This window comes from Streptomyces sp. NPDC057136 (assembly GCF_042670885.1).
Lineage (GTDB): Bacteria > Actinomycetota > Actinomycetes > Streptomycetales > Streptomycetaceae > Streptomyces.
The window spans coordinates 170857-286199 of the sequence record NZ_JBHUUV010000001.1 but is presented as its reverse complement, the minus strand read 5'-3'; the positions used below and the strand labels follow the sequence as shown (position 1 = coordinate 286199).

At 70.3% G+C, this 115343-nt stretch carries 96 protein-coding genes and 8 pseudogenes (2 of these 104 only partly in view); 59 read left to right on the top strand and 45 right to left on the bottom strand.

Going from position 1 to position 115343, the window contains the following annotated elements; all coding sequences use genetic code 11:
* On the top strand, positions 1–332 hold the final stretch of the coding sequence (locus ACFT7S_RS01345) for a sensor histidine kinase (protein WP_382725303.1). Its footprint begins 898 nt before the window's first position; the window shows 332 of its 1230 coding nt (coding positions 899–1230); the start codon falls outside the window, past its left edge; its stop codon occupies positions 330–332.
* Positions 320–991 carry a LuxR C-terminal-related transcriptional regulator gene (locus ACFT7S_RS01340; RefSeq protein ID WP_382725301.1) on the top strand — a complete coding sequence of 224 codons (672 nt, stop codon included), beginning with the start codon at positions 320–322 and terminating at the stop codon, positions 989–991. Before ACFT7S_RS01345 ends, ACFT7S_RS01340 begins: the two co-directional genes overlap by 13 nt.
* 26 nt (positions 992–1017) lie before the next feature.
* Here the strand turns inward: ACFT7S_RS01340 and ACFT7S_RS01335 are convergent, their stop codons facing one another.
* Entirely contained in the window at positions 1018–1410 is a 393-nt protein-coding gene (locus ACFT7S_RS01335; RefSeq protein ID WP_382725299.1) for a VOC family protein, read from the bottom strand.
* An 89-nt stretch (positions 1411–1499) separates the two neighbouring features.
* On the opposite strand from ACFT7S_RS01335, the gene ACFT7S_RS01330 reads away from it, so the two are divergent.
* Positions 1500–2135 (top strand): nucleoside/nucleotide kinase family protein, encoded by a 636-nt coding sequence (locus tag ACFT7S_RS01330; protein WP_382725297.1) that lies wholly within the window; start codon positions 1500–1502, stop codon positions 2133–2135.
* Positions 2136–2220: 85 nt separating this feature from the next.
* The gene (locus ACFT7S_RS01325) at positions 2221–3351 is read left to right on the top strand and encodes an aminopeptidase P family protein (RefSeq protein WP_382725295.1); all 1131 of its coding nucleotides are present in this window, start codon (positions 2221–2223) and stop codon (positions 3349–3351) included.
* Positions 3352–3399: 48 nt separating this feature from the next.
* On the opposite strand, the gene treZ is transcribed toward ACFT7S_RS01325, so the two are convergent.
* From treZ to ACFT7S_RS01310, 3 genes are all read right to left on the bottom strand, one after another.
* Positions 3400–5160, bottom strand: coding sequence for a malto-oligosyltrehalose trehalohydrolase (gene treZ, locus ACFT7S_RS01320; protein ID WP_382725893.1), 1761 nt, complete (start codon positions 5158–5160; stop codon positions 3400–3402).
* Between the two features lie 162 nt (positions 5161–5322).
* Complete coding sequence (locus ACFT7S_RS01315) at positions 5323–6234, bottom strand: GNAT family N-acetyltransferase (protein ID WP_382725293.1); 912 nt, start codon at positions 6232–6234, stop codon at positions 5323–5325.
* A gap of 247 nt (positions 6235–6481) precedes the next feature.
* Positions 6482–7435 carry a GNAT family N-acetyltransferase gene (locus ACFT7S_RS01310; RefSeq protein WP_382725291.1) on the bottom strand — a complete coding sequence of 318 codons (954 nt, stop codon included), beginning with the start codon at positions 7433–7435 and terminating at the stop codon, positions 6482–6484.
* Positions 7436–7584: 149 nt separating this feature from the next.
* Here ACFT7S_RS01310 and ACFT7S_RS01305 point away from each other — a divergent pair, with 149 nt between their 5' ends.
* From ACFT7S_RS01305 to ACFT7S_RS01295, 3 genes are all read left to right on the top strand, one after another.
* Entirely contained in the window at positions 7585–8151 is a 567-nt protein-coding gene (locus ACFT7S_RS01305) for an FHA domain-containing protein (protein WP_382725289.1), read from the top strand.
* A 145-nt stretch (positions 8152–8296) separates the two neighbouring features.
* Positions 8297–10537 carry an MMPL family transporter gene (locus ACFT7S_RS01300; protein ID WP_382725288.1) on the top strand — a complete coding sequence of 747 codons (2241 nt, stop codon included), beginning with the start codon at positions 8297–8299 and terminating at the stop codon, positions 10535–10537.
* 143 nt (positions 10538–10680) lie between these two features.
* On the top strand, positions 10681–11778 hold the full coding sequence (locus tag ACFT7S_RS01295) for a cytochrome P450 (protein WP_382725286.1): 1098 nt from the start codon (positions 10681–10683) through the stop codon (positions 11776–11778).
* On the opposite strand, the gene treY is transcribed toward ACFT7S_RS01295, so the two are convergent.
* A complete protein-coding gene (gene treY / locus ACFT7S_RS01290) occupies positions 11681–14119 on the bottom strand; it encodes a malto-oligosyltrehalose synthase (RefSeq protein ID WP_382725890.1) in 2439 nt (812 codons plus the stop codon). The two genes, ACFT7S_RS01295 and treY, sit on opposite strands and share 98 nt — an antisense overlap.
* A gap of 102 nt (positions 14120–14221) precedes the next feature.
* Positions 14222–16384: a glycogen debranching protein GlgX gene (glgX, locus tag ACFT7S_RS01285; protein ID WP_382725284.1), complete on the bottom strand. Its 2163-nt coding sequence runs from the start codon at positions 16382–16384 to the stop codon at positions 14222–14224.
* A gap of 347 nt (positions 16385–16731) precedes the next feature.
* Here glgX and ACFT7S_RS01280 point away from each other — a divergent pair, with 347 nt between their 5' ends.
* From ACFT7S_RS01280 to ACFT7S_RS01265, 4 genes are all read left to right on the top strand, one after another.
* Positions 16732–17964 (top strand): SAV2148 family HEPN domain-containing protein, encoded by a 1233-nt coding sequence (locus ACFT7S_RS01280; protein ID WP_382725282.1) that lies wholly within the window; start codon positions 16732–16734, stop codon positions 17962–17964.
* A gap of 100 nt (positions 17965–18064) precedes the next feature.
* A complete protein-coding gene (locus tag ACFT7S_RS01275) occupies positions 18065–18793 on the top strand; it encodes a 3'-5' exonuclease (protein ID WP_382725280.1) in 729 nt (242 codons plus the stop codon).
* A 215-nt stretch (positions 18794–19008) separates the two neighbouring features.
* Positions 19009–20463 carry a basic amino acid/polyamine antiporter gene (locus tag ACFT7S_RS01270; protein WP_382725278.1) on the top strand — a complete coding sequence of 485 codons (1455 nt, stop codon included), beginning with the start codon at positions 19009–19011 and terminating at the stop codon, positions 20461–20463.
* Positions 20464–20516: 53 nt separating this feature from the next.
* Positions 20517–21782, top strand: a complete 1266-nt coding sequence (locus ACFT7S_RS01265; protein WP_382725276.1) for an arginine deiminase — start codon at positions 20517–20519, stop codon at positions 21780–21782.
* Here ACFT7S_RS01265 and ACFT7S_RS01260 read toward each other — a convergent pair.
* Positions 21779–22645: a phosphotransferase enzyme family protein gene (locus ACFT7S_RS01260; protein ID WP_382725274.1), complete on the bottom strand. Its 867-nt coding sequence runs from the start codon at positions 22643–22645 to the stop codon at positions 21779–21781. The genes ACFT7S_RS01265 and ACFT7S_RS01260 overlap by 4 nt on opposite strands.
* Positions 22646–22744: 99 nt before the next feature.
* Between ACFT7S_RS01260 and ACFT7S_RS01255 the strand changes: the two genes are divergently transcribed.
* From ACFT7S_RS01255 to ACFT7S_RS01220, 8 genes are all read left to right on the top strand, one after another.
* A complete protein-coding gene (locus ACFT7S_RS01255; RefSeq protein WP_382725272.1) occupies positions 22745–23719 on the top strand; it encodes a carbohydrate ABC transporter permease in 975 nt (324 codons plus the stop codon).
* Complete coding sequence (locus ACFT7S_RS01250) at positions 23716–24555, top strand: carbohydrate ABC transporter permease (RefSeq protein WP_382725270.1); 840 nt, start codon at positions 23716–23718, stop codon at positions 24553–24555. The genes ACFT7S_RS01255 and ACFT7S_RS01250 overlap by 4 nt, the downstream gene beginning before the upstream one ends.
* Entirely contained in the window at positions 24555–25850 is a 1296-nt protein-coding gene (locus ACFT7S_RS01245; protein WP_382725268.1) for an ABC transporter substrate-binding protein, read from the top strand. Before ACFT7S_RS01250 ends, ACFT7S_RS01245 begins: the two co-directional genes overlap by 1 nt.
* 54 nt (positions 25851–25904) lie before the next feature.
* Positions 25905–27104: a macrolide-inactivating glycosyltransferase gene (gene mgt, locus ACFT7S_RS01240; RefSeq protein WP_382725266.1), complete on the top strand. Its 1200-nt coding sequence runs from the start codon at positions 25905–25907 to the stop codon at positions 27102–27104.
* Positions 27105–27437: 333 nt separating this feature from the next.
* The gene (locus ACFT7S_RS01235) at positions 27438–28640 is read left to right on the top strand and encodes a S8 family peptidase (RefSeq protein ID WP_382725264.1); all 1203 of its coding nucleotides are present in this window, start codon (positions 27438–27440) and stop codon (positions 28638–28640) included.
* A 258-nt stretch (positions 28641–28898) separates the two neighbouring features.
* The gene (locus tag ACFT7S_RS01230; RefSeq protein ID WP_382725262.1) at positions 28899–29282 is read left to right on the top strand and encodes a DUF4440 domain-containing protein; all 384 of its coding nucleotides are present in this window, start codon (positions 28899–28901) and stop codon (positions 29280–29282) included.
* A 56-nt stretch (positions 29283–29338) separates the two neighbouring features.
* Entirely contained in the window at positions 29339–29923 is a 585-nt protein-coding gene (locus ACFT7S_RS01225; protein ID WP_382725260.1) for a TIGR03086 family metal-binding protein, read from the top strand.
* Positions 29924–29993: 70 nt separating this feature from the next.
* Positions 29994–30626 (top strand): DsbA family protein, encoded by a 633-nt coding sequence (locus tag ACFT7S_RS01220; RefSeq protein ID WP_382725258.1) that lies wholly within the window; start codon positions 29994–29996, stop codon positions 30624–30626.
* A 12-nt stretch (positions 30627–30638) separates the two neighbouring features.
* Here ACFT7S_RS01220 and ACFT7S_RS01215 read toward each other — a convergent pair whose 3' ends face one another.
* The 14 genes from ACFT7S_RS01215 to ACFT7S_RS01150 form a co-directional block, all read right to left on the bottom strand.
* Positions 30639–31385 (bottom strand): sirohydrochlorin chelatase, encoded by a 747-nt coding sequence (locus tag ACFT7S_RS01215; protein ID WP_382725256.1) that lies wholly within the window; start codon positions 31383–31385, stop codon positions 30639–30641.
* A 7-nt stretch (positions 31386–31392) separates the two neighbouring features.
* Positions 31393–32271 carry an ABC transporter permease gene (locus ACFT7S_RS01210; RefSeq protein ID WP_382725254.1) on the bottom strand — a complete coding sequence of 293 codons (879 nt, stop codon included), beginning with the start codon at positions 32269–32271 and terminating at the stop codon, positions 31393–31395.
* On the bottom strand, positions 32258–33049 hold the full coding sequence (locus tag ACFT7S_RS01205) for an ABC transporter ATP-binding protein (RefSeq protein ID WP_382725252.1): 792 nt from the start codon (positions 33047–33049) through the stop codon (positions 32258–32260). Before ACFT7S_RS01205 ends, ACFT7S_RS01210 begins: the two co-directional genes overlap by 14 nt.
* 51 nt (positions 33050–33100) lie before the next feature.
* On the bottom strand, positions 33101–34216 hold the full coding sequence (locus tag ACFT7S_RS01200) for an ABC transporter substrate-binding protein (protein WP_382725250.1): 1116 nt from the start codon (positions 34214–34216) through the stop codon (positions 33101–33103).
* 234 nt (positions 34217–34450) lie between these two features.
* The gene (locus ACFT7S_RS01195) at positions 34451–35803 is read right to left on the bottom strand and encodes a sulfate adenylyltransferase subunit 1 (protein WP_382725248.1); all 1353 of its coding nucleotides are present in this window, start codon (positions 35801–35803) and stop codon (positions 34451–34453) included.
* Between the two features lies 1 nt (position 35804).
* Positions 35805–36740, bottom strand: coding sequence for a sulfate adenylyltransferase subunit CysD (gene cysD, locus ACFT7S_RS01190; RefSeq protein ID WP_382725246.1), 936 nt, complete (start codon positions 36738–36740; stop codon positions 35805–35807).
* Entirely contained in the window at positions 36737–37306 is a 570-nt protein-coding gene (gene cysC, locus ACFT7S_RS01185; protein WP_382725244.1) for an adenylyl-sulfate kinase, read from the bottom strand. The genes cysD and cysC overlap by 4 nt, the downstream gene beginning before the upstream one ends.
* Positions 37306–38022, bottom strand: a complete 717-nt coding sequence (locus tag ACFT7S_RS01180) for a phosphoadenylyl-sulfate reductase (RefSeq protein WP_382725242.1) — start codon at positions 38020–38022, stop codon at positions 37306–37308. Before ACFT7S_RS01180 ends, cysC begins: the two co-directional genes overlap by 1 nt.
* Entirely contained in the window at positions 38019–38198 is a 180-nt protein-coding gene (locus ACFT7S_RS01175) for a hypothetical protein (RefSeq protein WP_328906565.1), read from the bottom strand. Before ACFT7S_RS01175 ends, ACFT7S_RS01180 begins: the two co-directional genes overlap by 4 nt.
* Positions 38195–39892 carry a nitrite/sulfite reductase gene (locus ACFT7S_RS01170; protein ID WP_382725240.1) on the bottom strand — a complete coding sequence of 566 codons (1698 nt, stop codon included), beginning with the start codon at positions 39890–39892 and terminating at the stop codon, positions 38195–38197. The genes ACFT7S_RS01175 and ACFT7S_RS01170 overlap by 4 nt, the downstream gene beginning before the upstream one ends.
* Before the next feature lie 114 nt (positions 39893–40006).
* Positions 40007–40090 carry a putative leader peptide gene (locus tag ACFT7S_RS01165; protein ID WP_309486338.1) on the bottom strand — a complete coding sequence of 28 codons (84 nt, stop codon included), beginning with the start codon at positions 40088–40090 and terminating at the stop codon, positions 40007–40009.
* 119 nt (positions 40091–40209) lie between these two features.
* Positions 40210–40806, bottom strand: coding sequence for a GNAT family N-acetyltransferase (locus ACFT7S_RS01160; RefSeq protein WP_382725238.1), 597 nt, complete (start codon positions 40804–40806; stop codon positions 40210–40212).
* A gap of 126 nt (positions 40807–40932) precedes the next feature.
* Positions 40933–42141: a GAF domain-containing protein gene (locus ACFT7S_RS01155; RefSeq protein ID WP_382725236.1), complete on the bottom strand. Its 1209-nt coding sequence runs from the start codon at positions 42139–42141 to the stop codon at positions 40933–40935.
* Positions 42142–42461: 320 nt separating this feature from the next.
* Positions 42462–44099, bottom strand: coding sequence for an acyl-CoA dehydrogenase family protein (locus tag ACFT7S_RS01150; protein ID WP_382725234.1), 1638 nt, complete (start codon positions 44097–44099; stop codon positions 42462–42464).
* 104 nt (positions 44100–44203) lie between these two features.
* Between ACFT7S_RS01150 and ACFT7S_RS01145 the strand changes: the two genes are divergently transcribed.
* Together ACFT7S_RS01145 and ACFT7S_RS01140 are read left to right on the top strand one after the other, a co-directional pair.
* On the top strand, positions 44204–45262 hold the full coding sequence (locus ACFT7S_RS01145) for a YihY/virulence factor BrkB family protein (protein ID WP_382725232.1): 1059 nt from the start codon (positions 44204–44206) through the stop codon (positions 45260–45262).
* 13 nt (positions 45263–45275) lie between these two features.
* On the top strand, positions 45276–46055 hold the full coding sequence (locus tag ACFT7S_RS01140) for a helix-turn-helix domain-containing protein (protein ID WP_382725230.1): 780 nt from the start codon (positions 45276–45278) through the stop codon (positions 46053–46055).
* Here the strand turns inward: ACFT7S_RS01140 and ACFT7S_RS01135 are convergent.
* The 4 genes from ACFT7S_RS01135 to ACFT7S_RS01120 form a co-directional block, all read right to left on the bottom strand.
* Positions 45995–46387: a VOC family protein gene (locus tag ACFT7S_RS01135; RefSeq protein WP_382725229.1), complete on the bottom strand. Its 393-nt coding sequence runs from the start codon at positions 46385–46387 to the stop codon at positions 45995–45997. The genes ACFT7S_RS01140 and ACFT7S_RS01135 overlap by 61 nt on opposite strands.
* A gap of 99 nt (positions 46388–46486) precedes the next feature.
* Positions 46487–48025, bottom strand: coding sequence for a 3-hydroxyacyl-CoA dehydrogenase (locus ACFT7S_RS01130; RefSeq protein ID WP_382725227.1), 1539 nt, complete (start codon positions 48023–48025; stop codon positions 46487–46489).
* Between the two features lie 35 nt (positions 48026–48060).
* Entirely contained in the window at positions 48061–48840 is a 780-nt protein-coding gene (locus ACFT7S_RS01125) for a CoA-transferase subunit beta (protein WP_382725888.1), read from the bottom strand.
* Between the two features lie 26 nt (positions 48841–48866).
* A complete protein-coding gene (locus tag ACFT7S_RS01120; RefSeq protein WP_382725885.1) occupies positions 48867–49784 on the bottom strand; it encodes a CoA transferase subunit A in 918 nt (305 codons plus the stop codon).
* A 189-nt stretch (positions 49785–49973) separates the two neighbouring features.
* Here ACFT7S_RS01120 and ACFT7S_RS01115 point away from each other — a divergent pair, with 189 nt between their 5' ends.
* The 4 genes and pseudogenes from ACFT7S_RS01115 to ACFT7S_RS01100 all read left to right on the top strand — a co-directional run.
* Positions 49974–50876: a LysR substrate-binding domain-containing protein gene (locus ACFT7S_RS01115; RefSeq protein ID WP_382725225.1), complete on the top strand. Its 903-nt coding sequence runs from the start codon at positions 49974–49976 to the stop codon at positions 50874–50876.
* Between the two features lie 157 nt (positions 50877–51033).
* Positions 51034–52257 carry an acetyl-CoA C-acetyltransferase gene (locus ACFT7S_RS01110; protein WP_382725223.1) on the top strand — a complete coding sequence of 408 codons (1224 nt, stop codon included), beginning with the start codon at positions 51034–51036 and terminating at the stop codon, positions 52255–52257.
* A 133-nt stretch (positions 52258–52390) separates the two neighbouring features.
* Positions 52391–53728 (top strand): MFS transporter, encoded by a 1338-nt coding sequence (locus ACFT7S_RS01105; protein ID WP_382725222.1) that lies wholly within the window; start codon positions 52391–52393, stop codon positions 53726–53728.
* Between the two features lie 67 nt (positions 53729–53795).
* A pseudogene (locus ACFT7S_RS01100) lies at positions 53796–53888 on the top strand (MaoC family dehydratase); the annotation flags it as partial.
* Between the two features lie 102 nt (positions 53889–53990).
* On the opposite strand, the pseudogene ACFT7S_RS01095 reads toward ACFT7S_RS01100, so the two are convergent.
* A pseudogene (locus tag ACFT7S_RS01095) lies at positions 53991–54563 on the bottom strand (MFS transporter); the annotation flags it as partial.
* On the opposite strand from ACFT7S_RS01095, the pseudogene ACFT7S_RS01090 reads away from it, so the two are divergent.
* Positions 54548–54967: pseudogene (locus tag ACFT7S_RS01090) on the top strand (FadR/GntR family transcriptional regulator); the annotation flags it as partial. The pseudogenes ACFT7S_RS01095 and ACFT7S_RS01090 sit on opposite strands and share 16 nt — an antisense overlap.
* A gap of 56 nt (positions 54968–55023) precedes the next feature.
* On the opposite strand, the gene ACFT7S_RS01085 reads toward ACFT7S_RS01090, so the two are convergent.
* Both ACFT7S_RS01085 and ACFT7S_RS01080 read right to left on the bottom strand, forming a co-directional pair.
* On the bottom strand, positions 55024–56232 hold the full coding sequence (locus tag ACFT7S_RS01085; RefSeq protein WP_382725220.1) for an FAD-dependent monooxygenase: 1209 nt from the start codon (positions 56230–56232) through the stop codon (positions 55024–55026).
* Positions 56233–56346: 114 nt separating this feature from the next.
* Positions 56347–57054 (bottom strand): annotated as a pseudogene (locus tag ACFT7S_RS01080) (exo-alpha-sialidase); the annotation flags it as partial.
* Positions 57055–57214: 160 nt separating this feature from the next.
* Here ACFT7S_RS01080 and ACFT7S_RS01075 point away from each other — a divergent pair.
* Both ACFT7S_RS01075 and ACFT7S_RS01070 read left to right on the top strand, forming a co-directional pair.
* Positions 57215–57964: pseudogene (locus ACFT7S_RS01075) on the top strand (oligopeptide/dipeptide ABC transporter ATP-binding protein); the annotation flags it as partial.
* The gene (locus ACFT7S_RS01070; RefSeq protein ID WP_382725218.1) at positions 57961–58902 is read left to right on the top strand and encodes a dihydrodipicolinate synthase family protein; all 942 of its coding nucleotides are present in this window, start codon (positions 57961–57963) and stop codon (positions 58900–58902) included. The pseudogene ACFT7S_RS01075 and the gene ACFT7S_RS01070, both read left to right, overlap by 4 nt.
* Positions 58903–58988: 86 nt before the next feature.
* On the opposite strand, the gene ACFT7S_RS01065 is transcribed toward ACFT7S_RS01070, so the two are convergent.
* Positions 58989–59783, bottom strand: coding sequence for a chaplin family protein (locus ACFT7S_RS01065; protein ID WP_382725216.1), 795 nt, complete (start codon positions 59781–59783; stop codon positions 58989–58991).
* A gap of 499 nt (positions 59784–60282) precedes the next feature.
* Here ACFT7S_RS01065 and ACFT7S_RS01060 point away from each other — a divergent pair, with 499 nt between their 5' ends.
* From ACFT7S_RS01060 to ACFT7S_RS01035, 6 genes are all read left to right on the top strand, one after another.
* Positions 60283–60684, top strand: a complete 402-nt coding sequence (locus ACFT7S_RS01060) for a rodlin (RefSeq protein ID WP_382725215.1) — start codon at positions 60283–60285, stop codon at positions 60682–60684.
* Positions 60685–60915: 231 nt separating this feature from the next.
* Positions 60916–61149, top strand: coding sequence for a chaplin (locus tag ACFT7S_RS01055; RefSeq protein ID WP_382725213.1), 234 nt, complete (start codon positions 60916–60918; stop codon positions 61147–61149).
* A gap of 250 nt (positions 61150–61399) precedes the next feature.
* Positions 61400–61690: a hypothetical protein gene (locus ACFT7S_RS01050; RefSeq protein WP_382725211.1), complete on the top strand. Its 291-nt coding sequence runs from the start codon at positions 61400–61402 to the stop codon at positions 61688–61690.
* Between the two features lie 48 nt (positions 61691–61738).
* Entirely contained in the window at positions 61739–62149 is a 411-nt protein-coding gene (locus ACFT7S_RS01045; protein ID WP_382725209.1) for a rodlin, read from the top strand.
* Positions 62150–62371: 222 nt separating this feature from the next.
* Positions 62372–62572: a hypothetical protein gene (locus ACFT7S_RS01040; protein WP_382725207.1), complete on the top strand. Its 201-nt coding sequence runs from the start codon at positions 62372–62374 to the stop codon at positions 62570–62572.
* Positions 62573–62691: 119 nt separating this feature from the next.
* Positions 62692–63102 (top strand): rodlin, encoded by a 411-nt coding sequence (locus ACFT7S_RS01035; RefSeq protein WP_382725205.1) that lies wholly within the window; start codon positions 62692–62694, stop codon positions 63100–63102.
* A 134-nt stretch (positions 63103–63236) separates the two neighbouring features.
* On the opposite strand, the gene ACFT7S_RS01030 is transcribed toward ACFT7S_RS01035, so the two are convergent.
* Entirely contained in the window at positions 63237–63737 is a 501-nt protein-coding gene (locus ACFT7S_RS01030) for a DUF5949 family protein (protein WP_382725203.1), read from the bottom strand.
* Positions 63738–64094: 357 nt separating this feature from the next.
* Here ACFT7S_RS01030 and rsgA point away from each other — a divergent pair, with 357 nt between their 5' ends.
* Both rsgA and ACFT7S_RS01020 read left to right on the top strand, forming a co-directional pair.
* Positions 64095–65249, top strand: coding sequence for a ribosome small subunit-dependent GTPase A (gene rsgA, locus ACFT7S_RS01025; RefSeq protein WP_382725201.1), 1155 nt, complete (start codon positions 64095–64097; stop codon positions 65247–65249).
* Positions 65250–65323: 74 nt separating this feature from the next.
* Positions 65324–66685, top strand: a complete 1362-nt coding sequence (locus ACFT7S_RS01020; RefSeq protein ID WP_382725883.1) for a DNA-3-methyladenine glycosylase 2 family protein — start codon at positions 65324–65326, stop codon at positions 66683–66685.
* A gap of 42 nt (positions 66686–66727) precedes the next feature.
* Here ACFT7S_RS01020 and ACFT7S_RS01015 read toward each other — a convergent pair whose 3' ends face one another.
* From ACFT7S_RS01015 to ACFT7S_RS01005, 3 genes are all read right to left on the bottom strand, one after another.
* A complete protein-coding gene (locus ACFT7S_RS01015; protein ID WP_382725199.1) occupies positions 66728–69082 on the bottom strand; it encodes a glycoside hydrolase family 95-like protein in 2355 nt (784 codons plus the stop codon).
* Between the two features lie 134 nt (positions 69083–69216).
* On the bottom strand, positions 69217–69699 hold the full coding sequence (locus tag ACFT7S_RS01010) for a DUF456 domain-containing protein (protein ID WP_382725197.1): 483 nt from the start codon (positions 69697–69699) through the stop codon (positions 69217–69219).
* Positions 69700–69768: 69 nt separating this feature from the next.
* Complete coding sequence (locus ACFT7S_RS01005) at positions 69769–70758, bottom strand: helix-turn-helix domain-containing protein (protein ID WP_382725195.1); 990 nt, start codon at positions 70756–70758, stop codon at positions 69769–69771.
* Between the two features lie 204 nt (positions 70759–70962).
* Between ACFT7S_RS01005 and ACFT7S_RS01000 the strand changes: the two genes are divergently transcribed.
* The 8 genes and pseudogenes from ACFT7S_RS01000 (at position 70963) to ACFT7S_RS00965 (ending at position 84628) form a co-directional block, all read left to right on the top strand.
* The gene (locus tag ACFT7S_RS01000; RefSeq protein ID WP_382725194.1) at positions 70963–74730 is read left to right on the top strand and encodes a S8 family serine peptidase; all 3768 of its coding nucleotides are present in this window, start codon (positions 70963–70965) and stop codon (positions 74728–74730) included.
* A 114-nt stretch (positions 74731–74844) separates the two neighbouring features.
* Entirely contained in the window at positions 74845–76368 is a 1524-nt protein-coding gene (locus ACFT7S_RS00995) for a protein phosphatase 2C domain-containing protein (RefSeq protein ID WP_382725192.1), read from the top strand.
* A 65-nt stretch (positions 76369–76433) separates the two neighbouring features.
* Complete coding sequence (locus tag ACFT7S_RS00990; protein WP_382725190.1) at positions 76434–78176, top strand: pyruvate dehydrogenase; 1743 nt, start codon at positions 76434–76436, stop codon at positions 78174–78176.
* Positions 78177–78402: 226 nt separating this feature from the next.
* Positions 78403–78855 (top strand): annotated as a pseudogene (locus ACFT7S_RS00985) (FAD-dependent oxidoreductase); the annotation flags it as partial.
* 20 nt (positions 78856–78875) lie between these two features.
* The gene (locus ACFT7S_RS00980; RefSeq protein WP_382725189.1) at positions 78876–79877 is read left to right on the top strand and encodes a proline racemase family protein; all 1002 of its coding nucleotides are present in this window, start codon (positions 78876–78878) and stop codon (positions 79875–79877) included.
* Complete coding sequence (locus ACFT7S_RS00975) at positions 79874–80815, top strand: ornithine cyclodeaminase family protein (protein ID WP_382725187.1); 942 nt, start codon at positions 79874–79876, stop codon at positions 80813–80815. Before ACFT7S_RS00980 ends, ACFT7S_RS00975 begins: the two co-directional genes overlap by 4 nt.
* A gap of 82 nt (positions 80816–80897) precedes the next feature.
* Entirely contained in the window at positions 80898–81620 is a 723-nt protein-coding gene (locus tag ACFT7S_RS00970; RefSeq protein ID WP_382725186.1) for a GntR family transcriptional regulator, read from the top strand.
* A gap of 617 nt (positions 81621–82237) precedes the next feature.
* Positions 82238–84628 carry a M9 family metallopeptidase gene (locus ACFT7S_RS00965; RefSeq protein WP_382725184.1) on the top strand — a complete coding sequence of 797 codons (2391 nt, stop codon included), beginning with the start codon at positions 82238–82240 and terminating at the stop codon, positions 84626–84628.
* A gap of 40 nt (positions 84629–84668) precedes the next feature.
* On the opposite strand, the gene ACFT7S_RS00960 is transcribed toward ACFT7S_RS00965, so the two are convergent.
* Positions 84669–85058, bottom strand: coding sequence for a barstar family protein (locus ACFT7S_RS00960; RefSeq protein WP_382725183.1), 390 nt, complete (start codon positions 85056–85058; stop codon positions 84669–84671).
* Between the two features lie 103 nt (positions 85059–85161).
* The gene (locus ACFT7S_RS00955; protein ID WP_382725181.1) at positions 85162–85560 is read right to left on the bottom strand and encodes a ribonuclease domain-containing protein; all 399 of its coding nucleotides are present in this window, start codon (positions 85558–85560) and stop codon (positions 85162–85164) included.
* Between the two features lie 287 nt (positions 85561–85847).
* Between ACFT7S_RS00955 and ACFT7S_RS00950 the strand changes: the two genes are divergently transcribed.
* Positions 85848–86216: an ATP-binding protein gene (locus tag ACFT7S_RS00950; protein WP_382725881.1), complete on the top strand. Its 369-nt coding sequence runs from the start codon at positions 85848–85850 to the stop codon at positions 86214–86216.
* A gap of 100 nt (positions 86217–86316) precedes the next feature.
* On the opposite strand, the gene ACFT7S_RS00945 is transcribed toward ACFT7S_RS00950, so the two are convergent.
* Both ACFT7S_RS00945 and ACFT7S_RS00940 read right to left on the bottom strand, forming a co-directional pair.
* A complete protein-coding gene (locus ACFT7S_RS00945) occupies positions 86317–87423 on the bottom strand; it encodes a DUF2637 domain-containing protein (protein WP_382725180.1) in 1107 nt (368 codons plus the stop codon).
* Between the two features lie 190 nt (positions 87424–87613).
* Positions 87614–88462, bottom strand: a complete 849-nt coding sequence (locus ACFT7S_RS00940; RefSeq protein WP_382725178.1) for a (2Fe-2S)-binding protein — start codon at positions 88460–88462, stop codon at positions 87614–87616.
* A 144-nt stretch (positions 88463–88606) separates the two neighbouring features.
* On the opposite strand from ACFT7S_RS00940, the gene ACFT7S_RS00935 reads away from it, so the two are divergent.
* Positions 88607–89374, top strand: a complete 768-nt coding sequence (locus ACFT7S_RS00935) for a GntR family transcriptional regulator (protein ID WP_382725176.1) — start codon at positions 88607–88609, stop codon at positions 89372–89374.
* Between the two features lie 9 nt (positions 89375–89383).
* On the opposite strand, the gene ACFT7S_RS00930 is transcribed toward ACFT7S_RS00935, so the two are convergent.
* Together ACFT7S_RS00930 and ACFT7S_RS00925 are read right to left on the bottom strand one after the other, a co-directional pair.
* The gene (locus ACFT7S_RS00930; protein WP_382725174.1) at positions 89384–90205 is read right to left on the bottom strand and encodes a hypothetical protein; all 822 of its coding nucleotides are present in this window, start codon (positions 90203–90205) and stop codon (positions 89384–89386) included.
* Positions 90206–90368: 163 nt separating this feature from the next.
* The gene (locus tag ACFT7S_RS00925) at positions 90369–92147 is read right to left on the bottom strand and encodes a PucR family transcriptional regulator (RefSeq protein WP_382725172.1); all 1779 of its coding nucleotides are present in this window, start codon (positions 92145–92147) and stop codon (positions 90369–90371) included.
* Between the two features lie 275 nt (positions 92148–92422).
* On the opposite strand from ACFT7S_RS00925, the gene ACFT7S_RS00920 reads away from it, so the two are divergent.
* From ACFT7S_RS00920 to ACFT7S_RS00890, 7 genes are all read left to right on the top strand, one after another.
* Positions 92423–93313 carry an FAD binding domain-containing protein gene (locus ACFT7S_RS00920; RefSeq protein WP_382725170.1) on the top strand — a complete coding sequence of 297 codons (891 nt, stop codon included), beginning with the start codon at positions 92423–92425 and terminating at the stop codon, positions 93311–93313.
* 2 nt (positions 93314–93315) lie between these two features.
* Positions 93316–93909, top strand: coding sequence for a (2Fe-2S)-binding protein (locus ACFT7S_RS00915; protein WP_382725168.1), 594 nt, complete (start codon positions 93316–93318; stop codon positions 93907–93909).
* A 5-nt stretch (positions 93910–93914) separates the two neighbouring features.
* Positions 93915–96332 carry a xanthine dehydrogenase subunit D gene (pucD, locus tag ACFT7S_RS00910; protein WP_382725166.1) on the top strand — a complete coding sequence of 806 codons (2418 nt, stop codon included), beginning with the start codon at positions 93915–93917 and terminating at the stop codon, positions 96330–96332.
* 247 nt (positions 96333–96579) lie between these two features.
* Positions 96580–98037, top strand: a complete 1458-nt coding sequence (locus tag ACFT7S_RS00905) for an NCS2 family permease (RefSeq protein ID WP_382725164.1) — start codon at positions 96580–96582, stop codon at positions 98035–98037.
* 37 nt (positions 98038–98074) lie between these two features.
* Positions 98075–99214 (top strand): XdhC family protein, encoded by a 1140-nt coding sequence (locus ACFT7S_RS00900; RefSeq protein WP_382725162.1) that lies wholly within the window; start codon positions 98075–98077, stop codon positions 99212–99214.
* Positions 99215–99421: 207 nt separating this feature from the next.
* Positions 99422–103075 (top strand): S8 family serine peptidase, encoded by a 3654-nt coding sequence (locus ACFT7S_RS00895; protein ID WP_382725879.1) that lies wholly within the window; start codon positions 99422–99424, stop codon positions 103073–103075.
* Positions 103076–103289: 214 nt separating this feature from the next.
* On the top strand, positions 103290–103967 hold the full coding sequence (locus tag ACFT7S_RS00890; protein ID WP_382725160.1) for a hypothetical protein: 678 nt from the start codon (positions 103290–103292) through the stop codon (positions 103965–103967).
* Between the two features lie 8 nt (positions 103968–103975).
* On the opposite strand, the gene ACFT7S_RS00885 is transcribed toward ACFT7S_RS00890, so the two are convergent.
* The 3 genes and pseudogenes from ACFT7S_RS00885 to ACFT7S_RS00875 all read right to left on the bottom strand — a co-directional run bounded on the left by ACFT7S_RS00885 (position 103976) and on the right by ACFT7S_RS00875 (position 107455).
* Positions 103976–105526 carry a peptidoglycan-binding protein gene (locus tag ACFT7S_RS00885; RefSeq protein WP_382725159.1) on the bottom strand — a complete coding sequence of 517 codons (1551 nt, stop codon included), beginning with the start codon at positions 105524–105526 and terminating at the stop codon, positions 103976–103978.
* A 218-nt stretch (positions 105527–105744) separates the two neighbouring features.
* Positions 105745–105933, bottom strand: a pseudogene (locus tag ACFT7S_RS00880) (nitroreductase); the annotation flags it as partial.
* A gap of 256 nt (positions 105934–106189) precedes the next feature.
* A complete protein-coding gene (locus ACFT7S_RS00875) occupies positions 106190–107455 on the bottom strand; it encodes a DUF418 domain-containing protein (protein ID WP_382725157.1) in 1266 nt (421 codons plus the stop codon).
* Between the two features lie 212 nt (positions 107456–107667).
* Here ACFT7S_RS00875 and ACFT7S_RS00870 point away from each other — a divergent pair, with 212 nt between their 5' ends.
* Complete coding sequence (locus tag ACFT7S_RS00870; RefSeq protein ID WP_382725155.1) at positions 107668–107883, top strand: hypothetical protein; 216 nt, start codon at positions 107668–107670, stop codon at positions 107881–107883.
* 89 nt (positions 107884–107972) lie between these two features.
* Positions 107973–109677: pseudogene (locus ACFT7S_RS00865) on the top strand (ABC transporter ATP-binding protein); the annotation flags it as partial.
* 189 nt (positions 109678–109866) lie between these two features.
* Here ACFT7S_RS00865 and ACFT7S_RS00860 read toward each other — a convergent pair.
* On the bottom strand, positions 109867–110979 hold the full coding sequence (locus ACFT7S_RS00860) for a sensor histidine kinase (RefSeq protein ID WP_382725154.1): 1113 nt from the start codon (positions 110977–110979) through the stop codon (positions 109867–109869).
* On the bottom strand, positions 110976–111635 hold the full coding sequence (locus tag ACFT7S_RS00855; RefSeq protein ID WP_382725877.1) for a response regulator: 660 nt from the start codon (positions 111633–111635) through the stop codon (positions 110976–110978). The genes ACFT7S_RS00860 and ACFT7S_RS00855 overlap by 4 nt, the downstream gene beginning before the upstream one ends.
* Positions 111636–111846: 211 nt before the next feature.
* Between ACFT7S_RS00855 and ACFT7S_RS00850 the strand changes: the two genes are divergently transcribed.
* From ACFT7S_RS00850 to ACFT7S_RS00835, 4 genes are all read left to right on the top strand, one after another.
* On the top strand, positions 111847–111990 hold the full coding sequence (locus tag ACFT7S_RS00850) for a hypothetical protein (protein ID WP_382725152.1): 144 nt from the start codon (positions 111847–111849) through the stop codon (positions 111988–111990).
* Positions 111991–112235: 245 nt separating this feature from the next.
* On the top strand, positions 112236–112469 hold the full coding sequence (locus ACFT7S_RS00845; protein WP_382725150.1) for an acyl carrier protein: 234 nt from the start codon (positions 112236–112238) through the stop codon (positions 112467–112469).
* Positions 112466–113734, top strand: a complete 1269-nt coding sequence (locus ACFT7S_RS00840; protein ID WP_382725149.1) for a beta-ketoacyl-[acyl-carrier-protein] synthase family protein — start codon at positions 112466–112468, stop codon at positions 113732–113734. Before ACFT7S_RS00845 ends, ACFT7S_RS00840 begins: the two co-directional genes overlap by 4 nt.
* A 17-nt stretch (positions 113735–113751) precedes the next feature.
* Positions 113752–114672, top strand: coding sequence for an alpha/beta fold hydrolase (locus tag ACFT7S_RS00835; RefSeq protein WP_382725147.1), 921 nt, complete (start codon positions 113752–113754; stop codon positions 114670–114672).
* A 14-nt stretch (positions 114673–114686) separates the two neighbouring features.
* Here ACFT7S_RS00835 and ACFT7S_RS00830 read toward each other — a convergent pair whose 3' ends face one another.
* Positions 114687–115343: the final stretch of an endonuclease/exonuclease/phosphatase family protein gene (locus tag ACFT7S_RS00830; protein ID WP_382725146.1), read on the bottom strand. The gene runs 1749 nt beyond the window's last position; only the last 657 of its 2406 coding nucleotides appear in the window; its start codon lies beyond the right edge, outside the window; its stop codon occupies positions 114687–114689.

The following is a 115343-nucleotide window of genomic DNA, read 5'->3' as shown; positions in this document are numbered from 1 at the left end:
CCGTGCCCGTCGAGGCGGACCTGGAGGGGGTCGAGGACGGGCGGCGGCTCCCGGCCGCGATCGAGGCAGCCGCCTACTTCGTGGTCGCCGAGGCGTTCACCAACATCAGCAGACACAGCGGGGCGACAGCGGCGACCGTCCGGATCAGCAGGGGAGCCGGCACCCTGAGCGTGACCATCGGCGACGATGGGCACGGCGGCGCGAACGAACGCGCCGGCAGCGGGCTGGTAGGCATCAGACGGCGGGTTGCCGCACTGGACGGCACCACCCGCATCAGCAGCCCTGCCGGGGGGCCGACCGACATCGAAGTGGAGCTGCCGTGCGGATCGTGATCGCCGAGGACAACGCCCTGTTGAGAGAAGGGCTGATCCTGCTTCTGACCAGCTCGGGACATGAGGTGGTGGCGGACGCCGCGACCGGCCCCGAGGTACTGCCCGCCCTGCTGGAACACCGCCCGGACGTCGCGGTCCTCGACGTACGGCTGCCGCCGAGCTTCCGCGACGAGGGCCTGCGCGCCGCGCTCGCCGCCCGCGCCGACATGCCCGACCTGCCGATTCTGGTCCTCTCGCAGTACGTCGAGGAGACGTACGCCGCCGAACTGCTCGCCCAGGGGGTGCGGGGCATCGGCTATCTGCTGAAGGACCGGGTGGGGCGCGTCGACCAGTTCCTCCAGGCCCTGGAACGGGTGGCGGCCGGTGGTACGGCGCTCGACCCGGAGGTCGTATCGCAGCTGCTGACCCGCAAGTCGTCCGCGCAGCCCCTGAAGAGCCTCACCGCCCGGGAACGGGAAGTGCTGGAGCACATGGCACAGGGCAAGGCCAACGGCACCATCGCCACCGACCTCGTCGTGAGCGAACGGGCGGTGAGCAAACACATCGGCTCGATCTTCGCCAAGCTCGGCCTCGAACCGGAAGACGGCACCGTGCACCGGCGGGTGCTCGCGGTCCTGGCGTATCTGGAGGGACGACCGGGCGTGAAGGGGCCACGCTGAGACGTGACACGGCCCCCGTGGGGGGCTTACGCCGCGGGCTGCAACAGGTCCCAGCGGTTGCCGTGCAAGTCCTCGAAAACCGCCACCGAACCGTAGACCTCGTGCCGCGGCTCCTCCAGGAACCGCACGCCGGCGGCCCGCATCCGTGCGTGGTCGCCTTCGAAGTCCTCGGTGTGCAGGAAGAAGCCCACCCGGCCGCCGGTCTGCGCCCCGACGCTCGCCCGCTGCGCCTCGTCCTTCGCACGGGCCAGCAGCAGTCCCGACCCCGCCGTACCGCCGCGCGGACGCACGACCACCCAGCGGGAGCCGTCACCCCGGTCGGTGTCCTCCACCAGCTCGAAGCCCAGGGCGTCGCGGTAGAAGGCGATGGCTTCGTCGTAGTCGGTGACGACCAGGGTTACTAGGGCGATCTGTGACATGTCATACCTCAATGTGACGTGTGACGGTGGTTCGTGAAGTTGTACGTGACACTAACGCTCCCGCCACCCCCGCCAGCACAATGACCGGCATGGACACGAGTGACCTCGCCGCGCTGACGGCCCGCGCCCGACTCCTTGCCGTCCCCGGCCGTCGCCGCATCCTCGGCATCGCCGGCCCGCCGGGCGCCGGCAAGTCCACGCTGGCCGCCCGGCTCGTCGAAGCACTGGGAGGGCTCGCCGTCCTCGTCCCCATGGACGGCTTCCACCTCGCCCGGGCCGAACTGGACCGCCTCGGCCGCGCCGGCCGCAAGGGCGCCCCCGACACCTTCGACGCCGCCGGATACGCGGCCCTCCTGCGAAGGCTGCGCGACACCGGCGAACCAGGCCCCGTCTACGCCCCCGCCTTCGACCGCGCACTGGAGGAACCGATCGCCGGCTCCGTCCCCGTACCGCCCGGCATCCCGCTCGTCGTCACCGAGGGGAACTACCTCCTGTACGACGACGGGCCCTGGGCGCCCGTACGCGGGCTGCTCGACGAGACGTGGTACCTGGACGCCGACCCCGGACTGCGGGTGCGCCGGCTCGTCGACCGGCATGTCCGCTTCGGTAAGTCCCGCCCGCACGCCGAGCGCTGGGTGACCGGGTCCGACGAGCCGAACGCCCGTCTGGTCGAGCGGGGCCGTGCCCGCGCCGACCTCGTCGTACGGCTCGGCCACGCCCACTGACCAGCCGGGATTCCACCCCCGTTCGCACGAGCGTGCTCCGACCGGCAGGATGCTGTGTGCCGTGTCGCGCCGCCAGGAGGTCCGCATGTCCAGCCCGAACCAGCCCGTGCCGTTCACCGCCGACGACTACCGGGAGCGCATGGTCCGCGCCGTCGAGTCCGCCGCCGATGCGGGCCTCGCGGGCCTCCTCGTCGCACCGGGCCCCGACCTCGTCCACCTCACCGGCTACCAGCCGACCGCGATCACCGAACGCCTCACCGTCCTCGTCCTCGCAGCGGGCCAGGACCCGGTCCTCGTCGTCCCGACCCTGGAGGCACCGGACGCCGAGCGGGCCGTCGGAGCCCCGGCGCTCACCCTGCGCGACTGGACCGACGGCAAGGACCCGTACGCCGTCACCGCACCACTGCTCGACGCCGCGGGCCGGTTCGGGATCAGCGACAACGCCTGGGCGATGCATCTCCTCGGGCTCCAGCGGCTCCTCCCCGCCACCTCGTACGCCTCGCTCACCGAGGCCCTGCCCATGCTCCGGGCCGTCAAGGACGCCCATGAACTGGAGCGGCTCACGGCCGCCGGAGCTGCCGCCGACGCCACGTACGACGAGATCCTGAAGGTGCGGTTCTCCGGCCGCAGGGAGACCGACGTGGCCGCCGACCTGTCGGCGCTCCTCAAGCACTTCGGCCACTCCCAGGTCGACTTCACTGTCGTCGGCTCCGGCCCCAACGGCGCCAACCCGCACCACGAGGCGGGCGAGCGCGTCATCGAGCGGGGCGACATGGTGGTGCTCGACTTCGGCGGTCTCAAGCACGGCTACGGCTCCGACACCTCCCGTACGGTCCACGTCGGCGAACCGACCGCCGAGGAGCAGCGGGTGCACGACGTCGTGCGGGAGGCGCAGGAGGCGGGCTGCCGTGCCGTCAGGCCGGGCGTGGCCTGCCAGGAGATCGACCGGGCGGCCCGCGCCGTCATCACCGAATTCGGCTACGGCGATCGGTTCATCCACCGCACCGGGCACGGCATCGGCGTCACTACCCACGAACCGCCGTACATGATCGAGGGCGAGGAGCAGCCGCTGGTGCCGGGCATGTGCTTCTCCGTGGAGCCGGGCATCTACCTCCCGGGCCGCTTCGGGGTCCGCATCGAGGACATCGTGACGGTCACCGAGGACGGCGGCCGCAGGCTCAACACCACCGCGCGCGAAATGGCGATCGTCGAGTAGCCCCAGCCTGACAGAGCCCGACAGAGCCTGACAGAGCCCGATCGCCCGTCAGCCGTCGGCGAGGATCACGCACGACTCCGGCGGCAGATGCAGCAGACCGTCCGCACCGGGTGCCTCTACCGGCTCCCACGCCGCCAGCACCCTGCCCCCGCCGCCGCGGTGCCGGCCACCGCCCAGCGGGATGCTGGCCCGCTTCCCGGAGAGGTTGACCGCGATCCGCAGATCGCCCCTGCGGTACGCCAGCCAGCAGGCGGCCTCGTCGTACGCGGTCTTCACCGTCGCCAGGTCCGGGTCGCGCAGATCGGGCATCGCGCGGCGCAGCGCGATCAGTTCGCGGTACCAGGCGTGCATGCGGGCGTGCGGCTCACGCTCCGGTTCGCTCCAGTCGAGGCAGGAGCGGTCGCGAGTGGCCGGGTCTTGCGGATCGGGAATGTCCTCCTCCGCCCAGCCGTGCACCCCGAACTCGCGCCGTCGGCCGTTGCGCACCGCCTCCGCCAGCTCCGGATCGGTGTGGTCGGTGAAGAACTGCCACGGTGTGCGGGCTCCCCACTCCTCGCCCATGAACAGCATCGGGGTGAAGGGGCCGGTGAGCACCAGGGCCGCCGTGCACGCCTGGAGGCCGGGGGAGAGGGACGCGGCGAGCCGGTCGCCGAGGGCCCGGTTGCCGATCTGGTCATGGGTCTGCGCGTAGCCGACGAAGCGGTGGGCGGCGGTCCGGGTGATGTCGACGGGGCGGCCGTGCGTACGGCCACGGAAGCTGGAGTACGTCCCGTTGTGGAAGAAGGCGCTGGTCACGGTCTTGGCGAGGGCGGCCAGCGGGGCGGCGGCGAAGTCGGCGTAATACCCCTGGGACTCGCCGGTGAGCGCGGTGTGCAGGGAGTGATGGAAGTCGTCGTTCCACTGGGCGTGCAGCCCGAGGCCACCGGCCTCGCGCGGTGTGGTCGTGCGCGGGTCGCAGAGATCGGACTCGGCGATGAGCGAGAGCGGCCGGCCGGTGTCCGCCGCGAGGGTGTCGACGGCCGTGGAGAGCTCCTCCAGGAAGGTGAGAGCCCGGCTGTCGGCGAGGGCGTGGACGGCATCCAGCCGCAGCCCGTCGAGACGGTAGTCGCGCAGCCAGGCGAGCGCGCTCGCCAGCAGATACGCCCGCACCTCGTCGGACCCCGGCGCGTCCAGGTTCACGGCCGTGCCCCACGGGGTGTGGTGCGTGTCGGTGAAGTAGGGGCCGAAGGCCGGCAGGTAGTTGCCGGACGGGCCCAGGTGATTGTGGACCACGTCGAGCAGGACGCCGAGCCCCAGACCGTGCGCCGCGTCGACGAAGCGTTTCAGTCCGGCCGGGCCGCCGTACGGCTCGTGCACGGCCCACAACGACACGCCCTCGTACCCCCACCCGTGGGTCCCGGGGAAGGGGCAGACGGGCATCAGCGACACATGGGTGATGCCCAGCTCGGCGAGGTGCCCGAGCCGTTCGGCGGCGGCGTCGAAGGTCCCCGCCTCGGTGTACGTACCGACGTGCAGTTCGTACAGGACGGCCCCGGGCAGCCCGCGCCCCGCCCACTCGTTGCACCAGACGTACGTGTTCTGGTCGAACACGGCGCTCTCGCCGTCGGGCCCGTCCGGCTGGCGGCGCGAGCGCGGATCGGGGAGCACGGGTCCGCCGTCCACCGAGAAGCCGTAACGGTCCCCGTCGGCGGCCTCCGCCAGGGCGGTCCACCAGCCGGGCCGTGTCGTGTCCCGCTCCATCGGCTGCGTTCCGCCCGCCACCCGGAGCCCGACCGACTCCGCGTCGGGTGCCCACACCTCGAACTGCATGCGCCACTCCTCGTCCGTGAACCGGATGCCCCCCTGATCATTGCCCTGCCGGGTTCCGCTCATACGTAGCAAGGCCGGGCGGCGGAGGAAGGTCCCTCGTGCGGCTGGTACGCGGACCGGGGCGGGCGCGGTCGAAGCGCCCCCGCCCCGGTCCGGCAGGCTCTAGACCAGGTTGATGCGTTCCTGCGTCACGGGGTGGCCGGCCCGGGCGAACGCGGCGGCCATCGGCACGTTCCCCTGGTCCGTCGCCCCCGCGATGAACTCGGCGCCCTCGGCGGCCAGGAAGTGCGTGCACTCCACCAGCAGGTCGTAGCCGTAACCGTGCCCGCGTGCCTCCGGTACGACCCCGATGAAGCCGATGCACGGACCCGAGGGGTTGCGCGCGGGCACATGGATGCCGGCCACCTCGCCGTCCGGCGTGTACGCGAGCTGCCACCAGGCACGCGGCGAGGGGCACCAGTTGAAGAAGTCCAGCTCCTCCTGGGCGGCCGCCTCCAGACCCCCCGGACCCTCGATGGCACGCCGGGCATGCGCGTCCAGCGTGACGGAATGGACGCGGCGCAGTACGTCGAGGATCACCGCGTCGTCGGGTTCGGGGCGGAACGTCAGCCGGCCGGGACGCTCCGGAAGGCCGCAGTCCGGCGTCCACAGATAGCGGAACCGCTCGACGAGCGGCTTCATGCCGGCCGCAGTGGCGGCGGCGATCCGGGCCTCGGCCGCCGCACGGACCGCGGGGACCTCCCGCCAGTTGGCGGGCAGGATCAGCTCGTACTCGGCATGCAACGGGGAACGGCGCAGCAGTTCGGCGCCCGCCTCGTCCTCGCCCTCGGCGAAGTCGAACCAGTTGAGCAGTACGGGCTCGGTGTCGTCGGGCCCCGACCACCAGGCGGCCTTGGCGACGACGGTGTCGTCGCGCAGGGCGATCCAGCTCCACTCGGGGCGGTATTCCCCGCCGTCGGCGACCGTGGCGTAGCGGTGTCCGAAAGCGGCGCGGCCGACGAGGCCGTCATCCTGCAGGGAGTCGAAGAGAGAAGCGTCGCTCTGGGTGAGCGCGCGAATGACCAGATCGGTCATGGAAGTGTCCTCCGGGACGAAGCGTCCGCTCCCGGTCAGACGGAGTCCGACACCGCCCTGCGGACGGGACGGGAGCGCGGGAATGAAGTGGTACGTGTGGTGGTGCCGGTGCTGGTACGCACTCTTCTCGCCTCCTTCCTCGACCGTGGCCGTTGACTTCGCGGCTTACCGTAACCCGACCCGGGCGGGCCGTCCACGGGTTTTCGCAAGCCTCCCGTGAACGGCCCGTCAGCGGGCGACGGACCGGTCAGTCCCAGACCATGTTGAACGCGCGCTCGAAGTTCACGTACCCCAGCCGCTCGAAGGACTTCGCCATCGGGACGTTGCCGAGGTCGGTCGCCGCCCTGATCCGCTCCACGCCCTGCGCCGCCAGTACCCGGGTGCCCTCGGCGAGGATGTCGTCGATGTAGCCCTTGCCGCGGTGCGCGGGCAGCACACCGATGTACGCGATGATCGGGTTGTAGTTGTTGCGCGCGGGAACGACGAATCCGACCGGCTCACCGTCTGGCAGCTCCGCGATCCGCCACCACTCCTGCGGCGTCGTGTAGCCCGTGAGCTCCTCGTCGTAATGCTTCTCGGCCGCCTTGCGGGCACCGATCCCCGTCGCCATGTCCGCCTGGCCGTGGGCGTCGAGCGTGCCCTCCATCACCGGGGTCATCAGCGCGACCAGGTCCTCGCGCCCGGTGACCGGACGGAACACCAGACGGCCCGAGTCCTCGGGAACCGGCGTACCCTCGCGCCATTCCAGGCGCAGCCGCTCGACCAGCATCCGGGCGCCGGTCTGTTCCATGACCCGTATCCGGGCCTCGACGACGTCGCGCGCCGCCGGGTCCTCGCGCCAGTCCGGTGGAATGAACCGGCCGTACTCGGGGCGCTCGGCACCGGCGGGTACGACAGCCGCCGTGGCCGTCTCCAGCAGCCGGACGCCGATCTCGTGACGTTCCTGCGCGGGCAGGGTGTCGTCCAGGTCGAAGAAGTCCAGCGCGAGAGGGGCGCCGCCGTCCTGCGAGGTCCACCACGACACCCGGCCCACGACGCGCTCGCCGTGCAGGGCCACCCACATCCAGTCGGGGCGGCGGCGGCCGGTGGCGAGGTCGTCGGCCAGCTCGTGGTCGAGGACATAGGAAAGGCGGCAGAAGAGACCGAGCTCGTCCGGACCGGTGAGTGGACGGACGGTCAGTTCCTGAGGTGCTACGGGCACAAAGTCTCCTTCGAGGCGAAAAGCCGGCCGCTTCCCTGCGGTCGGCTCGCGGTCGCAGACGTTAGCAAGACCGGAGCCGTGCAGGTCAGCAGCGCGGAAAGAAGAGTTCTTCTGGACACCTCGGCCCCGTCGGACCGACAATCAGGACTGTGACGTCCTCCTTCGAGTTCCACACGTATCCCGCGCGGCTCTCCGACGCCCAGCGCGACCGTGTTCTCGGTGTGCTCAGAGACGGTGCGGCGCAGGGCAAGCTCTCGCACGACACGTTCATGCGACGCATGGAACTGGCCCTCGTCGCCCGTCGCGCCGAGGAACTGGACGCACTCACCTGCGACCTGGAATCCGGCGGGCGCTGGACGCGCGGACTGTTCCGTGCCGTCGGCGGCGTATCGGCCTTCTCCGTACGGCTGCGCAGGGCCTGGACGTCCGAGCGGCTGCCGAAACTCCTGCTGCCCGTGCCCGGCCCGCACCCCCTGCTCATCGGCCGCGACCCGGGGAACGGACTGCGTCTCAGCCACGAGACCGTCTCCCGGATGCACGCCGAACTCACCGCGCACGGCAGCCGGTGGATTCTGCGCGACCTCGGCTCGACGAACGGCACCTGCGTCAACGGGCAGCGGGTCACCGGGTCGGTGCCGGTGCGCGACGGGGACCAGGTGAGCTTCGGACGGATGAGCTTCCGCCTCACCGCACCCGTACTCAAACCGCCGGCCTGACCCGCCGCCTGACGCCCCCTAGGGGGTGTGACCAAGGGTAGGGACAGCCATAGCGGTACTGGGTGGGAAGCCCCAATGACCTCCGCCTCCCCGGGCGGGACGCTGATCAACGGCAGAAACAGGCGTTCAAAGGGGAGGTGCCCGCATGACGGGCAGAAATCCGGGCACGGTTCGCATCGCACGCTGGTGTGCGGTTCATCCATGGCGAGCCGTCGTCGGGTGGCTCGTCTTCATCGTCCTGTGCGTCGGCGCGGGCGCGGCGGTGGGCACCAACAAGGGGACGTTCGAGGACTTCTGGGTCGGCGAGGCGGGACGGGCGGAGCAGCTCGCCTCCGAGAGCGGGCTCACCCCCGCACCCGTCGAGCAGATCCTCATCACCGGGAAGGGCACGGCCCCGGACACCGGCACGGCCGGTTCGGCCGACGCCCGCTCCGCGGCGCAGGACATCGCCGTACGGATGCGGAAGCTGCCCGCCGTCGTGTCGGTCGCCGATCCCCGGCCCGCCAGGGACGGTTCGGCCCTGATGGTCGCTGTCACGCTGCGCGGCGACAAGGAGACCGCCAAGGAGGACGTCGACGCCCTGCTCGTCCGGACGGCCGAGGTCCAGCGGGCCCACGACGGGCTGCGGATCGAGGAGACCGGCAGCGCGTCCATCTCCGTCGGGGTCAACGACAAGCAGGGGAAGGACCTTCAGCGGACCGAGGCCATCAGCCTCCCGGTGACGTTCGTGATCCTCTTCGTGGTCTTCGGCGCCGTGCTCGCCGCCGGAATTCCGGTGCTGCTCGCGCTCTCCGCGTTCGCCGGAGCCGTCGGCCTGTACGGACTCGCGTCCTGGGTCACTCCCGACGCGGGCGGTGCGGCCCTCAGCGTGATCTTCATGATCGGCATGGCCGTCGGGGTCGACTACTCGCTCTTCTATCTCAAGCGGGCCCGCGAGGAGAGGGAACGGTCGGGTGGCACCATCAGCCACGCCGCCGCGATCGAACTGGCCGCGGCGACCTCGGGCCGTGCGGTGGTCGACTCCGGCATCGCGGTCGTGCTGGCGCTCGGCGGTCTCTATCTGATGGACGACGTGATCTTCTCGTCCATCGCCTCCGGCGCGATCCTGGTGACGCTGGTCGCGGTGGCCGGTTCGCTGACCGTGCTGCCCGCGCTGCTCACCAAGCTGGGGCGCCGTCTCGACAGCCGGTCGACCCGGCGCGGCACGGCCACGGACCGGCGGGGACGTCCGGACGTCGGCAGCCGGATGTGGGCGGCGATGCTGCGCCCCGTGATGCGGCGGCCGCTGGCCACCCTGCTGATCGGTACGGCGCTGACGGCCGCGCTCGCCCTGCCCGTACTCGGCATGAAGATGGGCACCGAGGGCAAGGAGACCTTCCCCGACAGCGTCGCGGCGGTCGCCGCCTACGACAGGCTCGTCGAGGCGTACCCGTCCGAAGGCCCCGCGCACCTCGTCGTCGTACACGGCACGGAACCCACGGCCGCGCTGCGGCAGCTCGCCGAACGCGTCATGAGCGAGCCGCTGTTCGCCCACGACCGCGAGCCGCGCCTGACGACCTCCGACGACGGACGCACGGCTCTGCTGCGGCTGCCCGTCCCGTACGCCCAGAATTCCGCGGAGGCCACCCGTTCCCTGGAGCTGCTGCGCACCGAGCTGATTCCCACGACGGTCGGGAAGACGGCGGGTGCGGGCGCCGAGACCGCAGTCAGCGGTGAGATCGCGGGCGGTGTGGACTACGCGGAACACCAGAGCGGCCGGCTGCCATGGGTGATTCTCTTCGTCTCGCTGACGACGCTCGGCATCATGTTCGCCGCGTTCCGGTCCGTGGCACTCGCGGTGCTCGGTGTGCTGCTCAACCTGGCGGCGGTGATGGTGTCCTGGGGCGTGCTGACCCTGGTCTTCCAGGGGACCTGGGCGGACGGGCCGCTCGGATTCGAGTCGCTGGGCTTCGTCGGATCACGCACCCCGCTGCTCGTGTTCGCGATCCTGGTCGGCCTCTCCACCGACTACCAGATCTTCGTGGTGAGCCGGATCAGGGAAGCCGTACGGCGCGGAGTGCCGACCCGGCAGGCCGTCGTCGAAGGGATCGCCGGATCGGCCGGAGTCGTCACCAGTGCCGCCGTGATCATGGTGTCGGTCTTCATCAGCTTCCTCTTCATCGACCGGGTGGAGATGAAGCAGATCGCGGTGGGGCTGTGTGTGGCGGTCCTCTTCGACGCCGTGGTGCTGCGGGCACTGATCCTGCCGTCCGCCCTGGCCCTGCTCGGTGACCGCTGCTGGTGGCCCGACCGGCCGGCGCCGAGGGACGTGACCGACGGCCCGCACGCGGGACGGTCCGGCGGCGGTACGGGGCACGAGGTGGGCGCCGCGGAACGGGGGCGGTAAGGGCGTGACGGAAGCGGCTGCCCGTACGGCAGCCTCTTCCGTCGTCACCCGAATGGCCGTACCTCCACTGCGCCAGGCCCCCGGCAATGGTCGGCTGGGGGCACACGCGTCGGACGGCGACGTACGCACCTCGGGGGGTACGGATGCAGACCGGCCCGCCCGCGGAATCCCCCGGCACCAACAGCCCCCGCACCCGGGAGGGCACGGCGGGGCCCAGCGTCCTGACGCCCGGGGCGGACCGGGACCCGTTCCGGCTGCACCTCTACCGCCGTCTGCGCGAGGACCACCCGCTGACGTACGACAGGGGCCTCGGCGCCTGGCTGCTCAGCCGGTACGCCGATGTGGCGGCCGCACTCACCGACCCCCGGTTCGCCGGCTACCCGCACGAAGGCGCTCCCCGCGGCAGCCCCGCGCCCCTCGGACTCTGCCGGGGCAGCCTCGACTGCGCGCCCCTGCCCGGTGGCGCCCGGCACCGGCCCGCAGCCCAGCCGGCGCACGGCAGCGAGGCCCTGGAACGGACCGCCTACGTCCTGGCACGCCGAATAGCCGACCGCCAAGAGGCGGACCTCGTAACGGAGTTCTGCCACTGGCTCCCGCTCGGCGGCGCCGTCACCGCGGCCGGGCTCTCCCACCCCGACCTCACCCGGCTGTCCCGCACCGACCTCCACCTCCGGATAGCCCGGTCCTCGGTGACCATCTGCGCCGTGCACACCGCGCTCCGCGAAACGGCCCTCGCCTCGTTCCTCGCCAACGTCCTGGACGAGCCCTGCCTCCTGGAAGTCCTGGGCACCGACCCCGACCTGATCGTGGGCGCCTGGACGGAAACCCTGCGCCGTGACCCGCCCGTGCAGATCGTCCTGCGCCGCACCCTCACCGACGTCTCCGTCAGCGGCGGCACACTCCCCGCAGGGGCGCCCGTCGCCTGTCTGATGGGCGCGGCGGGACGCGACCCCGACCGGTTCGCCGCACCCGACCGCTTCGACCCGTTCAGGCCCGACCCGGGACACCTCACCACCGGCCCCGCCCACTGCCCCGCCGTACTCCTCGGCCGGCTGGAAGCCGAACTGGGGCTGCACGCCCTGCTCGACGCCATGCCCGGCATCCGCTGGGCGGAAGGCTTCCGTCCCACCGCCACCGGTCTCCTCACCCGAGGCCCGCGAACACTCCTTGTACGGCCTTACGGAGCAATGCCACCGGCCGTTCGGCGAACAACTCGGCCACCTCGACCGCCGGACCTGTGAACTCGCGTCCCGGCGCCAGCAGATCGTGCCAGGGCCCCGCGTCGGGCAGCGTCAGCACCGTGCCGCGCCAGCCGCCCTCCTCCGCGAGGCGCAGGGACAGCCGGGTCACCGCGGTGACCGCCTCGCCCGACCGGGAGAAGGCCAGACAGTGGGCCGCCGCCGGGCCGCGTGCCGCCAGCGGGGTGTACGTCCCCGACTCCCCGAAGAGCTCCGGCCGCTCACGGCGCAGACCCAGTGCCGCCACCGTCACCGCCGTCTTCTCATCCGCCTCGCGGTCGGGTTCCCGGAACGGCCTGCGGTTGTCCGGGTCGACGAGGGCGAGGTACTCCCGCTCCGTGCCCTGATACAGATCCGGCACCCCCGGCATCGTCAGCTGCACCAGCGCCGCACCCAGCACATTGGCCCGCACCTGGGGGCCGAACGTGGCCGCGAACCGCGTCAGCAGCGCACGCGCGGGACCCGCGACACTTCCGGGCCCCGCCGCGACGAAGTCCGCCACCGCCCGCTCGTACGCCGGATCGGGCTCGGTCCAGCTGGTGAACAGACCGGCCTCCCGTACGGACTTGAGCAGCGCGGGCTCCAGCCGCGCCGCAAGCTCCTGCGCCGGCAGGCCCGCGCAGCCGTACGCGGACTGCCACGCCTGCCAGGCCAGCTGCGGGTCGGGAGCGGCCACAGCAGTGGCCCGGCTCAACTGCGCCACCAGGGACGACCACTGCTCGGTGCACTCCGAGAGCACCGCGATCCGGGCCCGTACATCGGCGCTCCGCTTGGTGTCGTGCGTGGTCAGCACCGTGCCCGTGGCGGGCCAGTCACGGGCGAGACGGGCGCAGAACGCGTGGAACTCCTCCGGCGTCACCGCGGGCCGGCCCGGATCACCGCCCACCTCGGTCGCCGAGATGAGCGGGACGTAGCGGTAGAAGGCCGTGTCCTCGACCGACTTGGCGTGCAGCGCGGACGCCGTCTGCGCGAACCGGGCGCAGAACGCCGTCTGCGCCTCGCCCTCGCCCAGCCGCCCCAGCGCCAGCTCCCGCACGACATCGACGGCCGTCGCCTCCTCGGGCACGGAGAACACCGCCTTCGCGTCCCGTACCGCCGCGGCCGGAAGCGCCGATTCCGCGAGCTCCGTGACCGGGCCGCCCGCGGTGACGTACGGCCGGTAGACGGGGATCCGGACGAGCAGTTCCGTGACGGCCGCGTGCAGCGCCCACGGGGCGTGGTCGCGCAGGGCGGGGTCCTGGGCGCAGACCTGGGTGGCGAGCCGGGCCAGCCACTGGGTCTCGGCGGCCAGTTCGTGGTTGACCACGCGGTACGCCGCCCGGCGCACCGTCGCCGTCCAGTAGCCCCCGCGGTCCCCGGGAGGCCCGGCGAAGTCCCGGTACCGGCCGAGCAGGTCCGCCGCGCCCGTCGGGTCGGTGAACAGCCCGTCGATCCGGTGGAGCGCGTCGTACCCCGTCGTACCGGCGACCGCCCAGCCCGCGGGCAGGGTTTCGGAGCCGGTGAGGATCTTCTCCACCACCGTCCAGCTGCCGCCGGTCGCCTCGCTCAGCTGCTCCAGATAGGCGGCGGGTTCGGCGAGTCCGTCAGGATGGTCGATACGCAGCCCGTCGACGACGCCGTCGCTCAGGAGTTCGAGGATCTTGGCGTGTGTGGCGGCGAAGACCTCGGGGTGCTCCACGCGCACGCCGATCAGCTCGGAGATGGTGAAGAACCGCCGGTAGTTCAGCTCGGTGCGTGCCAGGCGCCACCAGGCGAGCCGGTAGTGCTGGGCGTCGAGCAGTTCGGGCAGGGGCATGTCCGCCGTCCCCTCGCGCAGGGGGAACTCCTGCTCGCCGTAGCGCAGCACCCGCGCACCGGAGCCCTCTTCGGAGCCGGCCCCGAAGGAGCCGACCCCCAAGGAGCCGACCTCGAAGCGGCCGATCTCGTCGGCGAGCGGTCCCGCGAGCACGGGCAGCAACACCTTGCCGCCGCCCGCCGTCCAGTCGATGTCGAACCACTGCGCGTACGGGGACGCCCGCCCCTCGCGCAGCACCTCCCACAGCTGCCGGTTGTGGCGGGGCGCGGCGGCCATGTGGTTGGGCACGATGTCAAGGATCAGTCCGAGGCCGTACTCCCGGGCGGTGGCGGACAGCTGCCGCAGCCCCGCCTCGCCGCCCAGTTCGGCGCGTACGCGACTGTGGTCGACGACGTCGTAGCCGTGCCGGGAGCCGGGGACCGCCTCCAGGACGGGCGACAGATGCAGATGGGAGACACCGAGCGCGGCGAGATACGGCACTGCCTTACCGGCAGCGGAGAAGGGGAAGTCCGGTTGGAGCTGGAGCCGGTATGTGGCGGTGGGCGTCATGAACACGTAAGTACCCATCGGGGAGCCGTCTGTGTCACGGCCCGTGCGGAAGGACCCCCTCCGGCGGCATCGGATTCACCCGCCGGAGGGCCCTCGCCTCCGCTACGCCGGGCGCTTCAGGACCGTCAGACTGCGCCCGATCAGCGTGACCCGCTCACCCGCCGAGACCTTCGGCCCGGTGGCGGGCGGCACACCGTCCGAGCGGGCCGTGTCGACGACGATCTGCCACCGCCGCCCGTGATTCACCGGAACGGCGAACTCCAGGGTGTCGGCACCGGCATTGAACATCAGCAGGAACGAGTCGTCGGAGATCCGCTCGCCGCGCGGACCGGGTTCCGAGATCGCGTGCCCGTTCAGAAAGACCGTCATGGCCTTGGCATGCGCGGCCTGCCAGTCCCGCTGGGTCATCTCCTGCCCCTGCGGGGTGAACCAGGCGATGTCGGAGAGCTCGTCGTGCGTGCCCTCCACCGGCCGGCCGTGGAAGAACCGCCTGCGCCTGAACACCGGATGGTCGCGGCGCAGCCACACCATGGCGCGGGTGAACTCCAGCAGACCGGTGTCCGCACCGGAAGCACTCCCGTCCTCACCCTCCTCGCCGTCCGCCGTACGGGCGGCGGGGTCGGGCCAGTGGACCCACGCCAGCTCGTTGTCCTGGCAGTAGGCGTTGTTGTTGCCGTGCTGCGTACGGGCGAACTCGTCCCCGTGGCTCAGCATCGGCACACCCTGGGACAGCATCAGCGTGGCGATGAAGTTGCGCATCTGGCGGTTGCGCAGCTCCAGGACTTCCTTGTTCTCGGTCTCGCCCTCGGCCCCGCAGTTCCAGGACCGGTTGTGGCTCTCGCCGTCCCGGTTGCCTTCGCCGTTGGCGTCGTTGCGCTTGCCGTTGTACGAGACGAGGTCGTGCAGGGTGAAGCCGTCGTGGCAGGTGGTGAAGTTGATCGAGGCGAGCGGCCGACGGCCGTCGTCCTGGTACAGGTCGGAGGAGCCCGTCAGCCGCCCGGCGAATTCGGCGAGCGTCCGTGGTTCGCCCCGCCACAGGTCCCGCACCGTGTCGCGGTACTTGCCGTTCCACTCGGTCCACAGCGGCGGGAAGTTCCCCACCTGATAGCCGCCCTCGCCGACGTCCCACGGCTCGGCGATCAGCTTCACCTGGCTGACCACCGGGTCCTGCTGCACCAGGTCGAAGAACGACGACAGCCGGTCCACCTCGTGGAACTGGCGTGCCAGGGTCGCCGCCAGATCGAAGCGGAACCCGTCGACGTGCATCTCGGTCACCCAGTACCGCAGCGAGTCCATGATCAGTTGCAGGACGTGCGGCGACCGCATGAGCAGGGAGTTCCCGGTCCCGGTGGTGTCCATGTAGTACCGCTGGTCGTCGGCCAGCCGGTAGTACGAAGCGTTGTCCAGGCCCCGGAAGGAGAGCGTCGGCCCGAGATGGTTGCCCTCGGCAGTGTGGTTGTAGACCACGTCGAGGATCACCTCGATGCCCGCCTTGTGCAGGGCCCGGACGGCCTGCTTGAACTCCAGCACCTGCTCGCCGCGGTCGCCCCAGGACGCGTACGCGTTGTGCGGGGCGAAGAAACCGATGGTGTTGTAGCCCCAGTAGTTGGCCAGGTCCGAGTCCGCCAGACGATGGTCCTGGACGAACTGATGCACCGGCATCAGTTCGATCGCCGTCACGCCCAGCTCCGTCAGATGGGCGATGACCTCCGGATGGGCCAGCCCCGCGTACGTACCGCGCAGCTCCTCGGGCAGCCCCGGATGCAGCATCGTCAGGCCCTTCACATGGGCCTCGTAGATCACCGTGCGGTGGTAGCCCGTCCGGGGCGGCCGGTCGTCGCCCCAGTCGAAGTACGGATTGACCACGACCGAGCTCATGGTGTGCGGAGCGGAGTCGAGGTCGTTACGGGCGTCGGGCCGGCCGAACGGATAGCCGTACACCGCCTCGCCCCACTCGATCTTCCCGGAGACCGCTCGCGCGTACGGGTCGAGCAGCAGCTTCGCCGAATTGCAGCGCTGTCCGCGCTGCGGTTCGTACGGTCCGTGGACCCGGAAGCCGTACCGCTGACCCGGCATCACACCGGGCAGGTAGGCATGGCGGACGAAGGCATCGGTCTCGCGGAGCTCCACCGCCGTTTCGGAACCGTCGTCGTGCAGGAGGCACAACTCGATTCGGTTGGCGGCCTCCGAAAAGACCGCGAAGTTGGTACCGGCGCCGTCGTACGTGGCACCGAGGGGATACGCCTGTCCCGGCCAGACCTGCATAGATCGACTCTTCCACTTCTGATCCGGGTGCTGCGGGGTCTTCGTCCCGATACTCCCCGAAAGTAGGGCGTGCGCCTAGCACGTCGGCCGGTGCTGTCAACATCGGGCACTTCGGTACCGCTCCGGACAGGAATCCGTGCGCCCCGTGCGCCGGACTGTGCGCCGGGTGGCCGGGGGCGGGGTGCCTAATCACTATGAATCGGCTCACTCCACCCGATCTCGCCGAGGGGAACAGGCTTGATTCACATGGCAGTTGGGAAAGCAGCCTGCGCATCGGGCTGCACCGGCTCACCCTCGCGGAGTACCCTTCCTTGATCGTTGGTGGGGGAGTGGAAGGCGGTACGCGGGTGAGCTCGGGAGGCTTCGAGCTACCCCCAGGTGGCCCAGGTCACGAGGGGGAATCGACCGATGCCCCGCCAGGGGCGGTCTCCCTTGCACAGCCCATGGAGATAGGCGCGGAGCTGGACTGGGGAGCGGACGCCTGGGGCGAGGTCCGTACGCGCGCCCAGCGGGCAGGGCGGGCCTACATCTGGCTGAATCTCGTCGAACAGCGGCTGCGTGCCGTGGTCGCCGCGGTGCTCCGGCCCATCTACGAGCCCGTGCACGGCGAGGACTGGGTGGTGGCCGCCGCCGGGCCCGCCGGGCAGGAGTGGGTGCAGCGGGCCGTCGCCGTCCGCGAGGTCTCGCGCCGCAAGGGCTATCTGCTCGATCCGGCCGACGACAACGTCCTCAGCTTCCTGACGCTCCCGCAGCTGCGGGAGCTGATGGTCCAGCACTGGCCCTGCTTCGAGCCCTACTTCGACGACCGCCGCGATGTCGAGCTGGCCCTCGACGAGCTGGAGGTGGCGCGCAATGTGGTCTCCCGCAACCGCGCCCTGAACGAGGCGGTCCTCGCCCAGGCCGAACGGGCCTCCGCACGCCTCCTGGAGATCCTGGGCAGCGGGGCAGCTGTTCCGTCCGCCGACCGGCTGCCCGTGGACGCCGTCGAGGAACTGGTCGGTGACCGGTACGCCGACGTGGTCTCCGTCCACCCCGACCGCGTACGGCTCCAGCGCCAGCTGCCCGCCGAGGATCTGTTCGGCGGGGCGCGCCGCCTGGATGCGATCGGTATAGGGCTCAATCTGCTCGTGCAGAACTTCTCCGGCCGACGGCTGGTCAGGCTCGCCGAATCGGGCTGCCGGGTCCGGCTGCTCTTCATCAACCCGGCGAGCAGCGCGGTCAAGCGCCGGGAACGGGAACTGGGGCTCAAGAAGGGCGAGCTGAGCCGTTCGGTGGAGATGAACATCCTTCATATGCGCCGGGTCCGCTCCAAGCTCCGCGACCCGGGGGCCTTCGAGATCCAGGTCTTCGACGAGACCCCCCGCTTCACGGCCTATCTGGTGGACGGCGACGGTCCCGACGCGGTCGGCGTCGTCCAGCCGTATCTGCGGCGCGCACGCGGCATGGAGGCGCCCGTGCTGGTGCTGCGGGGCGGGGGCCGCGCGGTGGTCCGGGCGGGGCAGGACAGCGAACACGGTCTCTTCGAGACGTACCGCGAGGAGTTCGAGTCGGTCTGGACGGACTCCCGGCCGGTGTCCTGAGACGCCGGGGGGCCTTCGGGGCCACCACCCCGAAGCGTTGTCAGTGGTGCGTGCGATGGTGGTCGTCATTCGGGGGAGAGCACCACGTAGGAGGTACGGGATGGGCTGGCACAGGGAGCCACTGGTCGGCTTCGACCTGGAGACGACGGGTACGGAGCCGCAGGAGGCGCGGATCGTGACGGCGGCGGTCGTCGAGGTCGACGGCCGGGACGGCGAGCCGCTGCGTCAGCGCACCTGGCTGGCCGATCCGGGCGTCCTGATTCCCGCACAGGCCTCGGCGATCCACGGCATCAGCAGCGAGCGGGCGGCGGCCGAAGGCCGGCCGGTGCGCGAGGTGGCGGACGAGATCGCGGAGACCCTCGTGGAGTGCTGGCGCCGGGGCGTGCCGGTCGTCGCGTACAACGCGGCATTCGATCTGACGCTGCTGACGGCCGAGTTGCGGCGCCACGGACTGCCGTCGCTGAGCGACCGGCTCGGCGGGGCGGGGATCGGCCCGGTCGTCGACCCGTACACCATCGACCGTGCCGTCGACCGCTACCGCAAGGGCAAGCGCACGCTGGAAGCCGTCTGCGTCGAGTACGGGGTGGTGCACGGAGGTGCCCATGACGCGGGCGCGGACGCGCTCGCCGCGGTGCGCGTGGCATACGCGATAGCCGGGCGGCACGGCTCGGTGGCCGCGCTGACCCCCGCCGAGCTGCACGAGCGCCAGATCGGCTGGTACGCGGAGTGGGCGGCCGACTTCCAGCAGTTCCTGCGCCGCAAGGGCACGGCCGACGCGGTGATCGACGGCCGCTGGCCGCTGCGCGAACCGGCGCCCGTGGCCGGCTGAGCAACGGCCCGCCCGGAACGGCTTCGCGTCCGGGCAAGGTACACACCGTCAAAGCCTCCAAAAGGGGCAAATAGCGCTTTACGGCGTAGATTCACTCCCGTTGGATGGGCGATGCGGCAGATACGAGCCGCCTCCTGACGGGACCCGTGTCACTCTCCCCGTCTGTCGGCCGTCCTTCCCGGTCCCCGGAACGCGCCGCACCGACGAGGGAAGACATGAGCCACGCTGACGCCGGTACCGATACGGCCGCGCGAGTCCCGACCGCGGCCAAGCTGACGTTGCTGACACTGACCACGATGGTCGTCGGCTCGATGGTGGGCGCCGGCGTGTTCTCGCTGCCGCGGCGTTTCGCCCAGGAGACAGGTGTCGCGGGCGCCCTCATCGCCTGGGCCATCGCGGGCACCGGCATGCTGATGCTCGCCTTCGTCTTCCAGGCGCTCGCGATCCGCAGACCCCGGCTCGACGCGGGTGTGTACGCCTACGCCAAGGCCGGATTCGGCGAATACCTCGGTTTCTTCGCCGCGTTCGGTTACTGGGCGAGCGCCTGCGTCGGCAACGTGACCTACTGGGTCCTCATCATGTCGACGATCGGGGCGATCTGGCCCGCGCTCGGCGACGGTGACACCGTGCTCGCCGCGGCCCTTTCCTCGGTGGGCCTGTGGTGTTTCTACTTCCTTATCCGCCGGGGCATCAAAGAAGCTGCGGCGATCAACAAGATCGTGACGGTCGCCAAGGTCGTGCCGATCCTGGTCTTCGTCCTCCTCGCCCTCTTCTATTTCAAGGCCGATGTCTTCGCGGACAACTTCGGCGGCGCCGACTACTCCGGCTCCCTGTTCAACCAGGTGCGCGGCACGATGCTGGCCACGGTGTTCGTCTTCCTCGGTGTCGAGGGCGCCAGCGTCTACTCACGCCACGCCAAACGGCGGGAGGACGTGGGAAAGGCGACGATCCTCGGCTTCCTCAGCGTCTTCGCCGTCTTCGCCTCGGTCACGATCGTCTCGTACGGCATCATGCCGATGGCCGAGATGGCCGAACTGCGGCAGCCCTCGATGGCCGCGGTCCTGGAATCCGCCGTCGGCACCTGGGGCAGCGTGTTCGTCAGCGTCGGCCTGATCGTCTCCGTACTCGGGGCCTACCTCGCCTGGACGCTGATGGCCGCCGAGGTGCTGTTCGTCGCGGCCAAGGACGACGACATGCCCCGGTTCCTCCGACGCTCCACCGCTGCCGACGTTCCCGTACCCGCGCTCCTGATGACGACGGTGCTGACGCAGGTCGTGCTCGTCGTCACGCTGTTCTCCGACGACGCGTTCAACTTCGCGCTCGATCTGACCAGTGCCCTGACCCTGATCCCGTTCCTGCTCGCCGCGGGCTACGCAGTCAAGATCATGCTGAGGCCCGACGAGGGCGACACGGCCGCCGGCCGCCGGCGCGACCTCACCGTGAGCGTGGTCGCGACGCTGTACACCGCGTTCCTGCTCTACGCGGCCGGCCTGAAGTTCGTCCTCGTCTCCTTCATCGTCTACGCCCCGGCCACGATCCTCTTCGTCATGGCCAGGCGGGAGCAGGACAAGCAGCTGTTCTCCCCGCGCGAGCTCGTCATCCTCGCCGTCTCCGTGGCCGGTGCGCTTCTCGGCGTCGTCGCTCTCGCCGCCGGCTGGATCAGCCTCTGACCGCTCAGACCACCGGCCACGCCACCACCCGAGCCACTCCGGAAAGGCACACCGTGACAACCCCCGACACCCCCACCGCCGCCACACCGTACGGCGTCCACTCGGAGGTCGGCCGGCTCCGCAAGGTCCTGGTCTGCGAGCCCGGGATGGCGCACCGCCGCCTCACCCCCACCAATTCCGACGATCTGCTCTTCGATGACGTGATGTGGGTCGAGAACGCCCAGCGGGACCACGCGGATTTCGTCAACAAGCTCCGGCACCGGGGCGTCGACGTCGTCGAACTGCACGAACTGCTCGCGCAGACCATGGCGGTCCCCGAGGCCAGGAACTGGCTCCTCGACCGGAAGATCACCGCCAACGAGGTCGGCGTCGGACTCATCGACAACACCCGGGCCTTCCTGGAGACGCTCGCCCCGCGCCGGCTGGCCGAGTACCTGATCGGCGGTCTCGCCACCGCCGACCTGCCGGACGAATTCCGCTCCGGGTATGTGGCGCTGGCCCGGGAGTCCACCGGGGTCCGCGAATACCTCATGCCGCCGCTGCCGAACACGCTCTACACCCGGGACACCACCTGCTGGCTGTACGGCGGCGTGACCCTCAATCCGCTGTACTGGCCCGCCCGGCACGACGAGACGCTCCTGATGAAGGCCGTCTACCTCTTCCACCCCGACTTCATGGACTCCACCGTGTGGTGGGGCGATCCCGAACAGGACTGGGGTCAGGCCACGTTCGAGGGCGGCGACATCATGCCGGTGGGTAACGGCGTCGTCCTCATGGGCATGAGCGAGCGCACCTCCCGGCAGGCCATCACCCAGGTCGCCCAGTCGCTGTTCGCGAACGGGGCGGCCGAGCACGTCATCGTCGCCGGCATGCCCAAACTGCGGTCCGCGATGCATCTCGACACCGTGTTCACCTTCGCCGACCGGGACATCGTCACGCTCTACCCGGCCATCATGGACGCCGTCCACACCTTCTCGCTGCGACCGGGCGACAAGGCCCCCGGCCTCGACATCACCGACGAAGGATCACGCGCCTTCGTCGACGTGGTCGCCAAGGCGCTCGGGCTGCCGGAGCTGCGGGTCATCGAGACGGGCGGCGACGTGTACGCCTCCGAGCGCCAGCAGTGGGACAGCGGCAACAACGCGGTCGCACTGGAGCCCGGTGTGGTCTTCACGTACGACCGCAACACCCAGACCAACACCCTCCTACGCAAGGCGGGTGTCGAGGTCATCACCATCGTCGGCGCCGAGCTCGGCCGCGGTCGCGGTGGCGGGCACTGCATGACCTGCCCCCTGATCCGCGACGCGGTGACCTTCTAGAACGGGTACCAGCGGACCTCGGGGTCGTTGTCGCGGAGCGACGCCACTCTCCGGCGGAACTCCGCCAGCGCCTTCGGGTTGGCCGGGGCGTGCTGCGCGACCCAGGCGCAGCTCGCCGTCTCCCGGGCGCCGCGCAGGACCGTACAGCCCTCCCACTCCCGGACGTCCCAGCCGTACGCCGCCGTGAACGCGTCGTACGCCTGGGCGGGCAGGCCGTACCGGTCGCGGGAGAGGGCCAGTACCACCAGGTCGTGTTCCCGCAGATCCGCGGAGAAGGTCTCCAGATCGACCAGCACCGGTCCGTCCGGGCCGATGTGGACGTTGCGCGGAAGCGCGTCGCCGTGGATCGGGCCCGGCGCCAGGTGCGGGGTCAGGGCGGCGGCCGCCGTCGCGAAGCCGTCGCGGCGCTCGCGCAGGAAATCGGCGTCGGCCCGGTCGATCGCGTCGCCCGCCAGCGTCAGCCAGCGCTCGACGCCGCCGAGCAGTTCACGGCGCGGCAGCACGAAATCCTCCGGCGCGCTCAGCGCGTGCACGCGCGTGAGGAGCGGCGCCAGATCCCGCGGCTCGGCGGGGCGCACGGCAGCCGGGAGCCGGTGCCACAGTGTCACCGGGTGGCCCTCGACCAGCCGCGCCCCGGGCTCGGCGGCCCGTACGGCGGGGACGTCGGACGCGGCGAGCCACTGGGCGACGGCCAGTTCGCGTTCGGCCCGCTCGCGCAGCTCCGGGTGGAGCGCGGCGTCCCGGCCGACCTTGACCACCAGCTCGCCGACGGCGAATACCGCGTTCTCGCCCAGCGCGATCAGTTCCGCGTCGCCGGGCAGTCCGGCGGCGCTCAGTACCTCGCGCGCACGCATGTCGTTCATGCTCCCGATTTTCGCATCCCTGCAGGCCACCTTGACGAACGGACGGCCCGTCAGCACGATGACGGAGGCCACCTGGGCGGCCAGACCGGAATGAATCCGATGCAATGGAGCAAAGGGGTCGAATCCGTGACACTGGCGACCGCAACGGGGCGGTCCGGGCGCAAGGATCCACGCGGGAGACAGTCCGGCCGCGAGCGGCGGGCCGGACGGGACAGAGCCGCCTGGTTCCTGGTGCTCCCTGCCCTGATCCCGATCCTGATCCTCAGCGTCGGACCGCTGCTCTACGGCATCGCGCTGGCCTTCACCGACGCACAGTCCGGCCGCACCCGGTCCACGCAGTGGATCGGCGGGCTCAACTTCCAGGACCTCCTGCACGACACCCTGTTCTGGGACTCCTTCCGCATCGGCCTGCTGTGGGCGGTCGGGGTCACCGTCCCGCAGTTCGTGCTCGCGCTGGGCCTCGCCCTGCTGCTCAACCAGAATCTCCGGATGCGCTGGCTGGCGCGAGCGCTGGCGATCATCCCGTGGGCGATGCCCGAAGTGGTCGTCGGCATCATGTGGCGGCTGGTCTACAACCCCGACGCGGGCATCCTCAACGAGACCATCCGCGATCTCGGTCTCGGCGACGGCCGGGACTGGCTCACCGGCCTCGCCACCGCGCTGCCCGCCGTCATCGTCGTCGGCATCTGGGCCGGCATGCCCCAGACCACGGTCGCGCTGCTCGCCGGGCTCCAGAACACCCCGCACGAGCTCCACGAGGCGGCGGCCCTCGACGGTGCGGGGGCCTGGCGCCGCTTCCGTACGGTGACCTGGCCGGCCATCAAACCGGTCGCCCTCGCCATCACCGCACTCAACTTCATCTGGAACTTCAACTCCTTCGCGCTGGTCTACGTCCTGACCGCCGGCGGCCCCGGCGGCCGTACCCGCCTGCCGATGCTCTTCGCGTACGAAGAGGCGTTCCGCTACGGCCAGTTCGGTTACGCCGCCGCTATGGGCTGTGTGATGGTCGCGGTGATCTCCGTGATCCTCGCCGTCCATCTCGTCGGCCGCCTGAGGGGAGGCGAGGACAAGTGAGCCTCCGTACCAGCAGAGCCGCACGTGCCGGGCAGTACGCCGCACTGCTCTGCTACCTCGTATTCCTGGCGTTCCCGTTCGCCTGGCTGATCTCCACCGCCTTCAAGCCCGCCCGCGAACTGGGCTCGCTGCACCCCACCTGGATTCCCGAGAATCCGACCCTGGACAACTTCCGGCAGGCCTTCGACGAACAGCCGCTGCTCCAGGCCGCCGCCAACTCGCTGATCGCAGCTGTCTCCGCCGCCGCGATCGCGGTGCTCATCGCCACACCCATGGCCTACGTGATGGCCCGCCACCGCGGCAGGCTGTCGACCGCCGCGACCGGCTGGGTCGTGGTCAGCCAGGCGTTCCCGTTCGTCCTGGTCATCATTCCGCTGTTCCTGCTCCTCAAGAATCTGCATCTGATCAACTCGCTGTGGGGGCTGATCCTGGTGTACGTGGTCTGGTCGCTGCCGTTCGCGCTGTGGATGCTGGCGGGGTACGTGCGTGCCGTGCCGCCCGAACTGGAAGAGGCGGCCGCCGTCGACGGGGCCGGAAAGCTGCGCACCCTGGTCTCCGTCACCGCCCCGCTGCTGGCGCCCGGGATCGTGGCCACCGCGCTCTTCGCGTTCATCACCGCGTGGAACGAGTTCTTCTTCGCGCTCGTCCTGCTCAAGACACCGGAGAAGCAGACCTTGCCGGTCGTACTGACCCACTTCCTCGGCGCGGAGGGCGTGGCCGACCTCGGGCCCCTCGCCGCCGCCGCCTTCCTCGCCACCCTCCCCTCCCTCGTCCTCTTCGCCGTCATCCAGCGGCGGATCACCGGCGGCATGATGGCCGGGGCGGTGAAGAGCTGATGCGCGCACTCACCCGGGCCGCCGCGGCGGCGGCCACCGCACTGACCCTGCTGCTCAGCGGCTGCGCCGACGACCGGGACGGCAGGGACGCGAACGGCACGATCAGGCTGAGCTTCCAGTCGCTGGCCTGGCAGAAGGAGTCCGTCGACGCCAACAAGCAGCTGGTGAAGGAGTGGAACGCGGCCCATCCCGACATTCAGGTGGACTACGTCCAGGGCAGCTGGGACAACGTCCACGACCAGTTGCTCACCTCCTTCGAGGGCGGTGAGGCGCCGGACGTCATCCACGACGCCTCCGACGACCTCGCCGACTTCGCGTACGGCGGCTACCTCGCCGATCTGCGCACGCTCCTGCCGGAGCGGCTCACCGCCGATATCCCGGAGCAGTCCTGGCGCACGACCACGTTCGACGGCGGTGTCTACGGCGTCCCGTTCCTCCAGGAACCCCGGGTCCTGATCGCCAACACCGAGATCCTCAAGGCGTCCGGGGTGCGCATCCCGACCCCGGAGCGGCCATGGACCTGGCCGGAGTTCCGCCAGGTCACCAAGGAGCTGACGGCGAAGGGGAGATACGGGGTCGCCTGGCCGCTCAAGGAACCGGTCTCCGTCACCCTCAACCTCGGCCTCTCCGCCGGAGGGCAGCTCTTCCACCGGGACGCGGACGGCAAGGTGACCATCCGCTTCGAAGAGGGCGACCAGGTGGTCCCCGGAACCATCCACGACCAGGTCGGCACCGACCACAGCGCCGCCCGTACGGCGCTGGGCATGGGCGGCTCGGACACGCTCCCCGGATTCTTCGGCGGCAGATACGCCATGGTCCCGCTGGGCTTCGCCTACCGTCAGCAGATCGTCGAGCAGGCGCCCGAGGGATTCGAGTGGACGGTTCTGCCCGCCCCGGCCGGCTCCGCCGGACTCGCCCAGGGCGTGAGCCCGCAGACCCTCTCCGTCGCCCAGGACAGCCCGTACAAGAAGGAAGCGATGCGGTTCATCGACTTCCTGCTGCGCCCGCCGAACATGGTCCGCCTGGCCAAGGGCGACTGGATGCTCCCGACCGGCACCGAAGCCCTCGCCGACCCCGCCCTGCACACCACCGACAACGGCTGGGCGACCGGCACCGCACTGGCGAAGGCGCTGCGCCCGGCACCCGCTCAGTCCGTGCGCGGCTACCCCGAATGGAAGGACAAGGTCGCGACCCCCGCCCTCCAGGAGTTCTACAGCGGGGCGATCGACATGGAGGAACTGCGAAAACGCCTGGTCGACGACGGGAACCGGGTCCTGGCCCGATACCAGCGCTGAGTGGTCCGCGCATTTAAGATGGACGAGACGTATCGTCTCGCCTAAGGTGAGCGCATGACCGAATCCCCGCGTGCCCACATCGTCATGTTCTCCATCGCCGCCCACGGGCACGTGAACCCGAGCCTCGAAGTCATCCGGGAGCTCGTCGCCCGTGGGTACCGCGTCAGTTACGCCATCCCCGCCGCCTTCGCCGAGAAGGTCGCGGCCACCGGGGCCGAGCCCGTGCTCTACACCTCGGTGCTGCCCGTCGACGACGACCCCGAGGCCTGGGGCACCGAACTGATCGACAACATCGAACCCTTCCTGAACGACGGCATTCAGGCCCTGCCCCAGCTCGCCGCCGCCTTCGAAGGGGACGAGCCGGACCTCGTCCTCCACGACATCACCTCCTACCCGGCCCGCCTCCTCGCCCACCGCTGGGGCGTCCCTGCCGTCTCCCTCTGGCCCAACCTGGTGCCCTGGGACGGATACGAGGAAGAGGTCGGCGAGCCCATGACCGCCGAGCTCAGGCGGACCGAGCGGGGCAGGGCCTATTACGCGCGCTTCGCGGCCTGGCTCGCGGAGAACGGCCTGGGCGACGTGTCCTCGGACGACTTCGTGGCCCGGCCGCGCCGCGCCCTCGTCCTCATCCCGGAGGCGCTCCAGCCGCACGCCGACCGGGTGGACCGCACTGTCCACACCTTCGTCGGCGCGTGCCAGGGCGACCGGGCCGACCAGGGGGAGTGGCAGCGCCCGGCCGGGGCCGAGAAGGTGCTTCTGGTCTCCCTGGGCTCCTCGTTCACGAAGCAGCCCGCCTTCTACCGCGACTGCGTCGAAGCCTTCGGCGATCTGCCCGGCTGGCACGTCGTGCTCCAGATCGGCGCCCATGTCGACCCGTCCGAACTCGGGGACGTACCCGCCACTGTGGAGGTGCACTCCTGGGTGCCGCAGCTCGCGGTGCTCAGGCAGGCGGACGTCTTCATCACCCACGCGGGTGCCGGCGGCAGTCAGGAAGGGCTCGCCACCGGCACCCCGATGGTCGCCGTTCCGCAGGCCGTCGACCAGTTCGGCAACGCGGACATGCTCCAGGCGCTCGGCGTCGCCCGGCATCTCCCGATGGAGGAGGCGAACGCCGAAACCCTGCGCGAGGCCGTGCTCGCCCTCGTCGACGATCCGCAGGTGGCGGCCAGGGTCGCCGCCGTACGGGCGCGGATGTCACAGGAGGGCGGCACGAAGCGAGCGGCCGACCTCATCGAGGCCGAACTGCCCGCGTAATGGCCGCCGCCGCCTTCCTTTCGAAGGCATGGGCGTAATCAAGCCGTCTCCTCGTGCTGCTCGTTGAACTCGGGTGCGGCCCCCTCCATCCGCCGGAGGGGGCCGCACCCGTTCCGGCGATACAAGGTCCATACACATAAAGGCAGTTGATGGCCGTGTCCGACTTGACTGGGCATGGCCGATTTCTTATTACGAAACCTTGTTGAGTAAGTCACAGCTGTATGAAGGTCTTGATCTGAGCGTGTCAATCGGTCAGGGTTTCGAACCAGCCCCCGGAGATTTTCCGGCCGAGGGCCAATCCCCCCACAAAGAATGACGAGGAGATCCCTCTTCATGGCAATTCACAAGCGCGCACGCCGGATCAAGCTGACCGCCGCGATAACCGCAGTGGCAGCGGCAGCCGGAGTCACCCTTCTCTCCACCTCGTTCGCGGGAGCCGCACCGTCCCCGGCGATGGGCACGGTCTACGGCGCGGACGCGGCCACCGCCGTCTCCGGCAGCTACATCGTGATGCTGGACGAGAAGGCGGACAAGGCCGAGCTCGCCAAGGAGTACGGCGGCAAGCTCAAGCGGAACTACAAGTCCGCCATCAACGGCTTCTCCGCCAGCGGCCTTTCGGAGACCGAGGCCAAGCGCCTCGCCGCCGACCCGGCCGTCGCCAAGGTCGTCCAGAACAAGAAGTTCACGGCCAGCGCCACCCAGGACAACCCGCCGTCGTGGGGTCTCGACCGGATCGACCAGGCCGAGACCGCCGGTGACAAGGCGTACACCTACCCGGACGCCGCAGGTGAAGGCGTCACGGCGTACGTCATCGACACCGGTGTCCGTGTCACGCACAGCGACTTCGAGGGCCGCGCCACATCGGGCTTCGACGCCGTGGACAACGACGACAACGCCGACGACGGCAACGGTCACGGTACGCACGTGGCCGGCACCATCGCCGGAGCGGCCCACGGAGTCGCCAAGAAGGCGAAGATCGTGGCCGTGCGCGTGCTCGACGACTCGGGCTCCGGCACCACGGAGCAGGTCGTCGCGGGCATCGACTGGGTCACCGCGAACCACGAGGGCCCGTCCGTCGCCAACATGAGCCTCGGCGGCAGCGCGGACCCGGCGCTCGACGCCGCGGTCCAGAAGGCCATCGCCTCCGGCGTCACCTTCGGGGTGGCCGCCGGAAACGAGTCCAGCGACGCGGGCGAGGGTTCCCCCTCCCGCGTCCCGGAGGCGATCACGGTCGCCTCGTCCACGGTGGACGACGAGCAGTCGTCGTTCTCCAACTTCGGCTCGGTGGTGGACATCTACGCCCCCGGCTCCGACATCACGTCGGCGTGGAACGACAGCGACACCGGCACGAAGACCATCTCCGGTACGTCCATGGCGACCCCGCACGTCGTGGGTGCCGCCGCCGTCTACCTGGGCGGGCACGCGGACGCCACTCCGGAGCAGGTCGCCACGGCGCTGACCGAGGGGGCCACCCCCGACGCCATCACCAACGCGACCGAGGGCACGGCGAACAAGCTGCTGAAGGTCGTCGAGTAACCGACCCGTGAGCAGTGGCCGGGCGGCGACCGGAGCATCATCCGCCGCCCGGCCGCACCGAATCCGCGGCCGCCGTGCCCTCCCCCACGGGGCGCGGCGGTCGCTCCGGCCGGGAGCATCGTCCTATGGTGTGCCCATGACCACGACGTACACGGTTTCCCCGCGCGGGACCGATACGAGGCGGCCACACGGGCGCGGTGGCTTCGCCGCGACGACCCGTGGCCGGAACGCCCCTGCGGAACCTGTGGAGATGAACACGTGACCGAACCGTCGCCCGCCGTGGCCGCGGCCATTGACGGAGAGCTGCGCCTCCTCGACCCGGTGGTCCGTGCTTCCGCGGAACTCCTTGTCTCGCTGCTCCACGCCGAGTTCAGCGAGATCGGCACCAGCGGCCGGCTCTGGAACCGCGACTCGATCATCGCCGCACTGACCGCCGCCGACGCCCCGAGCCCCGGCCCGCTGACGGCGTCACGGATGCAAGGCGTCCAGCTCTGCACCGACTTCGTGCACCTCACCTTCGACACTGAGTCCAAGGGACTGCACTCCCACCGCAGTTCCCTGTGGCGGCGCACCGAGGACGGCTGGCTGCTCTACTTCCACCAGGCCACGCCGTACGTCGACGATCCGTTCGCCGAGATCTGACCCCCTGTCGCACTTCTTCAATACCGGTGCAGGGGCCGGGCCGTAGCGTGCCGGGCATGAAGAACGAGCACGCACACATGACCGAATGCGCTGCCGAGGCGGCCCGGATCGCCCGCGCCATCAGCGCAGCACAGCTGGACGCGTCCACCACACCCTGCGCCGGCTGGGACGTTCGCGGCCTCGTCAACCACTGGGTTCTCTACACCGCGCACGGCCTGGAACACCGTGCCCTGCGCAGGACGCTCCCCGACGAGCTCATCACGCGCGACTTCACCGCAGAATCCGACTGGGCCGAGAGCTACGCGGCGCAACTGGACCGGGCCGTCGCCGCCTGGTCGGACCCGGCCGTCTGGGAGGGCGACGTCGACCTCGGCGGTACGTCGTCCCCGGCGGCCGAGATCGCGGCCATGCTCATCGAGGAGACTGCCCTGCACAGCTGGGACGTGGCCCGGGCCACCGGACAGGAACTCAGGCTCTCCGACGGGGCGGCGGCCTACCTCCTGGAGACCGTCGAAGGATCGGCCGCGCTCTACCGGCAGTACGAGGGCTTCGGCGACGAGATCACGGTGGCTGCCGACGCCTCCGTCCTCGACCGGGCCCTGGCCGCCTCCGGACGCGACCCGCACTGGACCGCGGCCTGATAGGTGGCCCAGTCGACGGGCCGGTGATTGGCCCGGGTGAGTACGCCAATGGCTGCCTAGGCTGATCCGTATGACCCTTCACCGACACGTCAGCACGGGCAGGACCGTCGTCGATTTCTACTTCGACCCGGCCTGCCCGTTCGCCTGGATCGCCTCCCGGTGGATGCTGGAGGTCGAGCAGCAGCGCGACATCGACCTCCGCTTCCGCCTCATGAGCCTCTACTTCCACAACACCGGCAACGAACTCCCCCACTGGTACCGCGATCTCGTCGACAGATCGATCGGTCCGGTACGGGTCGCGGCCGCCGCGGCGGCCGGTCACGGGGAGGACGTCCTGCGCGACCTCTACACCGCGCTCGGCACCCGCATCCATCAGCAGAAGAACCAGGACTTCGACGCCGTCACCGCCAAAGCCCTGGCCGAACTGGGTCTGCCCGCAGCCCTCGCGTCCGCCGCGCACTCGGAGACGTACGACGCAGCGGTCCGCAGCAGCCACGACCGGGGGAAGGACCCGGCGGCGGACGCCTACGTCGGTACCCCCACGATCCATGTCGACGGCACCGTCTGGTTCGGGCCCGTACTCAACTCGATCCCCCGGGGCGAGGAGGCGGCCCGGCTCTTCGACAGCTTCCGGGTGCTTGCGAACCACTCCGACTTCTTCGAGCTGAAGCGCTCCCGCACGGGCAGCCTGTCGTACGACTGACGGCCGGACGGTTCAGCCGGCCGCCGCGAACCGCTCCGCGACCCGCGCCTCGTCGTACCGCCGCACCAGCAGCCGCGCCAGCTCGGGCGCGGCGCCGAGGACATCGGCCACCACATCCGCCTCGGCGGCACCCGCGAAAATACGGTCCGGGAGGCGGCCGGGGGCGATGACGTACGGGGCCACGGCCACCCGCCGTACGCCGTCGGCCCGAAGATCCCGTACCGCGTCCTCGGTACGGGGAAGAGATGCGGAGGCGAACGCAGGCCGCACGGCGCACCAACCGGTGTGCCGCAGCTCCCGCGCGATTTCAGCGATCACTGCGATCGCCTCCGGGTCTGTGGAGCCCGCCGAGGCCAGGACGAGCCCGGTCGAGCTTTTGTCGCCGGGGGAGACCCCGGCCTCGTACAACCGCTGTTCCAGCGCCGCGTTCAGCAGCGGCGAAGGGCCCAGGACCTCGGCCTGCCGGACGCGCAGCCGCGGCAGGCGGGTCCTGGCCTCGCGCAGCACCGAAGGAATATCGGCCTTGGCGTGGAAGGCCCGGGTGAGGAGCAGAGGCAGTGTGACGACATCCTCCGCACCCTCCGCGGCCAGGCGTTCCAGCAGCCGGGGCACGGAGGGCGCGTTGAACTCCAGGAAGCCCGTCTCCACACGCAGCCCCGGCCGCAGCGCCCGTACCCGCTCGGTGAGCGCGTGCACGGTCGCCGCGTGCCGCGGATCGCGGCTGCCGTGGGCGATGACGAGGAGGACAGGGGACGGCATGCCGGACTCAGCTCTTCACGAGGAGGCCGCGGCTGCGCAGGACCCACCGCTCCAGCGGACTGAAGATCAGCAGGTCGATCGCGATGCCGACGAACAGGATGAGGAGGATCGAGAGGAAGATCCCCGGCATGTCGAAGTTGTTGCGGCCGTTCTCCAGCAACTGCCCGAGCCCGAGACCGAGATCGGGCGACGAGGCGATGATCTCGGCCGCCATCAGCGAACGCCAGGAGAAAGCCCAGCCCTGCTTGAGGCCCGCCAGATAGCCGGGCAGTGCGGCCGGCAGCACGATGTGCCAGGTGCCGCGCAGTCCGGTCGCACCGAGGGTGCGGCCCGCCCGGATGACCAGCGGAGGCACCTGGTCGACGCCGGAGACCAGACCGTTGGCGATCGAGGGGACCGCGCCCAGCAGGATCACGGCGTACATCATCTTGTCGTTGAGCCCGAGCCAGATCACGGCCGGCGCCACCCAGGCCACCGAGGGCAGGGACTGGAGACCGGACAGGATCGGGCCGATGGCGGACCGGACGAACTTCACCCGGGCGACCAGCAGACCCAGCGGCGTACCCAGGGCGACGGCCAGCAGGAATCCGAGCAGACCACGCGAGACGCTGGTCCAGATGACCTCCAGCAGCGTCCCCTGGAGCCACATGTCGACCGCGCTGTCCCAGACGGCGGACGGTGGCGGCAGCTTGTAGTCCTCGGTGACCTGCGCGGTGACCAGCAGCTGCCAGGCCGCGACCACCAGGACCACCGCGAGCAGCGGCGGCAAGACCTTGCCGACCAGGACCTCGCGCACCGGGGTCCGCCGCACCTGCACGGCGTCCAGGGCGTCGAGACCGGCTTCGAGACCGGCCAGATCGTCGGTCTTGATGTCAGTGCTGGCCATGTCGGCGGATCTCCCCACGCAGTTGTTCGGTGATCTCGACGGACAGCTCCGCCACCGCGGTGTCCTCGATACGGCGCGGATGCTCGATATCGACCGACCACTCGCGGGCGATCCGGCCCGGCCGGGACGACAGCAGGACGACCCGCTGGGCGAGGCGCACCGCCTCCCGCACGTTGTGGGTGACGAAGAGGACCGAGGCGTTCGTCTCGCGCCAGATCCGGGTCAGTTCGTCGTGCAGCACATCGCGGGTGATCGCGTCGAGCGCGGCGAACGGCTCGTCCATCAGCAGGAGTTGGCTGTCCTGGGCGAGCGCGCGGGCCATCGCCACCCGCTGCCGCATACCGCCGGAGAGTTCGTGAACCCGCTTGCCGAACGCCCCACCGAGCCGGACGAGTTCGAGCAGCCGCTCGGCTTCCGGGCGGCGGTCCTGCTTCGGCACCCCGCGCAGCCGCAGGGCGAGTTCGATGTTCTTGCCCGCGGTCAGCCACGGGAAGAGGGCGTGCTCCTGGAACATCAGGGCCGGCCGCCCGCCGGGGGTCTGGATGGACCCCGCGGTCGGGCGGTCGAGTCCGGCCACCAGATTGAGCAGCGTCGACTTTCCGCACCCGGAGGCTCCCAGGAGGGTGACGAACTCGCCGGGAGCGACATCGAGCGTGATGTCGTCCAGGACGAGCTGCTGACCCGTGGGTCCTGCGAAGGACTTCGAGACGTGCGAGATACGAGCGGCGTGCTCGACCGTTGCACGGTCCTCGGCCTTGGTGAGGGTGGTGGTCGCCATGGTCGTCACCTCCTGGGAATCCTGTATTCCTGGAACGGATGGGCGGTCGGGCTACTTGACGCCGAGACCGGCGTCGCTGACCCCGGGCTTGCCCGCGGCCTTGAGGATCTTGTTGAGCGGCTTGAGGTCGTAGATGCCCGTCAGGTCCGTCTCCTCCAGGAGACCCGCCTTCACCGCGTGGTCGGCCTGCGCGTCGAGCGTGGCGGCCAGCGGGTCGTCCGTGAACCGGATGGACTTCCACGCCGGGTCGATGACCTCGGGGGCCAGCGCCTTCCCGCCGAGCTCCTTGAGCGCGGCGTTGGCCGACGCCTTTGCCTTGTCCGGGTTGGCGTTGATCCATGCGTTGGTGTTCACCGAACCGCGCAGTACCGCCTCGACCACGTCCGGGTGCTCCGAGAGGAACTTCTGCGACACGATGATGTTCGTGATCACGAACTTGTTGTCGGGCCACAGCGTGGACTCGTCGAGGAGCACCTTGCCGCCCTCGGCGACCAGCTTGGACGCGGTCGGCTCCGGCACCCAGGCACCGTCGAGCGAGCCCGCCTTGAAGGCGTCCGGAGTGACCTTGTTGTCCGAACGGACCACGGAGACGTCGCCCTTGCCGCTCTGGGCGTCGACCTTCCAGCCCTTCTCGGAGATCCAGTTCAGGAACGCCACGTCCTGGGTGTTGCCGAGCTGAGGAGTGGCGATCTTCTTGCCCTTGAGGTCGTCCAGGGTCTTGATCTTCTTCGGGTTCACGACCAGCTTCACGCCGCCTGAGGCAGAACCCCCTACGATCCGCAGGCTCTTGCCCTCGGACTTCGAGAAGCCGTTGATGGCGGGGGAGGGGCCGATGAACCCGATGTCGATCGAACCCGCGTTGAGCGCCTCGATCTCGGAGGGACCCGCGTTGAACGTCGAGGGCTTCACCTCGGTGCCGCCCAGCTCCTTGGCGATCAGCCCTTCCTGGATACCGACCAGGGCGGTGGCGTGCGTGAGATTCGGGAAGTAACCGATCTTCACGCTGTCCGCGGAGAGCTTCTTGCCGCCGGCGGAGACGTTCGCCTTCTTGGCGTCGTCGTCCTTGGCCTCGGAGCCGTAACCGCAGGCCGTGAGTACCACGGCGAGCAGCGGCAGGGCGGCGGCAGCGGCAAGGCTGCGGCGAACGGTGGAACGTGGGGCAGACACGGGAGGCTTTCCTCTCGTCGGCCCGGTGCTCACGTCCCCCGGAAGTCCGGGGGCATGGCCGGGCGGTCGGCAGGTCTTCGTCTGAACGGGCGGTGCGGTTGGTGCGAGCGGGCGCGCAGGCAGTGCGCGTACGTCATCACGCACATCGCCCGACGCCGCCCTGGCCGCTGCCGAGGGCGCCGCTGCCGACCCGGCCGCCCTCCTTCGCGAAGGTCGAGAAGACGTCAGTACCCATCAGAAGTCCCATGCGGCGTCGTCGCCCGCCGGGGCCTCGTCCCGCGCGGCACCGGCCACCTCGGCGAACGAGGCACCCGCCATGCCGGCGGAGAGCGTGGTGCCGTCCGCGGGGTCGATCAGCAGGAACGAGCCGGTGCGCCGCGAGTCCGCGTACGCGTCGAGCGCGAGCGGTTCGGCGGTGCGTACGACGACCCGGCCGATGTCGTTCGCGACCAGCTGCCCCGGAGCGGGGTGCTGGGAGAGGTCGTCCAGGGTCAGCCGGGACGGGATGTCCTTGACGATCGCCTTCACCGTCCGGGTGGTGTGCTTGAGCAGCACCCGCTGGCCCACCGAGAGCGGCTGGTCGGCCACATGACAGACGGTCGCCTCGACGTCCTGGGTGACCGCGGGCGTGTCGCCGGTGGGGGCGAGCAGGTCACCGCGCGAGACGTCGATGTCGTCGGCCAGCCGGATGGTGACGGACTGCGGCGCCCACGCGACGTCGACGCTCTCGCCGAGCGCGTCGATCCCCGCGATCGTCGAGGTACGCCCCGAGGGCAGGACGGTGACGGATTCGCCGACCCGGAAGGCTCCCGCGGCGATCTGTCCCGCGTAACCGCGGTAGTCGGGGTGCTCGGCGGTCTGCGGACGGATGACGTACTGGACCGGGAACCGGGCGTGGCAGGCGGTGAGGTCATGGCTGACCGGCACCGTCTCCAGGTGCTCCAGCACGGTCGGGCCGCCGTACCAGTCCATGTTGGCCGAGGGCTCCACGACGTTGTCACCGGCGAGTGCGGAGATCGGGATCGCGGTGATCTCCGGGACGCCGAGGGACGCGGCGTACGCCGTGAACTCCTTGGCGATGGCGGCGAACACGGGCTCCGCGTACTCGACGAGGTCCATCTTGTTGACGGCCAGGACCACGTGCGGGACACGCAGGAGCGCGGCGACGGCTGCGTGCCTGCGGGTCTGCTCGACGACGCCGTTACGGGCGTCGACCAGGACCACGGCCAGTTCGGCGGTCGAGGCACCGGTGACCATGTTGCGGGTGTACTGCACATGGCCCGGGGTGTCGGCGAGGATGAACCGGCGGGCAGGCGTCGCGAAGTAGCGGTAGGCGACGTCGATGGTGATGCCCTGCTCGCGCTCGGCCCGCAGTCCGTCGGTCAGCAGCGCCAGGTCGGGCGCCTCCTGACCCCGGTTGCGGGACGCGTGCGCGACGGCCTCCAACTGGTCGGTGAGGACCGATTTCGAGTCGTGCAGAAGCCGTCCCACGAGGGTGGACTTGCCGTCGTCGACCGAGCCCGCGGTGGCGAACCGAAGCAGCGTGGTGGTCGACACCTGGCCGGCCTGCTGGATGGGTGTGGTCATGTTAGAAGTACCCTTCGCGCTTGCGGTCTTCCATCGCGGCCTCGGACATCTTGTCGTCGGCGCGGGTCGCGCCCCGCTCGGTGAGACGGGAGGCGGCGATCTCGGTGATGACGGCGTCCAGGGTGGTGGCGTCGGAGTCGACGGCGCCGGTGCAGGACATGTCGCCGACGGTGCGGTAGCGCACGAGCCGGGTCTCGACGGTTTCGTGGTCCTTGGGGCCGCCCCAGTCGCCCGCGGTGAGCCACATGCCGGAGCGGTTGAAGACCTCGCGTTCGTGGGCGAAGTAGATCTCGGGGAGCTCGATGCCCTCGCGCTCGATGTACTGCCAGACGTCGAGTTCGGTCCAGTTGGAGATCGGGAAGACCCGGACGTGCTCACCGGGCGCGTGGCGGCCGTTGTAGAGCTGCCACAGCTCGGGGCGCTGACGGCGCGGGTCCCACTGCGAGAACTCGTCGCGCAGCGAGAAGACCCGCTCCTTGGCGCGCGCCTTCTCCTCGTCGCGGCGTCCGCCGCCGAACACGGCGTCGAAGCGGAGCTGCTGGATGGCCTCGGTCAGCGGCACGGTCTGGAGGGGGTTGCGGGTGCCGTCGGGGCGCTCGCGGAGCTTCCCGGCGTCGATGTACTCCTGTACGGAGGCGACGTGCAGCCGCAGCCCGTGCTTCTCGACGGTGCGGTCCCGGTACTCCAGGACCTCGGGGAAGTTGTGCCCGGTGTCGACGTGCAGCAGCGTGAACGGCACCGGCGCGGGTGCGAACGCCTTGAGCGCCAGGTGCAGCATCAGGATCGAGTCCTTGCCGCCGGAGAACAGGATCACCGGCCGCTCGAACTCACCCGCCACCTCGCGGAAGATGTGCACCGCCTCGGACTCCAGGGAGTCCAGGTGGCTGAGCGCGTAAGGATGGACGGTGCCTTCCGGCACAGTGGCGACGGTCGTCACGCCAGGCCCCTCTCGGTGAGCAGCGCGCGCAGCGCGCTTGCGGACTCCTGCACGGTCTGCTGGTGCGATTCGATCCGCAGGTCGGGCGACTCGGGCGCCTCGTAGGGGTCGTCGACCCCGGTGAGGCCACGGATCTCGCCCGCTGCCTGCTTGGCGTACAGACCCTTCACGTCACGCTCGGAACACACCTCGACAGGGGTGGCGACGTGCACCTCCACGTAGGCGGTGCCCTCGGTCCGGTGGCGCTTGCGGACGGCGTCGCGGCTGTCCGCGTACGGCGCGATGACCGGGACCAGCACCTTCACGCCGTTCGCCGCCAGCAGTTCGGCGACGAAGCCGATCCGCTGGACGTTGGTGTGGCGGTCCTCGCGGGAGAAGCCGAGCCCCGCGGAGAGGAACTCCCGGATCTCGTCACCGTCGAGCACCTCCACCTTGTGCCCGTCACCGCGCAGCCGGCCGGCCAGCTCGTACGCGATGGTCGTCTTGCCCGCGCTCGGCAGACCGGTCAGCCAGACGGTGGCCCCTGTCTCCGTCACGCTCATCGAAGTCTCCTGATCCGTTGTCATCAGCCGTGCAGTCCGCACTCGGTCTTGCCCCGCCCGGCCCACCGGCCGGCCCGTGCGTCCTCGCCCTCCAGCACCCGCCGGGTGCAGGGCGCGCAGCCCACGGAGGCATACCCGTCCATGAGCAACGGGTTGGTCAGTACGCCGTGTTCGGCGACATACGCGTCCACTTCGTCCTGCGTCCACGAGGCGATCGGCGAGATCTTGACCTTGCTGCGCTTCTCGTCCCAGCCGACCACCGGAGTGTTCGCCCGGGTCGGGGACTCGTCCCGCCGCAGTCCGGTCGCCCACGCCGTGTACGACGTCAGGCCGTCCTCGAGGGGCTTGACCTTCCGCAGTGCGCAGCAGAGGTCGGGGTCGCGGTCGTGCAACTTCGGCCCGTACGCGGCGTCCTGCTCGGCCACCGTCTGCCGGGGGGTGAGCGTGATGACGTTCACGTCCATCACCGCGTCCACCGCATCCCGGGTCCCGATGGTCTCCGGGAAGTGGTAGCCGGTATCGAGGAACACCACGTCCACTCCGGGGGCGACGCGCGAGGCGAGATGCGCGACCACCGCGTCCTCCATCGAGGACGTGACGCAGAACCGCGCCCCGAACGTGTCGGTCGCCCACTTCAGGATGTCGAGCGCGGAGGCGTTCTCCAGCTCGCGGCCCGCGCGCTCGGCCAGTTCTCTCAGAGCCTCGTCGGTGAGCTCGGCGGCATGCAGGGTGTCCGTCATATCCCGTCCCCTTCAACGTCGTTGCGCTTCAGGCCCTGGGACAGCAGTCCCAGGAACTTCAGCTGGAACGCGCGATTGCAGGAAGCACATTCCCAGGCGCCGTGCCCGGTCTCGTGCGGGCGCAGGTCCTCGTCGCCGCAGTACGGGCAGTAGAACGGCGCGGCTCGCTCGCTCATGACAGCGACTCCGCACTGGCCCGGGCGGCCCAGGTCGCGAAACGCTCGTCGGCCTCGCGCTCCTCCTGGAAGCGGCCGAGCACGCGCTCGACATAGTCGGGCAGTTCGGCCGAAGTGACCTTGAGACCACGGACCTTGCGGCCGAAACCGGCCTCCAGGCCCAGGGCGCCGCCGAGGTGCACCTGGTAGCCCTCGACCTGGTTGCCCTCCTCGTCGAGCATGAGCTGGCCCTTGAGGCCGATGTCGGCCGTCTGGATACGGGCGCAGGCGTTCGGGCAGCCGTTGATGTTGATCGTCAGCGGCTCCTCGAACTCCGGCATGCGGCGCTCCAGTTCGTCGATGAGTGCGGCGCCGCGCGCCTTCGTCTCGACGATCGCCAGCTTGCAGAACTCGATGCCGGTGCAGGCCATCGTGCCGCGCCGGAACGGCGACGGCTTCACCTGGAAGTCGAGCGCCTCCAGGCCGGAGACCAGCGAGTCGAGCTGGTCCTGTTCCACATCGAGGATGATCATCTTCTGCTCGACGGTGGTACGGAGCCGGTCCGAGCCGTGCGCGGCCGCGAGGTCGGCGATCTTGGCCAGGGTGGAGCCGTCCACGCGTCCGACGCGCGGGGCGAAGCCGACGTAGAACCGGCCGTCCTGCTGCTGGTGGACACCGATGTGGTCGCGCCAGCGGGAGGAGGACTGCGCGGGGGCGGGGCCGTCCAGCAGCGGGCGCTTGAGGTACTCGTCCTCCAGCACCTGGCGGAACTTGGCGGGACCCCAGTCGGCCATCAGGAACTTCAGGCGGGCGCGGGTCCGCAGCCGGCGGTAGCCGTAGTCGCGGAAGATGCCGACGACTCCGGCCCAGACGTCCGGGACCTCGTCGAGCGGCACCCAGGTGCCGAGCCGCTCCGCGAGCCTAGGGTTGGTCGAGAGTCCGCCGCCGACCCAGACGTCGAAACCGGGGCCGTGCTCGGGGTGGTCGACGCCGACGAACGCGATGTCGTTGATCTCGTGGACCACGTCCTGCACGGGCGAGCCGGAGATGGCGGTCTTGAACTTGCGGGGCAGGTTCGAGAACTCGGGGCTGCCGATGTAGCGGTCGTGGATCTCGTCGACCGCAGGTGTGCCGTCGATGATCTCGTCGGCGGCGATACCCGCCACCGGGGAACCGATGATCACGCGGGGGCAGTCACCGCACGCCTCGGTGGTGGAGAGCCCGACGGCCTCCAGCTTCTCCCAGATCGCCGGAACGTCCTCGATGCGGATCCAGTGCAGCTGGATGTTCTGCCGGTCGGTGATGTCGGCGGTACCCCGCGCGTACTCCTGCGAGATCTCACCGATGACCCGCAGCTGTGCGGTGGTCAGCCGGCCGCCGTCGATGCGGACACGGAGCATGAAGAAGCGGTCGTCCAGCTCCTCCGGCTCCAGGATCGCGGTCTTGCCGCCGTCGATGCCGGGCTTGCGCTGGGTGTACAGGCCCCACCAGCGCATGCGTCCACGGAGGTCGTTGGGATCGATCGAGTCGAAGCCGCGCTTGGAGTAGATCGTCTCAATGCGTGTCCGCACATTGAGACTGTCGTCGTCCTTCTTGAACTGCTCGTTCCCGTTGAGCGGGGTGAAGTGCCCCATCGCCCACTGGCCCTCGCCACGGTGGCGTCCGGCCTTGCGGCGTGGCGCGGTGGTCGCAGGCTGTTCCGGGGTGGCGGCCATGACAATACGTCCTTCGGGACTGCGGGAGGGCGGCTCTGAACTGCACACTCGCGCGGAGGCGCGGCGGTGCGCTGGGTCAGCAGAGGTAAAGGAAAACCGGCGGTGCTGGGTGTCTCAGCTCGCCGGACAGATGGCGCTGGACATGCGGCCGAGGTCGACGTGCCGCCGACTCACCAAGGCAATTCCAGTTCCAGACATGACGGAAGCGTGTCACGCGCAGTTCCGGGCAGTCCACCACGATCCACGATGTGGACGAGATGGTCTCGAAGAGTGAGACGCTGTGTCGTCCGTCACTCCCGAAGAGCCGACAAGTCGACTCAGATGGTGTGTGCGCCGGGCCAGGGGCCGGGTGTCTCCACCTCGGCCTCCTGCTCGATCCGGGTGTCGAAGAGCCGGAAACCCCGGCGCAGGTAGTTGTCCATCGCGTGCGGACCGTCCTTGGAGCAGGTGTGGAGCCAGACCCGCTTCGTCGGCGTCCGCTCCGGCCAGCGCTCGGCCAGGTCCCAGGCTCGCGCCACACCCACCGAGAGGAGGTGCCCGCCGATGCGTCGTCCCTGGAAGGCCGGAATCAGTCCGAAGTACATGATCTCCACGGCGCCGTCGTCCTGCGGGTCGAGCTCCACGTATCCGGCCGGGGTGCCGTTCTCGTACGCCACCCAGGTCTCGGCGCCGGGCCGGTTCAGGGCCTCCTGCCACTGCGCGTACGACATCCCCAGCCGGTCGGTCCACTGGATGTCGCCGCCGACCGCCGTATAGAGGAACCGGCTGAACTCCGGCAGCGGCTTCTCGGAACGCACGACCCGCACATCGCCCCCGGGAGCGGCGGAGGCTCGCAGGTCGGCGGGCGAGGTCTGCTCCAGGGACCAGATGGTCACCGCGGTGGTGGCAGTGTCGGGGCGCGATGGGGTGCTCATACGGCCAGGGAATCATGCCGTTCGATTTCGGCCAAGGCGGGTCCGGGTCCTGGTCATGGTCCTGGTCATGGTCCTGGGCCGGTTACGGGGCGGCCGCACGGGTCCGTACGCCTCCGGGCCCTACTCCTACAGGCTTGCGGAGCCGCGCGCCCCGACCACTACCGGCGCCTTCGAGTGCGGCAGCAGGTCGGCCGGGTCCTCCGGGTGGACCACCTCCACCTCCACCCCCTCGCCGAAGCGGTACGGGCGGTGGGCGAGCACTTCCGCGAGATGGCGCCGCAGCCGCGAGATCTCGGCCCGGACGGTCACCGTCCTGGTCGCGTCCCCGAAAATGTCCTGCGCCAGCTCCGCCGCCGTACGCCCCTCCGGGTGCAGTGCCAGCGCGTACAGCAGCTCCGCGTGGCGTGGCGAGAGCCGCTGGGTCCAGGTGCCCACCGGGTTGATCACATGGATCGCCAGTCCCCGGGCCCTGCTCAGATCCAGGACCACCCGGCGCGGCGGGCCGTCGAGGCTCGCGTCGGCCACCTGCACCAGCCAGCCGCCCGGCAGCGGCTCCACCCGGCACATGCCCAGGGACGGCAGCCACACCCGGCCCGCCCGTAAGGATTTCGGCAGGGGCAGCCGGTCCACCGGCGGCATGCCCGTGACCGCGGCCAGCCAGCCGTGCTTGTCGACCGCCAGCGCCCGGCCGCCCACCCTGCAGAGGATCGGCGCGGCCACCGACCGCAGTCGCTCGATCGAGACCAGGTGCCGCATCCGCAGCTCGCCCTCGGCGAGTCTGGCCACCGAGTCGACCAGCGCCAGCGTGGCCGGATGGAAGGTGCGGGCCGGCCCGCTGATGTCCAGGATGCCCACTAATCTGCCGTCCCGGGGGTCGCGTACGGGAGCGGCGGCGCAGGTCCAGTTGTGCAGCGAGCGCACGAAGTGCTCGGAGGAGTGCACCTGGATCGGCTTGCGCGTGGCGAGCGTCGTGCCGATGGCGTTGGTGCCCGTGGTCGTCTCCGACCACTCGGCTCCCTCCTCCAGGCAGATTCCGTCGGCCTGGCGCAGCACCATCGCATGTCCCTGGCGCCACAGCACCCGGCCGTCCACATCGGTGACCACCATGATCTGCTGCGAGGCGTCGGCGATGGAGGCGAGACCGTTGCGCAGCAGCGGCATCACTTCACCGACCGTGGAGGCGTTGCGCCGGTGCTCGATCTCGTTCGATCCCAGCAGCTCGCTCTCGGTCGACTGGTCAGGGTCGATGCCGCTGCGCGCCACCCGGTCCCACGAGGCGTCGATCTCCGCACGCGGGACGCCCCCACGCGACTGCCGGGCGCGGCTGGTCCCCATCACTTGTTCCCCCTCATTGTTCTTCCCCTTGTTCCGGCTGCGGGGTGGGGGCCCGCGGACCGGCCGTAGATGGTCGGGCAGGTCCCATCCTGCCGCTGTCCGGCGTCGCGTGTCATCAACGCTTGCAACCCTTTGCAACTCTGGTCAGCGGGTACAGGTCCGGACGAGAGTGACGGAACACCGCACCGCGGGGCCTGTGTCCCGTGGTCAGGTGCTGCACAAGCATGGAGGGTGGTGCCGTGTCGGCGCAGCACCACCCTCCGTCGCTTTTCCCCGGACCCGGCTCCCGGACCCGGACCCCCGGGCCCCCGGGCCCCGGCCTACCGGTCGTAGGCCCGTGCGCGCTCCACCACCGAGGCCAGATCGAGCTGGTGCGGCAGCGTCCCGAAGGCCGACCCCCAGTCCCCGCCCAGCCGTGACGCGCAGAACGCGTCGGCGACCTCCGGCGGCGCCCAGCGGATCAGCAGCGAACCCTGGAGCACCAGCGCCATCCGCTCGACGAGCCGCCTGGCCCGCGCCTCCACCGCTTCCAGGTCCGCCAGTTCGGTGAGTAGATCCTTGATCGCCCCGTCGAGGCGGTGATCGGCGCCCCGTGCCGCACCGATCTCCTGAAGGAACGCGTCGAGCGCCTGCGGTTCGCGCTGCAACGCCCGCAGTACGTCCAGCGCCTGTACGTTCCCCGAGCCCTCCCAGATCGAGTTGAGCGGCGCCTCGCGGAACAGGCGCGGCATGCCCGACTCCTCCACGTACCCGTTGCCGCCGAGGCATTCCAGTGCCTCGCCCACCACTGCTGTGCACCGCTTCGTCACCCAGTACTTGGCGGTGGGCACGGCGATCCGAAGGAACGCCCGCTCCTGCGGCGTATCGGCGTCGTACGCGGCGGCCAGCCGCAGCGCGAGCGTCGTCGCCGCCTCCGACTCCAGCGCCAGGTCGGCCAGTACGTTGCGCATCAGTGGCTTCTCGATCAGCAGGCCGCCGAACGCGCTGCGGTACGCCGTGTGATGGATCGCCTGCGCCACCGCCTGCCGCATCAGTGCGGCCGAACCGACCACGCAGTCCAGCCGGGTGGCCGCCACCATCTCGATGATGGTGCGCACCCCGCGTCCTTCCTCGCCGACCCGGCGTGCCCACGTCCCGTCGAACTCGACCTCGCTGGACGCATTGGACCTATTGCCCAGTTTGTCCTTGAGGCGCTGGATGGCGAACACATTTCGGGTGCCGTCCGGCAGCACCCGCGGCAGGAGGAAGCAGGTCAGCCCCCCGGGAGCCTGTGCGAGCACCAGGAAGCCGTCGGACATCGGCGCCGAACAGAACCACTTGTGGCCGGTGAGCAGATACTCCCCGTCCCCGGCCAGCGGTTCGGCCCGCGTCGTGTTGGACCGCACGTCGGTGCCGCCCTGCTTCTCGGTCATGCCCATCCCGAAGAGCACACCGGCCTTCTGCAACGGGGGCCGCAGACCCTCCTCGTACGCCTTCGACGTCAGCAGCGGCTCCCACTCGGCGGCCAGCGCCGGGTCCGTCCGCAGGGCCGGCACCGCCGCGTGGGTCATCGACAGCGGACAGCCGTGGCCCGCCTCGCTCTGCGTCCACACCAGGAATCCGGCCGCGCGCCGGACATGACCGCCGGGCCTGCCCCAGGCGTCGGTCAGGCCGGCCGACACCGCGTGGCCCAGCAGCCGGTGCCAGGACGGATGGAAGTCCACCTCGTCGATGCGGTTGCCGTACCGGTCGTGCGTACGCAGTTTCGGCGGGTTCTCGTTCGCCTGTGCACCCCACTCCTGCGCATGGGCGGAACCGGCGGACCGGCCGAGCGTGCCGAGCTCATTGCGCACCGAGGGAAGGAGGTCCGGCGCGACATGCCGCTCGACCGCCTCGGTGAGGGCGAGATCGGCATGGAAGACGTCATAGCCGACCAGCGGCGGAACCTGGTTGGTCACTGTGTGGGTGGTGGCTGCCATACAGCTACGGTAAGGAGGTGCAGGCAGCAAATGAAACACCCGAGCGGCCATCGGGTCGGCTCCACCGGGCTCGAGTTCTCTACCGCAACGTATCCAAGCGGCAGATGGCATGGCAGTTGCTCAAGGACACCGTCAACTCGTGCATCGAGTACCGCATCCTCGGCCTCGCGGCAGAGGCGGCGTTCTTCACCCTTTTGTCGCTTCCGCCGCTGCTGCTCGGTCTCATCGGGCTGCTCGGATACGTCGACGAGTGGACGACCACCACCACGGTCGCCTCCATCGAGCGGAACATCCTCAACGCGGCGCAGACAGTCCTCTCCCAGCGGGGCGTCAACGACTTCGCCAAGCCGCTGCTGGACGACGTGACGACGGGTGCCCGTCCCGACGTCATCTCCATCGGCTTCGCGATCGCCCTCTGGTCCGGCTCACGGGCGGTGAACGTCTTCATCGACACGATCACCGTCATGTACGGACTCGACGGGGAGCGGGGCATCGTCAAGACCCGGCTGCTCGCCTTCCTGCTGTACATCATCGCGCTGCTGCTCGGCGCGGTGGTGCTGCCCCTGCTCGTGGTCGGCCCCGACCGGGTCGTGGAGTTCGTGCCCTGGGGCACGGAAGTCATAGCGGTCCTGTACTGGCCGCTGGTCATCCTGCTGACCATCGCGTTCCTCACGACGCTCTATCACGTGTCGGTGCCGGTCCGTTCGCCGTGGATCGAGGACGTGCCGGGTGCGCTGGTAGCCCTCGGTATGTGGGTGGTCGGCAGTTTCCTGTTGCGGATCTACCTCACCAGTACGGTCGAAGGCCCCACGATCTACGGCTCGTTGGCCGCCCCCATCGCTGTCCTGTTGTGGATCGGTATCTCCGCTTTCGCGGTACTGGTCGGTGCCGCGGTCAACGCGGCCATCGACCGGGTGTGGCCCTCGCTCGCTACCTCCGCGGCCCGTGCGGCCAACGAGCGGGCCCGGGCGGCGCAGGCAGCCGAGTTCGTGGCCCGCACCTGGTCCGCCGTCGGCGTCGGACAGTCGGACGACGAGGACGAGGAGGACGACGTGTACATGCCGTCCGAGTTCCCGGAACGGTGGTCGCGGTTCCTGCCGCCGGACGACGTGAAGTCCCGGCTGCACGGACCCCGCGACAAGGAGACGAAGCCAGGCCCGTAGGGAGTGGTCCCGGATGTACGAGGAGTGGGCGTCGCGCATCGACGGCGCGGTCGTCTGGACGGTGAACCGGCAGGGCGGCCCCACCCCGCCGGTCCTCCCCGACGGGTGCATGGACCTGCTCTGGGCCGGTGGCAGGCTCAGGGTCGCGGGACCCGACACCCACGCGTTCCGGGTGCCCGCCGAGTACGGCGGGCCGTGCACCGGTATCCGGTTCGCCCCCGGGACCGCGCCCACGTTCTTCGGCGTGCCGGCGTACGAACTGCGGGACCGGCGGGTCGCCCTCGACGACCTCTGGCCCGCCGCCCACGTCCGCCGGCTCACCGAGCGGATCGACGCGGCGGCCGACCCCGCCGCTGCGCTGGAGCGCCTGGCCCTGCGCAGGGCGGCCGACGCAGGACCGCCCGACCCGCTCACGGTCTCCGTCGCCGCACAGCTGCGGCAGGGCAGAACCGTCGCCGACACGGCCAGGGCCGCCGGCCTGGGCGCCCGCCAGCTGCACCGCCGCTCCCTGGCCGCGTTCGGCTACGGGCCCAAAACGCTGGCCAGGGTCCTGAGACTGCAACGCGCGCTGAGCCTCGTACGGTCCGGAATGCCGTACGCCGAGGCCGCGTACGGCGTGGGCTGCACCGACCAGGCGCACCTGGCCCGCGAGATGCGGGACCTGGCCGGTACGACGCTCAGCGACTATCTGCGGGATACGGGTTACCGGGATTCGGGTTACGGGGATTCGGGCTACGAGGCGTTGGCGAAGAGCGACACCGCGCTGCCGTCCGGGTCGAGCACCACCGCGTAACGCTGCCCCCACACCGCGTCCCACGGCTTGAGGCGGCCCTCGTAGCCGGCGCCGGTCAGATCGCCGTACACGGCGTCCACCTCCGCCGGACTGTCACAGAGGAAGGCGAGCCCGAGACGTTCCCCGCCGGCCGTTCCGGCCCAGTCGGGATCGAAGGAGCGGACGACGTCCTCGGTGTCCCACAGCAGCCGCATTCCGCCCGGCAGTGTCACTTCGACATGCGGAGCGGATTCGGCACCGGCGGGGATGTCGAGTCCGAGCCTGCGGTAGAAGGCGAGCGATGCGCGCAGGTCCGCTGTGGTGATGCTGATCGCGTCGAGTCGTGGAGTCATGCACCGAACCTAGGCCGGAGTTACCCCATGGTCTTGTACGAAACGGTCATGGCGCGCCGAACGCCCGGGAGGGTGCATCCCCGGGCGCCCGGCGCACCATCACGCGCAGTCGGCGGGGGAGACGCCCGGGTCCGTCAGCGCGAGGCCGAGCTGTGCGCGTTCGGTGACCCAGCGGGTCGGGCGGTGGCGGGGCTCGCCCGTCGAGGCGTGCAGGGCCCGGTGCAGCTCCAGCATCCGCCCGGCGCCGACGCGCTCGCCCCAGGCCAGCGGGCCTGCGGGGTACCCGAGCCCGGCCGTGACGGCCAGATCGATATCGGCGGGCGTGGCGAGGGAGCGCTCCGCGATCGACGCGGCGACGGAGACGACGGAGGCGAGCAGCCGCTGCGCGACCGACCCCGCCGTGTCCCGGACCACCGACACGGCCCAGGGCTCCTCGCCGTCCGCCGCCCGGGCGAGCACCGCACGGGCGTCCCGCGCGGCGGCCGGGTCCGCGGCGGGCGTCACGGCAAGCACCCGGCGCCGGCCCGCCGCGGGCAGCGGGTCCACGCCGAACGTACGGTCGGCGGGCAGCCCCTGCGCGGCGACGGCGGCGGCCACCGTGGTGCCCCACACCGGGACGAGCACGACGGCGTCCGCGGCGGCCACCGGGCCGGTCGCCACGTGTGCGCCCGCCGCAGCCAGCTCGGCGCGCAGCCGGGCCGCCTCCGGGTCCGATGCCTCGCCCACGACGTACACCGGGCGGTCCGCGTCGCCCGTGACCGGCGGCTCGGCGGCCGGGGCGGGCACCTCGGGGCCGTACGCGAACCAGCCCTGCCCGGTCTTGCGGCCGTGCAGACCCGCCGTGACCCGATTCGGGGTGAGGTAGGAGGGCCGGAGGCGGTCCTCGTAACGGAAGCCCTGCCAGATCGAGTCGATCACCGCGGCCGTCACGTCGAGGCCGGTGAGGTCCATCAGCTCGAACGGGCCCATCCGCAGCCCCAGCACCTCGCGGGCGATCCGGTCGATGCCCGCCGGATCGGAGACCGACTCCTCCAGCAGCGCCAGCGCCTCGGTCACCAGCCCGCGCCCCGCGTGGTTGACCAGGAAGCCGGGGGTGTCGGCGACCGTGACCGCACGGTGCCCGCAGCTCTCCACCAGCGCGGTGAGGGCCGGCGGGATCTCCGGGCGGGTGGCCGCGCCCGGCACCACCTCGACGATCTTCATCAGCGGCACCGGGTTGAAGAAGTGCAGCCCCGCCAGGCGCGTCGGGTCCTGGAGCGTCGCCGCGATCCCGGTGACCGACAGGGACGAGGTGTTCGTCGCGAACACGGCCGAGGCAGGCAGCGCCCGCTCCAGCCTGCCGAAGACCTCGGCCTTGGTCGCCGGATCCTCCCGTACGGCCTCGATGACGAGGTCCACATCGGGGCCCTCCGCCCACGGGTCGTCGAGCGGCACGAGACGTCCGACGGTGGCCGCGCACTCCTCGGCGGACAGCCGGCCCTTCTGCACGGCGCGCTCCAGCATGCCCGTCACGAACTCCAGAGCGTCCTTCACCGCTTCGGTGCGTACGTCGCACAGCTCGACGGTGTGTCCTGCGGTCGCCGCCCACTGGGCGATGCCGCGGCCCATGGCTCCGGCGCCGACGATCCTGATCCGCATGGCAGTTCCGGTCCTTTCGGTAGGTCAGTTTCGGCTCAGCGAAGATAGACGCGTTCTGGGTCGACATCGTCGCGCAGCAGGCGCAGCTCGTCGGCGGTCGGGGGTTCGATCGTGGTGACCGTATCGGCGACCTGGAGATCCCAGCCGGTCGCGGCCCTGACCTGGTCGACCGTGACGCCCGGCTGGACGGCGACCAGCCGCAGCTCGTGGCCGATGCCCTCACGGGCCAGGATGCCGAGTTCGGTGATGACCCGGGTGACGCCGACACCGAGCGGCCGGATGCCTTCGGCGAGGGCCCGGTCGGGGCCCGGGGTCGTGCAGAAGTCCAGTGGATCGGTGAAGGAACGCGGAGTGTGGCGGCGCATCACCACGAACACCTCGCGCGCGTTGGCCATCACCTCGACACCGCCACCGGACCCCGGCAGCCGCACCGAAGGGCTCTCCCAGTCGCCGATGACGGAGGTGTTGAGATTGCCCCAGCGGTCGATCTGGGCGGCCCCGAGGAAACCGACGTCGATGTGCCCGCCCTGGAGGACGCAGCCGAACAGCGTCGGCATGGAGATCACCGCCTCGGCCCCCGTGATCAGGACGGCGTCCGCGATCGTCTCCGGCAGGTGCGAGGGGTGCGCGCCGCATACCCCCGACTCGTACACCACCTCGATCTCCGGGGCGACCGTCAGATGCGCCAGCTCGGTGGCGAGCGTCGGCAGCCCGATGCCCGCGAACACCGTCCGGCGCGCGACGAGTTCGCGGGACGCCACGACGGACAGCAGTTCCGACGAGGTGACGGACGAATCCTGCGCGGTGAGGGTCATGACCAGCTCCTTCTCGTATGCCGTGCTCACAGCCGCCGTCCGTAGTTCACCGGCTCGCTCAGCGCCTCGCCGACGGCAAGCCCCGCCCAGAACTCCTCGCCCAGCTTCGCCACGTACTCCGCGTGGTCGGCCGTCCCGCGCACCCACTCGTCCAGCCACGCCTGGATACGGTCGGGGTCCTGGCTGATCTGCGACCAGGCCCGGTAGAACGCGTTGTCGCGGTCGTAGTACCCCTGCGCGAAGGAGGGGTGCGCGCCGCGCGGGCAGACGACGACGGCGTGGACCGCGTGGGCGGGGACGAGCGTACGGTTCGGATCCGAGCGGATCACCTCGTCGTCGACGAGTTCCTCGACCACGACGATCGCCTTCTTCGCCGCGTACACCGCCTCCGCCTGAATGCCGGTCAGGCCCCACATCTGGGTGTTGCCCATGCGGTCGGCGCGCTGCGCGTGGATGATCGTCACATCGGGGTTGACCGGCGGCACGACATAGATCTGCTCCGGTTCGCCGTCCGGCCCCGGATAGGGCGAAGTGACCTTGCGCAGATCGCTGTTGACGCTCGGCAGATCACTGCCGCCGTACGAGCGCAGCGGATAGAACGGCAGCCGTTGGGAGCCGGCGAGATAGCGGCAGATCATCCCGTAGTGGCTGTACTCCTCATAGGCGAGCGGCTCCGGATCGGCGCTCTCGATGCGGCGCCGCAGATTGCCGAGCGATCCGGCGGACGAGTTGCCGACGAAGGAGGAGACCAGCCGGGAGACACACCCTGCCGCGAGCATCTGGTCCACCACGATGTCGGCGGTCATCCGGACGACGGTGAGGTCCTTGCGGCCCTGGCGGATGATCTCGTGTCCCGCGGCGGTCGGGATGAGATGGGTGAAGCCTTCGAGGCAGACGGTGTCCCCGTCATGGACGAAGGCGGCGACCGCCGCCTTCATCGTCATGACCTTGTCGGTCCTGTCCGACCCGTCCGACCTGTCCGGCCTGTCTGTCCTGTCCACGGTGCTCCTCAGGCGTACGCATGCGGGTGGCCCCACCGTGTCAGCGGCCATTGATTGCTGTCCAATACCAAATTAGGGTCGCATCCAGACCGCTGGTTAATGAATGCCGGCCGGGCAGGAGTGAGGTGTGACATGGAACTGCGACATCTGACCGCGTTCGTCGCCGTGGCCGAGGAGCTGCACTTCGGCCGGGCCGCCAAGCGGCTCCAGATGGCCCAGCCCCCGCTGAGCCAGCAGATCCGCCAGCTGGAGAAGCAGCTCGGTGTGCAGCTCTTCGTACGCAACACCCGCTCCGTGCGCCTGACCAGTGCGGGCGAGTCGTTCCTCGAACCGGTACGCACCGTGCTCGACGATCTCGACACGGCGGTACGGGCGGCCAAGGCCGCCGGACGCGGTGAGTACGGGCGGGTCACCATCGGATTCGCCGGAGCCTCCAGCCACGAGACGCTGCCGCAGCTGACCCGCGCCGTGCGCGCCGCGCACCCCGGCCTGGAGCTCGTCATGACGGGCCAGACGTACGCCAACGTCGCCCTGTCCCGGGTCGCCGACGGCTCGCTCGACCTCGGCTTCGTCCGGCTGCCGGTGACACAGCCGGGCGTGAGCCACCGGGTCATCGACGAGGAGGAGCTGATCTGCGCACTGCCCTCCGACCACCGGCTCGCTCAACTGGACAGCGTCCCGCTGGCGGTGCTCGCCGAGGAGCCGTTCGTCTCCTTCCCCGCCAACACCGGATCGACCGTGCGGGACGCCATGGTCGAAGCCTGCGAGGCCGCCGGGTTCAACCCGCGTGTGGTCCAGGAGGCCCCCGACTCGTACACGATCCTGGCACTGGTCGCCGCCGGGGTCGGCGTCACCCTGACGGTCACCTCCTGTCAGCACATCCAGCAGAACGGCCTGGTCTACCGGCCTCTCGCCGGACCGCCCATCCGGCGCCAGGCGGCCCTGGCCTGGCGCCAGGACAACCCGTCCGCCGCGCTCCGTGCGGTGCTCGCGGTCGCGGAGGAGGCACTGCCGACTCCCGTCCCGGCGGAGTGAGACACTCCCTTCCCTCCCGATTGAGACGCACCACGTCTTGAATCAGGGGGAATTCAATATTGGACCGAATCAGTCACCTGATGCGAGGGTCGGCCCACACCTTCACACCGCACGCCACCCGGCCCGTCCCCCCGGCCACCCTCCGAAAGGTCACGCCGTGCCCGACCAGCTCGATGTCGTCATCTGCGAACCCCTGCGCACCCCCATCGGCCGCTTCGGCGGAGCGTTCGCACAGCAGACGCCGGCCTCGCTCGCCGCGCGCGTCATCGCCGAGGTAGTCGCCCGCACCGGCGTCGACCCCGCCCGGGTCGACGAAGTGATCCTCGGGCACGCCTATCCCTCGTCCGACGCGCCTGCCATCGGCCGGGTCGCCGCCCTCGACGCCGGACTGCCCGTCTCCGTCACCGGCGCGCAGATCGACCGGCGCTGCGGCTCAGGACTCCAGGCCGTCCTCGACGCGGCGATGCAGATCCGGGCCGGCTTCAGTGACGTCGTGATCGCGGGTGGCGTCGACGTGATGAGCGCCGCCCCCTACTACACGCACGACGGACGCTGGGGCATCAAGGGCCCCGGCCTCCAGCTCCACGACTCCCTGGCCCGCGGCCGGGTCACGGCGGGCGGTGTCAACCACCCGGTCCCCGGCGGCATGATCGAGACGGCGGAGAACCTCCGCCGTGAGTACGCGATCAGCCGCGCCGATCAGGACGCGCTGGCCCTGCGCTCGCAGCAGCGCGCCGCCCGCGCCGTGGCGGAGGGCCGCTACGACGCGGAGACCGTCCCCGTCACCGTACGGACCCGCAAGGGCGAGACGGTCGTCACCGCCGACGAGCACCCCCGCCCGGACACCACCGCCGAGCAACTCGCCGCGCTGCGCCCCATCATGGGGAAGACCGACCCGGAGGCCACCGTCACCGCGGGCAACGCCAGTGGCCAGAACGACGCGGCGGCCGCCTGCCTGGTGACCAGCGCCGCCACCGCCGAGCGGCTCGGTCTCACCCCGCTCGTACGCCTCGTCTCCTTCGCCCGCGCCGGAGTCCCGGCCGCGACCATGGGCATCGGCCCCGTCCCGGCCACCCACGCCGCACTCGGCCGCGCCGGGCTGACCCTCGCCGACCTCGACCTGATCGAACTCAACGAGGCGTTCGCCGCCCAAGTGCTCGCGTGCACACGCGAGTTGGGCCTCGGTGGCAAGGACCACGAGCGGATCAACGTCAACGGCTCCGGAGTCTCCCTCGGCCACCCCGTAGGTGCCACAGGAGCCCGCATCCTCGCCACCCTGACCCGCGAGATGCACCGCCGCGAAGCGCGCTACGGGCTGGAGACCATGTGCATCGGCGGCGGCCAGGGCCTCGCCGCGATCTTCGAACGCATCGCCGCCTGACCCCACTTCACCCCCTCCGCCCCTTCACCTCCCCTCACCCCTCCCCGGCATTCCCCGGCGAACCCGCGTCTCGGGCGACGCTGCTTCGCCATGCCCCCATCCGCTGGATCAACGACGTTCATCGGGAGCCACCATGAGTGCGTCCACCGCGCGAGAGCGCACAAGAGCCGCCAACCGCGCAGGATTCGGAGCCTTCATCGGCTCGACCATCGAGTGGTTCGACTTCTACATCTACGGGACCGCGGCCGCCCTCGTCTTCGACAAGGTCTTCTTCCCCGAACTCGAAGGCTCGATCGGCACCCTGGTCGCCTTCGCGACCTTCTGGGTCGGCTTCCTCGCCCGCCCCATCGGCGGCATCATCTTCGGTCACTACGGCGACCGCCTCGGCCGCAAGAAGACCCTCGTCATCACGCTCCTGATAATGGGCATCTCCACCACCGCGATCGGCCTGCTGCCCGGTTACGCCTCCATCGGCATCGCCGCACCGATCCTGCTGGTCGCCATCCGCATGATCCAGGGGATCGGCCTCGGTGGCGAATGGGGCGGCTCGGTCCTCATCGCCTCCGAGCACGCCCCGAAGGGCAAGTCCGTGCTGTACGGGGCATTCGCCCAGCAGGGCTCGCCCGTCGGCAACACCCTCTCCACCCTGAGCTTCCTGGCCATCAGCCAGCTGCCCGACGAGGCATTCGTCTCCTGGGGCTGGCGGGTGCCCTTCCTCGCCTCCGCCGCACTCGTCATCGTGGGTCTCCTCGTACGCCTCAAGGTCTCCGAGTCCCCGGCGATGGCGAACATCATCGAGAAGAAGAAGGTCGTCAAGCTCCCGCTGACCGAGGTCCTGCGCACCCAGCCCATGCTGATCGCCCTCGGCATCGGCGCCTGCACCATCGGCCTGTCGGCGACGTACTTCAAGTCCACGTTCGCGCTGTCCTGGGCCACGAGTTCACTCGGCTTCGACCGCAGCTCGTTCCTGACGATCATCCTGGTCGCCAACATCACCCAGATCATCGTCCAGCCCTTCGGTGCGGTGATGGCCACCCGGATGAAGAGCTGGTCCCGGGCCGTGACCGTGATGCTGCTGCCCGAACTGATCCTGATGCCGCTGATGTTCATCCTCATCAGCACCGAGAACTACGGCCTCGCGATGCTCGGCGTCGCCGTCGCCACCATCCCGCACTGCCTCTACTACGCGGCGCTCGCCGGCATCCTCGCCAGCCGCTTCCCGGCACACCTGCGCTACACCGGTATCTCGCTCTGCTACCAGCTCTGCGGCACGCTGCTCGGCGGCACGACCCCGATCATCGGCCAGTTTCTGCTGAACCGCACCGGATCGATCACCGCCGTCATCGCGTACGCGGTCTTCCAGGTGGTCCTGACCCTGGGCTGCATGCTGCTCCTGCTCAAGCGCCCCAACCACGACGAGCAGGCCGCGGAGCCGGTCTCCGCACGCCCCACCGTCCCCGCCACCGCCTGACCGAACGGAGGAGAACTGTGCCACCGACCCCGCTGACCGTGAACGGCATCGACTGGAAGGAGCATGGGGCGGCGTACAGATGACCCGGGCGTTCACCTTCGAACTGGAGGGCTCGCAGAAGCCGGTGTGCGTGGCGGAATCACTCACGCATTTCTACCCGCAGCACATCAAGCCCGTCCGGCGATTGAGGACAAGGCGGCCGCCCGACGCCCCGGGCACCCACACTCCGCTCCCTGATCCGGCCTGATCCAAACGAAAGGCCCTAACCCACCCGCTCCGACCACAACGGCACCGCCAGGTGATCCCGCTCCGCGTCCGGATCCGTCAGCCGGTTCAGCCGCGCCGGCACATCGAACCCGACCAGCAGCGCCACGATCACCGTGCCGGCGAACGTCAGCACCGCCAGCGCCTGCCCCAGCTCCATCCCGGAGGCGAGATGGGCGCCGAGAACCGGTGCGACGGCACCGCCCAGCGCTCCCACGTTGTACGTGAAGCCGAGAGCCGCACCGCGGTTCGCGGTCGGGAAGTGCCCGCCGATATAGCGCGGCAGCAGCCCCGAGATCCCGAAGCTGGTCGCCTGCAGCAGGAACAGCAGGCAGCCGAGCAACAGGAGACTGTCACGCACGGCGAAGACCGGATAGATGAAGGCGAGCGAGGCCAGCAGAGTCAGCGCGTATGCCTTCTTCGCCCCGATCCAGTCGCCCAGGAAGCCTGCCGACCAGCAACCGATCATGGTCCCGAAGCCCGCGAAGTAGAGGACATCGGTGACCTGGTCGGTGGTGTAACCCAGTTCCGTCTTCAGGTAGGTGGGAAGCAGCGCCTGGATGGGCCACGCTGATGAAGGTGCGGGAGGCCCTGGAAGCGGGCCTGGTCGGCGCCGTCACACTCGGCATACCCGCGGCGGACCTGGCAGTGCTGCGCGGGTTGGTTGCGCAGATGGAGTGTGAGGCCCACACCGGCACCGTCGCGCGCGCCACCGACCGCGCCTTCCACCTCGCCCTCTACGCCTCGCTCGACAACCATCTGCTCAGCGAGGTGCTCGACGCGTTCTGGGCGGCCATGGACCGGGTACGGGAAGACCTCGACGACGGACATCAGGACCCCGCGGTCACCTGCGCCCAGCACCACGAGATCGTCGAGGCACTGGCGGCGACGGACGGCGACCGCGCGGTACGAGCGATGCGCACCCACTTCAACGGCATCCACCAGAGACTCATATCGGGCCCGTCCGGCGATTGAGGACAAAAGCGGCCGAAGGTCGCGTGCCCCACCGTCCACCCACCCGGGGTGCTCGACTACCGGAGGTCACCGAAGAGGTAACTCGTGGCACCGTCCAGCACGGCGCGGCTCCACGCGTCCAGCTCGACCGGCCCCATGGTGTGCCACTCCGGCGTCCTCTCCACCTGGGCACGCCCCAACCGGCGCCCCAGCTCCACGAGTTGCGCACCGGCGGCGGTCCGCTCGTCCGCGTACCGCCGCAGCGCGTCGGCCGTCGACGCGGACCCGCGCAGCGCCCGCTCCAGGCAGAGTGCGTCCTGAAGCGCCTTGACCGCGCCGCTCGCGGTGTGCGGCCGGGTGATGGCGGCCGCGTCCCCGGCGAGGAGGAAGGGCGGGTGCGCGGACCGGGGCACCTGGAAGTCGGTGACCGGGTGGCACACCAGGGAGACATGCTCGCCGCGGGCGACGATGTCGGCCCACTCGGCGGGAAAGTGCTCCTCGGCGAGTGTCCGCACGTATCCGGCCACCGGCTCGTCCTGGCCGTCGGCGGCCGGAGCGGGCGGGTACCCGTAAATGGCGTAGGCGAGCAGCCGGTCTCCGGGCACTCCACCCGCCCCGGCCGCCTTCGGGGCCCCCGGGATCAGGTAGAAGACACCGTGTCCGCGCGGGAACGTCACCGTGACCCAGGCGCTCCGCAGGAGCTCCAGCTGGTCGTGACGACCGTTGAGCGCGCTCAGCGGGACGGTACCGCGCCACACCACGTACCCGGCGGGCGTGGGCCGCAGCCCCGGTGCGAGCAGGTCCCGGGTGAGCGACTGATGGCCGTCCGCGCCGACCACGATGTCGTACGTCTCCGCCCCGGCCGCCGTACGGATCAGAGCGCGCCCGGCGGAGTCCCGCTCGACGGAGGTGACCGGCAGCCCACGGTGGTAGCGGACGTCACCGGTACGCGAGCGCAGCGAACGCCACAGCATGCCCCAGTTGCAGGGCACCACGGCGCTCGGCTGCCGCCCGAACTCGCGGCCCGAGCGCCCGCCCGGCGGCCGGGTGATCCAGACGCGCGTACCGACCGGGGCCGTCTCCATCGCGGTGTCCAGATATCCGGCCGCGAGGAGTTCCTGATGCAGGGCCGGCGGGATGACGATGCCGAGCCCGCGGTCCTGCAACTCGCCGTTGCTGCGTTCGTAGACGGTGACGTCCGCTCCGGCCCGGGAACCCGCGATCGCCATCGCGCAGCCCGCGATGCTGCCGCCGACCACGCCCATCCGTAAGCCTGTTACTGCCACGCCGATACCGCCTGTTCCGCTCGCCGGGAGGTGTTGGACGCCCTCATGGTCGCAGCCCGAGCACGTCGCCGAGCACGTCCTGAGCACCTCCCGGCGAGCCGTCGGGCAGTCGGGTTACGGAGTGACGGTCACTGTCGTGCTCCCCGAGGCCTGCTTCCCGTCCGCCCGGTACGTCGCGGTGAGCGTGGCGTTCCCGGAGGCGCGTGCGGCAACCGATACCGGGACCTTGATGTTCGCTCCCTCGCCCGGGTTGAGCGCGGGGATCGTCACCTGCCGCGTCGTCCAGCCGGAGGGCACGGTCAGATCGATCGTGCCCTGACTGCGGCGCACGTCCATCCGGTTGACGACCCGTACGGTCACCTCCGCGTCCGCGGCTGCCTTCAGCGTCGCGGGCGGGGTGATCGTGATGTCCGCACAGGTGCCGCCGAGCCACTTCAGGTCGAACGAGGTGTACGTGATGTGCTGGTAGTCGGCGCGCTCGTAGAGCAGCCCGACCCGCCCGTCCGGCAGCCGGGTCAGCGTCGAGTAGGCCGCGGAGCCCGGGTCGACGACCTTCCTGATCGGCCAGGTCTTCCCTTTGTCGCAGGACATCTTCACGGTGAGGTTGCGTCGTGCGGCGGAATCCTCGGTGTTGCTGAACAGCAGCCACGACGACTGCGGGTGAGACGCCGGGACTTCGAGGTTGTAGCGCATGACCGAGGCGTTGTTCGCCGGGTCGACGAGCTGGGTGTCCTGAACGAACGGCGTGTAGTTGACGCCGCCGTCGGTGGAGTACGCGATCGTGCGGTAGGGCCTGGACCGGTTGTTGAGCATGATCCGGCCAAGACATCGGGGCCGAGCCCGGACGTCGCGATGTCATTCGTATCGATCATGATCGAGACGACCTGGGGCGAGAAGGCGGTGACCCGCTGCCCGAACTGGCCGACGAGTTCGGCGCTCGTGGCGCCGCTCACTCCGGTGTCGATCACGAAATCGCGGTTCTGCTCAGCGCCGCGACGAGTTCGGCTCCGCCGTCGGCGTCGTTTTCCAGGACCCGTCCACCGCCCTCAACCCACGGCTCACCGTCCGCCGCATCCTCCGCGACCCGCTGGACGTGCACGGACGCGGCACCCGGGCATCGCGCGAGGCCCGCGTCGAGGAGGTCCTCGACCTGGTCGGACTGCCCGGCCACACCCTGGAGGCCCTGCCCGGACAGCTCTCCGGCGGCCGGCGCCAACGCGTGGCCATCGCCCGCGCGCTGTGCCTCGAACCGGAACTGATCGTCGCCGACGAACCGACCTCCGCGCTCGACGTCTCCGTACGCGCCCAGGTCCTCAACCTTCTCGTGGACCTGCGCGAACGCCTGGGCCTCGGCATGGTGTTCATCTCGCACGACATCCAGACCGTGCGCTACCTCGCCGACCGCATCGCCGTGCTCTACCTCGGCCGCAACGTCGAGGAGGGACGGGCGGCCGATGTCGCGGACGCTCCCGTGCACCCGTACACCGAGGCCCTGCTCTCGGCGACCCCCAGCCTGCTGGAGACCACCGAGCGGATCGTGCTCACCGGCCCCGTGCCCTCGGCCACCAACCCGCCGTCCGGCTGCCCGTTCCGTACGCGCTGCTGGAAGGCGGACGACATCTGCGCGACGGCCTTCCCCGCCGCGACGTACGGCCCCGGCGAACACCGCTGGCACTGCGTCCACCCCCGAACTCCCGTACCCCGCCTGCCATCCGCGAGGAGCACCGCATGACCGCCCGAACCGCCCGCTACACGGGAGTGATCCCGCCCGTCGTCACGCCCCTCACCGCGGACGGCGAGCTCGACCGCCCGTCCCTGGAACGGGTCGTCGGCCTTCTGCTCGACGGCGGCGTCAGCGGCCTGTTCGCCCTCGGCAGCTCCGGCGAGACCGCCTATCTGACGCCCGGACAGCAGGACGAGGTCATCAAGGTCGTCACGGCCGCCGCGGCCGGCCAGGTCCCCGTCCTCGTCGGAGCGATCGAGACCACGACCAACCGCGCGATCGAGCGTGCCCGCGCCGCGGCCGGTCTCGGCGCCGACGCCGTCGTCGTCACCGCCCCCTTCTATACGCGCACGCACGACAGTGAGATCGACCGGCACTTCCGGGACGTCGCCGCCGCCGTCGACCTGCCGCTCCTCGCGTACGACGTGCCGGTCTGCGTACACAGCAAGCTCACCCCGGAACTGCTGCTGCCGCTGGCCGCCGACGGCGTCCTGGCCGGAGTGAAGGACTCCAGCGGCGACGACGGTTCGTTCCGTCGCCTGGTCATCGGCGCCCGCGAACTCCCGGACTTCTCCGTGCTCACCGGCCACGAGCTGGTCGTCGACGCGATGATGCTCGCCGGCGCCGACGGCTCCGTCCCGGGCCTCGGCAATGTCGACCCGCATGGCTACGTCCGGCTGCACGAGGCGGCGGTACGCGGAGACTGGGCCACGGCCTGCTCCGAACAGGACCGGCTCGTCCAGCTCTTCGGCATCGTCACCGCGGCCCGCCCCGGCACGGTGTCCGCCACCGCGGCGGGACTCGGTGCGTTCAAGACGGCCCTGATGCTGCGATCCGTCATCACCACGAATGTGATGAGCCCGCCGATGCGCCGCCTGGACGCGGAGGAGACAGCGAGGATCGCCACTCATCTCATCCGCGCGGGCCTCGGCGGGCAGGGCGACTGACGGCACCGCACGCGGGAAGCGGAAAGGGCCGACCGGACAGCATCAGCTGTCCGGCCGGCCCTTCCTCCGCTCCGGCGTCCTCGGGCTCAGCCCTGCGAGCCGCGGGCGCGGCGCAGCAGTACCGCGCCGCCGAGCATCAGTACGGCACTGGCACCGGCAGCCAGGCCGAGTCCGGCCGAGCCGGTCTCGGCGAGCTGGGAACCGGCACCGTGCGGGCCGTGGTCGACGAGGGACTGCTCGGCCGACGGCGAGGAGGCAGGGGACTCGTTGGCCGACGGATCCACCGGCGGCTCCACCGACGGACCCACGGGCGGCTCCACCGACGGACCCACGGGCGGCTCCACCGACGGACCCACGGGCGGCTCCACCGACGGATCCACCGGCGGCTCCACCGGCGGCTGGTAGACCGGGGGCACCTCCACCGGCGGGTTGTCGCTGGGGGTGGGCGGCTCCTCCGTCGGGGGCTGGAGGTCCGGGCCGTTGACGTTGGCGCAGTTGTTGCCGGCGGCTGGGTTCAGCGCGCCGACGACATCGACGCTGTTGCCGCAGGCGTTGACCGGCACGTGCACGGGGGCCTGGATCAGGTTGCCCGACAGCACACCGGGGGAGTTGGTGGCCGCACCCTCGGCGGAAGCGCCGCTCTGGGAGGCGCCGTCGCCGGAGTCGACGTTCGCGCACGTGTTGCCGAACGCGGGATTCAGCAGGGCGATCACGTCGACCGTGTTTCCGCAGACGTTGACCGGGACGTGCACCGGCACCTGCACGGCGTTGCCCGAACCGACACCCGGGGAACCGACAGCGGAGCCATCGGCCGAAGCGTCGGCATGTGCATAACCGCCGGCCGCGGACAGAATGCCCGAAGCCGCCGCCATGACGATCATGCTCTTATTCAAAACCTGCCGCATTACTTGTCCTTTCCTAGGACATTCCACAGGACATTCCGTGTGGGCGATCCAACTGCATGCTGGATGACACTCATAACGAATGGGGGATGCGGGGGAAACTTGAAGACGCGTGGAAATTACGTAACCACCCGGACGGATGACGTACGCGCGTTCGGTCCTGCAGGGGAATGCGTGGACGCCGGGATTCAACTTTCCCCTGCGCGCTGGACATTGATCACGGAACGGGCCACATGCCGACCCACGGCCGGCGGGCTCCTGGGCATCTCGACTCGCGTTCGGGCGCAGCCGTTTCAGCGCCATGGCCGCATTTTCTTCACGAACAGCAGGCGTACGAACGTGCGCCCGAATGGCTGTGGGGCGACCGGGCCGGCTCGGTGGAGCCTTGGCATTCGGGTGAATGCGCAGAACCAAACGTGCCGCCGTGGGTTGGGCAGGGCGCTCCGGCACGGGGCAATCGGTGCGAGAAGGGTTAATCGTGATCAAGAAGGTTCTGGCTACGGGTGCCGTCGCCGCCTCCGTCCTCGGTCTCTCGGCTACGCAGGCCATGGCGATCGGCGACGACGGAGGAACGACCTCGGTCAACGGCGACGGCGCCTCGCAGGCGTTCGGCAACGCCGAGACGCACGGTGACTGGAGCCCCCAGTTCGGTCTGGTCCAGGGCTCGCTCAACAAGCCGTGTGTCGGTCTGCCGCTGAAGGGCAACGCCGGCTCGCTCATCGGCTTCATCCCGATCTCGGTACAGGACGTCAACGTACTGTCCTCCCCGCAGAACCAGCAGTGCACCGAGAACTCCACCCAGGCGAAGGGCGACGAGGCTCTGGCGCACATCCTGGACGGCATCCCGGTCCTCTCCGGGAACGGCACCGACAACAGCTGACCCGGCCGCCGCACCGCAGGCCCGGGCCGCCCGCTTTCCTCCTCCGAGCGGCCCGGGCCTGCTGCTGTGCCAATCGGGGGGTTTTCCGAGAATCTGCTCAGAATTGAGTTTCGATCTCGGCCGCAGGTCGTTACGAATTACAGCTTCGGAGTTACGGGCGATGCAGGACAGCGCTCGTGCGGCACGAAAGACGTGGCCGCTCCGGACTCCGCTGCAAGAAAGGGACGAAAAGTGAAGTACACCAAGATTGCCGCCGTTGCCGCCGGAACTCTCATGGCGATGGGCGCCGCTGCGCCGGCCATGGCCGACTCCGGTGCCGAGGCCAGCGCCGCGGACTCCGCGGGCGTTCTGTCCGGCAACGTCTTGCAGGTTCCGGTCCACATTCCGGTCAACGCCTGCGGCAACACCGCGGACATCATCGGTCTGCTAAACCCGGCCTTCGGCGGCACCTGCGACACCTTCTGAACGGTGGCAGGTTGAGCTGACCGCTCGCCACCGGTGGGCCCCGGATCGCACACGCGACCCGGGGCCCATTCCGTTTTCCCGATTCCGTCATGAATCCCCCGAGCGGACCGAGAAATCCGACGGCACACAGTTGCCGGTTGGCGACGTGATCGTTACTCCTTATGGAAGCGGCAGAAGTCACAGCTAAAGAAGGCTTGTGCGGCGCGGGAACGCGACCGAAACAGATGCCGCTGCAGAAGGGAACCTGAAAGTGAAGTACGCGAAGACCGCTGCGTTCATTGCCGGTTCCGTGGTTGCTCTCGGAACGGCTGCTCCCGCCTTCGCCGTCGCTGAAGCCACGGCCCCCAACTTCAGCCTCGACAGCGGCCTGAACCAGGTCATGGCTGCCGCCCCGCAGGCAGTCGACCCGGCGGTCGACACGGTCGGCGGCGCCGCCGAGTCGGGGCTGGAGGACGGTGCCGTCGGCAAGCCGGCGGGCGAGACCACCGGTGCGGCCCAGGGCGCTGCCCCGCTGCTCGGCGGCGTGCCCATCGGCGGCTGATCCGTCGGCGCGACGGCAATTCCTCGAATACCTCGGAAGGGCTATTTCATGATTAAGAAGATTCTGGCTTCGGCGGCTGTCGCTGCTTCGGTCGTCGGTGTCTCCGCTGCGGCGGCCCCCTCCGCCATGGCCATCGGCAATGACGGCGGTACCACGTCGTTCAACGGCAACGCCGCCTCGCAGGCCTTCGGCAACTCCACCACGCACGGCGACTGGAGCCCGCAGTTCGCGCTCGTCCAGGGCTCGCTGAACAAGCCCTGCATCGGCCTGCCGGCCAAGGCCAATGTCGGTTCGCTCATCGGCGCCGTCCCGGTCGGGGTCCAGGACATCAACGTCCTGTCCTCGCCGCAGAACCAGCAGTGCACCGAGAACTCCACCCAGGCCAAGGGCGACGAGGCTCTGTCGCACATCCTGGACGACATCCCGGTCCTGTCCGGCAATGGTGTGGGCAACAGCTGAGGCCGCGTAGTTCCGGACTCCCGCCGTTGAATTCCTCGAGCTCATCGGGGCCGGTCCGGGTTCTGTCCTTCCGAAGTGCGTAAAACGTGGGGCCAGTTCATCCGTACAGCTGCCGATCTTCGGTGGCCGGGATGGACTGGTCCCTCGCCGTGTGTCCGGGGGTTGGGCCGGATGGCCCAGGCGCAGGCTGCCCGGATTCGCCGGACGGGGTAGAGGCCCTTCATGGATCAGTACGACAGTCAACGCCCGTCGGGCGGCCAGCGGCCCGCGGAGCACAGCACACCGATCTACGACCGCCTGTTCGCGGAGTGGTGCGCCGCCGGCCGCAGCGTCGCGTCCGGAGCGCCCTCCCACCCCGTACCGCGTCCCGTCGGCGGCTTCGTTCCGGCGGCCCGCAGCTCCGGAGAAGCCGGCCGTGAGTGAGCGGGAAGCGTCGACCTTGCACCGGATCGAACCCATTTGAGTGGTCCTGCGGAACTGAATCCTCCGAATGGGGTTGATCAGTACGTTCCACAACGGGACGCTCCGAAAGGTGAAGCTTGATGAAGAAGATGATGGCCGGCGCGGCAGTGGCCGTGTCCCTGGTCGGTCTGTCCGCCGCTGCGGCCCCCTCGGCCATGGCGATCGGTAACGACGGGGGCACCACGTCGGTCAACGGCAACGATGTCTCACAGGCGTTCGGCAACGCCGTCACCGAAGGTGACTGGAGCCCGAACGCCCAGCTGGTCCAGGGCACGCTGAACAAGGCGTGCATCGGCCTGCCGGCCGAGGCCAACGCCGGTTCGCTCGCCGGGACCCTTGTGCCGGTCGCGGTTCAGGACATCAACGTCCTGCACTCGCCGCAGAACCAGCAGTGCACCGAGAACTCCACCCAGGCCAAGGGCGACGAGGCTCTGTCGCACATCCTGGACGACATCCCGGTGCTCTCGGGCAACGGTGTCGGCAACAACTGACGTTCCATTCGTACGGGCGGTCCGGATACGTTCCCGGGCGCCCGCACGTCCTTGTGCAGCTTCGTGCACGACGATGCCCACCACTCCACGGGGGGGTGGTGGGCATCGCCGTGTGCGGACGGGGAAGGGGCCGGTCAGACCAGGCTGCGTACCGGCAGGAGGCAGAGCGCCGACGTCTTGACGACGTCCTCGTCCGCCGCGAACGAACGCAGCATCTCCTCGCTCACCGGCTGTCCCGGTACGGCCTCCGGCCACGGGCGGGTGGCGAACATTCCGTAGACCTCGCCCTGGGCCTCCGCGGCGGCCAGCCACTCCGGCGGTACCTGGTACTGCGCCTTGAAGTGGGGCATCGTCAGGACGGCCTGGCCGGCCTGGACGAGGAGCTTCACCGGGAGGCCCGGCGTCTCGGACGCCCTGGTGAGGCCGCCACCGACCGGCAGGCCGCTGCGCTCCAGCGCGGTGCGCATGGCCGCCTCGCCGGCTTCCGGGCCGTCCTGCCCGTCGCCGAGCGAGTAGGTGAGCAGGAAGGCGACGTCGTGGTCGCTCTCGGGGCGCCGGCCGCTCCAGCCGATCAGGATCTGCGTGCCCAACTGGGCTTGCGTGAAGGTGCCGGTGGCGGTCTGAGGTGTGGTCATGCTCGGCACCATAACGGCCTGAGACCGGTCGATGTGCACGCGTATCACCCGATCGGGGAAGTTCGGGATATCTCCGACGGAACGTATCCGTTCCGGTCCCCCCGGAAATTCCGTTGACGCCGACCAGTGGCTCCGGGCTAAGGTTGGACACGTCCGCACAGAGGGCCGGGAACGCTCGGCCCTGTGCGTCAGCCGTGAAGAACCAGGAGGTGAGGACATTGATGACTGTCGTCGCGATGGGCGCTGCCCACAGCCAGAAGTGCATCGTTCCCACCCCCGTGGCCACCGGCTGACCTTCTCGTACCTTCTTCCGCGTCCGTGGACGCGGTGCCGGGGCTGCCCTTTGAAGGGTTTCCCTTGTCTTTCTCTTTTCTTCCGGTTCCGACCTCGTCGCACGCGCTGTCTCCGTACGGCTGGGACGAGGACTGGGCCGCCGCATTCGCCCCGTACGCCGAGCAGGGTCTGCTTCCCGGTCGTGTGGTGCGGGTGGACCGCGGTCAGTGCGACCTCGTCACCCCGAACGGCCCGATGCGGGCGGACACCGCTTTCGTGGTGCCCCGCGACCCGATGCGGGTCATCTGCACAGGCGACTGGGTGGCCGTCGACCCCGACGGTGACCCGCAGTTCGTACGGACGCTGCTGCCGCGGCGTACGGCCTTCGTCCGCTCGACGTCGACGCAGCGTTCCGAGGGTCAGGTGCTCGCCACCAACATCGACCACATCGTCATCTGCGTCTCGCTCGCGGTCGAACTCGACCTGGGGCGCCTGGAGCGGTTCCTCGCGCTCGCCATGTCCAGCTCCAGCGGTGACGCGCTGCTCGGGGACGGCCGCACGACCGGTGGGGCCGACCCGCAGCCGATCGTGCTGCTGACCAAGGCCGACCTGGTGCCGGACGTCGCCACGCTGTCCTATCTCGTCCAGGACATCGAGGGCATCGCGCCCGGCGTGCAGGTGCTGCCCGTCAGTTCCGCCACCGGTGAGGGCATCGACGTGTTCCGTGCCGTCGTCTCCGGCGGTACGAGCGTGCTCCTCGGGATCTCCGGCGCGGGCAAGTCCACCCTCGCCAACACCCTGCTCGGCGAGGATGTGATGGACGTCAAGGCCGCCCGTGACGTCGACGGCAAGGGCCGGCACACCACCACGACCCGTAACCTCCTCGTCCTGCCGGAGGGTGGCGTGCTCATCGACACCCCCGGTCTGCGCGGGGTCGGGCTCTGGGATGCCGAGGTCGGCGTCGGCCAGGTGTTCTCCGAGATCGAGGACCTGGCGCAGCAGTGCCGCTTCCACGACTGCGCCCACGAGGCCGAACCGGGCTGCGCGGTCCTCGGCGCGATCGAGGACGGGACGCTGGCCGAGCGGCGCCTCGACAGCTATCGCAAGCTGCTCCGGGAGAACCACCGGATCGCGGCGAAGACCGACGCCCGGCTGCGCTCGGAGACCATGCGCGAATGGAAGCGCAGGGGTGCCGAGGGTCGGGCCGCCGTGGACTTCAAGCGGGGCCGGATCCGGTAACGGGTGGTGGTACCGGTTCGACGTCCGAATACCGCGAGTGCGGCACCGGGAGGTGCCGCACACTGGACGGTGTGATGGACGAACAGACCAGGTACGAGGCGGTGAGCAGCCGCGACGCCAGGTTCGACGGACAGTTCTTCTTCGCCGTCGCGACCACCGGCATCTACTGCCGGCCGAGCTGCCCCGCCGTCACCCCCAAACGGAAGAACGTGCGGTTCTACCCCACCGCGGCCGCGGCGCAGGGCAACGGATTCCGGGCCTGCAGACGCTGCCGCCCCGACGCCGTGCCCGGCTCCGCCGAGTGGAACGTACGTGCCGATGTCGTCGGCCGTGCCATGCGCATGATCGGCGACGGCGTCGTGGACCGGGAAGGCGTCCCCGGGCTCGCCGGCCGGCTCGGCTACAGCCCCCGGCAGGTCCAGCGCCAGCTCAACGCCGAGCTGGGTGCCGGTCCCGTCGCGCTCGCCAGGGCCCAGCGGGCCCACACCGCGCGCGTCCTCCTCCAGACCACGGATCTGCCGGTCACCGAGATCGCCTTCGCGTCCGGCTTCGCCAGCGTCCGCCAGTTCAACGACACGATCCGGCAGATCTACGCCCGTACCCCCAGTGCCCTGCGCGCCGAGTCGGGGACCGGTCTGGGCGCAGGCGTACGGGAGGGGAACCGGGCCGGGATTCCGCTCCGGCTCGCCCACCGGGGCCCGTACGCGGCCCGCGAGGTCTTCGACCTGCTCGCCGCCGATACGGTCGGCCGGATCGAGGAGATCAGCGGTCTGCCGGGACGCCGCACATACCGGCGCACCGTGACGCTGCCGTACGGCGCGGGCATCGTCGCCGTCGACGAGGAGTCCGCCGGGCCGTGGCTGGAGGCGCGGATACACCTCACCGATCTCCGCGACCTGACGACCGCCGTACAGCGGCTGCGCAGGCTGCTCGACCTGGACGCCGACCCCGGCGCCGTCGGCGAGACGCTCGGTGCCGATCCGCTGCTCGCACCGCTGCTCGCCGCCCGCCCCGGGCTGCGCTCGCCCGGCGCCGCCGACCCGGACGAGTTCGCCGTACGGACGCTGGTGGGACGTGCGGCGGCCGAAGAGCTGGTCGAGCGGTACGGAAAGGTCCTCGACGTACCCTGCGGCGGCCTCACCCATCTCTTTCCGGAGCCGGGGGTGTTGGCCGGCAGCACGGGCGACCCCGCACTGCGGGCCCTGGCCGCCGCACTGGCGGACGGCGAGGTGCGGCTCGATGCGGGGGCCGACCGGGACGAGGCCGAGCGGGCGCTGCTGCGACTCCCGGGAATCGGCCCCCGGGCGGCGGCACTGATCAGGATGCGGGCGCTGGGCGATCCCGATGTGGACCCGGAGGGGACACCGCGGGCCGACGCGTGGCGACCGTGGCGCTCGTACGCCGTACGCCATCTGGAGCTCGCCGGACGGGCTTGATTTTCAAGCCCGTCCGGCGATTGACTCGGACGGGGACGGGGCTCAGGCAGGCAGCCCCCAGCGCGGTGCGTCCTCGTTCGCGCTGACCGGGCGGATCGTCAGGTCGGGGCGGTCGCCCTCCGCTGTGATCATGGCGGATTCACCCTTGCCGAGCGCGATCCGGACCGTGCCCGCGGCGACTTCCTCGTACGGGAGCGGACGTCCGCTCCGGTCGCGGATCTCGATGCTGCCCGCGATGCCGTGGCGTACGAGACAGGGGGCGCCCGCCTCGCTGGTCAGCCGGACCCACCGGGTCCGGCCCTCTTCCCGTACCGCACTGAGCAGGAACGCGCCCTGGGTGCGGAAGTCGTGCACGGTCAGCTCCTGCCAGGCGGCGGGCAGCGCGGGGAAGACCCTGATCGTGTCGCCCCAGGACTGGCAGACCATGTCGTGCAGCGACTGGGAAGCAGCCAGCGGGGTCTCGATGACCGGGCCCGACTCCTTGTACATGGTGTTGGCCTGGATGAACTGCCTCATCAGTGTGGACAGGTACGCCAGTGCGTCCTCGCCCTTCCCGAGCAGTGCGGAGATCGAGGCGGCGCCGGTGAACGTGTAGCCCTGGAGCGCTCCGGTGAAGCTGACCCAGTGTGCGAGGGACTTCTCGATCAGAGCGCGCTCATCGGCTGTGCGGCCCGTGACCTCGTACAGGGGATAGACGGCGAGGAGATGGGAGAAGTGCCGGTGCGACTTCGCGAAGGGGATGTCCGCGCCGATCATGTAGCCGTTCGTGTCGACCGGGTACGGAGCGAGCCGGGTGAGTACCTCGCTCCAGCGGCCCGACAGCTCGTCGTCCAGGCCGAGGGTCTTTGCCGAGTCGAGCAGGGTCGCACAGCCCCAGCGGAGCAGCATCAGGTCGTAGTTGCAGTCCCGGGTGTTGCCGCCGTACTCGGGGGAGTAGGTCGCGGGCAGGTGCAGTTTGCCGTCCGCGCCGGGAGTCAGGAAGTGCAGGTAGTAGGTGACGGCCTTGCGCAGGACAGGGAACAGGGTGTCGCGCAGGATCGACTCGTCCATGGAGTGGCGGTAGGAGAGCCAGACGTTGTGCAGCGCCCAGGTGAGGTTCCCGACCTCGGGGGTGGGTGTGGACTGGCCGGGGACGCCGACCGGGAACGTGGCGTTGAGGGCGACGTCACCGTTGCGCAGATTCATGTCGGTGGTGCGGGCGATGCCCGCCGAGTCCGACCGGTAGGGCGGTGACAGCTGGCTGGAGAGGTTGTCCCGGAACTCGCTCAAGGCCCTGGTGACAGCGTCCATTTCGAGGTGGTTGGAGCCGTGCAGCAGCCAGTACTCGAGCTGCACGTTGAGGTTCCACCACGTGGCGGGCCAGGGGGTGGGCTCCAGCCAGGGGCCGCTGGTGGCCATGACCGGGGCGTCCTTCCGGGCGGCCGCGGCGAATTTGTACAGCTGGATCCAGTAGAAGCGCTGCAGCTTGGCGTCCGGCAGCGAGAGGAAGCTCTTGCGGTAGTAGTGGAGCCACCAGGAGCGGTGGGCCGAGGCGTGAATGTCGTACGGGAGCGGGCTCGCGGTCCGCACGGTCTGCACGGCCCGGTCGCGGGCGGTCGTACCGGGGAAGGAGTGGGCGACGCTGACGTACAGCGTCCGCCCGGCTCCGTCCTTGCGGATCTGCTCCTGCCACGCGGTGACGTGCCGGCCGCCGGCGAGCAGGGGCTGCACGGCGGCGTTGATCCCGTCGAGCTGCTCGATCGTGGCGGGGTCGTTGGGTCCGTAGCCCGAGGGGCGCGGCATGAACGCGACGCGTGGGCTGACCGCTTGCGCGGGGTGGAAGACCCAGCGGAAGTCCCGTTCGCCCTCGCTCGGGGTGATCTCGACGGCCATCAGCGAGGAGGAGGTGTGGACGAGTGCACGCAGGGTCAGCGTGCCCCGGTCGGTGGTGACCGTGCCGGTCAGCTCGGCGTGACGGAGGCTGAGGCGCCAGTCGATGCCGCTGATGGTGCCGACGGGCTCCAGCGTGAAGTGACCGATCGGGAGGCGGGCGAGTCCGAAGAGCGAACCGAATTCCGGACGGTGGTCCTGGACCTCGGAGTGCTGGACGTTGAACCGGACGGCGTTCCTGCCGGGCTCCGCGTAGATTCCGGAGCCGAGGAATCCGTTGCCCAGATACGGGCCCTCGTACCAGGTCTTCGGCATCCTCTGCCAGACGAGGTCGGCATCGTCCAGGACGGTGCGCCAGCTGTCGGCGGGGGAGTGGACGACGGGTGCGGCGGTGGGCGCGGGGCCGGAGAGCCCTGCGTCGGCGGCCTGGGCAGGGACGGCCGCACCGGCCAGCACGGCGCCGCCGAGGACGCCGCCGGTGGCGAGAACGGATCTGCGGGACGGGCGAGGTTCCGGAGCTGTGGGCAAGGTCTCTCCTCGAAACTCATACACAGACGCCTGGATTCATCCGAGCTATACCTTCAGGGAAGGTAGGCGCGGGGCATGCGGGCGTCAATAGTGTGGAAGAGATCCGATGTGTGCGAGAGGTGATGCCGTCGACGTCAGCCCCAGATGACGGCGACCAGCCACGCGCCCGCCACCAGCAGGCAGGCGAACAGCTCCACCAGCACCGAGTAGCCGGTCGCCCGCATGACGGAGCGCACCGACGTCCAGCCCGCGCCCCGGCTGCCCAGCCTCAGCCGCTCCGCACCGTAGATCGCTCCGACGTACCCGACGACCGCGCCCACCACCGGCACGACGAAGAACCCGGCGATCGCCGCGATCCCGCCGAGCGTCAGGGTCCTGCGCGGCGCCCCCGACGCGGCAGGGCGGCGCGGTGGCAGCAGCGGTTTGAGTGCCTGGTTCAGCAGGAGCAGGGCCGTCGCTCCGATCAGTACGGCCCAGGCGTCCTGACTCACGTCCGTCAGGGCCCACCACAGCACAGCGGCCCAGACCATCGCCGGCCCCGGCACGCCCGGCACGAGCACGCCGACCAGACCGAGCAGCATGACCACGCCGACGGCGACGAGCTGCCACACACCCATCCCACCAGCCTGCCGGAATCCACCGGGTCCCGCCTGTCAGCGCAGGTCCGAGGGGGTGCGGCGCCTGCGTCAGGCCCGTGGCGTACGGGCCACCCAGCCCCGTTCGTACGCGTGCCAGCCCAACTGCAGCCGCGTCGACACCCCGGTCAGTTCCATCAGGCCCTTGACCCGTCGCTGGACGGTCCGCAGCCCCAGATCCAGCTGTTTCGCCACGCTCGCGTCCGTCAGCCCGGCCAGCAGCAGCGACAGGATCTCCAGATCCGTCGGATCGGGCCCCGTCGCCTCCTCCCGTACCCAGCCGCCCTCGCCGAGCCGCAGCGGCATCGCGTCCCGCCACACAGCCTCGAACAGGCCCATGAGCGACTCCAGCAGTCCGCTGGCGTGGACGACCAGAGCGGCCGGTTCCGCGCCGCGCCCGGTCAGCGGCACCATGGCGAGACTGCCGTCGGCCACGACCAGCTTCGTCGGCACCCGGTCGACCACCCGGCACTGCTCGTTGCGGCTCAGGGCGGTCGACAGCTCCAGGATTCCGGATGGCAGGCTCAGCACTTCGCGCTCGACCACGACGCGGTAGGACACCCCGCGGTTCGCCGCGCGTTCCTCGGACTCGTTCTCCATGCCGGTCACCGCGATCGGCTTCCCGGTGACCAGGGCGCAGACCTCCGACACCGCACCGAGCTGCAACTGATGGAAACGGTGGGTCACCGCGCTCGCACCGGTCACCACCTCCACCAGATCGTGCACGGCGGGCTCGCTGGCCTCCGCCCGGTACTCCTCGGCGAGCAGGACCGCCGCCAGCTCCGCCTGCTCCAGCTCGTGCCGCTGCTGGATGAGCAGGGCGCCCAGGGCCACCCCGGGCGGGGCGGCGACCCAGCGCCCCGGACGCGCCGACGACTGCGCCGCGAGGCCCTGGTGTTCCAGCCGACGCAGCGCCCGCTCCGTATCCGCCTGTGGGAGCGCCAGTCGGTGCGCGAGGTCGGAGACCTCCGCCGCCCCTGCCGCGACAAGCGCGCGGTACGTCGCTTCCTGTCTCTCGTCGAGACCTATCGCACCCAGCATCTTCGACCCTCCCCGGGCGTGGTGGTCGCACAACGTGCGTTCCGGACGACCTGCGTGGCGGAAAAAGGCCACGGCGTAAACCCGCCGCAGACATCATCCCCCGTACCGGTGGCCACTCTGTCAATGTGGCGCCACCGCAGCACCAACCACCTCTGGAACGTGGCACCTTGTGCTGCTTCGGACCGGAATGACCTGGGGAGAGCGATGCGCCCGATATCGCGCACGGCACTGGGAGTGGCCACCGCCGCTGTCCTGGCCGTCACCGCGATCGCACCGTCCGTGGCCGCGCCACAGGACGATGCGACCACCGACAGACCGCTGACCGGCAGCACGACCGCAGCCGCCAAGGATGACAAGCCGGTCACCGTCACCCTCGTCACGGGCGACAAGGTCCTGGTGAGCACGGACGGTTCGGGAACCACCTCCGCGACCGCCCTGCCCCGCGAGGACGGCACCGTCCCCCTCGTACAGACCCGGCAGTCCGGCAAGGACCTGTACGTCTACCCCGAAGCCGCCGCCGGCGCCCTCGCCGCCGGCACGGTCGACGAGGAACTCTTCAACGTCACCGGCCTCATCCGCCAGGGCTACGACGACGCCCACTCCAAGACCGTCCCGCTGATCGCCACGTACACCGGGCAGGCCGCGCGCAGCACTCCGGTCACCCCGCGCGGCGCCAAGCGCGGACTCGATCTCGCGGCCATCGACGGCGTCGCGCTCAAGGCCGACAAGAAGCAGACTGCCGACTTCTGGGCCGATGTCACCGGCACGCGCTCGCGCTCGGCCGCCGGGCTCAAGAAGCTCTGGCTCGACCGCCAGGTCGAGGCCAGCCTCGACAGGTCGGTCAAGCAGGTCGGGGCCGACCTCGCCTGGGCCGCCGGTTACGACGGCAAGGGCACCAAGGTCGCCGTCCTGGACACCGGCGCGGACGCCGAGCACCCCGACCTCAAGGGCCGGATCGCCGACTCCAAGAACTTCACGGACTCCGACACCACGGACGACCGCCAGGGCCACGGCACCCACACCGCCTCCACAGTCGGCGGCAGCGGCGCGGCGAGCGACGGCAAGAAGAAGGGCGTCGCCCCCGGCGCGGACCTCCTCGTCGGCAAGGTCCTCAACGACTACGGGTCCGGCGCCGAGTCCTGGATCATCGCCGGCATGCAGTGGGCCGTGGACAACAAGGCCGATGTCGTCTCGATGAGCCTCGGCAGCCCCACACCCACCGACTGCACCGACCCGATGAGCCTCGCCGCCGAAGAGCTCGCCCAGAGCAAGGACACCCTGTTCGTGATCGCGGCCGGGAACTCCGGCCCGACGCTGAATACGGTTTCCTCCCCGGGCTGCGCCCCGAGCGTGCTGACCGTCGGCGCCGTCGACCGCGACGACTCCACCGCCCAGTTCTCCAGCCGCGGTCCCGCCATCGGCTCGCACACCCTCAAGCCCGAGATCGCCGCCCCCGGCGTCGCCATCTCGGCCGCCGCGGCAGGCGGCCGCGGCCCGTACGCCTACCAGTCCATGTCCGGTACGTCGATGGCCACCCCGCATGTCGCGGGCGCCGCGGCCATCGTGAAGCAGCGTCACCCCGACTGGACCGCACAGCAGGTCAAGGCCGCCCTCGTCTCTTCGGCGAAGAGCGACATCCCCGGCGACGTACGGGAGACCGGCGGCGGCCGGCTCGACGTCAAGGCAGCCATCGACACCCAGGTCACGGGCCCCCCCGCCGTCCAGGGCGGCACCTTCAACTGGCCGCAGGTCGCGAGCGACCGCACCACCGTCGAGGTTCCCTACACCAACGAAGGCACCACCCCGGTCAAGCTCTCCCTGAGCGTCGCGGGCGTCACCGGCAACGACGGCACGGCCGTACGCTCGGCCGTCGCCCGGCTCGGCGAACGCACCGTCACCGTCCAGGCCGGAGCCACCGTCAAGGTCCCCCTGACGGTCGACCCGACCGCGCACCTCGCGCGCAGCCAGTACGGCGATGTCACCGGACGCGTCCTGGCCACGGCCTCGGGCGGCGTCAAGGTCTCCACCCCGTTCTCGCTGTACGTCGGCGCCGAGACCGTCACCCTGCGCGTCAAGCTCGTCGACCGCACCGGCAAGCCCGCGGCCGGCTCCTCCTCGCTCGACGTCATCGGGACCGACACCGCGACCGGTGAGCGCCGCTTCAACGACGGCGCCGCCGATCAGGTCTACCAGGTGCGCCCCGGCGCGTACTTCGTCTCCGGCTTCGTCACCTCGCCCGACCCCGAGGACGCCACCGGCAGGATGGTCGAGTCCGTCGGCTACCTCGCCAGGCCGCAGCTGAACCTCACCAAGGACACCACCCTGGTGCTGGACGCCCGCAAGGCCCATCGGGTCCAGGTGCGGACGGAGGACCGCACGTCCGAGAACCGCTCCACGACGCTCACCTTCGGCCGCAGCTGGGACGACGTCTGGCTGCACTCGGGTTCCATCACCGGCGGTCGTGCCATCAAGAACTACGTGGTCGACGTTCAGGGCAAGGCGAGTGACGGCGACTTCGAGTTCGCCAGCTACTGGCGTGCGTATGCTCCGCTGATCGAGAAGCTCTCGGTCGTGGGCGGTGCCGTACTGCACCCGCAGACGGCGAGCACCGGCTCCGTCAACCTCGACGGTACGGGAGAGGCCCCGCTCGTCGACGCGGGCACCGGAACCCCCGCCGAGCTGACGGCCGCCGATGTCGCGGGCAAGATCGCCCTGGTGAAGGTCGCCGACGACGGATACGTGACCGTCCAGGCGCGGAACGCCAAGGCCGCCGGCGCAAAGGCGATCATCGTGCACCGGCCGTCCGCCGGTCCCTGGCTGGCGTCCGTCGGCTACGGCCAGGCGCCGCTGCCCTCGCTCGGAGTCGAGGCGAGCGAGGCCGCCGGCCTGACCGCCGCTCTCGCAGATGGTCCCGTGACGCTGCGCTGGAAGGGCACTGCCGCCAGCCCGTTCGTCTACAACCTCGGTTTCCCCGAGACCGGCCCGGTCACCTCGGACCGCACCTACAAGATTCGTGACAGCGAGCTCGGCAAGTCCACCGCCACGTACGAGGCAATGGGCATCGCGGCCGACTACGTCGACTCGATGGTCGTCGCCGGGCCGTTCGGCACACGCTTCAACGCCGGGATGTTCGACACCGTCGCTGCCCCCGGCAAGCGCACCGAGTACTACTCGGCGGGCGAAAGCCGCTGGGAGCGCTACCTCTCCTCCAGCTTCCCCTGGGGCGAGACCATGTTCGACAAGCCCCGTACGTACAAGGCGGGCCAGCAGCGTACGGAGAGCTGGTACCGGGGCATCCTCGGCCCGTCGACGCCGCTCAGCACACAGGGCGAGCAGCTGCTCGCCGCCGAGCGTCAGGACAACCTGATCGGCGTCGCCCCCGGCTTCTGGGCGGACAGCGAACACGGCGGTATGCAGGGCTCCTTCGGAGATCTGGGCAACATGACGCTCACCAGCGGTGGCGAGGTGCTCGGCCAGTCCGGTTGGCCTTCCGGGGTGTTCACCGTCCCGGCCGAGGACGCGGCGTACGAGCTCACCATGGTGACGTTCAAGGTCGGTCAGCCGGCCGCCGTCTGGAAGCGTTCGACCCGTACCGAGACCACCTGGAAGTTCCGTTCGGAGCGGGACGGGAACGTGTACTCGCAGGGCATTCCGCTGCTCTTCCCGCACTACGACCTGGAGACGGACGGGCTGAAGACCCTGGCGGCACAGGACGGTCAGAAGATCGAACTGAGCGTCACCGGCCACGCGGGCTACACGCCCGGCGAGCTGACGGCGGCCAAGGTCTCCTACTCGTACGACGACGGTACGACATGGTCGGAGGCCGCCACCGCGCGCGAGGACGGCCGGTGGACCGCGACCGTCGACCACGCGGGCGCCGCGGGCAAGCCCGTCACTCTGAAGACTGAACTGACGGACGCCAACGGCAACTCCGTCATCCAGACCGTGGTCGACGCGTACGCCGTGCGCTGACCACATCTTGACCGGTCCGCCGGGCGTCCCTCCCGTGGGGGGTGGGGCCGCCCGGCGGGCCTCTTTTTCCGGATGACCCGTTTTCGTACGCCTCTCGCGGTGGACAATAAGGGCATGAGTCAGCAGGGGGATTGGCCCGCCGCCCATGAGGACGACTGGTGGCGCAGGCTGTACGACGAGACCGCGCCGGACACCGGGCCGAGCAGCGCGGCCGACAGTCTGGACGACCGCTTCGACTCTGCGTCGGATGCGGTGGGTCCAGCGGTTGACCGGACGGACGACGGCCTGGAGTCGGAGCCGGAGCTGGAGTTGGCGCGGGAGTCGGAGTCGGAGTCGGAGCTGGAGCCGGAGCCGGAGCTGGAGCCGGAGCCGGAGCTGGCGCGGGAGCCCGAGCCCGAGCCGCCCACCACGTCCCCGCCCGTCATGGCGGTCCGGGCTCCCTGGGAGCCGCCCTCCGGATTCCCGCCGCCGCGCAGCTTCGCCGCACCTCCGCCGCCCACGCCGCCGCCCCCGCCGCCCCCGCCGCCTCCGGCGGTCGAGGTGAGCGGCGACGCCGCCGACCGGGAACACCCCACCACCCGTACCGCCACCGACACCGTGCCCGGCCCTGTTGGCGTCCACGCCCCCGTCCCAGCCGCCCGCCCCCCGCTCGACTACCTGGGCGACCGGCCGCCCACGTACGACGCCGAACCCTCCACCCTGCCCGCCTCCAGCTCCATGGATCTGCACGGGCTCGTCCCCGACACGGTGCTCGACGGCGCCCGGTACGGGACGTACACCCTGCGGGCCGCCTCCGTACGGGGCGACTCCGCCCGCTTCCGGGGCGAACCGCGCCGCGACGCCCTGCTCACCGCCCGCTTCGGCACCGCGGAGAGCGCTCTCGTCCTCGTCGCGATCGCAGGCGGCGCGCGGGCCGCCGAAGGGGCGCACCTCGCGGCCGCCGACGCCGTCCACTGGATCGGCGGCGCCGTCGGCCGCAGCCACGCCCGGCTCTCCGAAGACATAAGGGCGGGCCGCCGCGGCGACCTCAAATCCGGGCTGCACCGCCTCACCGACCGCACCTACGGCAAGCTGCGCGCCCGCGCGGCCGAGCTGGGACTCGAACCCGGCGCGTACACCGCGGGCCTGCGCTGCCTCCTCCTGTCGGCCGATCCGCAGTGCCGCACCAGGGTCTTCTTCGGCGTGGGTGCCGGTGGCCTCTTCCGGCTCCGCGACGGTATGTGGCAGGACCTCGAACCCCGTGTGCCGGATGCCGGGGCCCTCATCGGCGAGGCCGTCGTCGGCTTCGGTTCCGCGCCGCCCGGCGGAACGGAGGGCGAGGAGGGACCCGAGGGGGACCGGCTGACCATGGACCTCCAGATCACGACACCCCCGTCGCCGTTCGTCGAGAGCCCCGTACCGCCGCCGTCCGAACCCTTCCGCTTCCGTGCCTCGGTCGCCTGCGCGGGCGACACCCTGCTGCTGTGCAGCAACGGCCTCGCCGACCCGATGCGCGGCGAACCCGCCCTCGCCAAAGAGCTCGCCGAGCGCTGGTCGCCCGCCGGTCCGCCGGGACTCGCGGGCTATCTCGCGGACACCCAGCTCCGGATCAAGGGGTACGCCGACGACCGCACGAGCGCGGCCGTCTGGGAGGCGTGATCGCACCGGCCATGGGTTGATGGACTCCGGAAGAGTACGGAGCACAGCGGAGAGGGTGCGCACCCATGGCCAAGCAGAACGTGTCGGAGCAGTTCGTCGACATCCTCGTGCGGGCCGGGGTGAAGCGGATGTACGGCGTCGTCGGCGACAGTCTCAACCCCGTCGTCGACGCCATCCGGCGTAACGCGGCCATCGACTGGATCCAGGTCAGGCACGAGGAGACCGCCGCGTTCGCCGCCGGTGCGGAAGCCCAGATCACCGGCAGTCTGGCGGCCTGCGCCGGCTCGTGCGGGCCCGGGAATCTGCACCTCATCAACGGCCTCTACGACGCCCACCGCTCCATGGCCCCGGTGCTCGCTCTCGCCTCGCACATCCCGTCCAGCGAGATCGGCCTCGGCTACTTCCAGGAGACCCATCCGGAGCTGCTCTTCCAGGAGTGCAGCCACTACAACGAGATGATCTCCAACCCGCAGCAGATGCCGAGGCTCCTCCAGACGGCCATTCAGCACGCGATCGGCCGGGGCGGCGTCAGCGTCGTGACGATGCCGGGCGACATCGCCTCCCGGCCGGCCCCGGAGAAGTCGATCGAACACGCGCTCGTCACCTCCCGGCCGACGGTCCGGCCGGGAGACGGGGAGATCGAGAAGCTCTGCCGCATGGTCGACGAGGCGAAACGGGTGACGCTGTTCTGCGGCAGCGGCACAGCGGGCGCGCATGCCGAGGTCATGGAGTTCGCGGAGCGGGTGAAGTCCCCGGTCGGGCACGCACTACGGGGCAAGGAGTGGATTCAGTACGACAACCCGTACGACGTCGGCATGAGCGGGCTGCTGGGCTACGGGTCCGCCTACGAGGCGACCCATGAATGCGATCTCCTCATCCTGCTCGGCACCGACTTCCCGTACAACGCCTTCCTCCCGGACGATGTGAAGATCGTCCAGGTCGATGTGCGCCCCGAGCGCCTGGGCCGGCGGTCCAAGCTCGATCTGGCGGTCTGGGGCGATGTCCGCGAGACGCTGCGCTGTCTGACCCCGCGCGTGAAGGCCAAGACCGACCGCAAGTTCCTCGACCGGATGCTGAAGAAGCACGCCGAGGCGCTGGAGGGCGTGGTCAAGGCGTACACCCGCAAGGTCGAGAAACATGTGCCGATCCACCCGGAGTACGTCGCCTCGGTGCTCGATGAACTCGCCGACGACGATGCCGTGTTCACCGTCGACACCGGTATGTGCAATGTGTGGGCCGCGCGCTATCTGACGCCGAACGGCAAGCGCAGGGTGATCGGTTCGTTCAGTCACGGCTCGATGGCGAACGCGCTGCCGCAGGCGATCGGCGCACAGTTCGTGGACCGCGGCCGGCAGGTCGTGTCGATGTCCGGCGACGGTGGATTCACCATGCTCATGGGCGACTTCCTCACCCTGGTCCAGTACAACCTGCCCGTGAAGGTCGTCCTCTTCAACAACTCCTCCCTCGGGATGGTCGAGTTGGAGATGCTGGTGTCCGGGCTGCCGTCGTACGGTACGACGAACAAGAACCCGGACTTCGCCGCCGTCGCGCGGGCCTCCGGAGCCTATGGAGTCCGGGTCGAGAAACCCAAACAGCTTGAGGGCGCGCTCAAGGACGCCTTCAAGCACAAGGGGCCCGCCCTCGTGGACGTGGTCACCGACCCGAACGCGCTGTCCATCCCGCCGAAGATCAGCGCCGAGATGGTGTCCGGCTTCGCGCTGTCCGCCAGCAAGATCGTGCTGGACGGGGGAGTGGGCCGGATGCTCCAGATGGCCCGCTCCAACCTCCGTAACGTGCCCCGTCCCTGAGGTTCCTGGAGCCCCGTGCCGTCGTCGTGCGTCACGGCTCCTCGGGGTCGGCGCCTGCCGATAACCATGGCTCTACTTCCCCCGCGAGGGGCGGCGACACCCGCGGGGGAGAGGAGTGCTGTTTTGAGGGTCCTGAGGGTGACGGACAGTCAGATTCCTTGGTTTCGCGGACCCTTGGCACTCACAGAGCAATGTGACATAGTACCGCCGTCTCACGAGACAGCCACTGGACGGCGTCATCGTCGGAGCCGGCGTCGTCGGCGCCGCATGCGCCTACTACGCCACACGGACCGGGCTCCGCGTCGCCGTGGTCGACCGCGGGCCGGTCGCGGGCGCGGGCGGCACCACGGGAGCGGGCGAGGGAAACCTCCTCGTCTCCGACAAGGTGCCGGGACCGGAACTGGACCTCGCCCTGCTGTCCAGCGCCCTCTGGCAGGAACTGGCCGAGGCATTGCCGGCGGACATCGAGTTCGAGCGCAAGGGCGGGCTGGTCGTGGCAGCGGGCGAGGCAACGCTCGCGACGCTCACCGCGACGGCGCGGGGGCAGAGCGCCGCAGGTGTCACGGCGTACCTGGTGACATAGCACGGCCTCAAGGACCTCGAACCACACCTGGCACCGGGGCTGGCGGGCGGCTTCCACTACCCGCAGGATGCCCAGGTGCAGCCCGCCCTGGCCGCCGAAATCACCAAGGGGGACCCTTGCGGACACGTCACATCTTCCATGCGGTCGACTCGCATACCGAAGGCATGCCCACCCGCGTTATCACCGGTGGCATCGGAACCATTCCCGGCGCCACCATGGCGGAGCGGCGCCGCTACTTCCAGAGCAACCGGGACGCGGTCCGCACCCTGCTGATGTACGAGCCACGCGGGCACGCCGCCATGAGCGGTGCAATCCTTCAGCCGCCCACGCGCCCCGACGCCGACTTCGGGGTCCTCTATATAGAGGTCTCCGGGTTCCTGCCGATGTGCGGCCACGGCACCATCGGTGTGGCCACCGTCCTCGTGGAGACCGGCATGGTCGAAGTCACCGAGCCCGTCACCACAGTCCGGCTCGACACCCCGGCCGGGCTCGTCACGGCAGACGTGCGCGTAGAGGACGGCGCGGCCACATCCGTCACCCTCACCAACGTGCCCGCCTTCTGCGCCGGGCTCGACCGGAAGGTGGACGTCCCCGGGTACGGAACGCTGCACTACGACCTCGCCTACGGCGGCAACTTCTACGCGATGCTGCCACTGTCCGACTTCGGGCTCCCCTTCGAGCGCGGCCGCAAGGACGACATCCTGGCGGCCGGACTCGCCCTGATGGACGCGGTGAACGCCGCCGACCGGCCCGTGCACCCGGAGGACCCCGACATCAACGGACTCAAGCACGTGCAGCTGATCGCACCCGGATCGGACGCCGCACACTCCCGACACGCCATGGCCATCCACCCCGGATGGTTCGACCGGTCGCCCTGCGGCACCGGTACATCAGCGCGCATGGCACAGCTGCATGCTCGGGGTGAACTGCACCTGAACACCGACTTCGTCAACGAATCGTTCATCGGTACCTCGTTCACCGGACGGCTCGTCGAGGAGACCACTGTGGCGGGTCTTCCCGCAGTCGTCCCGACCGTGACCGGCCGTGCCTGGATCACCGGGACCGCACAATACTTCCTGGACCCGACCGATCCCTTCCCCGAAGGATTCCTGCTGTGACGCTGCCCCTGCTCGGCGCCGCCGACATCGAAACCCTCGGTCCCGGCGGGGCCGTGGACGCACTGGAGGTGGCGCTGCGCGGGGGACTCGATCCAGGGGCCACCCCCGCCCGTAGCCATGTGACCGTGCCGGGCGGGGAACTCCTGATCATGCCGGCAGCCACCCGGGAGATGGCCGGCGTGAAGATCGCCGGAGTGGCCCCGGGCAACGCCGCACGCGGACTTCCACGGATCACCGGGAGTTACCTGCTGCTGGACGGCCCCACTCTGGTGCCCATCGCCCTGCTCGACGGCGCCGCGCTCACCACCCTTCGTACCCCCGCGGTGTCCGCGCTCGCCCTTCGCCATCTGACACCGCCCTCCATGGGGCACCTCGTGCTCTTCGGTACCGGCCCCCAGGCGTATGGGCACCTCGCGGCCGTACTCGCGGAGCGGCACGTGGACCGGATCACCGTCGTCGGCCGCACCCCGCACCGTGTCGACGCGCTGGCCGAGCACTCCCGCCGGCTCGGCGTCAGCGCCGACGCCGGTAACGCGGACGCCGTGGCCTCAGCCGACCTGGTGCTCTGCTGCACCACGGCCGGATCGCCTCTTTTCGACGGCGCCCTGGTACGGGAGTCGGCGACTGTCGTGGCGGTCGGCTCGCACACCCCTGATGCACGGGAGACCGATTCCCAACTGGTGGCCCGTTCTGCCGTGATCGTGGAGGAGCGGTCGGCCGCGTTGGCGGAAGCGGGCGATCTCCTGATCCCGATCGCGGAAGGTGCCTTCGGCGCCGACGACATCGCGGCCGATCTGGCAGAGTTGGTGACCCGCCCGGACCTTGCCAAGGATCTGGCCTCCGCCGGACGGCCGCGGTTCTTCAAGAGCGTCGGAATGGGCTGGGAGGACCTTGTGGTGGCGGCGGCGGTCCACCGGAACGCGCGTGCCGGAGCGTGATATCCACAGCTCGGAAACGGCAGGTCCGATCGGCAACGTGAGATTGTATTCTGTGACTCCGCACGGTGCTGGAGGAACACACATGGCCCGCCTGACGTCGCTCAACGTGATCTCGGCGCAAGAGCATCTGCGTGACCGTGTGGCGCATGCACTGAGAGCGGCGCTCATCGCCGGGGACCTTCGTCCGGGCACGATCCATTCCGCTCCCGCGCTCGCCTCCCAGTTCGGGGTCTCGGCCACTCCTGTACGCGAGGCCATGCTCGACCTGGCCCGGGAGGGACTGGTCGAAGCAGTACGCAACAAGGGTTTCCGGATTACCGAGTTGACCGAGCAGGATCTCGATGACTTCACCGAGCTCCGCGCCATGATCGAGGCCCCGACGGTCGGCCGCATCGCCCGGATGGGCAAGGCGTGGCAACTGGAGGAGCTGCGGCCGCTCGCCCTGGAGATCGTCGAAGCCGCCCGGGCGAACGACATCCTGGCCTACCTGGAGGCCGACCGGCGCTTCCACCTCGAACTGCTCGGGCTGGCAGGAAACCGCCGACTGGTGGAGGAGGTCGGCAACCTGCGCAAGCGTTCACGGCTCTTCGGCCTCAACCGGCTTGCCGAGACCGGACAGTTGACGGCCTCGGCGGAGGAGCATGTCCAGCTCCTCGACCTGATGGTCGCCGGAGCCGGGCCGCGCGCCGAGGCGTTCATGCTCGCTCACATGTCACATGTCCGAAAGCTGTGGGCGGCCCCAGGAGCGGAGAAGTCCGAGGACGCGCCGGCCAAGAAGGTATGGCTCGACCTCGACGGCGCCTGAGCCCCGTCGCTGATGGCCCGTCGGCGGTGCGTTGCAGCGCGGACGAAACGAGCCGCGCCCCGTCGTCGGGCTGGGTAGCAGGCCCTGGTTTCGGTAGAAGCCGCCCTCGGGAGCCAGGGCTTCATCGGCTTACGTGAGCAACATGCCCCAGTCGCGGTGCCCTTCGGCGATGACCCGCATGGCGGCCTGATAGAAGTCGCGGAATCGTGCGGGTGCGGTGATGTCGGCGGGTGTAGAGCGAATCCACCTCCACTCCGACGTCGGGCAACAGCAACTGCTTGCGTTCCAGCGACCGTTGTTGCCGAGCATCCGGGCCACGGGATTCCGACGGCAGTGGCATGGGCCGCCCACTCCGTGAGGTCAGGTCTCTGTCGGGCTATTGCTCCACCAGGTCTGGTGCGGCGGCGAGTTGGCGTGCAAATGAAGGTTGCGTAGCGTCTTCCATAGCCATGTGACATGTGCAATTGTACAGCCCGCAGGAGGAGAGGTCGTGCTCATGCCACAACGTGAGTGCAGTCGGATGACCCTGTTCGTTTTCACCTCTCGCTCCACCCCCTACGGCCGCGCAACCGCCGTGCGGCCAACACACCGCTGGGAGGCGGAACGTGAAGAACCGAATGGTTCGACAGAGATTCACCGGGCTGTCCACCGTGGCTCTGGCAGCTTGTCTGGGCGTTGGGCTGCTGTCCGCGCCGAGCCAGGCAGCCGAGCCGCGCCCCCTCGTGGCCAGGGCGGCCACCGCGACGATCGCCGGCGCCGGCGCCTACGCCGAGATCAAGGCCGAGGTCCGTGCGGAGGAGCCGGGTGGTCCCGCCGCCGAGGCGCTCACCGCACCTGCCGACGAGGCCGACCATGCCGATCGCGCACCCCTGAAGCCCGCGGACCGCGCCCCCCTGTCCGCGTCGAAGGACGCGCTCAGGCGGGACTACGACCAGCCCGGTAGTGCGGACCCGAGCCACCCGGCCCCCTCCATGAAGGCCGTGGCGCGGGCCAAGGCGGAGTCGGCCGGAATCGCTGCCGTTGCCGCGTGCAATGTCACCGACTTCACCAGCCGTACTGGCAGCGCCCTCGTCCAGCAGGTCAAGGCGTCAACCACCGACTGTGTCAACACCCTGTTCGGCGTGAAGGGCAACGACGGCTATCTCGCCTTCCGCGAGGCGCAGATGGTCACCATCGCCGACGCCCTGCGCCACGGCTCGGCGTACTACCCCGGCGACAGCAGCACCGGCATGCCGCAGCTGGTGCTCTTCCTCCGGGCGGGCTACTACGTTCAGTACTACGACCCGTCGACGGTGGGCAGTTACGGCCCCGCGCTCCGTACCGCTATCCGCGGCGGGCTGGACGCCTTCTTCGCCTCCTCGCACTCGTCGGACGTCACCGACGCCAACGGGGAGACACTGGCCGAGGCCGTCACGCTGATCGACAGCTCCGAGCAGAACGCCCGGTATCTGTACGTGATCAAGCGGCTGCTGGCGGGCTACAACTCCTCGTACAACAGCTCCTGGTACATGGTGAACGCGGTCAACAACGTGTACACGGTGACATTCCGCGGCCATCAGCTGCCCGAGTTCGTCCAGGCGGTGGAAGCCGACCCCAGCCTGCTCAGCGCGCTCCACGACTTCGCCTCCGCCCATCTGGACCTGCTGGGCGCCGACCAGTCGTACCTGACCTCCAATGCGGGCCGGGAGCTAGGCCGCTTCCTCCAGGAGCCGTCATTGCGCGACAGGACCGCGCCGCTGGCTGCGGCACTGCTCAAGAAGAGCTCCATCACCGGCCGCACGGCACCGCTCTGGGTCGGCGTCGCCGAGATGACCGACTACTACGACAGGGCCAACTGCGCGTACTACGACACCTGCAACCTGGCCGCACGCCTCAAGAGTGCCGTCCTGCCCGTCGATTACACCTGCAGCGACAGCATCCGCATCCGGGCCCAGGACATGTCCGCAACCGACCTCGCCGCCAGTTGCACAAGTCTGCGCAACCAGGACGCCTACTTCCACGGCATCACCAGGGACGGCGGCCCGGTCAGCGATGACCGTAACAGCACGATCGAAGTAGTCGTCTTCGACTCGAGCGCCGACTACCAGACCTACGCCGGAGCGATCTTCGGGATCGACACCAACAACGGCGGAATGTACCTGGAGGGAGACCCCGCCGCCGCGGGCAACCAGCCCCGCTTCATTGCTTACGAGGCCGAGTGGGTCCGGCCCGTGTTCCAGATATGGAACCTCAACCACGAGTACACGCACTACCTCGACGGCCGCTTCAACATGTACGGGGACTTCGGGGCCGGCCTCACCACGCCGACCATCTGGTGGGTCGAGGGCTTCGCGGAGTACGTCTCGTACTCGTACCGCAATGTCACCTATGACGCCGCAATTGCACAGGCGGCGAAGCGCACCTACACCCTGCGCACCCTCTTCGACACCACCTACGAGAACGCCGACCAGACGCGGATCTACAACTGGGGCTACCTGGCGGTCCGTTACATGCTTCAGTCGCACCGTCCGGACGTCGACAGGCTGCTCGGGTTCTACCGCAGCGGCGACTGGAACGCCGCCCGCACCCTGCTCACCTCCACCATAGGCAACCGTTACGACGCCGACTGGAACTCCTGGCTGACCGCCTGTGGGGCAGGGGACTGCGGCAGCATCGGCACTCCGCCCGTGGATCAGGGACCGGAGTGCACGGCCGGCGACACCCGGCAGCTGGACAAGGGCTGCAAGCGCAGCGGTCTGACGGCGACCACGGGCAACTACGCCTATCTGTACCTCTACGTTCCGGCGGGCACGACGCAGCTCACGATCACCACCGCGGGCGGTACGGGCGACGCCGACCTCTACTACAACTCCAACAGCTGGGCGACGGTGTCCAGCTACACGTCCCGGGCGACCGGCGCCGGGAACGAACACACCCTGACCGTGCGGAATCCGAAGGCGGGTGTCCACTACATCAGCCTGCACGCCGCCCAGGGCTTCGGTGGCGTGAGCGTCTCCACCCGGTACTGATCCCCGTACCGGGGCTGAACTGACCCGGCCCGTGCTTGGGTCAGTTCAGCCGCAGCGTATCCGGCCTTGTCCGCTCCCTGATGATCTCCACCAGCCGGTCGAAGAGCGTCGGTCCCCGGCCCGCCAGCGCCTCGGTGAGTTCCGTATCGAAGCGGACCCGCGAGGTCGGGTGGGCGCGCTCGGCTGTGCGGCGCAGGTAGCGTGCCGTCTCCGGGTGGCCCAGGGCCTGGGCGGACTGTGCGTGGTCGCGCCACTCGATGACGAAGTCGTCGTCGTCCGGCGTGCCCATGCCGCCGCTCAGACAGTCCGCGAACGCGTCGAGGTTGCGGCCGAAGTATCCACCGGGGCCGTTCACGGCTTCGCCGATCACCTCCCAGAACCGCTCCAGGCCGGTGACCTCGGAGCCTTCGATCACATAGGTCACAGTCATGCGTGGAGCGTACAATTCCGGACTCCGTTCCGGCCCGGGGATCCGCGCCGCAGGTGGGGGACTGCGGCGCGGACCGGACCGGTGGTGGTGGGGCGGGGGACAGTCAGCAGCCGTGGTCGACCAGGTCGAACGACTCGTAGTGGTCGGCGGTGTAGTAGTCCTCCTGGACCTCTTCACCGGTGACGATGCGGCGGGCGCCGCGGGTCGGGGAGCCCGGGGTGATGACGGTGTACTCGTGGTAGTAGCCGGTGCCCTGGCTCGGCAGGATGCCTTCGCGGTTCTGGAAGACCGTGCCGTCCTGGTCGTACGGGAAGGGTCCGCCCGCGTCGATCAGGTCGAGGGTGTCGTGTGCCTGTGAGGGGAGGGCGGAGTAGCAGATGCTGCCGACCGATGCGGTGGCCGGTGGCGTCGCGGCGGAAGCGGTGACCGGGCCGCCGACGAAGAGGGCGGACAGGATGGCGGCGGTAGCGCCGAGCGTGGTGATCCGTGGGGGGAATCGCATACCCACCATGATGACGCGCGTAGATCGGGTCCCGTCAACGCCAACTCCTGTGAATTTTTTGGAAGTTAACGGGGAGTACGGAAACGTAACGCGTTCGTCGCCCGGCCGGGCTTGCCGATCGACTCTGTTCACTTATTGACGGGTCGACAAGCGTGACTGTCCGCGTGCGGGGCATGCATCCCCGTGAAGGTGTTCGAGGGGTTATGGGCGAAGGAGGTCGATTCACTGTGCGGGCGGGGGAAAAGATGAGGCATCGAGGGGGTCGGTCGGTCCAGCTGCGTCGCAGACTGGGGCACGCCGATCTGTCAGGGGTGGGTGAAGTGCGACGGGCACTGCGGGAGTTCCTGCGGTGCCGGTCCGAGCCCGAGGCGGCCGAGGTGGCGGAGCTGCTGCTGAGCGAGGTCGTGACGAACGCGCTGATCCATACGCGCCACGGCGCGGTCGTCACCGTGACCGCGGGGCCGGAGAAAGTGCGCGTGGAGGTGCGGGACTTCATGTCGGGAGTGCCCAAGCCGTACGTACCGAACGCCGACGACGGTACGCACGGCAGGGGCCTGGTCCTGGTACGGAGCCTGGCGGACGCCTGGGGAGTCACGGCGCAGGCGCTGGGCAAGGTGGTCTGGTTCGAGCTGAACGGTGCGAACTCGACAGCGTGAGCCGCACGGCGTGAGCCGCACGGCGTGGACCGGGCGGCGTGACCGGACAGCGTGAACCGCGCAGTGGGAGGCCCTGACACAGCCTCCCACCGGGACGTGCTCAGCCGAACTGCTGTTCCAGGTCCTTGAGTTTCTGCTCCAGCGAGTCGAGCCGGGGCAGGGTCTGGGTGTCGTCCTCGGCGGTGAGATCGACGGTCCTGGAGTCACCGCCCGCGGTCTGCGCCGGGGCGCTCGGAGAACTCGCTGAGCTCTTTGCTCCCTTGGAGCTCGGGCCGTTCACTGCTTGCAGGGACGGCCGGGGCCGCAGGGGCAGCTGTCCCGGCTCCGCTATGGCGGGCTCCGCGACGCCCTGCGCGGCGCCCTGGGCCGGTGCGATGGCGGGGACGTCCTGCTGCCCGCTGCGGCCACCTCGTCCCCAGGCCCGGTTCTGCCGGTTCAGGGCCTTGATGTGGGCCCGGTCCAGCTTCTCCTGGCCCCTTCTGCGGAGCCGGTCCTGCTCCTTCTCCCGCCGGTCCTCGCGGACCTCGTCGACCGCCTCGTCCAGGGTGCGTACGCCTTCGAGGAGCATCAGCGACCAGGCGCCGAAGGTCTCCCGGGGTGCCCGCAGCCACCGTACGATCCGGATCTGGGGCAACGGGCGTGGCACCAGGCCCTGTTCGCGCAGTGCGGCCCTGCGGGTCTGCTTCAGTGCCCGGTCGAAGAGCACCGCGGCCGAGAGCGACATGCCCGCGAAGAAGTGCGGGGCGCCCGCGTGGTCCATGCCGCGCGGCGCGTGCACCCAGTTGAACCAGGCGGCGGCGCCGGCGAACGTCCACACCAGCAGCCGGGAGCCGAGCGCCGCGTCGCCGTGGCTGGCCTCCCGTACCGCCAGTACCGAACAGAACATCGCGGCCCCGTCGAGGCCGAACGGGACCAGATACTCCCAGCCCCCGGAGAGGCTGAGGTTTTGCCGGCCGAAGCCGACGAGCCCGTGGAACGAGAGTGCGGCGGCGACCGCGGCGCAGCAGAACAGCAGAACGTACGAGGCGGTGGCGTAGAGCGCCTCCTTGCGACGGCGGCGGTCCTCGCTGCGTTCCCAGTTGTCGTCGGCCGATGCCTTGCCGGCGGCGCGCTTGCCGCGTGCGACCACCGTCACCGCCGCCATGACCCCCACGAGCAGTACGGCGCCCGGAAGCAGCCAGTCGAGCGATATGTCGGTCAGTCTCATGCGCGGTCCCTTGCGTCGCGTAGGGCGTTTCGGGCGCCATCGTGACGGAAGCGCCGCCCGGCTCAGGCGGTTTCGGGGCAAGAGAACGCCATTGGGGTGGCGAGGCATACGGATGAGCGGAATGTTCTCGAACGACCGTACGGCGAAGCACAGTTACGTTCGAAGGTGAGTCGCCGGGGTGGGGGTGTGATCAGGAGGCGGGCGTCAGCTTCCGTACCCGGTCGGCATCGCACGTGCGGGGGCAGGTGACGCAGGTGTCCTCGGGGCGCAGCGTGTAGAAGAGGCAACAGCTCGCCCGGTCGCGGGTCGGCAGCGATTCGCCGTCGGGGCCGGTCAGTTCACGGAAGCCGGCGGTGCCCACGTACGGCCTGGTGGTGCCAGGCAGCAGCAGCTCCAGTTCCGTCATCGCCCGGCGCTCCTCGCCCAGCAGATGGGCGATGTACCAGAGCCCTTCGACGACCTCGTCCGTCGCCATGCCCCACAGGGCCCGCTTGCCGCGCCGCATGCGCGGTCCGAAACCGTCCAGCACGGGGCCGAGGTGTTCCGCGAGGGCGTCCAGTACCTCGGCACGCAGCGCCGCCTCGTCGGGGACGACCCGGGCGCCGGGCAGCGAGGCCGCGGGATCGTCCGGCAGGCAGGCGAACTCCCGTACCCGGACGGTCAGGTGTCCCAGCGTGCGCTGGAAGGCGACGTCCTCGACGGGGACGCGCGGTACCCGGTGGTGCAGGAACCATGGCACGGTCACCAGCAGACAGGCAGGCCACGCATAGCGGTGCAGTCCGAAGCTGGCCACCACGTCCGGGCGGGCCTGCTGCCCGTAGTCCCGCAGCACCTGCGCGTTGTCCCAGGCCAGAAAGGTGTCCAGGGCCGCGCCGCCTCCGGCGAGCTCCGTCGCGCGCACCCAGCCGGTGCCGGAAGGCGCCATGGCGTCCTCCGCGAGCACCTCGGCACGCAGCCCGGGGAAGACCTCGGCCAGGCGTGCGTACGCGGCGGTCACGGAGGACGCCGCGGTGCCGGTGAGCAGAGTGGAGACGGTCATGCAGGGACCACCGAATCGGGATCGTTTGCAGGTTAGCCTTACCTTACCCGACCTGATCGATGTTTGAACTGGAGCCTCCTCCGCCTATCGTGCACACGGGCATGGCGCACGCGAGCCGAGCCCGCGGCAGGCCGAGGAGGTCCAGTGGAGCAGGGCAGTGCGCGTGAGGACACATGGCTGTCGTACGCGGCCCCGGCGGCCTCGGCGGTCCCGGCGGTTCCGTCGACGGGGCGCGTGCCCGAACAGGCACGTGGAGAGCACACCCACAGCGAGCCGCCGGCCCCCCGCACGGTGCAGCGGCACTCGGTGCGCGGCCAGATCCTGGACGCCCTGCGGGCCGCCCTCGTCGACGGGGAGCTGGCCCCCGGCCAGGTGTACTCCGCCCCGGCGCTCGGCGCCCGGTTCGGCGTCTCCGCGACGCCGGTGCGCGAGGCGATGCAGCAGCTGGCCATCGAGGGCGCCGTCGAGGTCGTACCCAACCGGGGCTTCCGGGTCAGCGAGCGCGGGCCGCGCGAACTGGCGGAGCTGGCCGAGGTGCGGGCCCTGATCGAGGTCCCCGTCATGCTGCGGCTCGCCCGTACCGTCCCCGCGGGCCGCTGGACGGCGCTGCGCCCGCTCGCCGACGCCACCGTCGCGGCAGCCGCTGTCGGCGACCGCGCGAGCTACGCGGAGAGCGACCGGGCCTTCCACCGGGCCGTCCTGGCGCTCGCCGGCAACGAACAGCTGGTGCAGGTCGCCGACGACCTGCACCGACGGTCCCAGTGGCCGCTGGTCAGCAACCCCGTGACCCGCCGTGCCGACCTTCTCGCGGACGCCGTGGAGCACACGGCGCTGCTCGACGCGTTGATCGCCCAGAACCTCGGCGTCGTGCAGTCGCTGGTACGGGAACACTTCACGGGCGCGGAGAGCTGACCGGCACGGTCACTTGACCCGCCAGGCCGCCGTTGCGTCGTCGGGCGAACGGCCCTGATGCCCCTGATGCGGCACCGCCGGTTCCAGTTGCGGGGCCAGCCAGGTGGGTACGCCGCCCAGTAACCGGAAGAGCCGGCCCGCCTCGGCGCGCAGCCGGGCGGCCTCGGGCTCGGGTTCGGCGTCGGCGAGGGACATCAGCGCGGGAGCCGTACCGACGAGGTAGCCCAGCTCCTCCCTGATCCGCAGCGACTCCGAGAAGCCGTGCCGCGCCTCGGCCAGCTCGCCCTCGCGCAGGGCGAGCGAGGCGAGATGGCGCCAGGTGAAGGAGAGCAGCAGCTCGTCCTCCTGGGCCGTGGCACCGGCGTGGGCCCTGCGGTACGCGGCGCGGGCGGACTGTGGCGAATCGGCGATGTTCTGCGCGATCAGACCCCGGCGGAAGTCCAGCAGCGGCCGGCCTGCCGCCGCGGGGGAGAGCAGGGCTGCGGCCCGGCTCAGGGCCACGCTGGCCTCGTCGGCCCGGTCCCGTACCCCGAGAAGCGTCGACGCGTAGGCCAGATGACCGCGCTCGCAGGCTGCGGCCCCGCGCTCGGCGTCGTCGTGGGCCAGGGCCTCGGCGTTGCGCAGTGCGTCCTCGGCGTCCGTCCAGCCCTTGGCGGTGTAGAGACACCGCTCGGTCAGCAGCGCGGTCCGCTGGAGCGCGGCTGCCGCGTCGGTGACCGCATGCGGTTCGAGCAGAGCGGCCGCGTCCGTCCAGCAGGCGCGCGATCGCAGTCGCCATACCGCTGTCTGGAGCGGCGGATCGTCATCTGCTGTCGTTCCGGAACCAGACATGGCGGTATGCGCCACATTGCCCTCCCCGAGCACGCCATCGAGCTGTTGAGTGTGGGCGCATCTCAGCACGGAATGGCACGCCGGGCCAAGGGGTCCGGTCAATGTCAGGTGAAATATTTCACAATCGACCGGAACGCTGCCCCGCCGCGCGACCCCCCGGGCGTCAGCTCATACGCAGGGCGAGGAAGAAGTCGAGCTTGTCCTCGAGGCGCGAAAGGTCACGTCCCGTCAACTGCTCGATTCGCCCGACGCGGTAGCGCAGCGTGTTGACGTGCAGATGCAGCCGGGCCGCACAGCGGGTCCAGGAGCCGTCGCAGTCCAGGAACGCTTCCAGGGTCGGAATCAGCTCCGCGCGGTGGCGCGTGTCGTAGTCGCGCAGCGGGTCCAGCAGCCGGGCGGTGAACGCCCGGCGGACGTCGTCCGGGACGAAGGGCAGCAGCAGGACGTGCGAGGCCAGCTCGTGGTGTCCGGCCGCGCAGACCCGGCCCGGGCGGGCGGCGGCGACCCGGCGGGCGTGCCGGGCCTCCTCCAGGGCGCCGCGCAGCCCCTCGGCCGAATGCACGGCCGCGCTGACACCCAGTGTCAGCCGGCCGTCGTCGGCGAGGCCCGCGGCGAGCGGCTCACGGACCGCGGCGAGCAGCACATCGGCGTGCAGTGCCGGGTCCTGCTGCCTGACGGCCGCCGGGTCGGTCCCAAAAGCGCCACCGGCACCGGCGGTGTCCTCGGTGCCGGTGCCGGTGCCGGTGCCGGTGCCGGGTGCGGACACCGCGGGCAGCGGTACGAGGGCGATGGCCTCGTCACCCGTGTGTGCCACCGCGATCCGGTCGGCCGTGTCGGGTCCTGTCACCGCCGGATCGACCAGGATCTCCTCCAGCAGCGCCTGGGCGACCGGGCCGCCCGCGATCTCCCCCACCGCGCCGGTACCCGCGCCCGGTGCGCCGTCGGTGGCCCATTCGACCCGGGCCACGACGACCTGCCAGTGCGGTGCCGAGCCGAGACCGGGCAGCAGCACCGGGGCGGCGACCCGCAGCCGGGCCGCGATCTCGGTGGGGGCGGCGCCCGCCTGGACCAGTTCCAGGACTTCCTGGGCGAGCCTGCGGCGTACCGTACGGGCCGCGTCGCGCCGGTCCCGTTCGACCGCGATCAGCTGGGTGACGCCCTGGAGCAGGTCGAGCCGGGCGGCCGGCCAGTCGCCCGCGTCGGCCTCGACCGCGAGCAGCCAGTCGGAGAGCACCGACTCGCGGACATCGCGGGAGGCCGGTGCGGCGCCCCGCCCGGTGTTCCGGATCGGGAACAGCGAATACGTCGTACCTTCCACCGCCGTCCGGTGGGGACCCCGGCGGCCGGTGCGGGTCGCGGCCAGGTGCCGTCCGGCCAGCGCGGCGCCGACCGGGCCGGGCAGCGGCTCACCGGCCCCCGCGATCTGGCGGCCGGTGGGGGAGAGCACCCAGGCGCGGAGGTCCAGGTCGGAGGTGAGCAGATCGAGGACGACCTCGGGGCCACCGCCCGCAGGTCCTGACGTCATCAGTCTGCGGTGCCGGTCCACGACGGCGGCGAGGTCGCCGGCCCGCTCGCCGGAGACCTGGCGCACCACGTACTCGGTGATGGTTGCAAATGCCACGGTCTCGTTCACGGCGAAGAGTGGAAGGCGGTGGTGCCGGCACGCCTCGATCAGATCGTCGGGGATGTCGCCGAGCTCCGCCTCGCCCGCCGCGAGTCCGGCGACCCCGGCACCCGCCAGAATCCGGACGAACGGCTCGGAGTCCGTCGCGTCACGGCGCCAGGCCAGCCCCGTGAGTACCAGCTCGCCACCGGAGAGATAGCGGCTGGGGTCGCGGAGGTCGGTCGTCATGACACCCCGGACCGTGCGGTCCAGCTCGTCGTCACCGCCGAGCAGCCGCAGGCCCAGCGCGTCGGTGTCCAGCAGTGCGCGCAGCCGCATCTCGTTGCCGCCGATCTTTTTCGTTGGTGCGGGGGAACAGGTGAGAGGGGATACCTGTGAAGTGCGGTGAGGTTACTGATCCCCGCCATTCGTTCGAATCTACAAGACCTGGAAGGAGACCAGCCAACTCCTTCATGGTTTCGGTGACTGCACTGGCTGGATCCTGGCTTGTGTACTGGGTCACACAACGTATGAACAGCAGATGAACGAACCAGTCGAGGGCCGGCCGTCCCCAGCCCCAGCGAACGACCCGATTGAGAAGAAGAGAGCCACTCATGGACTTCCTTCGCCCCGCCAGCTGGGAGGAGGCGCTCGCCGCCAAGGCCGAGCACCCGACGGCTGTGCCCCTTGCGGGCGGCACCGATGTGATGGTCGAGATCAACTTCGACCACCGGCGGCCCGAGTACCTCCTGGACCTGAACCGCATCGGTGAGCTGGCCGAGTGGCAGGTGGGCCAGGACAACGTACGGCTCGGTGCCTCCGTCCCGTACAGCGCGATCATGGAGCACCTGCGGGCCGAGCTGCCCGGTCTGGCGCTCGCCTCGCACACCGTTGCCTCGCCGCAGATCCGTAACCGCGGCGGTGTCGGCGGCAACCTGGGCACCGCGTCGCCCGCCGGTGACGCCCACCCCGCGCTGCTCGCCGCGGGAGCCGAGGTCGAGGCCGAGTCCGTACGCGGAACCCGGATGATCCCCATCGACGCCTTCTACACCGGCGTCAAGCGCAACGCACTCGCCCCGGACGAGCTGATCCGGGCCGTGCACATCAAGAAGGCCGACGGACCCCAGCAGTTCTCCAAGGTCGGTACGCGCAACGCGATGGTCATCGCCGTCTGCGCCTTCGGCCTCGCCCTGCACCCCGAGACCCGTACGGTCCGCACCGGTATCGGTTCGGCCGCCCCGACGCCCGTCCGGGCGAAGGCGGCCGAGGACTTCCTGAACGCCGCACTCGACGAGGGCGGTTTCTGGGAGAGCGGCAAGATCATCACGCCGTCGGTGGCCAAGCAGTTCGCGGAGCTCGCCTCCGGCGCCTGCAATCCCATCGACGATGTGCGCGGCACTGCGAAGTACCGCAGGCACGCGGTCGGCATCATGGCCCGCCGCACGCTGGGCTGGACCTGGGAGCAGTACCGCGGCGCCGGCCGCACCCTCGAAGGAGCTGCGTAACCATGCGAGTGAATTTCACGGTCAACGGCCGTCAGCAGGAAGCCGACGATGTCTGGGAGGGCGAATCACTCCTCTACGTCCTGCGTGAGCGCATGGGCCTCCCCGGCTCCAAGAACGCCTGCGAGCAGGGGGAATGCGGTTCCTGCACGGTGCGCCTCGACGGGGTGCCGGTGTGTTCCTGTCTCGTCGCCGCAGGTCAGGTGGAGGGACGCGAGGTCGTCACCGTGGAGGGCCTCGCGGACTACGCCAGGCACCGCGAGGACGCCCACCCCGGCAGCGGCTGCGCCTCCGGCGCCTGCGGCACGACCCTCGACGCCGCCCAGCGCTGGCAGGCCAAGCCCGCCGACGGGCAGAGCGGCGAGGCCACCGAGCTCTCGCCGGTCCAGCAGGCGTTCATCGACGCCGGCGCCGTGCAGTGCGGTTTCTGCACCCCCGGCCTCCTGGTCGCAGCCGACGAGCTGCTGGAGACCCACCCCTCGCCGTCCGACCAGGACATCCGCGAGGCGCTCTCCGGCAACCTCTGCCGCTGCACCGGTTACGAGAAGATCCTCGACGCGGTCCGCCTCGCGGCCGCCCGTCAGGCAGAGGCGGTCTGAGAATCATGGCGCTTACACCACGAGTCGCCTCCGCTCCGGCCGGCACTCCCACCAATATCTCCCAGGGGTCGAAGACCAAGGGCGGTATCGGCGAGTCGACGCTGCGCCCCGACGGCACCCTGAAGGTCACCGGCGAGTTCGCCTACTCCTCGGACATGTGGCACGAGGAAATGCTGTGGGGCCAGACCCTGCGGTCCACCGTCGCGCACGCCGAGATCGTGTCGATCGACATCACCGAGGCCCTCAAGATGGACGGCGTCTACGCCGTTCTGACCTACGACGACCTGCCGGCCGAGATGAAGAACTACGGCCTGGAGATCCAGGACACCCCGGTTCTCGCCCACGGCAAGGTCCGTCACCACGGTGAGCCGGTCGCCCTCGTGGCCGCCGACCACCCGGAGACCGCCCGACGTGCCGCCGCGAAGATCGTGGTCGAGTACAAGGAGCTGCCCCTCATCACCGATGAGGCCTCGGCTACCGCTCCCGACGCGGTCCTGGTCCATGAGGGCCGCGACGACGGCCACATCGGTCACGTCCCGCACCCGAACATCGTGCACCGCCAGCCGATCATCCGCGGCAACGCGGACGAGGCGGCCAAGAAGGCCGACTTCGTCGTCAAGGGCGAGTACACCTTCGGCATGCAGGACCAGGCCTTCCTCGGCCCGGAGTCCGGCCTTGCCGTGCCCTCCGAGGACGGCGGCGTGGAGCTGTACGTCGCCACCCAGTGGCTGCACTCGGACCTCGAACAGATCGCCCCCGTCCTCGGCCTGCCCGAGGAGAAGGTGCGCATGACGCTCTCCGGCGTCGGCGGTGCCTTCGGTGGCCGTGAAGACATCTCGATGCAGATCCACGCCTGCCTCCTGGCGCTGCGCACCGGCAAGCCGGTCAAGATCGTCTACAACCGCTTCGAGTCCTTCTTCGGCCACGTGCACCGGCACCCGGCGAAGCTCTACTACGAGCACGGCGCCACCAAGGACGGCAAGCTCACGCACATGAAGTGCAAGATCGTCCTGGACGGCGGCGCCTACGCGTCGGCCTCCCCGGCGGTCGTGGGCAACGCCTCGTCCCTGTCGGTCGGCCCGTACGCGATCGACGACGTCGACATCGAGGCGATCGCCCTCTACACGAACAACCCGCCGTGTGGCGCGATGCGCGGCTTCGGCGCCGTCCAGGCCTGCTTCGCCTACGAGGCCCAGATGGACAAGCTCGCCGACAAGGTGGGTATGGACCGGGTCGAGTTCCGCCAGCTCAACGCCATGGAGCAGGGCACCCTCCTGCCGACCGGACAGCCCTGCGACTCGCCGGCCCCGGTCGCCGAGCTGCTGCGACTGGTCAAGTCCCGCCCGATGCCGCCCGAGCGGCAGTGGCTGGCCGCCGACGCGGAAGGCAGCACCATCGACGTACGCGCCCTGCCCGGCGGGCTGTCGAACACCTCCCACGGCGAAGGCGTCGTACGGGGTGTCGGCTACGCGGTCGGCCTGAAGAACGTCGGCTTCTCCGAGGGCTTCGACGACTACTCCACCGCCCGGGTGCGGATGGAGGTCATCAACGGCGAGGCGGTCGCGACCGTGCACACCGCGATGGCCGAGGTCGGACAGGGCGGCGTCACCGTGCACGCCCAGATCGCCCGTACCGAGCTCGGCGTCAGCCAGGTCACCATCCAGCCGGCCGACACCCGGGTGGGCTCGGCGGGATCGAGCTCCGCCTCCCGGCAGACGTACGTCACCGGCGGCGCCGTGAAGAACTCCTGCGAAGCCGTCCGGGAGAAGGTCCTGGAGCTCGGCCGCCGAAAGTTCGGTTCGTACCACCCGGCCTGGGCCACCGCCGAACTCCTCCTGGAGGGCGGCAAGGTCGTCACCGACGGCGGCGAGGTGCTGGCCGACGTGGTCGACGTACTGGAGGACGAGGCGTTCGACATCGAGCTGGAGTGGCGCCACCGGCCCACCGAGGCGTTCGATCTGCGGACCGGTCAGGGCAACGGCCACGTCCAGTACTCCTTCGCCGCCCACCGCGCGGTCGTCGAGGTCGACACCGAACTCGGCCTGGTCAAGGTCATCGAACTGGCCTGCGCCCAGGACGTCGGAAAGGCGCTCAACCCGCTCTCCGTCGTCGGGCAGATCCAGGGCGGCACCACCCAGGGACTGGGTATCGCCGTCATGGAGGAGATCATCGTCGATCCGAAGACCGCGAAGGTGCGCAACCCGTCCTTCACGGACTATCTGATCCCCACCATCCTCGACACCCCGACCATTCCGGTCGATGTGCTCGAACTCGCCGATACCAACGCCCCGTACGGGCTCCGCGGCATCGGCGAGGCCCCCACCCTGTCGTCCACTCCGGCCGTCCTCGCGGCGATCCGGAACGCGACGGGCCTCGAGCTCAACAGGACGCCGGTACGACCCGAGCACCTCACCGGCACCTGATCCAGCTCCCATGAACTCTCCGGGCGGTGCGTGTTGCCGTGAACGTCACACTTCCCCGCGTGCCGCATCGCCCGGAGACACCGAGTACCGCACCGCTCGCGGTCCTTGCACTGCCTCAGCACTTCTGTACCTGCACGAACAGTTCGCCTCGGGCCGTCCCCCGGGTGTGCTGCCGACGCAGCCATCCCAAATCCCGCAATCATTTTCTCCACGCGGGTGCCCCTGTGAACCTTGGGAGTCAGGCACCATGACCCAGCAGTCAGTGGAGCCCAGGACCGGTTCGGAGGACGCGGGCCACGGCTCGCGCGTCCCCGCCGGACGGTCTTGGCTCGACCGGTACTTTCATATATCCGAACGAGGATCGACAGTCGCGCGTGAGATGCGTGGTGGCGTCACCACCTTCATGGCGATGGCGTACATCCTCCTGCTCAACCCGCTGATCCTCGGCGGTAAGGATGTCGACGGCAATCTCCTCAGCCAGCCGGGCCTGATCACCGCGACGGCCCTCGCGGCCGCCGCGACGACCCTGCTGATGGGCTTCGTCGGCAAGGTCCCGCTGGCCCTCGCCGCCGGCCTCAGCGTCTCCGGCGTACTCGCCGGGCAGGTCGCTCCGGCCATGACATGGCCGCAGGCCATGGGCATGTGTGTGATCTACGGTGTGGTGATCTGCCTCCTGGTGGTCACCGGCCTCCGCGAGCTGATCATGAACGCGATCCCGCTCGCACTGAAGCACGGCATCACCATGGGTATCGGCCTGTTCATCGCCCTGATCGGCCTCTACAAGGCCGGCTTCGTCCACAAGGGCGCGGCGACACCGGTATCGCTCGGCCCCGCAGGCGAGCTCGCCGGCTGGCCCGTTCTCATCTTCTGCGTGACCCTGCTGCTCATCTTCATGCTCCAGGCCCGCAACATCCCCGGCGCGATCCTGATCGGCATCGTCGCGGGCACGGTCCTCGCGATCATCATCAACGCGATCGGAGACATCCCCGCCAAGGCCTGGAGCAGTGGCCCGCCGGAGCTCAACGGGAGCGCGGTCTCCACACCGGACTTCTCGCTCTTCGGTGACGTGGAGTTCGGCGGCTGGGGCGACGTCGGTGTGATGACGGTCGGCATGATCGTCTTCACCCTCGTCCTGGCCGGCTTCTTCGACGCCATGGCCACCATCATCGGTGTCGGTACGGAGGCCAAGCTGGCCGACGACAAGGGCCGGATGCCCGGCCTCTCCAAGGCGCTGTTCATCGACGGCGCGGGCGGTGCGATCGGCGGTGTCGCCGGAGGCTCCGGCCAGACCGTCTTCGTCGAGTCGGCGACCGGCGTCGGCGAAGGTGCCAGGACCGGGCTCGCCTCGGTCGTCACCGGACTCTTCTTCGCGGCCTGTCTCTTCTTCACCCCGCTGACCGCGATCGTGCCGACCGAGGTGGCGTCCGCCGCCCTCGTCGTCATCGGCGCCATGATGATGCAGAACGCCCGGCACGTGGACTGGGGTGACCGTTCCGTCGCCATCCCGGTCTTCCTCACCGTCGTCCTGATGCCCTTCACCTACACCATCACCACCGGTGTCGCGGCAGGTGTCATCTCGTACGCCGCCATCAAGCTCGCCCAGGGCAAGGCCCGCGAGGTCGGGGCCTTCATGTGGGGCCTGACGGCGATCTTCATCGTGTACTTCGCACTCAATCCCATCGAGAGCTGGCTGGGCGTCCACTGACGCCCGCCCCCTCCGCCTCTGCTTAAGGAGACACGCCATGCTGGACATCGCCGAAGAGCTTCACCGGTGGGTCGGGCAGGGACGCGAGTTCGCCGTCGCCACCGTGGTGGCGGTCGGCGGCAGCGCGCCCCGGCAGCCGGGCGCCGCCCTCGCCGTCGACCGTGACGGCACGGCGATCGGATCGGTCTCCGGCGGATGTGTGGAGGGCGCGGTGTACGAGCTGTGCCAGCAGGCCCTCGACGACGGCAGGACCGTCCGGGAGCAGTTCGGCTACAGCGACGAGGACGCCTTCGCGGTCGGTCTGACCTGCGGCGGCATCATCGACATCCTGGTTACGCCGGTGCGCGCGGACGATCCCGCGCGCCCGGTGTTCGCCGCAGCGCTCGCGGCCGCCGCGGAGGGGACGGCGGCAGCGGTCGCGCGGATCACCGACGGGCCCGCCGAAATGCTCGGCCGCCCGCTCCTCGTCCACCCCGACGGGGCGTACGAGGGCGGGCTCGGCGGACATCCCGAGCTCGACCGCACCGCGGTGGCCGAGGCCCGCGCGATGCTCGACGCGGGACGCACCGGCTCCCTCGTCATCGGGGCCGAGGGCTCGCGGTGCGGTGAGCCCGTCACCCTGCTCGTCGAGTCGAGCGTTCCGCCGCCCCGCATGATCGTGTTCGGGGCCATCGACTTCGCCTCGGCGCTGGTCCGGGCCGGCAAGTTCCTCGGCTACCGGGTCACCCTCTGCGACGCCCGGCCGGTCTTCGCCACCGGAGCCCGCTTCCCGGAGGCCGACGAGATCGTCGTCGAATGGCCGCACCGCTATCTCGCGGCGACCGACGTCGACGCGCGCACCGTCCTGTGCGTCCTCACGCACGACGCCAAATTCGATGTGCCGCTGCTCGAAGCGGCGTTGAAGCTGCCGGTCGCCTACGTCGGGGCGATGGGCTCGCGCCGTACCCACCTCGACCGCAACGAGCGGCTGCGCGAGGCAGGCGTCACCGAAGCGGAACTGGCCCGGCTGCACTCGCCGATCGGCCTCGACCTCGGAGCCCGTACGCCCGAGGAGACCGCCCTGTCGATCGCCGCCGAGATCGTCGCCGAACGGCGCGGCGGCAGCGGACGCCCGCTCACCGGCGCCCACACCCCGATCCACCACGAGGGCGGTCCTTCGCTCGCCTCGGTGGCCTGAATGAACCTCTTGGTCCTGGTCGTTCCCGGGCGGGTTACCGCCACGGCGGCTTCACGCCAGCTCTGAACCCGGCTGTGGCCGTGCTTTTGCCGGTACATCAGCTGCATGACACTTTCTTCCTCCTCCGTTTCCGGCCGGGCGAGATCCGCTCGCGCGGGACGCAGAGCCCTGCTCATAGCGACCTCGGTCGCTCTCGTGAGCGGCGTGATGCTTCCTGCGGCGGGTTCCGCTTCCGCAGTCCCCCAGCCGCGCGCGGCCGAAGGCCGCAAGCAGGCACAGCCCGAGAGCCACGACCTCACCCTGATCACCGGCGACGTCGTGCACTACGTGGACGGTGCCGGGAAGCAGGACACCGTCACGGTGGACCGGCCCGACGGCGCGACCGGCGGCGTCCATGTGCAGCAGGCGGGCGACGACATCTACGTCCTGCCCGACGAGACGACCGCGCTGCTTGCGGCGGGGAAGCTCGACCGCCGGCTCTTCAACGTCTCCGCCCTGGTGGAGATGGGGTACGACGACAAGAGCTCGGGCGCCATCCCGCTGATCGCCACGTACCCGGAGAGCAAGGGGCGTTCACTGCCCGCCGCCCCGCGCGGGAGCGAGACGGTCCGCACGCTCGGCTCCATCAACGGCGCCGCGCTGAAGGCCGACAAGGACGAGGCGCGGGCCTTCTGGAACGACATCGCCCGTACGGAGACGGCCCGTTCGCTGGACAACGGCCTCGCGAAGCTGTGGCTGGACGGCCGCGCCGAAGCGCTGCTCGCGGATTCGGTGCCGCAGGTCAACGCCCCGCAGGCGTGGGCCGAGGGTTACGACGGCAACGGCACCAAGGTCGCCGTGCTCGACACGGGCATCGACGCGACCCACCCCGACGTCAAGGACCGCATCCTCGGCACGAAGAGCTTCGTGCCCGGCGAGGAGGTCGACGACAAGCACGGCCACGGTACGCACGTCGCCTCGACCATCGCGGGTTCCGGCGCCGCATCGGGCGGCGCGAACAAGGGCGTGGCGCCGGGCGCCGGCCTGCTCGTCGGCAAGGTCCTCAGCGACGGGGGCTCCGGCGCTGACTCCGGGATCATCGCCGCGATGGAATGGGCCAAGGCCGAAGGGGCCGACGTCGTCTCCATGAGCCTCGGCTCGTCGGTGCCGGACGACGGCACCGACCCCATGTCGCAGGCCGTGAACGCGCTGTCGGCGGACGGCGGTCCGCTGTTCGTGATCGCCGCCGGAAACGCGTACGGCGCGGGCACCATCGGTTCGCCCGGTTCGGCGCAGAAGGCGCTCACGGTCGCCGCCGTCGACAAGGAGGACGGCCGCGCGGCCTTCTCCTCCATGGGCCCGCTGGTCAGGTCCCACGGCCTGAAGCCCGACCTGTCCGCCCCGGGCGTCGGCATCAACGCGGCCGCCTCGCAGTCGGTCCCCGGCATCGAGGGCATGTACCAGCAGATGTCCGGTACGTCGATGGCCACCCCGCACGTCGCGGGCGCCGCGGCCGTACTGAAGCAGCGCCACCCCGACTGGAGCGGCCAGCGCATCAAGGACGCGCTGATGAGCTCGTCGAAGGATCTGCCCGACTACACCCCGTACGAGCAGGGCACGGGGCGCCTGGACGTGAAGGCGGCGATCGACACGACGGTCGAGGCCACCGGTTCCGTCGAGGTCGCGTCCTACGACTGGCCGCACGCGACGACCGACCCGGTCGCCGAGCGGAAGATCACCTACCGCAACACCGGGGCCGAGGACGTCACGCTGGACCTGTCGACCGGCACGGACTCGGCGGCGTACACGCTGTCCACGCCGAAGCTCACGGTCCCGGCGGGCTCCACCGCCGATGCCGTCCTCTCGCTGGACCCGTCGAAGGTCCCGAACAACACCCAGTTCTCCGGCCAGGTCACCGCCAGGAGCGCGGCGGGCACCACCGTCGCGCACACCGGATTCGCGATCAACAAGGAGCAGGAGCTCTACGACCTGACGCTCCGGCTCCGTGACCGTGCGGGCGAGCCGATGGACGGATACGTCGTCATCGCGGCACTCGGCGACGTCAATCTCGGTGTCGTCGCGGTCTCCGGTGAGACCACGCTGCGGCTGCCCCCGGGCAACTACACCGCCTGGAGCTCCGTGGACATCGACGGTGACCGCGCGGACTCCAAGGCCGTGGCCTTCCTCGCGGCGCCCGAGACGATCCTCGACAAGCCCACCACCGTCACCCTCGACGCCTCCAAGGCCCGCAAGGTCAGCGTGCGGACGCCGAAGGAGACGGAGACGCGCCAGCTGCGGTATGACATGGCACGCACCGCCCCGGACGGCACCGTCCAGCGCGACCTGTTCCGGATCCCGCTGACGTACGACCAGCTGTGGGCGAGCCCGACCGAGAAGGTCACCCAGGGCAGCTTCAGCTTCCTCACCCGCTGGCGCCGGAGCGAAGAACTGATCGACGTGTCGGCCGACGGCCGTGACGTCCCGGTCACCGTCCAGGGCGGCTCGGTCGTCGCCGAGAACAGCGAGCAGGAACTCACCGGCGTCTTCGCCGGCAACGGCGCAGCGGCCGACTACGAGGGCCTGAACGTCAAGGGCAAGGCCGTCGTCATCAACCGCAGCGACGCGGTCGCTCCCGCCGACCGGCTGGCCAACGCAGTTGCCGCGGGGGCCACGGTGCTCTTCGTCGTCAACGACGGGCGCGGGGTCCCGATGGAGAGCTACGTCCCCTGGGGCGAGGAGGCCGCCATCCCGGTCGCCTCGATGCAGCGCATCGCAGGACAGACGCTGATCGACGCCGCGAAGCGCGGCAAGGACATCGACGTCGACCAGCGGAGGTTCGCGAGCTACGTCTACGACCTGGTCGACCGTCACGACGGCGCCATCCCGGACCGTTCGCTGGCGTTCGCCCCGGAGACCGACGAACTGGCGAAGGTGGAGAACACCTTCTACGGCCACAAGGCCACGCTCGGCGGCGGCTTCCGCTACGACATCCCGGACTACGGTCCCGGTGTCGGCTTCGAGGAGTACGAGAAGTTCCCGAGCGTCCGCACGGAGTGGGTCAACCCGCTGCCGGGCGACTCCTTCTGGTACGAGAACCACTCGGTCCTGAACGCCGACGCCACGGATGTCGCCGCGGAGATGCGCAGCACCGACATGGACTACAAGGCGGGCCGCAGTTACAAGGCCGAGTGGTTCGCGCCGGTCACCCGCCCGCGGCTCGGCACCGGCTACTGGGGTCCGTTCCGCACGACGTACAACAACATGCAGTTCAACATCACGGCGTGGACGGACTCCGGCGCGGGCCACTCCGGCTCGATGCCCGAGGACGAGTACGACACCACGTCGTACGCCTTCTACCAGGGCGACACGCTGATCAGGAAGGGCGCGGGCCGGGCCGGCTACGCCGGGAACCTGTCGCCCGAGAAGGTCCCGTACCGGCTCGTCATCGACTCCGCCCGCGACGGCGAGGTGTGGAAGACGTCGACGCGGACCCACAGCGAGTGGAGCTTCGTCTCCGGCGCCATGGACCCCAACGGCCCGTACCAGGCCGACATTCCGATGCTCCAGCTGGACTTCGACGTCGACACCGACCTGGCCGGTGACGTCAAGGCCGGGCAGTGGACCGAGCTCGGACTCGCCTCCGGTACGCAGGAGTGGCTGGACGGTGCGGTGAAGGCCGACGAGGCCACGCTGTCGGTCAGCTACGACGACGGCAAGAACTGGGCGCCCGTGCAGCTGCGCGAGAGCGCGACGGGTGAGTGGACCGCGCAGTTCAGGACCCCGGCGAAGGCGGGCGGCTTCGTATCGCTCAAGGCGCACGCCGAGGGCTCCGGCGGCCTCGCCGTCGACCAGGAGATCATTCGGGCCTTCGGTCTGAAGTGACCTGCTGAGAGGCACGTTTCCGGGTGGCTCCGCATCCCGCGCAGGGGTGCGGAGCCACCCTCTTTTTGTGTTGGCGCCACGTACGAGGGCCGGGACCTCCTCGTGGAGGACCTGGACCTCGGCGACTCGGATATCAGGCGGAACTGTCGGCGGTCCGGGAGCCCTGGCGAGAGGCGCTGCTCGCCTGACCGGGACCGTGCGGTTGGATGGTGCCATGAGCGTTTACGACGTCGCCCGTCACCTTCCCGGGATATCCGCCCTCAGCGACCTCTGCCGTGCCATGGCGATGCTGGACGCGGTCCTGTGCCCCGAGTGGTCCGACCGGTGGCACAGCTACGACGCGCAGTGGTCCGCGTCGGGTGAACAGCCGCTGGAGATGGCCTCGATGCGGAACGGTTCGGGTGACGAGTACTCGATCGTGTTCTCGCCCGCCGGAGCGTACGCCCGCGGCTTCGATCACGAATCGCCGATGAGCCCCTACGTCGACGACGTGCTCTGGCCCGGAGTGCTCGACGACGTCCCGCCCGTCTTCCGGCCCTTCGTGGAGGAGCCGTCCTTCGGCGACGAGTCCGGCGCGCCCCTGGTGACGGCGTGCCTGTGGCGGGAGACCGCGGACAGCGCGTGGCGTACGGGCGACATCGACTTCCCCGAGGAGGGGGAGGGCGCGGACGGCGCGGACTACCTGTTCCAGCTCCTCGTCGCGGGTACCCCGGAGGCCTACCTGGAATGGGCCGAGGACTACTACGAAGTCACCCTCGACCCGGCCGCCGTGCGCCATGTGTACGGCCTCCGGCCACTGACCGCCGAGGTGGTCGCGGCGCTCAACCCGGAGCTCACCCTCGCGGACCTGGCCGACGACATCAAGGAGACCGGCTATCCGGGAAGCCCGTGACGGCCGGTTCAGCGTCCTGCCTGCAGCGCCGCCCAGGTGACCGTGCCCACGCTGCCGTCGACGGTGAGTCCCCGGGTGCTCTGGTAACTGCGCACGGCCGTGTCCGTCGCCGGGCCGAAGCCGCCGTCGGCGGACACCGTGGAGCCGAGCGCCGCCGTCAGTGAGCGCTGGAGCCGCTTCACCGCGTCCCCGGAACTGCCCTGGGAGAGCGGCGGAGTGGTCCCGGCCGACAGCAGCGCGGTCCACGTCTTCGGGCCGACGATGCCGTCGGCGGTCAGCCCCCGGGCCTGCTGGAACGCCTGTGCGGCGCTCTTCGTGGCGGGGCCGAACTCCCCGTCAGCGGCGCCTGGTTCGTACCCCTGGGTGGTGAGCAGTCGCTGAATTGCCGTGACCTGCGGTCCCGTTGAGCCGTACTGCTGCGTGGTGTACGAGGTGAAGGTCAGCCCGTCACTGCCGCCCCCGCCGCCGGTGTCACCGCCGACGAGCTGCATGTAGTAGTCCCAGTTCCAGTGCACACCCGGATCGGTGTGGTCGTTTCCTGGCGCCTCGCTGTGCCCGATGATGTGCGCCCGGTCCTTCGGAATCCCGTACCGGTCGCAGAGGTGCTTGGTCAGCGCGGCGGACGAGCGGTACATCGGGTCGGTGAACCACGAAGGGTTGTCGACCCATCCCTCGTGCTCGATCCCGAGCGACGAGGCATTGGCGCTCCGCGCGTGCCACGCCGTGTCGCTGTCGCGCACCATCTGGGTGGTCTGGCCGTCGGAGGACCGGACGACGTAGTGCGCGCTGACCTCGGACGCAGGGTTCTGGAACCAGCTGATGGTGCCCGCGTACGAGCCCTGCGTGACATGGACGACCACCTTGTCGACCGTGGCGGAACGGCCCTTGGTGTAGTTCGCCGAGTTGGCCGGCACCCACAGGGCCGGGGGGTAGTCGGGGCTCATCGCGGTGGCACCGGCCGCGGCCAGGGCGCCCTTCTCGGGGGAGACGGGCCGGGAGGTGACGGTGACCCGCTCGCCGCCGGGGAGCGTCGTGCGCAGCCCCTCGGCCAGGAAGGTGTAGACCGTGTCCGCGTACAGGGCGGCGGTGGCGTCCCGCGCGCCGCTGTAGCGGGCGACGGCCGGGTACCAGGCGTCGATGTCACCGCGCTCCGCGCGGTCGAGCCCCAGCGCGTCGGCGTGGCTGCGCAGCAGGGCGGCGCCGCCCAGGATGTTGGCCGCGGTGTCCCGGCGCAGCTTCGCGGCGGACTCGCCCGTCAGCGCCGCGGCCTGTTCCAGCGAGCGGTTGACGGGGTTGCTGACGAGGTGCATCACGCCGTAGCCGCCCGCCTGGCTGGGGCGACCCGCATGGCCGTCGAAGTGGGTCTCGCCGTAGCCGACGGCGGCGAGCAGATCGCGCGGCACGCCGTACTCCTCGGCGGCCTGCGCGAAGGCCCGGTTCATGGGGTCCGCGGCCGGTGCGGCGGTGGCCGGGGAGCCCGTCGCGAGGAGGGCGGTCACCGTGAGAGCCGCCAGGACGGCTGCCCGGCTCCTCGGAGGGACGGCGGTGCGTCTGGGCATGTCTGCTCCTGCTCGGTGGGGGAGCGCAACGGCCCTCGCACCCGAGGGGGTACGAGGGCCGTTCAGGAAGCCCAGGCTATCGACGTGGTCGGGGCCTGACAATGGCACGTTGATGGCGGCGTGTCGCGAAGTCCCGTAACCCGTAAGCTAATTGATAGCCAGTCAGTTGCCCCCTTCTCCGGGAGGACGGAGAGGCCGGCCCGGCGGGGGCGTCCCGGCTACCAGCGGTCCCGGTGGATGACGTCCGCCACCGGCCGGCGCCGCACGGGACCGAAGGTTCCCTGCGGCCACCCCACCGGAACGGCCGCGAACGTCCGCATGTCCTCGGGAATCCCGAGCACCTGCTTCCACTCCTGCTCCAGCATCAGATGCCAGATGGTGATGTTCGCCGCGAGACCCAGGGCCCGCTCCGTGGCTCTTCCCTGGGATCCGTCCGGGCCAGCACCTCAGCCACATCACTCTCGCTGCTCGACCCAAACGGCTGGGCATCCCAGTCGCTCGGCGGCAATCCGCGACTGGCTCGCCGCCGAGAACGGATTTCCGGCCGTTCACACGCTGCCGGTCGAGCAGCCGGTGGAGGCCGCGGGTCGCCCAGTGACAACTGGATCTGCGAGCCGTCCATGCCGGGGTGGGACGTGGAGGTCGAGCCACCCCGGCCGGGCCTCATCGGATGTGCTTCGCCGGCTTGGTGGCGGCGTTGAGCAGATACTCCAGGGGCCCGCGGCGGAAGAAGCGGGACCAGATCGTGGCGAACACGATCGCCCCGAGGACAAACATGAGCAGCGGCACCCAGGACTGCTGGGTGCTGGTCCCGCTGGGCATGGACAGCGCGGACTGTACGACGAAGTGGCCCACGTAGGCCGTCAGGGACATGGTCCCCACGGCGATGACCGGTTTGGCCAGGCGGCGCAGTCGCAGCAGGCGGTCCATCGCCACCGTCGCGCCCAAGATCACGAGGATCGCGACTCCCACGCTGCCGATGATGTCGAACGTGGTGGCGCTGTGCGGCCCGGCTGTCAAGAGCATCGATGCCTGGGGCTCGAACGACCCGCCGTCGAGGGACATCGATCCGGAGCTACCGGACATCGACCCGGAGCTACCGGACGACGGCCCGCCTTCCGCCAAGCTGTCCAACGCGTCCTTGCCGGCCAGCAGCAAGGACATGCCGTACGCGGCCACGGTGAGGGCGGCGCCGAGCGCGGCCAGGCGCCACTGGACGGCGGCCTGGGACAGGTCGAGGCGGGCCAGCGCCATACCGGCGATCACGAACGATATCCACGTGATCGTCGGGTAGAAGCCGGTGAACAGGAGATCGAGCACTCCCACGTCGCTGAGCCGGTGGAGCGGGTCGTAGGCGTTGATGTTCTGCTGGACCGGCTGGGTCAGCAGCGAGCTCAGGGCGAACGACAGCTGTGGTGTGACGAGGGCGAGGGCGGCCGCGATGATCGCGAGTGTCTTGGCGGGCAGTCGCACCAGGGGCAGGGCCAGCAGGAAGTAGACCCCGTAGAAGCCGAGGATGATCACTCCCCCGTATTCCATCGCCATCGCGGTGCCCAGCGCGAGCAGGACCACGGCGCGGATCGCGATCCTGGCCTTCGCCTGCCGGCCGGCCAGGCCGGTCTTCGGCTCCCGGCGGCCGGCGAGCAGCATCAGTGAGAACCCGGCGAGGGTGGCGAACAGGACCGACGAGTGACCGTCCGCCATGTACCGGACGCAGCTGGCGACGCCGTCCGTGGCCGACAGCGGGGGACCGATGTGCACGACGTACATGCCGAACACCGCCAGCGCGCGGGCCAGGTCCACCCCGACGAGGCGTCCCATCGAAGGAGCGGGCGAGGCCGGCACGGCGGATTCGGGGGAGGTTCGGGGCTGCGGAGGCGAGTTCTCCTGCGGAGCTGACGTCTCCTGCAGCGGCTGCGACTTTGTCATACGGAGAATCTCGCGTGGACGTCAGGAGGCGGACCATCCGGCAGGCTTCGGTAACGGCCCCGCCGATCGGCGGGTACCGCCCCGCCGACCGGCGGAGTCACGTCCCGACCGGTCCGGCGCTACCGGACGGCGGTCTTTTCCAGCCACTCGGCGGGGGTGGACCCGCCCGTTGCCGGATGGGCGCGGGGCGGCAGGGCTTCCAGGCTGGAGGCATGACACACCGTGCGCGATACAAGGAGCCCGACACTTCCCTCGGGTCATCAGCCGGGGTACCGGGCCGGGACGTCATGCCTGGCGGGGGCGCGTTTCTGGAGTTCCTCGGCGCGACGCTGGCGGCGGGCGCCTTCGTCCTGTTCGTCGTGCGTCCTGAGGTCTCCGAAGCGTTGGTGCACAGCCTCGCCACGAGCACAGCCGGACTTGTCCCCTGAGCCGACGCATGCTCACCCCTGGTGCGCCGGACCGCTGATGCGGTGCCCGGCAGAGTGCAGAAGAGCAGAGTGCAGAAGAAAGGAATGTTGTGAACACCGCATCCGCCCCGACGACGGATGAAACTTCCCTGTCCGCCCGAGAGACGGTCAAGGCACTGTACGCGTATGTCCGCCCGCACCGGGGGGCCGTCGCTCTCGGCCTGCTGTGTGCCCTGGTCGGGGCCGCCGGGGGACTGCTGCAGCCGCTGGCCACGAAGACACTGGTGGACCGGCTCGCGACAGGTGAGACCGTCGCCGGGATCCTGATCGCGCTCACCGCGGTGGTGGTGCTGGGCACGGCGGTCGAGGCGTTCGGCGCGTATGTGCTGGAGCGGACGGCGGAGTCGGTGGTCCTGGCCGCGCGGCGCACCCTTGTGGGGCGGTTGCTGCGGCTGCGGATCGCGGAGTGGGAGCGGATCCCGCCGGGTGACCTTATGTCCCGGGTCACCTCGGACACCACGCTGTTGCGGGCGGTCAGCACCCAGGCGGTCGTCTCCGCGGCCACCGGCGCGGTGGCCTTCGTGGCGGCGATCGTGATGATGGCGTTCCTGGACGTCGTGCTGCTGGGTGTGACGCTCGGCGTGGTCGTGCTGGTCGGCGGGGCCGCCGCGCTGGTGATGCCGAGAATCGCCCGCGCCACCGAGCGCTCGCAGGAGGCGGTCGGGGAGATCTCCATCGCGCTGGAGCGGGTCTTCGGGGCGTTTCGCACGGTGAAGGCGTCCGGTGCCGAGGAGCGGGAGACCGCCCGGGTGGATGCGGCGGCACGGCGGGCGTGGCGGCACGGCGTGAAGAGCGCGAAGTGGGAGTCCGTGGCAGGCTCGGCGGACGAACTCGCCGTACAGCTGGCCTTCCTCGCGGTGCTCGCGGTCGGCGGGGCGCGGGTGGCGTCCGGGGAGATTCCCGTATCCACCCTCATTGCCTTCCTGCTGTACCTCTTCTACCTGATCGAACCGGTGTCCAAGCTGGTCGACGCCGTGTCCCACTATCAGGAGGGGGCGGCCGCGATCTCCAGGATCGCGCTCGTGGAACGCCTGTCGACGGAGCCGCCCGCCCGGCAGACGGGCACCGTGCCCAGGCAGCGTGCAGCGGTGTCGGGTCCGGCGTCGGTCCGCTTCGAGGACGTGTCCTTCCGCTACCGTCCGGGCCTGCCGTACATCCATCAGCAGGTGAGTTTCGAGGTACCGGGCACCGGGATGACGGCCTTCGTGGGCCCCTCCGGCGCGGGGCAAGTCGACGGTCTTCGCGCTCATCGAGCGGTTCTACGAGGCCACCGGCGGCCGGGTCCTGGTCGACGGCAAGGACGTACAGGACTGGTCCCTGTCCGAGCTACGGTCCTCCATCGGCTACGTGGAGCAGGATGCTCCGGTGCTGGCCGGCACGCTGCGCGAGAACCTGGTCTTCGCGGCGCCCCGCGCGACGGACGACGACATCCGCGACGTCCTGGCACGGACGAAGCTCGACACCCTCGTCGAGCGCCTGCCCCACGGCCTGGACACCCCGGTCGGACACCGCGGCTCGCAGCTGTCGGGCGGCGAGCGGCAGCGCATCGCCATCGCCCGCGCCCTGCTGCGGCGGCCCCGGCTGCTGCTGTTGGACGAGGCGACCTCGCAGCTCGACGCCGTCAACGAACTGGCGCTGCGGGACGTCCTCGCGGGGGTGGCCCGCGAGACCACGGTGCTGGTGGTGGCCCACCGCCTGTCGACGGTGACACGCGCCGACCGGATCGTCGTCATGGACGCCGGACGGATTCGGGCCGCGATACGCAGGGCCATCCCGGCATACACCGGACATGGTCAGGACCGGGAGCTGGATGTGCGCGCAGGCCGGGCGTAGCGCAGTGCAGGGCACGCGTCTGCAAAAGGTCCCCCGAAGCGGAGTGCAAGGAGCCCGAGCGAGTCTCGTGAGCCGGCGCAAGCCGACGGGACAGCAGGAGGCCCTGGTCGGTCAGTCCGCGCTGAGCGGGATTCGCAGCCGCACCCGGTAGCCGCCCTCCGCGGTCGGGCCCGCTTCCAGGGTGCCGTGCAGGATGTCGGCCCGTTCCCGCAGACCGACCAGGCCCTGCTGCGAACCGGGCAGGGACAGGGAAGGACGCGTGGGCGGGGTGTTGGCGACGGTCACTCCGACGTCGCCACCGTCCTGCCACAGCTCGACGCGGGCCGTGGCGCCGGGGGCGTGCTTGCGGACGTTGGTCAACGCCTCTTGGACGGTGCGGTAGAGGGCCCGTTGCGCGGGTGTGCCCACGGCGGGCGGAAGCTCACCCGACAACTTTGCGTGAGTGCCGCTTGACTCCACGAGTTTGTGCACGTCGGCCAGGGTGGGCTGAGGCGTCAGCTCGGTGGCGTGGCCGCCGGAGGCGCGCAGCAGCGTGACCATGGTGCGCAGTTCGTCGAGTGTGGTGACGCTCAGGGAACGGATCGTGCGGGCGGCCTCCTTGGCGTCCGCGTCCTTGGTAGCGACCTGCAACGCCCCGGCCCGTACGGCGATCAGGCTGACCTGGTGGGATACCACGTCGTGCATCTCGCGGGCCAGCTGGGCGCGTTCCCGGGCGAGCACGGCCTGCGCGTGCAGGGCCCGCTCGTGTTCCCTGGCCTCCTCGATCTCGTCGAGCCGCCGCGCCAAGTCCCGTTGCGCCTGCAGAAGCTGGCCGAAGAGGACCGGGGCCGCGGCGGTCGCCAAGCCGTACACGAAGAAGACCAGTGTCATGGTCCGGTCGACCTCGGCCAGGGTGGGCCACGGAGTGCTGCTCGCGATGGCGGACAGGGCGACGCACACCGCGAGGAGACGGCGGTTGCGGGAGCGTTCGGCCAGAGTGAACAGCGCCACGAGCACAGCGACGGCGACATCCTGCATCAGCGCGATGGGCAGGGTGAGCAGGAACACGCCGAGCGGGAACCTGCGCCGGAAAGCCAACGCGGCGCAGCCGACCGCAGCCAGCGCGACACCGAGGCGCGTGTGGTCCCACATGTTCAGCCATACGTCCACGGCCGCCACCATCACCAAAAGGATGTCGACGACCGGCGCGGGAACACGCCGCCACAGTGCGGGGGCGTGGCTCACCGTCTGGCCTCCGGCTGCGGGCGCGGGTCGAGCAATCCAGCTCGCTGCGCCAGCAGCGCGGCCTGCACCCGGCTCGTCACACGAAGCTTCGTGAGGATCGCGCTGACGTGGTCCTTGACCGTGCCGGCACCCAGGTGGATGCGCGCCCCGATGTCGGCGTTCGACAGGCCCTCCGCCACCAGGACGAGGACGTCGCGCTCGCGGGCGGTGAGCAGCCGGACGCGGGCCGCCTCCTCGTCGACGGCCGCCTCGGTGCCGGGGTGGCTGTGCAGCAGGGTCCGGGACGCCTTGGGGGACAGCACCACACCGCCCGCGGCCAGGGTGCGCACCAGGTGAGCGAGCTGCTCCGGCTCGGTGTCCTTGAGCAGGAAACCGGCCGCGCCGCAGTGCAGCGCGGTCAGGATGTACTCGTCGGCGTCGAACGTCGTGAGCATCGCCACCACCGGAGCGTCCGGCATCGTTCGCAGCTCGCGCAGCACCGTGAGTCCGTCGACGTCCGGCATCCGGATGTCCAGCAGCACCACGTCCGGCCGCTCCCGGCGGACGGTCTCCACGGCGTCGCCCCCGCTCGCGGTCGCGACGACATCAATGTCCTCGGACGCGCCCAGAATGAGTTCGAAGCCCGAGCGGACCAGTGCCTCGTCGTCCACCACCACTACCCGCACCACCCGGTTCACGCGCGCTCCGCCTCACCTTCGTCCATGCCGTCCAACCCACGCCGACTCAACCCTAAAGCCACGCAGAGCCCCGGCGGCCCGACGAGCTGCAGCTCCAGCCACACGGCGGGGTAGCACCCTCCAGTCGGCGGGGATATCACAGCCTTCTGCCGGATACTCCATGATCGGCCCGGTCTCCAGCCTGAGCGTCATGACACATCACGCAGATTCCCCGCTGCTCCCGGCCGACGCAGCGTCCCCTGCGGGCAAGCGCGGGGCTGACGGTGTCATCGGCTTCCTGATGGAGCTGGCGCAAGGCCGCTCCTCCGCCACCCATTTCGTCGGGCTGACCTGAACGTTTGCGTCATCGTCGTACGTCCCTCCTCGTAGGTCCCCCTCCGGGCCCAGTGCCATCCCGCCCGGACGGAACCAGGGATTCGCACACATGGTCGCTCCCCCCCACCGCGCGGGGGAACGCGAGGCGGGCAGCGGCCCGTGAAGGCGTATAAAGGGTCCCTCCGGAGCAGCCGGCGTCCCCGATGGCATTGTCCCCACCCCCACGCGGCCGGCGTCACCGCGTTCGAAGCGGAGGAGCGCCCCATGAGCGCCTCGGAAGAGATCACCACCCTGCTGGTGACGAAGTTCGGAACCGACCCCCTCGCCATCCGCCCCGAAGTGCCGCTCCGTCAACTGCGCCTGGATTCACTGGCGCTGGAGGAGCTGCGGCTCCTGATCGAGGACCGCATGGACATCGACCTGGAAGACGTCGCGCTCACCTCGCGCGACACCGTGGGCCGGCTCGTCGCGGCCGTGCAGGGCAAGGCCACCGCGTGACGGGCCGCAGGACCGCCCCGTCGTGGGGCAGGGCGCCCCTGGAGCCGTTCGCCGCCGCGGTCACCGGCATCGGACTGGTCACCGCCGCGGGCGTCGGCGCGGACGCCGCCTGGCACGGGGTCTGCGACCCCGCAGGCGTGCCGTCCGTCCACCACCTGCCCGAACTCGACGGTCTGCCCTGCGACTTCATGTACACCGTCCCCGGCCTCGATACGCGGGCCGTGCTGGGCGTCGCCGTGCAGCGGCTGATGGACCGCTTCGCGCAGCTCGCGGTGATCGCCGCCCGCGAGGCCGTCGCCGATGCCGGACTCGACCCCTCGGTCTGGGACAGCGGCCGGGTCGCCGTCGTCATCGGGTCCGCGCACGGCGGGCTGCCCTTCTACGAGGAACAGCACATCGCCCTCACCGAACGCGGAGCTCGCCGGGTCTCCCCGAAGCTCGCCCCGCTCACCGTCGTCAACAGCGCGGCGAGCAGTGTCGCCACGGACCTCGGTGTGCACGGACCGAGCCAGGCCGTCTCCACGGCCTGCTCGTCCGGCACCGTCGCCATCGGCACCGCCCACCAGATGCTCCGCACCGGGGCCTGCGACATCGTCGTCGCCGGCGGCGCCGAATCGGTCCGCTCCCGGCTGCTGATCGCCAGCGCCTGCCAGATGAAGGCCGTGTCCACCCGCCGCGACGACCCGGAAGCGGCCTGCCGCCCCTTCGACACCCACCGCGACGGCTTCGTCGTCGGCGAGGGCGCCGGACTCCTCGTCATGGAGCACCCCGGGCACGCCCGGGCCCGCGGCGCCGTCGTCCGCGCGCACATCGCCGGTTACGGGGCCTCCAGCGACGCACACTCCGCCGTCGCCCCCGACCCCGACGGCCTCGGCATCGAACGGGCGCTGCGCACCGCGCTGGCGGACGCCGGACTGGGCGCGGCGGACATCGGCCACGTCAACGCCCACGGCACCTCGACCGTCGCCAACGACCTCATCGAGGCGACCATGCTCCACCGGGTACTCGGCGAACGCCCCCTCGTCACCTCCACCAAGGCCAGGACCGGGCACACACTCGGTGCGGCGGGCGGCATCGAGACCGCGCTGACCGTCCTCGCCCTCCAGCACCAACGGGTGCCGCCCACCGCCAACCTCGACTCACCCGACCCAGGGATTCCCGTCGACGTGGTGAGCAAGGAGGCCAGGCAGGGTGCCTTCGACTGCGCGGTCAAGACCTCGCTCGGCTTCGGCGGCCACAACGCGGCACTCGTGCTCACCAAGTGACCGGAGGAACACCCACCATGTCCGAGGAGATCATCCGGTCCCTGTCGGTGAACGGGCTCCGCTACGGCTACCGCGTCCTGCCGCGCACCACCCCGGACGGCGGACCGGGCACCGAACCCGTCATCGTGCTGGGCGGGGCGCTCCAGGGCATGTTCGGCTGGCCGCAGATGGACGACCATCTGGGCCCCTTCGCCGACGTCGTCACCGCCGACCTGCCCGGCATGGCCACGGCGGACCCCCTGCCGCCCGGCCCGGCGGCGGACACCCTGATCGACGCGGTGACCGGGATCATCGACAGCCTGGACGCGCCGAGGGTGAACCTCTTCGGCTTCTCGTACGGCGCCGGGATCGCCTTCGGGTGCGCGCAGCGCAACCCGGGCCGCATCGCCAGGCTGGTACTCGGCGGCGTCCCCGCGCATATCGGGGAGACCCAGAGCGCTTACTGGCGGCGGGCATCGGAGCGGCTGGCCGAGGGGGACACCGAAGGGTTCGCGCGGCTCGCGGCCGACGGTCTGATGTGCCTCGATCCGGAGCGCCCGGTGCACCGCAGGGAGCTCGCCAGGCGCTATGTCCGGCGCTCCTTCCTGCACGCGCTCACCCACTCGCCGTACGCCCCGGAGACCCTGCGCCGGGCGCTGGGGGACCGGCCGGACTTCTCCGGCGGGCTGTCCGGGGTGCCCGCGCTGGTCTTCGCGGGGGAGCACGACACGGTGACCTCGCCCGAACGACAGCGGGCGTTCGCCACGACGATCGAGGGCAGCCGTTTCCTCACGATCGACCGGTCCGACCACTGGGTGGTCCTGGAACGGCCCGACGACGTCGCCGGGCTCGTCACCCGCTTCTTCACCGACCAGCCGCTGGAACAGGACCGCCCGGCGGTCCTCCCGCACCAGGACCGGGCCGCGCGCGACATGGCGGTGTCGCGCGCGGCCGGGTGACAACTGCCCTGGGATCAGCGCTTGTTGACCTGCATCCGGACAATCTGCGGGTCGTGGTCGCTCGCCTGGTCGGCGAACTCGGCGTTGATGTGCACCACGTCGTAGTCGAAGCAGGTCACGGCAGGGCTGGTCAGAATGTGGTCCAGCGTCTGCGAGTTGCCGTCGAACACGTAGCTGTACTGCTCGCTCGCGGGCAGCGTCGTGATGAGCGGCTTGAGCACCCCACCGTCCGTCAGCGTGTCCATCGTCGCTGAGAACGCGAAGTCGTTGAGGTCCCCGAGGGTCACCACACGCGCCGACTTGTCCGCGGCCAGCAGCGACTTGACGAAGGTGTTGACCTCCGCGGCCTGCTGCACACGCTTGGTCTCGGAACTGCGCACCGGCTCCTGGTTGCGGCCGTGCAGAGGCTGGTCGCCGCCCTTGGACGTGAAGTGGTTGGCGATGACGAAGACCGGCTTGCCGTGGAAGCGGAATTCACCGACCAGCGGCTTGCGGCTGTCCTCCCACGCACTGCTCGCCGGGGTGATCCGCCCGGGCGACACCGAGAGTTTGGGGCCCTTCTTCGTGTCCACCACCGTCACGGGGGTGGTCGCGTCACCGCCCGCACGGTCCACGAAGCTGACCCGCTCGGGGTTGAAGAGGAAGACGTTACGGATGTTGCCACCCGGTTC

What these genes read in the sequence shown, in the direction of transcription:
- ACFT7S_RS01335 (WP_382725299.1), bottom strand. Translation starts at nt 1,410, where the DNA reads ATGTCACAGATCGCCCTAGTAACCCTGGTCGTCACCGACTACGACGAA.
- ACFT7S_RS01330 (WP_382725297.1), top strand. Translation starts at nt 1,500, where the DNA reads ATGGACACGAGTGACCTCGCCGCGCTGACGGCCCGCGCCCGACTCCTT.
- ACFT7S_RS01325 (WP_382725295.1), top strand. Translation starts at nt 2,221, where the DNA reads ATGTCCAGCCCGAACCAGCCCGTGCCGTTCACCGCCGACGACTACCGG.
- treZ (WP_382725893.1), bottom strand. Translation starts at nt 5,160, where the DNA reads ATGCAGTTCGAGGTGTGGGCACCCGACGCGGAGTCGGTCGGGCTCCGG.
- ACFT7S_RS01315 (WP_382725293.1), bottom strand. Translation starts at nt 6,234, where the DNA reads ATGACCGATCTGGTCATTCGCGCGCTCACCCAGAGCGACGCTTCTCTC.
- ACFT7S_RS01300 (WP_382725288.1), top strand. Translation starts at nt 8,297, where the DNA reads ATGACGGGCAGAAATCCGGGCACGGTTCGCATCGCACGCTGGTGTGCG.
- ACFT7S_RS01295 (WP_382725286.1), top strand. Translation starts at nt 10,681, where the DNA reads ATGCAGACCGGCCCGCCCGCGGAATCCCCCGGCACCAACAGCCCCCGC.
- treY (WP_382725890.1), bottom strand. Translation starts at nt 14,119, where the DNA reads ATGACGCCCACCGCCACATACCGGCTCCAGCTCCAACCGGACTTCCCC.
- glgX (WP_382725284.1), bottom strand. Translation starts at nt 16,384, where the DNA reads ATGCAGGTCTGGCCGGGACAGGCGTATCCCCTCGGTGCCACGTACGAC.
- ACFT7S_RS01275 (WP_382725280.1), top strand. Translation starts at nt 18,065, where the DNA reads ATGGGCTGGCACAGGGAGCCACTGGTCGGCTTCGACCTGGAGACGACG.
- ACFT7S_RS01270 (WP_382725278.1), top strand. Translation starts at nt 19,009, where the DNA reads ATGAGCCACGCTGACGCCGGTACCGATACGGCCGCGCGAGTCCCGACC.
- ACFT7S_RS01260 (WP_382725274.1), bottom strand. Translation starts at nt 22,645, where the DNA reads ATGAACGACATGCGTGCGCGCGAGGTACTGAGCGCCGCCGGACTGCCC.
- ACFT7S_RS01255 (WP_382725272.1), top strand. Translation starts at nt 22,745, where the DNA reads ATGCAATGGAGCAAAGGGGTCGAATCCGTGACACTGGCGACCGCAACG.
- ACFT7S_RS01245 (WP_382725268.1), top strand. Translation starts at nt 24,555, where the DNA reads ATGCGCGCACTCACCCGGGCCGCCGCGGCGGCGGCCACCGCACTGACC.
- mgt (WP_382725266.1), top strand. Translation starts at nt 25,905, where the DNA reads ATGACCGAATCCCCGCGTGCCCACATCGTCATGTTCTCCATCGCCGCC.
- ACFT7S_RS01235 (WP_382725264.1), top strand. Translation starts at nt 27,438, where the DNA reads ATGGCAATTCACAAGCGCGCACGCCGGATCAAGCTGACCGCCGCGATA.
- ACFT7S_RS01225 (WP_382725260.1), top strand. Translation starts at nt 29,339, where the DNA reads ATGAAGAACGAGCACGCACACATGACCGAATGCGCTGCCGAGGCGGCC.
- ACFT7S_RS01220 (WP_382725258.1), top strand. Translation starts at nt 29,994, where the DNA reads ATGACCCTTCACCGACACGTCAGCACGGGCAGGACCGTCGTCGATTTC.
- ACFT7S_RS01215 (WP_382725256.1), bottom strand. Translation starts at nt 31,385, where the DNA reads ATGCCGTCCCCTGTCCTCCTCGTCATCGCCCACGGCAGCCGCGATCCG.
- ACFT7S_RS01210 (WP_382725254.1), bottom strand. Translation starts at nt 32,271, where the DNA reads ATGGCCAGCACTGACATCAAGACCGACGATCTGGCCGGTCTCGAAGCC.
- ACFT7S_RS01205 (WP_382725252.1), bottom strand. Translation starts at nt 33,049, where the DNA reads ATGGCGACCACCACCCTCACCAAGGCCGAGGACCGTGCAACGGTCGAG.
- ACFT7S_RS01195 (WP_382725248.1), bottom strand. Translation starts at nt 35,803, where the DNA reads ATGACCACACCCATCCAGCAGGCCGGCCAGGTGTCGACCACCACGCTG.
- cysC (WP_382725244.1), bottom strand. Translation starts at nt 37,306, where the DNA reads ATGACAACGGATCAGGAGACTTCGATGAGCGTGACGGAGACAGGGGCC.
- ACFT7S_RS01180 (WP_382725242.1), bottom strand. Translation starts at nt 38,022, where the DNA reads ATGACGGACACCCTGCATGCCGCCGAGCTCACCGACGAGGCTCTGAGA.
- ACFT7S_RS01175 (WP_328906565.1), bottom strand. Translation starts at nt 38,198, where the DNA reads ATGAGCGAGCGAGCCGCGCCGTTCTACTGCCCGTACTGCGGCGACGAG.
- ACFT7S_RS01170 (WP_382725240.1), bottom strand. Translation starts at nt 39,892, where the DNA reads ATGGCCGCCACCCCGGAACAGCCTGCGACCACCGCGCCACGCCGCAAG.
- ACFT7S_RS01165 (WP_309486338.1), bottom strand. Translation starts at nt 40,090, where the DNA reads ATGTCTGGAACTGGAATTGCCTTGGTGAGTCGGCGGCACGTCGACCTC.
- ACFT7S_RS01160 (WP_382725238.1), bottom strand. Translation starts at nt 40,806, where the DNA reads ATGAGCACCCCATCGCGCCCCGACACTGCCACCACCGCGGTGACCATC.
- ACFT7S_RS01155 (WP_382725236.1), bottom strand. Translation starts at nt 42,141, where the DNA reads ATGGGGACCAGCCGCGCCCGGCAGTCGCGTGGGGGCGTCCCGCGTGCG.
- ACFT7S_RS01150 (WP_382725234.1), bottom strand. Translation starts at nt 44,099, where the DNA reads ATGGCAGCCACCACCCACACAGTGACCAACCAGGTTCCGCCGCTGGTC.
- ACFT7S_RS01145 (WP_382725232.1), top strand. Translation starts at nt 44,204, where the DNA reads ATGGCATGGCAGTTGCTCAAGGACACCGTCAACTCGTGCATCGAGTAC.
- ACFT7S_RS01140 (WP_382725230.1), top strand. Translation starts at nt 45,276, where the DNA reads ATGTACGAGGAGTGGGCGTCGCGCATCGACGGCGCGGTCGTCTGGACG.
- ACFT7S_RS01135 (WP_382725229.1), bottom strand. Translation starts at nt 46,387, where the DNA reads ATGACTCCACGACTCGACGCGATCAGCATCACCACAGCGGACCTGCGC.
- ACFT7S_RS01130 (WP_382725227.1), bottom strand. Translation starts at nt 48,025, where the DNA reads ATGCGGATCAGGATCGTCGGCGCCGGAGCCATGGGCCGCGGCATCGCC.
- ACFT7S_RS01125 (WP_382725888.1), bottom strand. Translation starts at nt 48,840, where the DNA reads ATGACCCTCACCGCGCAGGATTCGTCCGTCACCTCGTCGGAACTGCTG.
- ACFT7S_RS01120 (WP_382725885.1), bottom strand. Translation starts at nt 49,784, where the DNA reads ATGACGATGAAGGCGGCGGTCGCCGCCTTCGTCCATGACGGGGACACC.
- ACFT7S_RS01115 (WP_382725225.1), top strand. Translation starts at nt 49,974, where the DNA reads ATGGAACTGCGACATCTGACCGCGTTCGTCGCCGTGGCCGAGGAGCTG.
- ACFT7S_RS01105 (WP_382725222.1), top strand. Translation starts at nt 52,391, where the DNA reads ATGAGTGCGTCCACCGCGCGAGAGCGCACAAGAGCCGCCAACCGCGCA.
- ACFT7S_RS01070 (WP_382725218.1), top strand. Translation starts at nt 57,961, where the DNA reads ATGACCGCCCGAACCGCCCGCTACACGGGAGTGATCCCGCCCGTCGTC.
- ACFT7S_RS01065 (WP_382725216.1), bottom strand. Translation starts at nt 59,783, where the DNA reads ATGATCGTCATGGCGGCGGCTTCGGGCATTCTGTCCGCGGCCGGCGGT.
- ACFT7S_RS01045 (WP_382725209.1), top strand. Translation starts at nt 61,739, where the DNA reads ATGATTAAGAAGATTCTGGCTTCGGCGGCTGTCGCTGCTTCGGTCGTC.
- ACFT7S_RS01040 (WP_382725207.1), top strand. Translation starts at nt 62,372, where the DNA reads ATGGATCAGTACGACAGTCAACGCCCGTCGGGCGGCCAGCGGCCCGCG.
- ACFT7S_RS01035 (WP_382725205.1), top strand. Translation starts at nt 62,692, where the DNA reads ATGAAGAAGATGATGGCCGGCGCGGCAGTGGCCGTGTCCCTGGTCGGT.
- ACFT7S_RS01030 (WP_382725203.1), bottom strand. Translation starts at nt 63,737, where the DNA reads ATGACCACACCTCAGACCGCCACCGGCACCTTCACGCAAGCCCAGTTG.
- ACFT7S_RS01020 (WP_382725883.1), top strand. Translation starts at nt 65,324, where the DNA reads ATGGACGAACAGACCAGGTACGAGGCGGTGAGCAGCCGCGACGCCAGG.
- ACFT7S_RS01010 (WP_382725197.1), bottom strand. Translation starts at nt 69,699, where the DNA reads ATGGGTGTGTGGCAGCTCGTCGCCGTCGGCGTGGTCATGCTGCTCGGT.
- ACFT7S_RS01005 (WP_382725195.1), bottom strand. Translation starts at nt 70,758, where the DNA reads ATGCTGGGTGCGATAGGTCTCGACGAGAGACAGGAAGCGACGTACCGC.
- ACFT7S_RS01000 (WP_382725194.1), top strand. Translation starts at nt 70,963, where the DNA reads ATGCGCCCGATATCGCGCACGGCACTGGGAGTGGCCACCGCCGCTGTC.
- ACFT7S_RS00995 (WP_382725192.1), top strand. Translation starts at nt 74,845, where the DNA reads ATGAGTCAGCAGGGGGATTGGCCCGCCGCCCATGAGGACGACTGGTGG.
- ACFT7S_RS00990 (WP_382725190.1), top strand. Translation starts at nt 76,434, where the DNA reads ATGGCCAAGCAGAACGTGTCGGAGCAGTTCGTCGACATCCTCGTGCGG.
- ACFT7S_RS00970 (WP_382725186.1), top strand. Translation starts at nt 80,898, where the DNA reads ATGGCCCGCCTGACGTCGCTCAACGTGATCTCGGCGCAAGAGCATCTG.
- ACFT7S_RS00965 (WP_382725184.1), top strand. Translation starts at nt 82,238, where the DNA reads ATGGTTCGACAGAGATTCACCGGGCTGTCCACCGTGGCTCTGGCAGCT.
- ACFT7S_RS00960 (WP_382725183.1), bottom strand. Translation starts at nt 85,058, where the DNA reads ATGACTGTGACCTATGTGATCGAAGGCTCCGAGGTCACCGGCCTGGAG.
- ACFT7S_RS00955 (WP_382725181.1), bottom strand. Translation starts at nt 85,560, where the DNA reads ATGCGATTCCCCCCACGGATCACCACGCTCGGCGCTACCGCCGCCATC.
- ACFT7S_RS00945 (WP_382725180.1), bottom strand. Translation starts at nt 87,423, where the DNA reads ATGAGACTGACCGACATATCGCTCGACTGGCTGCTTCCGGGCGCCGTA.
- ACFT7S_RS00940 (WP_382725178.1), bottom strand. Translation starts at nt 88,462, where the DNA reads ATGACCGTCTCCACTCTGCTCACCGGCACCGCGGCGTCCTCCGTGACC.
- ACFT7S_RS00930 (WP_382725174.1), bottom strand. Translation starts at nt 90,205, where the DNA reads ATGTCTGGTTCCGGAACGACAGCAGATGACGATCCGCCGCTCCAGACA.
- ACFT7S_RS00925 (WP_382725172.1), bottom strand. Translation starts at nt 92,147, where the DNA reads ATGCGGCTGCGCGCACTGCTGGACACCGACGCGCTGGGCCTGCGGCTG.
- ACFT7S_RS00920 (WP_382725170.1), top strand. Translation starts at nt 92,423, where the DNA reads ATGGACTTCCTTCGCCCCGCCAGCTGGGAGGAGGCGCTCGCCGCCAAG.
- ACFT7S_RS00915 (WP_382725168.1), top strand. Translation starts at nt 93,316, where the DNA reads ATGCGAGTGAATTTCACGGTCAACGGCCGTCAGCAGGAAGCCGACGAT.
- pucD (WP_382725166.1), top strand. Translation starts at nt 93,915, where the DNA reads ATGGCGCTTACACCACGAGTCGCCTCCGCTCCGGCCGGCACTCCCACC.
- ACFT7S_RS00905 (WP_382725164.1), top strand. Translation starts at nt 96,580, where the DNA reads ATGACCCAGCAGTCAGTGGAGCCCAGGACCGGTTCGGAGGACGCGGGC.
- ACFT7S_RS00900 (WP_382725162.1), top strand. Translation starts at nt 98,075, where the DNA reads ATGCTGGACATCGCCGAAGAGCTTCACCGGTGGGTCGGGCAGGGACGC.
- ACFT7S_RS00895 (WP_382725879.1), top strand. Translation starts at nt 99,422, where the DNA reads ATGCTTCCTGCGGCGGGTTCCGCTTCCGCAGTCCCCCAGCCGCGCGCG.
- ACFT7S_RS00890 (WP_382725160.1), top strand. Translation starts at nt 103,290, where the DNA reads ATGAGCGTTTACGACGTCGCCCGTCACCTTCCCGGGATATCCGCCCTC.
- ACFT7S_RS00885 (WP_382725159.1), bottom strand. Translation starts at nt 105,526, where the DNA reads ATGCCCAGACGCACCGCCGTCCCTCCGAGGAGCCGGGCAGCCGTCCTG.
- ACFT7S_RS00875 (WP_382725157.1), bottom strand. Translation starts at nt 107,455, where the DNA reads ATGACAAAGTCGCAGCCGCTGCAGGAGACGTCAGCTCCGCAGGAGAAC.
- ACFT7S_RS00870 (WP_382725155.1), top strand. Translation starts at nt 107,668, where the DNA reads ATGACACACCGTGCGCGATACAAGGAGCCCGACACTTCCCTCGGGTCA.
- ACFT7S_RS00850 (WP_382725152.1), top strand. Translation starts at nt 111,847, where the DNA reads ATGACACATCACGCAGATTCCCCGCTGCTCCCGGCCGACGCAGCGTCC.
- ACFT7S_RS00845 (WP_382725150.1), top strand. Translation starts at nt 112,236, where the DNA reads ATGAGCGCCTCGGAAGAGATCACCACCCTGCTGGTGACGAAGTTCGGA.
- ACFT7S_RS00835 (WP_382725147.1), top strand. Translation starts at nt 113,752, where the DNA reads ATGTCCGAGGAGATCATCCGGTCCCTGTCGGTGAACGGGCTCCGCTAC.